103 protein-coding genes, 1 tRNA gene and 1 other RNA gene (2 of these 105 running past the window's edge) are annotated in these 114,438 nt (G+C 55.1%); 47 read left to right on the plus strand and 58 right to left on the minus strand.

The genetic code is table 11. From position 1 onward, the window contains the following. From dagF to ACR6JA_RS07785, 3 genes are all read left to right on the plus strand, one after another. Window positions 1-241: the 3' portion of a 2-dehydro-3-deoxy-phosphogluconate aldolase gene (gene dagF, locus ACR6JA_RS07775; protein WP_213714759.1), read on the plus strand. Its footprint begins 500 nt before the window's first position; only the last 241 of its 741 coding nucleotides appear in the window; the start codon falls outside the window, past its left edge; it ends in the stop codon at window positions 239-241. 182 nt (window positions 242-423) lie between these two features. Then, entirely contained in the window at window positions 424-1,575 is a 1,152-nt protein-coding gene (locus ACR6JA_RS07780; protein WP_494493834.1) for a lactonase family protein, read from the plus strand. A gap of 46 nt (window positions 1,576-1,621) precedes the next feature. Beyond that, complete coding sequence (locus ACR6JA_RS07785; RefSeq protein ID WP_166993241.1) at window positions 1,622-3,532, plus strand: PRD domain-containing protein; 1,911 nt, start codon at window positions 1,622-1,624, stop codon at window positions 3,530-3,532. 148 nt (window positions 3,533-3,680) lie between these two features. Here ACR6JA_RS07785 and dolP read toward each other — a convergent pair whose 3' ends face one another. From dolP to ACR6JA_RS07805, 4 genes are read right to left on the minus strand one after another with little or no spacing between them, the layout of a single operon-like run. Beyond that, window positions 3,681-4,256, minus strand: coding sequence for a division/outer membrane stress-associated lipid-binding lipoprotein (gene dolP, locus ACR6JA_RS07790; RefSeq protein WP_008453679.1), 576 nt, complete (start codon window positions 4,254-4,256; stop codon window positions 3,681-3,683). Between the two features lie 32 nt (window positions 4,257-4,288). Continuing rightward, window positions 4,289-4,879 carry a DnaA initiator-associating protein DiaA gene (gene diaA / locus ACR6JA_RS07795; protein ID WP_008453676.1) on the minus strand — a complete coding sequence of 197 codons (591 nt, stop codon included), beginning with the start codon at window positions 4,877-4,879 and terminating at the stop codon, window positions 4,289-4,291. A gap of 21 nt (window positions 4,880-4,900) precedes the next feature. Then, the gene (locus ACR6JA_RS07800; RefSeq protein WP_494493835.1) at window positions 4,901-5,296 is read right to left on the minus strand and encodes a YraN family protein; all 396 of its coding nucleotides are present in this window, start codon (window positions 5,294-5,296) and stop codon (window positions 4,901-4,903) included. Next, window positions 5,254-7,356: a penicillin-binding protein activator gene (locus tag ACR6JA_RS07805; protein ID WP_494493836.1), complete on the minus strand. Its 2,103-nt coding sequence runs from the start codon at window positions 7,354-7,356 to the stop codon at window positions 5,254-5,256. Before ACR6JA_RS07805 ends, ACR6JA_RS07800 begins: the two co-directional genes overlap by 43 nt. 61 nt (window positions 7,357-7,417) lie before the next feature. On the opposite strand from ACR6JA_RS07805, the gene rsmI reads away from it, so the two are divergent. Further along, a complete protein-coding gene (gene rsmI / locus ACR6JA_RS07810; protein WP_166867245.1) occupies window positions 7,418-8,284 on the plus strand; it encodes a 16S rRNA (cytidine(1402)-2'-O)-methyltransferase in 867 nt (288 codons plus the stop codon). Between the two features lie 197 nt (window positions 8,285-8,481). Here the strand turns inward: rsmI and ACR6JA_RS07815 are convergent, their stop codons facing one another. The 8 genes from ACR6JA_RS07815 to kbaZ all read right to left on the minus strand — a co-directional run bounded on the left by ACR6JA_RS07815 (window position 8,482) and on the right by kbaZ (window position 16,678). Then, entirely contained in the window at window positions 8,482-10,371 is a 1,890-nt protein-coding gene (locus ACR6JA_RS07815; RefSeq protein WP_494493837.1) for an alpha-galactosidase, read from the minus strand. Between the two features lie 22 nt (window positions 10,372-10,393). Next, a complete protein-coding gene (gene kbaY, locus ACR6JA_RS07820) occupies window positions 10,394-11,272 on the minus strand; it encodes a tagatose-bisphosphate aldolase subunit KbaY (protein WP_494493838.1) in 879 nt (292 codons plus the stop codon). A gap of 10 nt (window positions 11,273-11,282) precedes the next feature. Beyond that, window positions 11,283-12,440 (minus strand): SIS domain-containing protein, encoded by a 1,158-nt coding sequence (locus ACR6JA_RS07825; protein ID WP_213714750.1) that lies wholly within the window; start codon window positions 12,438-12,440, stop codon window positions 11,283-11,285. A gap of 348 nt (window positions 12,441-12,788) precedes the next feature. Further along, complete coding sequence (gene agaF, locus ACR6JA_RS07830) at window positions 12,789-13,223, minus strand: PTS galactosamine/N-acetylgalactosamine transporter subunit IIA (protein WP_213714749.1); 435 nt, start codon at window positions 13,221-13,223, stop codon at window positions 12,789-12,791. A gap of 12 nt (window positions 13,224-13,235) precedes the next feature. Beyond that, window positions 13,236-14,105, minus strand: a complete 870-nt coding sequence (agaE, locus tag ACR6JA_RS07835) for a PTS N-acetylgalactosamine transporter subunit IID (protein ID WP_166877316.1) — start codon at window positions 14,103-14,105, stop codon at window positions 13,236-13,238. Then, window positions 14,095-14,877: a PTS N-acetylgalactosamine transporter subunit IIC gene (gene agaW / locus ACR6JA_RS07840; protein ID WP_213714747.1), complete on the minus strand. Its 783-nt coding sequence runs from the start codon at window positions 14,875-14,877 to the stop codon at window positions 14,095-14,097. Before agaW ends, agaE begins: the two co-directional genes overlap by 11 nt. A 10-nt stretch (window positions 14,878-14,887) precedes the next feature. Next, the gene (gene agaV / locus ACR6JA_RS07845) at window positions 14,888-15,361 is read right to left on the minus strand and encodes a PTS N-acetylgalactosamine transporter subunit IIB (protein WP_494493839.1); all 474 of its coding nucleotides are present in this window, start codon (window positions 15,359-15,361) and stop codon (window positions 14,888-14,890) included. A gap of 24 nt (window positions 15,362-15,385) precedes the next feature. After that, complete coding sequence (gene kbaZ / locus ACR6JA_RS07850) at window positions 15,386-16,678, minus strand: tagatose-bisphosphate aldolase subunit KbaZ (RefSeq protein WP_494493840.1); 1,293 nt, start codon at window positions 16,676-16,678, stop codon at window positions 15,386-15,388. A gap of 251 nt (window positions 16,679-16,929) precedes the next feature. Here kbaZ and ACR6JA_RS07855 point away from each other — a divergent pair, with 251 nt between their 5' ends. Together ACR6JA_RS07855 and rnpB are read left to right on the plus strand one after the other, a co-directional pair. Next, window positions 16,930-17,739, plus strand: a complete 810-nt coding sequence (locus ACR6JA_RS07855; RefSeq protein ID WP_213714743.1) for a DeoR family transcriptional regulator — start codon at window positions 16,930-16,932, stop codon at window positions 17,737-17,739. Window positions 17,740-17,798: 59 nt separating this feature from the next. Then, an RNA gene (gene rnpB, locus ACR6JA_RS07860) (RNase P RNA component class A) lies at window positions 17,799-18,175 on the plus strand. Between the two features lie 304 nt (window positions 18,176-18,479). On the opposite strand, the gene ACR6JA_RS07865 is transcribed toward rnpB, so the two are convergent. Then, window positions 18,480-19,406 carry a bifunctional helix-turn-helix transcriptional regulator/GNAT family N-acetyltransferase gene (locus ACR6JA_RS07865; protein WP_213714741.1) on the minus strand — a complete coding sequence of 309 codons (927 nt, stop codon included), beginning with the start codon at window positions 19,404-19,406 and terminating at the stop codon, window positions 18,480-18,482. 280 nt (window positions 19,407-19,686) lie between these two features. On the opposite strand from ACR6JA_RS07865, the gene ACR6JA_RS07870 reads away from it, so the two are divergent. After that, complete coding sequence (locus tag ACR6JA_RS07870) at window positions 19,687-20,784, plus strand: AAA family ATPase (protein WP_213714739.1); 1,098 nt, start codon at window positions 19,687-19,689, stop codon at window positions 20,782-20,784. Window positions 20,785-20,825: 41 nt separating this feature from the next. Here ACR6JA_RS07870 and ACR6JA_RS07875 read toward each other — a convergent pair whose 3' ends face one another. The 6 genes from ACR6JA_RS07875 to ACR6JA_RS07900 all read right to left on the minus strand — a co-directional run bounded on the left by ACR6JA_RS07875 (window position 20,826) and on the right by ACR6JA_RS07900 (window position 29,636). Continuing rightward, a complete protein-coding gene (locus tag ACR6JA_RS07875; protein ID WP_213714737.1) occupies window positions 20,826-21,620 on the minus strand; it encodes a hypothetical protein in 795 nt (264 codons plus the stop codon). Window positions 21,621-21,636: 16 nt separating this feature from the next. Next, window positions 21,637-22,800 (minus strand): MFS transporter, encoded by a 1,164-nt coding sequence (locus tag ACR6JA_RS07880; RefSeq protein ID WP_494493841.1) that lies wholly within the window; start codon window positions 22,798-22,800, stop codon window positions 21,637-21,639. Window positions 22,801-22,881: 81 nt separating this feature from the next. Next, entirely contained in the window at window positions 22,882-23,673 is a 792-nt protein-coding gene (locus tag ACR6JA_RS07885; RefSeq protein WP_494493842.1) for a hypothetical protein, read from the minus strand. Between the two features lie 3 nt (window positions 23,674-23,676). Further along, entirely contained in the window at window positions 23,677-25,125 is a 1,449-nt protein-coding gene (locus ACR6JA_RS07890; protein WP_213714731.1) for a radical SAM protein, read from the minus strand. Then, window positions 25,125-27,791 (minus strand): glycosyltransferase, encoded by a 2,667-nt coding sequence (locus tag ACR6JA_RS07895; RefSeq protein ID WP_494599136.1) that lies wholly within the window; start codon window positions 27,789-27,791, stop codon window positions 25,125-25,127. The genes ACR6JA_RS07890 and ACR6JA_RS07895 overlap by 1 nt, the downstream gene beginning before the upstream one ends. A gap of 1,143 nt (window positions 27,792-28,934) precedes the next feature. After that, window positions 28,935-29,636 carry a pirin family protein gene (locus ACR6JA_RS07900; RefSeq protein ID WP_494493844.1) on the minus strand — a complete coding sequence of 234 codons (702 nt, stop codon included), beginning with the start codon at window positions 29,634-29,636 and terminating at the stop codon, window positions 28,935-28,937. Window positions 29,637-29,741: 105 nt separating this feature from the next. Here ACR6JA_RS07900 and ACR6JA_RS07905 point away from each other — a divergent pair, with 105 nt between their 5' ends. After that, window positions 29,742-30,632, plus strand: a complete 891-nt coding sequence (locus tag ACR6JA_RS07905) for a LysR family transcriptional regulator (RefSeq protein ID WP_008453630.1) — start codon at window positions 29,742-29,744, stop codon at window positions 30,630-30,632. Between the two features lie 46 nt (window positions 30,633-30,678). Here ACR6JA_RS07905 and mscM read toward each other — a convergent pair whose 3' ends face one another. The 3 genes from mscM to rsgA all read right to left on the minus strand — a co-directional run bounded on the left by mscM (window position 30,679) and on the right by rsgA (window position 36,255). Next, entirely contained in the window at window positions 30,679-34,017 is a 3,339-nt protein-coding gene (gene mscM / locus ACR6JA_RS07910) for a miniconductance mechanosensitive channel MscM (RefSeq protein WP_213714727.1), read from the minus strand. Window positions 34,018-34,162: 145 nt separating this feature from the next. After that, window positions 34,163-35,122, minus strand: a complete 960-nt coding sequence (gene asd, locus ACR6JA_RS07915; protein ID WP_213714725.1) for an archaetidylserine decarboxylase — start codon at window positions 35,120-35,122, stop codon at window positions 34,163-34,165. Window positions 35,123-35,199: 77 nt separating this feature from the next. After that, window positions 35,200-36,255, minus strand: coding sequence for a small ribosomal subunit biogenesis GTPase RsgA (gene rsgA, locus ACR6JA_RS07920; RefSeq protein WP_213714723.1), 1,056 nt, complete (start codon window positions 36,253-36,255; stop codon window positions 35,200-35,202). Window positions 36,256-36,368: 113 nt separating this feature from the next. On the opposite strand from rsgA, the gene orn reads away from it, so the two are divergent. Next, window positions 36,369-36,914, plus strand: coding sequence for an oligoribonuclease (orn, locus tag ACR6JA_RS07925; RefSeq protein ID WP_008453623.1), 546 nt, complete (start codon window positions 36,369-36,371; stop codon window positions 36,912-36,914). A gap of 185 nt (window positions 36,915-37,099) precedes the next feature. Next, window positions 37,100-37,175: transfer RNA gene (locus ACR6JA_RS07930), tRNA-Gly, on the plus strand. A gap of 272 nt (window positions 37,176-37,447) precedes the next feature. On the opposite strand, the gene queG is transcribed toward ACR6JA_RS07930, so the two are convergent. Then, a complete protein-coding gene (gene queG / locus ACR6JA_RS07935; RefSeq protein ID WP_166993296.1) occupies window positions 37,448-38,587 on the minus strand; it encodes a tRNA epoxyqueuosine(34) reductase QueG in 1,140 nt (379 codons plus the stop codon). Between queG and nnr the strand changes: the two genes are divergently transcribed. From nnr to ACR6JA_RS08010, 15 genes are all read left to right on the plus strand, one after another. Next, window positions 38,586-40,097 carry a bifunctional ADP-dependent NAD(P)H-hydrate dehydratase/NAD(P)H-hydrate epimerase gene (gene nnr, locus ACR6JA_RS07940; RefSeq protein WP_213714721.1) on the plus strand — a complete coding sequence of 504 codons (1,512 nt, stop codon included), beginning with the start codon at window positions 38,586-38,588 and terminating at the stop codon, window positions 40,095-40,097. The two genes, queG and nnr, sit on opposite strands and share 2 nt — an antisense overlap. 4 nt (window positions 40,098-40,101) lie before the next feature. Continuing rightward, window positions 40,102-40,563, plus strand: a complete 462-nt coding sequence (gene tsaE, locus ACR6JA_RS07945; RefSeq protein WP_008453617.1) for a tRNA (adenosine(37)-N6)-threonylcarbamoyltransferase complex ATPase subunit type 1 TsaE — start codon at window positions 40,102-40,104, stop codon at window positions 40,561-40,563. A 13-nt stretch (window positions 40,564-40,576) separates the two neighbouring features. Continuing rightward, window positions 40,577-41,908, plus strand: a complete 1,332-nt coding sequence (gene amiB / locus ACR6JA_RS07950) for an N-acetylmuramoyl-L-alanine amidase AmiB (protein ID WP_494493845.1) — start codon at window positions 40,577-40,579, stop codon at window positions 41,906-41,908. A gap of 9 nt (window positions 41,909-41,917) precedes the next feature. Beyond that, window positions 41,918-43,795 carry a DNA mismatch repair endonuclease MutL gene (gene mutL / locus ACR6JA_RS07955; protein ID WP_494493846.1) on the plus strand — a complete coding sequence of 626 codons (1,878 nt, stop codon included), beginning with the start codon at window positions 41,918-41,920 and terminating at the stop codon, window positions 43,793-43,795. Then, entirely contained in the window at window positions 43,788-44,732 is a 945-nt protein-coding gene (gene miaA / locus ACR6JA_RS07960; protein ID WP_213714715.1) for a tRNA (adenosine(37)-N6)-dimethylallyltransferase MiaA, read from the plus strand. The genes mutL and miaA overlap by 8 nt, the downstream gene beginning before the upstream one ends. A 101-nt stretch (window positions 44,733-44,833) precedes the next feature. Further along, the gene (gene hfq / locus ACR6JA_RS07965; RefSeq protein WP_008453608.1) at window positions 44,834-45,145 is read left to right on the plus strand and encodes an RNA chaperone Hfq; all 312 of its coding nucleotides are present in this window, start codon (window positions 44,834-44,836) and stop codon (window positions 45,143-45,145) included. 75 nt (window positions 45,146-45,220) lie between these two features. Then, window positions 45,221-46,501 carry a ribosome rescue GTPase HflX gene (gene hflX, locus ACR6JA_RS07970; protein ID WP_008453606.1) on the plus strand — a complete coding sequence of 427 codons (1,281 nt, stop codon included), beginning with the start codon at window positions 45,221-45,223 and terminating at the stop codon, window positions 46,499-46,501. Between the two features lie 210 nt (window positions 46,502-46,711). After that, a complete protein-coding gene (gene hflK / locus ACR6JA_RS07975; protein ID WP_166877258.1) occupies window positions 46,712-47,971 on the plus strand; it encodes an FtsH protease activity modulator HflK in 1,260 nt (419 codons plus the stop codon). Window positions 47,972-47,973: 2 nt separating this feature from the next. After that, window positions 47,974-48,978, plus strand: coding sequence for a protease modulator HflC (gene hflC, locus ACR6JA_RS07980; protein WP_494493847.1), 1,005 nt, complete (start codon window positions 47,974-47,976; stop codon window positions 48,976-48,978). A 62-nt stretch (window positions 48,979-49,040) separates the two neighbouring features. Then, window positions 49,041-49,238: a DUF2065 domain-containing protein gene (locus tag ACR6JA_RS07985; RefSeq protein WP_008453600.1), complete on the plus strand. Its 198-nt coding sequence runs from the start codon at window positions 49,041-49,043 to the stop codon at window positions 49,236-49,238. A gap of 102 nt (window positions 49,239-49,340) precedes the next feature. Further along, window positions 49,341-50,639: an adenylosuccinate synthase gene (locus ACR6JA_RS07990; protein WP_008453598.1), complete on the plus strand. Its 1,299-nt coding sequence runs from the start codon at window positions 49,341-49,343 to the stop codon at window positions 50,637-50,639. A 177-nt stretch (window positions 50,640-50,816) separates the two neighbouring features. Next, complete coding sequence (gene nsrR, locus ACR6JA_RS07995; RefSeq protein ID WP_008460383.1) at window positions 50,817-51,242, plus strand: nitric oxide-sensing transcriptional repressor NsrR; 426 nt, start codon at window positions 50,817-50,819, stop codon at window positions 51,240-51,242. A gap of 38 nt (window positions 51,243-51,280) precedes the next feature. Further along, window positions 51,281-53,728, plus strand: coding sequence for a ribonuclease R (gene rnr / locus ACR6JA_RS08000; protein WP_494493848.1), 2,448 nt, complete (start codon window positions 51,281-51,283; stop codon window positions 53,726-53,728). A 179-nt stretch (window positions 53,729-53,907) separates the two neighbouring features. Continuing rightward, on the plus strand, window positions 53,908-54,639 hold the full coding sequence (gene rlmB / locus ACR6JA_RS08005; RefSeq protein WP_213714710.1) for a 23S rRNA (guanosine(2251)-2'-O)-methyltransferase RlmB: 732 nt from the start codon (window positions 53,908-53,910) through the stop codon (window positions 54,637-54,639). A gap of 108 nt (window positions 54,640-54,747) precedes the next feature. Further along, on the plus strand, window positions 54,748-56,382 hold the full coding sequence (locus ACR6JA_RS08010; RefSeq protein WP_494493849.1) for an isovaleryl-CoA dehydrogenase: 1,635 nt from the start codon (window positions 54,748-54,750) through the stop codon (window positions 56,380-56,382). 15 nt (window positions 56,383-56,397) lie between these two features. On the opposite strand, the gene yjfN is transcribed toward ACR6JA_RS08010, so the two are convergent. Together yjfN and bsmA are read right to left on the minus strand one after the other, a co-directional pair. After that, the gene (gene yjfN / locus ACR6JA_RS08015) at window positions 56,398-56,673 is read right to left on the minus strand and encodes a DUF1471 family protease activator YjfN (protein ID WP_213714706.1); all 276 of its coding nucleotides are present in this window, start codon (window positions 56,671-56,673) and stop codon (window positions 56,398-56,400) included. A gap of 157 nt (window positions 56,674-56,830) precedes the next feature. Next, on the minus strand, window positions 56,831-57,160 hold the full coding sequence (gene bsmA / locus ACR6JA_RS08020; RefSeq protein WP_213714704.1) for a biofilm peroxide resistance protein BsmA: 330 nt from the start codon (window positions 57,158-57,160) through the stop codon (window positions 56,831-56,833). 166 nt (window positions 57,161-57,326) lie between these two features. Between bsmA and yjfP the strand changes: the two genes are divergently transcribed. Next, window positions 57,327-58,055: an esterase gene (gene yjfP, locus ACR6JA_RS08025; protein ID WP_494493850.1), complete on the plus strand. Its 729-nt coding sequence runs from the start codon at window positions 57,327-57,329 to the stop codon at window positions 58,053-58,055. 87 nt (window positions 58,056-58,142) lie between these two features. On the opposite strand, the gene yjfY is transcribed toward yjfP, so the two are convergent. After that, window positions 58,143-58,418, minus strand: a complete 276-nt coding sequence (gene yjfY / locus ACR6JA_RS08030) for a DUF1471 family protein YjfY (protein WP_008460405.1) — start codon at window positions 58,416-58,418, stop codon at window positions 58,143-58,145. A 347-nt stretch (window positions 58,419-58,765) separates the two neighbouring features. Between yjfY and rpsF the strand changes: the two genes are divergently transcribed. From rpsF to rplI, 4 genes are read left to right on the plus strand one after another with little or no spacing between them, the layout of a single operon-like run. Then, window positions 58,766-59,161: a 30S ribosomal protein S6 gene (gene rpsF / locus ACR6JA_RS08035; RefSeq protein WP_008460407.1), complete on the plus strand. Its 396-nt coding sequence runs from the start codon at window positions 58,766-58,768 to the stop codon at window positions 59,159-59,161. An 8-nt stretch (window positions 59,162-59,169) separates the two neighbouring features. Further along, entirely contained in the window at window positions 59,170-59,484 is a 315-nt protein-coding gene (gene priB, locus ACR6JA_RS08040; protein WP_008460409.1) for a primosomal replication protein N, read from the plus strand. A gap of 4 nt (window positions 59,485-59,488) precedes the next feature. Then, window positions 59,489-59,716, plus strand: a complete 228-nt coding sequence (gene rpsR / locus ACR6JA_RS08045; protein ID WP_000135199.1) for a 30S ribosomal protein S18 — start codon at window positions 59,489-59,491, stop codon at window positions 59,714-59,716. Between the two features lie 41 nt (window positions 59,717-59,757). Beyond that, the gene (rplI, locus tag ACR6JA_RS08050) at window positions 59,758-60,207 is read left to right on the plus strand and encodes a 50S ribosomal protein L9 (protein WP_008460412.1); all 450 of its coding nucleotides are present in this window, start codon (window positions 59,758-59,760) and stop codon (window positions 60,205-60,207) included. A gap of 69 nt (window positions 60,208-60,276) precedes the next feature. Here rplI and ACR6JA_RS08055 read toward each other — a convergent pair whose 3' ends face one another. Then, window positions 60,277-60,870, minus strand: a complete 594-nt coding sequence (locus ACR6JA_RS08055) for an OapA family protein (RefSeq protein ID WP_213714698.1) — start codon at window positions 60,868-60,870, stop codon at window positions 60,277-60,279. A 271-nt stretch (window positions 60,871-61,141) separates the two neighbouring features. On the opposite strand from ACR6JA_RS08055, the gene bamJ reads away from it, so the two are divergent. Then, window positions 61,142-61,762: a BamJ family beta-barrel-assembly machinery protein gene (gene bamJ / locus ACR6JA_RS08060; RefSeq protein ID WP_008460415.1), complete on the plus strand. Its 621-nt coding sequence runs from the start codon at window positions 61,142-61,144 to the stop codon at window positions 61,760-61,762. Between the two features lie 278 nt (window positions 61,763-62,040). Continuing rightward, window positions 62,041-63,453, plus strand: coding sequence for a D-serine/D-alanine/glycine transporter (gene cycA / locus ACR6JA_RS08065; RefSeq protein WP_039289735.1), 1,413 nt, complete (start codon window positions 62,041-62,043; stop codon window positions 63,451-63,453). A 65-nt stretch (window positions 63,454-63,518) separates the two neighbouring features. On the opposite strand, the gene ytfE is transcribed toward cycA, so the two are convergent. After that, on the minus strand, window positions 63,519-64,184 hold the full coding sequence (gene ytfE, locus ACR6JA_RS08070; protein ID WP_213714694.1) for an iron-sulfur cluster repair protein YtfE: 666 nt from the start codon (window positions 64,182-64,184) through the stop codon (window positions 63,519-63,521). Between the two features lie 245 nt (window positions 64,185-64,429). On the opposite strand from ytfE, the gene ACR6JA_RS08075 reads away from it, so the two are divergent. Next, complete coding sequence (locus tag ACR6JA_RS08075) at window positions 64,430-66,085, plus strand: methyl-accepting chemotaxis protein (RefSeq protein WP_494493851.1); 1,656 nt, start codon at window positions 64,430-64,432, stop codon at window positions 66,083-66,085. Between the two features lie 62 nt (window positions 66,086-66,147). Here ACR6JA_RS08075 and ACR6JA_RS08080 read toward each other — a convergent pair whose 3' ends face one another. The 3 genes from ACR6JA_RS08080 to ACR6JA_RS08090 all read right to left on the minus strand — a co-directional run bounded on the left by ACR6JA_RS08080 (window position 66,148) and on the right by ACR6JA_RS08090 (window position 68,942). Next, a complete protein-coding gene (locus tag ACR6JA_RS08080) occupies window positions 66,148-67,113 on the minus strand; it encodes a DMT family transporter (protein WP_213714691.1) in 966 nt (321 codons plus the stop codon). A gap of 80 nt (window positions 67,114-67,193) precedes the next feature. Beyond that, window positions 67,194-68,015: an AraC family transcriptional regulator gene (locus ACR6JA_RS08085; protein WP_494493852.1), complete on the minus strand. Its 822-nt coding sequence runs from the start codon at window positions 68,013-68,015 to the stop codon at window positions 67,194-67,196. A gap of 78 nt (window positions 68,016-68,093) precedes the next feature. Beyond that, window positions 68,094-68,942 (minus strand): SDR family oxidoreductase, encoded by an 849-nt coding sequence (locus tag ACR6JA_RS08090; protein ID WP_494493853.1) that lies wholly within the window; start codon window positions 68,940-68,942, stop codon window positions 68,094-68,096. Between the two features lie 92 nt (window positions 68,943-69,034). Here ACR6JA_RS08090 and ACR6JA_RS08095 point away from each other — a divergent pair, with 92 nt between their 5' ends. After that, window positions 69,035-69,430 carry a winged helix-turn-helix transcriptional regulator gene (locus ACR6JA_RS08095; RefSeq protein ID WP_008460422.1) on the plus strand — a complete coding sequence of 132 codons (396 nt, stop codon included), beginning with the start codon at window positions 69,035-69,037 and terminating at the stop codon, window positions 69,428-69,430. Window positions 69,431-69,435: 5 nt separating this feature from the next. Here ACR6JA_RS08095 and ACR6JA_RS08100 read toward each other — a convergent pair whose 3' ends face one another. Beyond that, window positions 69,436-71,367 carry a bifunctional 2',3'-cyclic-nucleotide 2'-phosphodiesterase/3'-nucleotidase gene (locus ACR6JA_RS08100; RefSeq protein ID WP_494493854.1) on the minus strand — a complete coding sequence of 644 codons (1,932 nt, stop codon included), beginning with the start codon at window positions 71,365-71,367 and terminating at the stop codon, window positions 69,436-69,438. 201 nt (window positions 71,368-71,568) lie between these two features. On the opposite strand from ACR6JA_RS08100, the gene cysQ reads away from it, so the two are divergent. Then, the gene (gene cysQ / locus ACR6JA_RS08105; RefSeq protein WP_008460426.1) at window positions 71,569-72,315 is read left to right on the plus strand and encodes a 3'(2'),5'-bisphosphate nucleotidase CysQ; all 747 of its coding nucleotides are present in this window, start codon (window positions 71,569-71,571) and stop codon (window positions 72,313-72,315) included. On the opposite strand, the gene ACR6JA_RS08110 is transcribed toward cysQ, so the two are convergent. After that, the gene (locus tag ACR6JA_RS08110; protein ID WP_008460428.1) at window positions 72,305-72,862 is read right to left on the minus strand and encodes a YtfJ family protein; all 558 of its coding nucleotides are present in this window, start codon (window positions 72,860-72,862) and stop codon (window positions 72,305-72,307) included. The two genes, cysQ and ACR6JA_RS08110, sit on opposite strands and share 11 nt — an antisense overlap. Before the next feature lie 325 nt (window positions 72,863-73,187). Here ACR6JA_RS08110 and ACR6JA_RS08115 point away from each other — a divergent pair, with 325 nt between their 5' ends. Next, entirely contained in the window at window positions 73,188-73,394 is a 207-nt protein-coding gene (locus tag ACR6JA_RS08115) for a DUF1107 domain-containing protein (protein ID WP_008460430.1), read from the plus strand. A 223-nt stretch (window positions 73,395-73,617) separates the two neighbouring features. On the opposite strand, the gene paeA is transcribed toward ACR6JA_RS08115, so the two are convergent. Next, on the minus strand, window positions 73,618-74,955 hold the full coding sequence (gene paeA / locus ACR6JA_RS08120) for a polyamine export protein PaeA (protein ID WP_008460431.1): 1,338 nt from the start codon (window positions 74,953-74,955) through the stop codon (window positions 73,618-73,620). A gap of 317 nt (window positions 74,956-75,272) precedes the next feature. Here paeA and ACR6JA_RS08125 point away from each other — a divergent pair, with 317 nt between their 5' ends. Continuing rightward, window positions 75,273-76,607, plus strand: coding sequence for a hypothetical protein (locus ACR6JA_RS08125; RefSeq protein ID WP_494493855.1), 1,335 nt, complete (start codon window positions 75,273-75,275; stop codon window positions 76,605-76,607). 57 nt (window positions 76,608-76,664) lie between these two features. Next, the gene (locus ACR6JA_RS08130; protein ID WP_494599137.1) at window positions 76,665-77,513 is read left to right on the plus strand and encodes a hypothetical protein; all 849 of its coding nucleotides are present in this window, start codon (window positions 76,665-76,667) and stop codon (window positions 77,511-77,513) included. Between the two features lie 47 nt (window positions 77,514-77,560). Here ACR6JA_RS08130 and msrA read toward each other — a convergent pair whose 3' ends face one another. Beyond that, window positions 77,561-78,196 carry a peptide-methionine (S)-S-oxide reductase MsrA gene (gene msrA / locus ACR6JA_RS08135; protein ID WP_494493856.1) on the minus strand — a complete coding sequence of 212 codons (636 nt, stop codon included), beginning with the start codon at window positions 78,194-78,196 and terminating at the stop codon, window positions 77,561-77,563. A 214-nt stretch (window positions 78,197-78,410) separates the two neighbouring features. On the opposite strand from msrA, the gene tamA reads away from it, so the two are divergent. Genes tamA through ACR6JA_RS08150 form a run of 3 tightly spaced genes read left to right on the plus strand, consistent with a single transcriptional unit; the run spans window position 78,411 to window position 84,267 of the window. Further along, entirely contained in the window at window positions 78,411-80,147 is a 1,737-nt protein-coding gene (tamA, locus tag ACR6JA_RS08140) for an autotransporter assembly complex protein TamA (protein ID WP_008460440.1), read from the plus strand. Then, window positions 80,144-83,920 carry an autotransporter assembly complex protein TamB gene (gene tamB, locus ACR6JA_RS08145; protein WP_494493857.1) on the plus strand — a complete coding sequence of 1,259 codons (3,777 nt, stop codon included), beginning with the start codon at window positions 80,144-80,146 and terminating at the stop codon, window positions 83,918-83,920. Before tamA ends, tamB begins: the two co-directional genes overlap by 4 nt. 2 nt (window positions 83,921-83,922) lie before the next feature. Then, complete coding sequence (locus ACR6JA_RS08150; RefSeq protein WP_008460443.1) at window positions 83,923-84,267, plus strand: gamma-glutamylcyclotransferase family protein; 345 nt, start codon at window positions 83,923-83,925, stop codon at window positions 84,265-84,267. Between the two features lie 119 nt (window positions 84,268-84,386). On the opposite strand, the gene ppa is transcribed toward ACR6JA_RS08150, so the two are convergent. After that, window positions 84,387-84,917, minus strand: coding sequence for an inorganic diphosphatase (gene ppa / locus ACR6JA_RS08155; protein ID WP_008460444.1), 531 nt, complete (start codon window positions 84,915-84,917; stop codon window positions 84,387-84,389). 283 nt (window positions 84,918-85,200) lie between these two features. Here ppa and ACR6JA_RS08160 point away from each other — a divergent pair, with 283 nt between their 5' ends. Continuing rightward, a complete protein-coding gene (locus ACR6JA_RS08160; RefSeq protein WP_494493858.1) occupies window positions 85,201-86,754 on the plus strand; it encodes a methyl-accepting chemotaxis protein in 1,554 nt (517 codons plus the stop codon). Window positions 86,755-86,802: 48 nt separating this feature from the next. Here ACR6JA_RS08160 and fbp read toward each other — a convergent pair whose 3' ends face one another. Beyond that, window positions 86,803-87,801 (minus strand): class 1 fructose-bisphosphatase, encoded by a 999-nt coding sequence (gene fbp / locus ACR6JA_RS08165; protein WP_008460446.1) that lies wholly within the window; start codon window positions 87,799-87,801, stop codon window positions 86,803-86,805. A 175-nt stretch (window positions 87,802-87,976) separates the two neighbouring features. On the opposite strand from fbp, the gene mpl reads away from it, so the two are divergent. Further along, window positions 87,977-89,362, plus strand: a complete 1,386-nt coding sequence (gene mpl / locus ACR6JA_RS08170; protein ID WP_494493859.1) for a UDP-N-acetylmuramate:L-alanyl-gamma-D-glutamyl-meso-diaminopimelate ligase — start codon at window positions 87,977-87,979, stop codon at window positions 89,360-89,362. A 51-nt stretch (window positions 89,363-89,413) separates the two neighbouring features. Here mpl and ACR6JA_RS08175 read toward each other — a convergent pair whose 3' ends face one another. The 11 genes from ACR6JA_RS08175 to ACR6JA_RS08225 all read right to left on the minus strand — a co-directional run bounded on the left by ACR6JA_RS08175 (window position 89,414) and on the right by ACR6JA_RS08225 (window position 96,737). After that, window positions 89,414-89,785: a DUF805 domain-containing protein gene (locus ACR6JA_RS08175; RefSeq protein ID WP_008460449.1), complete on the minus strand. Its 372-nt coding sequence runs from the start codon at window positions 89,783-89,785 to the stop codon at window positions 89,414-89,416. 104 nt (window positions 89,786-89,889) lie between these two features. Continuing rightward, window positions 89,890-90,882, minus strand: a complete 993-nt coding sequence (locus ACR6JA_RS08180; protein ID WP_166993361.1) for a glutathione S-transferase family protein — start codon at window positions 90,880-90,882, stop codon at window positions 89,890-89,892. Window positions 90,883-90,955: 73 nt separating this feature from the next. Beyond that, window positions 90,956-91,348, minus strand: a complete 393-nt coding sequence (locus tag ACR6JA_RS08185) for a DoxX family protein (RefSeq protein ID WP_166877187.1) — start codon at window positions 91,346-91,348, stop codon at window positions 90,956-90,958. A 247-nt stretch (window positions 91,349-91,595) separates the two neighbouring features. Further along, complete coding sequence (locus tag ACR6JA_RS08190; protein ID WP_008460455.1) at window positions 91,596-91,886, minus strand: YqjK-like family protein; 291 nt, start codon at window positions 91,884-91,886, stop codon at window positions 91,596-91,598. Further along, on the minus strand, window positions 91,883-92,281 hold the full coding sequence (locus ACR6JA_RS08195; protein ID WP_008460458.1) for a phage holin family protein: 399 nt from the start codon (window positions 92,279-92,281) through the stop codon (window positions 91,883-91,885). The genes ACR6JA_RS08190 and ACR6JA_RS08195 overlap by 4 nt, the downstream gene beginning before the upstream one ends. Before the next feature lies 1 nt (window position 92,282). Continuing rightward, entirely contained in the window at window positions 92,283-92,588 is a 306-nt protein-coding gene (locus ACR6JA_RS08200; RefSeq protein ID WP_008460461.1) for an ElaB/YgaM/YqjD family protein, read from the minus strand. 50 nt (window positions 92,589-92,638) lie between these two features. After that, on the minus strand, window positions 92,639-93,007 hold the full coding sequence (locus ACR6JA_RS08205) for a DUF1090 domain-containing protein (RefSeq protein WP_213714671.1): 369 nt from the start codon (window positions 93,005-93,007) through the stop codon (window positions 92,639-92,641). Window positions 93,008-93,180: 173 nt separating this feature from the next. Further along, entirely contained in the window at window positions 93,181-93,558 is a 378-nt protein-coding gene (gene mzrA / locus ACR6JA_RS08210; protein ID WP_166867124.1) for an EnvZ/OmpR regulon moderator MzrA, read from the minus strand. 9 nt (window positions 93,559-93,567) lie between these two features. After that, the gene (yqjA, locus tag ACR6JA_RS08215; protein WP_008460467.1) at window positions 93,568-94,230 is read right to left on the minus strand and encodes a DedA family general envelope maintenance protein YqjA; all 663 of its coding nucleotides are present in this window, start codon (window positions 94,228-94,230) and stop codon (window positions 93,568-93,570) included. 319 nt (window positions 94,231-94,549) lie between these two features. Then, window positions 94,550-95,326, minus strand: coding sequence for a transcriptional regulator ExuR (gene exuR, locus ACR6JA_RS08220; RefSeq protein WP_494493860.1), 777 nt, complete (start codon window positions 95,324-95,326; stop codon window positions 94,550-94,552). A 109-nt stretch (window positions 95,327-95,435) separates the two neighbouring features. Then, window positions 95,436-96,737 (minus strand): MFS transporter, encoded by a 1,302-nt coding sequence (locus ACR6JA_RS08225; protein ID WP_494493861.1) that lies wholly within the window; start codon window positions 96,735-96,737, stop codon window positions 95,436-95,438. Between the two features lie 375 nt (window positions 96,738-97,112). Here ACR6JA_RS08225 and uxaC point away from each other — a divergent pair, with 375 nt between their 5' ends. Both uxaC and ACR6JA_RS08235 read left to right on the plus strand, forming a co-directional pair. After that, complete coding sequence (gene uxaC, locus ACR6JA_RS08230; RefSeq protein ID WP_494493862.1) at window positions 97,113-98,525, plus strand: glucuronate isomerase; 1,413 nt, start codon at window positions 97,113-97,115, stop codon at window positions 98,523-98,525. 7 nt (window positions 98,526-98,532) lie between these two features. After that, window positions 98,533-100,020: a UxaA family hydrolase gene (locus tag ACR6JA_RS08235; protein ID WP_494493863.1), complete on the plus strand. Its 1,488-nt coding sequence runs from the start codon at window positions 98,533-98,535 to the stop codon at window positions 100,018-100,020. Window positions 100,021-100,180: 160 nt separating this feature from the next. Here the strand turns inward: ACR6JA_RS08235 and sstT are convergent, their stop codons facing one another. The 4 genes from sstT to ACR6JA_RS08255 form a co-directional block, all read right to left on the minus strand. Then, window positions 100,181-101,425 carry a serine/threonine transporter SstT gene (gene sstT / locus ACR6JA_RS08240; RefSeq protein WP_213714663.1) on the minus strand — a complete coding sequence of 415 codons (1,245 nt, stop codon included), beginning with the start codon at window positions 101,423-101,425 and terminating at the stop codon, window positions 100,181-100,183. A 266-nt stretch (window positions 101,426-101,691) separates the two neighbouring features. Further along, complete coding sequence (locus ACR6JA_RS08245; RefSeq protein WP_494493864.1) at window positions 101,692-102,660, minus strand: TerC family protein; 969 nt, start codon at window positions 102,658-102,660, stop codon at window positions 101,692-101,694. 243 nt (window positions 102,661-102,903) lie between these two features. Next, on the minus strand, window positions 102,904-103,902 hold the full coding sequence (locus ACR6JA_RS08250) for a Gfo/Idh/MocA family protein (RefSeq protein WP_213714659.1): 999 nt from the start codon (window positions 103,900-103,902) through the stop codon (window positions 102,904-102,906). Window positions 103,903-103,950: 48 nt separating this feature from the next. After that, window positions 103,951-104,451: a M48 metallopeptidase family protein gene (locus ACR6JA_RS08255; protein WP_494493865.1), complete on the minus strand. Its 501-nt coding sequence runs from the start codon at window positions 104,449-104,451 to the stop codon at window positions 103,951-103,953. 84 nt (window positions 104,452-104,535) lie between these two features. On the opposite strand from ACR6JA_RS08255, the gene rlmG reads away from it, so the two are divergent. Further along, window positions 104,536-105,672: a 23S rRNA (guanine(1835)-N(2))-methyltransferase RlmG gene (gene rlmG, locus ACR6JA_RS08260; RefSeq protein ID WP_166877158.1), complete on the plus strand. Its 1,137-nt coding sequence runs from the start codon at window positions 104,536-104,538 to the stop codon at window positions 105,670-105,672. On the opposite strand, the gene ACR6JA_RS08265 is transcribed toward rlmG, so the two are convergent. From ACR6JA_RS08265 to lsrK, 6 genes are all read right to left on the minus strand, one after another. Then, window positions 105,669-107,687, minus strand: a complete 2,019-nt coding sequence (locus tag ACR6JA_RS08265) for an oxidoreductase (RefSeq protein ID WP_494493866.1) — start codon at window positions 107,685-107,687, stop codon at window positions 105,669-105,671. The genes rlmG and ACR6JA_RS08265 overlap by 4 nt on opposite strands. Window positions 107,688-107,819: 132 nt before the next feature. Then, entirely contained in the window at window positions 107,820-109,010 is a 1,191-nt protein-coding gene (locus ACR6JA_RS08270; RefSeq protein ID WP_494493867.1) for a cytochrome c biogenesis protein DipZ, read from the minus strand. A gap of 128 nt (window positions 109,011-109,138) precedes the next feature. Next, a complete protein-coding gene (locus ACR6JA_RS08275) occupies window positions 109,139-110,440 on the minus strand; it encodes a sensor histidine kinase (RefSeq protein ID WP_494493868.1) in 1,302 nt (433 codons plus the stop codon). Then, window positions 110,437-111,177 carry a response regulator gene (locus tag ACR6JA_RS08280; protein ID WP_008460492.1) on the minus strand — a complete coding sequence of 247 codons (741 nt, stop codon included), beginning with the start codon at window positions 111,175-111,177 and terminating at the stop codon, window positions 110,437-110,439. Before ACR6JA_RS08280 ends, ACR6JA_RS08275 begins: the two co-directional genes overlap by 4 nt. A gap of 50 nt (window positions 111,178-111,227) precedes the next feature. Further along, window positions 111,228-112,211: an alpha/beta fold hydrolase gene (locus tag ACR6JA_RS08285; RefSeq protein ID WP_494493869.1), complete on the minus strand. Its 984-nt coding sequence runs from the start codon at window positions 112,209-112,211 to the stop codon at window positions 111,228-111,230. A 243-nt stretch (window positions 112,212-112,454) separates the two neighbouring features. Continuing rightward, entirely contained in the window at window positions 112,455-114,035 is a 1,581-nt protein-coding gene (gene lsrK / locus ACR6JA_RS08290; protein ID WP_494493870.1) for an autoinducer-2 kinase, read from the minus strand. A gap of 169 nt (window positions 114,036-114,204) precedes the next feature. On the opposite strand from lsrK, the gene lsrF reads away from it, so the two are divergent. Beyond that, window positions 114,205-114,438, plus strand: the 5' end (the start) of a protein-coding gene (lsrF, locus tag ACR6JA_RS08295) for a 3-hydroxy-5-phosphonooxypentane-2,4-dione thiolase (protein ID WP_494493871.1). 657 nt of this gene lie beyond the right edge of the window; only the first 234 of its 891 coding nucleotides appear in the window; its start codon is at window positions 114,205-114,207; the stop codon falls past the right edge of the window.

The raw sequence follows: 114,438 nt of genomic DNA on the forward strand, positions 1-114,438 counted from the left end.
GGACTGCCGCGAAGAGTACCAGGCGGTAGCGGAAGCCTGTGCGAAGCATGATTTCTGGCTGGAGCCGACCGGCGGCATCGATCTTGAGAACTACGAGGAGATCCTGAAGATTGCGCTGGATGCCGGCGTCAGCAAAGTGATCCCGCATATTTACAGCTCAATTATCGACAAGGCCAGCGGCAATACGCGCCCGGCGGATGTTGCCACTCTGTTGGCGATGACGAAGAAGCTGGTGGGGTAAAGTGCTCGCTGTTTCCCCTGCCCCCGGCCCTCTCCCCAAAGGGGAGAGGGGGAAAGAAAGGCCGGTTCTCCTTCGAGGAAGAGAGAAAGACTGATGTGAAAAAGAAAGATCCCCTCTCCCTTTTAGGGGGAGGGTTAGGGTGAGGGTATAATCCTCATCAACCACACTTCGAGGACAAACGCATGTCTGCACGCACTCTGCTTGTTGCTTCATTTGCCTTACTTGCCGCCGGCAACAGCGCGGCGCAAAGCCACTATGCCTGGGTTGGCACCTACAACCCCAACGGCGAAGGGCTTTACCGCTTCCAGGTTGACGCCAAAACCGGCGCGCTTAGCGAGAAAACGCTGGTCAGCTCGCTGCCGAACGCCGCACAGCTCACTGCGTCGCCGGATGGAAAAACGCTATACGTAGCCAGCGAAGCCGAGAAAGGCGTGGTAGCGGCATTGCGTGTGGGTGATAACGGAAGTGTGATCGAACTGAATCAGGTCTCTTCCGGGGGCGCTGGCCCGGTCTATCTGTCCCTAACGCCGCAGGGTAAGCACCTGCTGGTGGCTAACTATGTGAGTGGCTCAATCGCCGTATTGCCGATTAATGCAGACGGTAGCCTGCAGGAAGCCAGCGACAAGCATCAGGACAGCGGTGAGCCGGGCGCGGCAAAACCAGAAGCTGCGGTAGAAGGTAGCTTTGCCGCCAGCGATCATAACGGCCCGCATGCCCATATGATTGCCGCCGATCCGAGCGGCAAGTTTGTCTTCTCCACCGATCTTGGCCTGGATCGGATCTACCAGTATCGCTTCGATCAAAGCAAAGGCGTGCTGGAGCCAAACGATCCGCCGTTTATCGCCGCCTCTTCAAAAGGCGCGGGGCCACGCCATTTTGTCTTTGCCGCAGACGGCGCAAGCCTGTGGTTGATTAACGAAGAAGCTTCTACGCTTACCCATTACAAGCTCGACCGTGAGAAAGGCACGCTGACAGAAGGAAAGACGATTTCTTCCCTGCCAAAAGGCTATAAGGGTACAAGCTTTGCCGCGGGCCTGGTACTGAGCCACGACGGCAAGCAACTGTATGTGGCCAACCGCCTGCATAACAGCATTGCGCATTTCAGCGTGGGCGCTAACGGCGAGCTTACGCATCAGGACGATATCTGGACCAGAGGCGACTATCCACGAGGCCTGACGCTGGATAATACCGGCAAACACCTTTATGCCCTGAACCAGCGCAGCGACAACATTACTCGTTTTAGCGTGGCCCCGGGCAGCGGTAAATTAACTTTTATCGAGGATTATACGGTGGTGGGAAGCCCGTCACAGATGGTCTTCACCCCGTTTAAGTAAAGCAGGACGGGGCGCTTAAACGCCCTGATAACCAAAGGAAGCGGTAGTGAGATTCCCCAATCAACGGCTGGCTCAGCTTTTTGAGATGCTGCAAAACGAAACGCTGCCCCAGGATGAACTGGCGCGGCGTTTGTCCGTTTCTACTCGTACGGTTCGGGCCGATATCACGGCGCTTAATGCGCTGATGTCAGGCTTCGGGGCTCAGTTTACGCTTACCCGCGGTGCGGGCTATCAACTGAATATCGAGGATACTGAGCGTTATGGCGAGCTGGTGCAGCATCGTCCGCGTCAGCTTCGTATTCCTCGTACTTCGCCAGAACGCGTGCATTACCTTGTGGTGCGTTTTTTGACGGCGGCGTTTTCACTGAAGCTGGAAGATCTGGCCGAAGAGTGGTTTGTCAGCCGGGCCACGCTGCAAAGCGATATGGCCGAAGTACGGGAGTGGTTTAACCGCTATCATCTGACCATTGAGACACGCCCGCGCCACGGCATGAAGCTGTTCGGCAGCGAAACGGCTATACGCGCCTGCCTGACTGACCTGCTGTGGCAGTTAACCTTAGAGGACAGCGAAAATCCGTTATTGACGGAAGAAGCGCTGAACGCGGGTGTCCCGGAGTTGCTCGCCGGTTCGCTGCACGATTGTTTTACCCGTTGCCACATCCGCCTGACCGATGAAGGCGAGCAGTTTATTCGCCTCTATTGTTCGGTGGCGGTTCGTCGCATCAGCGAAGGCTATCCGCTACCGGAATTTACGGCGGATAGCGTTGATGTCCAGGTGAAAGAGGCAGCCAGACAGATTGCCGCTCTTCTTCAGCAACTGGCGGGGAAGCCGCTTTCCGAAGCTGAAGAGCAGTGGCTGCAGGTGCACATCGCCTCGCGGCAGGTGCAGGAAGTGGCGCCGAGCGCGATCAGCGCCGACGATGATGAGGCGCTGGTTAACTACATTCTGCGCTACATCAATACCCACTATAACTACAATCTTCTCAGCGACGAGCAGCTGCACGCCGACCTGCTGACCCATATCAAGACAATGATCACCCGGGTGCGCTACCAGATAAACATCCCGAATCCTCTGCTGGCTAACATCAAACAGCATTACCCGTTGGCTTACGACATGACGCTGGCGGCGGTCTCAAGCTGGGGAAAATATACCCCTTACGCTATCAGCGAAAACGAAATTGGTTTTCTGGTGTTGCACATCGGTGTGGGTCTGGAGCGTCATTACAATATTGGCTACCAGCGCCATCCTCGCGTGCTGCTGGTTTGCGATACAGGGAATTCGACGGTGCGTATGCTGCAGGCCATGCTGCTGCGTAAATATCCGCAGGTGGAAGTGACCAACATTATCTCTCTGCGCGATTATGAGCAGCTTGAAACCGTGGATGAGGACTTTGTGATCAGCACGGCGCGCATAAATGAGAAAGAAAAGCCGGTGGTGGTGATGGCGCCGTTCCCGACGGACTATCAGCTCGAGCAGCTTGGTAAGCTGGTGTTGGTGGACAGAACAAGACCTTACATGCTGGAGAAATTCTTCGATGCCAGCCATTTCCGCATTATCGATCAACCTATGACGCAGCAGCAGTTGTTCCTGACGCTCTGCGAGCAACTGGAGCGGGAAGGCGTGGTTGATGCAGACTTTCACCCGTCGGTTGTGGAGCGCGAGGCCATTGTCAGCACCATGCTGGGCGAAGGTATTGCGCTGCCGCACTCGCTGGGCCTGCTGGCGAAAAAAACGGTGGTTTACACAGTGCTGGCGCCACACGGTATTAGCTGGGGGGATGAGACGGCGTACGTGATCTTCCTGCTGGCGATTAGCAAAAGTGAATACGAAGAGGCGATGGCGATTTACGACCTGTTTGTGACCTTCCTGCGTGAGCGAGCGATGGTTCGGCTGCGCGAGAGTAAGGATTTTGACAGTTTTAAAGCCGTGGCGATGGAGTGCCTGAGTAAGCTGTAATCACCGTTGACCCTCATTCAGGAAGGGAGAGGGGGGGGGATTCTGTGGGCAACGTTTACTTCGCCAGAATGAAAACTGTCGGAAATTCAATCGACTGGCTGGTGTTATCCCCTCTCCCTTGTGGGGAGAGGGTTAGGGTGAAGGGCCGTTATTTCAGGATCGTGAACGCGGTGGTGACGTGCTTCACGCCGCTAACCCGGCTGGCAATATCCGCCGCGGCTTTACCTTCACGTTCGGTTACCAGGCCGAGCAGGAATACCTCGCCATTCTCGGTGGTGACTTTCACGTTAGACGATTTTACCTGGTCGCTGGTGAGCAACTGAGATCGAACTTTTGTGGTGATCCACGTATCGCTCGATGCGACACCCAGTCCGACCGGAGCCATAATTCGAATCTCGTTATAGACTTCGGTTGCGCCGTCTACGCCCAACGCAATTTGCTTCGCACGAGAGGCGAGGTCTGGGTTAGGAGACTGACCAGCCAGCAGCACTTTGCCCTGGTAAGCCGTCACGTTAATACGCGCTTCTTTCTTGATCTGCTCATCCTTGTTGAGCGCGCTGTTCACGCGTAATTCAAGCGTGCCGTCATCAACCTGCGTCCCGACTGTGCGTGGGTCTGTCGCAGTTTTTGTCGCTACGGCGGCGCTTCCCACAACAACGGCACCGACGCAGCCCTGCAGCAACAGCGCGGAAATAAGAACTGCGACTGGCGTAATGGCCTTCATGTTCATTCCTTCTCCTTTCTCAAAATTAGCTATTAGCCATCCTGGTGGGGAAATAGCGTATTGTCGATCAGATCGCATAAACAGTTCACCGTCAGCATATGCATCTCCTGGATGCGGGCGCTTCGATGAGAAGGGATTCGGATTTCAACATCCTGTGGCCCCAACAGTCCTGCCAGTTCGCCGCCGTCATAGCCCGTCAGCGCGACGATGGTCATGTCGCGGGTGACAGCGGCCTCAACCGCTTTGACAATATCACGGCTATTGCCTCGGGTGGAAATCGCCAGCAAAACGTCCCCGGCGTGGCCCAGCGCACGAACCTGTTTGGCATAAACTTCTTCATGCAGACGGTCGTTAGCGATCGCGGTTAAGACCACATTATCTGCATTAAGTGCAATGGCCGGTAAACTAGGACGCTCTGTTTCAAAACGGTTGATCATGCTGGCAGCAAAATGCTGTGCGTTGGCGGCGGAGGTGCCATTGCCACAACAGAGGATTTTGTTGCCGTTCAGTAAAGACTGAACCAGCGTCATCGCTGCACGGGAGATGGCGTCCGGCAGGGCTTCCGCTGCGGCAATCTGAGTTTGAATACTTTCCGTGAAGCAGACTTTGATTCTTTCGAGCACGTTGATTCTACCTGGAGTTTTTTAGATATCGGCGGCAAACGCGTTGGTCAGCCACGCTATTTCATTGCCGGTGAAAGCTAACACATCGAAACGGCAATCTACAGTATCAAAACTTTGACCTTTGCCGCTAAGCCAAACCTGAGCGGCATGCAGCAGGCGCAGCTGCTTGCTGCGCGTCACGCTGGCGGCGGCTCCGCCGAACTTATCGTTACGTCGAAAACGCACTTCCACAAAAACGATAACCTGCTGCTGTTGCATAATAAGGTCGATTTCGCCGCCGCGAACGTGCACGTTCGCGGCCACAAAGCGCATTCCCTCGTGCTCAAGATAGCGACGCGCCTGCTGTTCATAGCGCGCGCCGCGTTGCTTGCGGTTCAGGGTACCGGAACGATCTGACCCTGACTGAATTGCAGCCAATTTAACTTCCTGTTAATGACGCAGTCCTGGCTGGCGGTCAGCTGCCCGGTGTTGCCGTTCACCTGATAACCCGGCACCTGGCGTATCTGCGAGAAATGGCTGGCCAGTGTCCAGGCGTCTACGCCCATGGCATACAGACGCGCCAGCGAGTAGTCATTATTGACGCTGCTTAAGGCCTGCTGCATCAGCTGTGGATTACCACCGGAAAGCATCGGGATTTCACTAAACTGCAGGCCTTCCATTTCTAGTCGGTAGTCCGGGCCATTCACGCCCTGCGAGCTGCGCGAGCTGGCATACAGCTGAGCGCTGCCGCGGCTGCCAGTGCGCATCGCAATCATCGGTTTGATCAGCGCCACTTCTTCGGAGGTCGCAATGATATAGACCGCGTCTACGTTGCCGCTGCTGCCGGCGGTAATTTGCGCATCCGTAGGTGCTGCCGGAATAGTCAGTCCGCCAATGGTGACGCCTGGCGGCGTATTGGACGGCGTACTTACCGGGGTGCCGGTCAAGGCGATGCCGGAGCCGCTGTTAATCCCGCGTTTCAGGTCGCTCACTGAACCAAATTTCTGCTGCAGTACCAGACCGCCGCCGAGTTTCTGCCATTCGGTGGCAAAGGCTTTCGCCACTCGGTCGCCCAGAGCGTTAGAAGGGATCAGCATCAGCGGATTGCGGTGGCTTTGCTGCCAGATGTGATCTGCGGCGTCACGAGCTTCGTCTTCTGGAGAAAGTGCGAAATAGCAGATGTTAGGGCGATTCTGCACGTTTTCAGGCTGGTTAAGCGCCAGAATATTTAACGGGCTGTTGGTGCTGGCCAACTGGTCAACATTGTTTTTTAGCAGCGGGCCAACGACCAGCGTGGCGCCGTCCTGCTGCGCCTGAGCCAGAACCTGAGAGAGCGGCTGGCTGCTGGTGTCGTAAATCTTAATTTCTGCCGAAGGGTTCGCGGCAACAGATGGCGCGGTTTGTGCGTCTGGCTGGGCAGACGGCGTTGCTGGTGCTGCGGTTTGCGGCGTTGCGGCCTGTGCCTTCTGGTCTGTTAAATCGCTGACGGACGCACTTGCCGGACTTACTGCAGCATTAGGATCTGCGGGGGCCTGAGACGCTTGCGGCTGAGGCGCTTCTTGAGGCGGAGCAGCCTGTTGTTGCGCATTAGGATCTACGGGCTGGGCGGCAGGCTGAACGGTTGCAACCGGCGCGACGCCGTTGTTTTTCGCCGCTTCAAACCCTTGCTCAATCGCGCGGCCAAACACCGCAGCCTGGCCGTTGAGCGGCAGCAGGAGAGCGATTTTACCGGTTGAGGCCGGTTTGAAGTTTTGAACATTCACCAACTGAGTCGGCAGCGTCTTTGAACCCGGATTATTCGGGTAGCGCGTTTGCCAGTCCTGAATCCCGGCTTTCAGCATGTTCGGATCGTTACGGTTATCGCTCCAGACGTGCTGCAGATCCAGCCAACCCTGCAGGGTATTTTCGTCGGCGTTAATCACCAGGCTGTTCATTTGCTCTGGGGAGAACTGCGACAGAACCTGCCAGGTGCCATCAATGTTCTTTTGATGTGCATCGCCTTTCAGCAGCGGTTCCTGAGCAATATACGCGCGCAGCAGCGCTAAAGACGGGCGTCCCTGAGAAGCGTCAATCACAGCCTGGTAATAACGGCTCTGTTGGCCCTTGTCGAGTGCGCTCGGGTCAATCTTTTCCAGCAGGGCAGAAGCGGCGCTGAAATCTTTCTGCGCAATCTTCACTTCCGGCACCAGTAGCTGTTGTTCACGCACTTGAGTATCGTTGAGCTGCTGCGGCAGTTGGTTATACAACGCCACGGCCTGCTGAGGTTTGCCTTCCTTTAGCAGGGAACGAATGGCGAGTAATTGCCAGTTGGTCTTGCTATCATCTGCACTTTGCTGCATTTGCTGCAGATAGTAAGCGGACCCGGCGGTGGTGTCGCCCTGCAGCAGCGTGGCGGACTGATCCGGCGCCTGGGTTGAACAGCCGGCAAAAATCAGCGCCGCGAGCAACACAGGCAGGCAGCGCCCGGCTTTTGAACGATTCAAGGTTAAGGGTAGCATTCTGTATCCAGTGGTTTTATTTCCCAATGTACAATATTAAATCGGCAATACGGATGAAACAATGAAACAACACGAAACGGCGGCGATTTCAGCCAGTACGCTCTACATCGTCCCGACGCCTATCGGCAACCTCGGGGATATCACCCAGCGGGCCCTCTCAGTGTTGCAAAGCGTTGATCTGATTGCCGCAGAAGATACCCGTCATACCGGACTTTTGCTGCAGCATTTTGCGATTAATGCGCGACTCTTCGCACTTCACGATCACAATGAGCAACAAAAAGCGGAAACGCTACTGGCGAAGCTGCAGGAAGGCCAAAGCATTGCGCTGGTGTCAGACGCCGGTACGCCGCTGATTAACGACCCGGGCTACCACCTCGTGCGCACCTGCCGCGAAGCGGGGATTCGCGTCGTGCCGCTTCCTGGCCCATGCGCCGCTATCGCGGCACTCAGCGCAGCTGGCTTGCCGTCTGACCGTTTTTGCTATGAAGGTTTTTTGCCTGCAAAATCCAAAGGTCGCCGCGATGCGCTGAAGGCGATTGAGCAGGAACCGAGAACGCTGATTTTCTATGAATCCACCCACCGCCTGCTCGACAGTCTCGATGATATTTGCACGGTGCTGGGCGAATCCCGCTACGTGGTGCTGGCGCGCGAGTTGACCAAAACCTGGGAGTCGATTCACGGTGCGCCCGTAGGCGAGCTGCTGGCATGGGTGAAGGAAGATGAAAACCGCCGCAAAGGCGAAATGGTGCTGATTGTTGAGGGCTTTAAAGTCCAAAGCGATGATGAACTCCCCGCCGAAGCGCTGCGTACGCTGGCATTGCTGCAGGCTGAGTTGCCGCTGAAAAAGGCTGCAGCGCTTGCCGCTGAAATTCACGGCGTGAAAAAGAATGCCTTGTACAAATATGCGTTAGAAAACAGCGAGAAATAGTTTTCTCGAGCCGGCTCCTGGTTTTCACCTCGCCCTATGATGGAGAGTGTGTTTGCTATGACGGTGAAAGCATTCCTGAATCTGAGATTTGGAGCCTGTCTCCTGATGAATCCCGACGTGGTATTGTGCTGGTGGCAGAGAAGGCTTGTGAATGACCGAGTGAATAAGGCCCGATATATTCGGGCCTTATGGTTTTGCTAGTTGACCGGCGTTGCCTCAATCACCAGCGTTTCCAGCGGGTTCAGCGTCACAACCAGCGGCTTACTGTAGTCGTTGGCTACGGTCTCGTTCTCGCCGTAAACCTGCTTTAGCGTAAAGCGCGTGGCCTCACCGTTCGGCACTTCAAAGCTCTTACTCAGGTCGAGATAGTAGCTTTGCGGCTTATCTGACGGGTTCCGCAGGCCCAATATTGCTTTCTCTTTACTCCACGATGCCCAGCCGTAAACCTCAAGCTGTGTAGGGTCGCCGCCAACCCAATGGCTGTCGACCAGCACGCTGCTGTTCGCTCTTGACCATTTCGCTGCGTCGGCAAGCGTGTCCCATTTAGCGTTGTTCAGCATTGAAGGCGTGATGTACAGCTCCTGCAGCTGCGTGCCGGTGGCGAAGTAACTCCAGGTCTGATCCGCAAAGTCCTGGTCCGTTTGTACTTTTTCCAGCCCAAAGTAGGCATGTTCCGCGCTGACAATGCCGTGGTACATCAGTGAGTTAATTGGGAAAAGTGGGCCTTTACGCACGATGGAGCGATAAGTTTCCGCGTCGCGATAGGTTATCCACTGTTGCACCGGCGAACCTTTGCCATAAACGTTGATGTCATCGCCCTGGCGCCAGATGGAGTCGGCGTAGAACAGCCAGGACGGGCTGGCGTTGGTACCGGTCGTCAGGTTGATAAACAGATCTTTGTTGGCGGCCCGCATGTTTTTGATTAGCTCAATGGAGGCATCAAAGTCAGAGGCGTAGGGGCTGCCTTTGATGTACGAGTTGGCGTTGCCCATACCGTCGAGCTTAAACGAGGTGATATGTTCGTTTTTGATAAGCCCGATAATTTGCTGATTAAAATTGTGGAAGTAGTTGGGGCCTGAGAGGGCAAATTTGCCGTCCACGGTTTCAAAGCCGTTCTCTTTGGCGTGTGAAACGCGCACGTCGCGTGGTTTGTTGTAGCCACCCCACGGTGAGAGCCACAGCCCCACGGAAGTATGCAAACTGTCCGCTTTTTCTTTGATAACACCAAAGCCATGCTTAAACGCCGGACTAAACAGCCACTTCCCGGTCAAATCGTCCCAGCCGTCATCCAGCAGGAAGCCGTCGAGCTTCACGCCCCGCTTGCTTATCAGTTCGCTGGCGTATTCATCCATGCGGGTCAGCACGTCCTTCTCGGTGTAGGGCGTGAAGAAGCCGATGTCCATCCAGCTGTTGTAGTGCAGGTAAGGCTGATAAGGGCGCGGGCGCATGGCGTTGATAAATTCATTAAAGCTACGGCGAAGCTGGTCTGTTGCTTCAAACGTGCCAAAGTAGAGCGTATAGGTCACCGGGGCGTCGGTTTTAATCGGTGTTTTGAGCTCAACGTTCAGGTTGGTGGTGGTTTCGTAGGCGTAGGTATTCACGATCGGTTTTTGCGGCAGCATATAGAAACTGTCCGCCACGATGGGGGAACTGTTGATGGCGCCGTTGACATAGGGTGCCTGTGCCTGGCCTTTGGTCGGAAAGAAGGTGATCTTCGCGACTTCACGCGGCTGGCCTTTTGCCTGCAGCGTGTAGTCCACCGCCGCGTATTTACCCTTCAGCAGTCTCAGGGTCACGTTGACCGAGAAATCGTCTCGCTCGTAATTAATCTGAATGGCGTCTGCCGTTTTGCTGACGTTTTTGATTTTAAAGTCGGCGGTATGGATAACTTTTTCGTCCGGCAGCGTCAGAAAGAATAGTTCGACAGGAGCCAGTTTGTGGTCGGATAGCCGGTCTTTCACCACCACTGCCGAGCCTGAATCGTCGAAAGAGACGGCAAGGTTTGTATTTTCAAGCTGGTACTGAGCAGCCAGCGCGGCGTTGCTCATGAACATCATGAGCAGGGAGCTTTTTATTATTGTCTTCATCAGAGGTCCTTACAGCAGAGAGTTAAAGCGCCGCTTCTGATTCCGGCAGCAACTTATTCGCCGAGCCGCATACAGCGACTTTGCTACGCACCACTTCTTTCATCGCGTCCATGCCGACGCGCATGTAAAAGCGTGGGTCGTTGCCTTCCGGGTTAGCGCCAAACCATTCTTTCACCGCGGCGGCGAAGGCGATTTTTAATTCCGTCGCAACATTCACTTTGCAGACGCCAAGCTCGATGGCGCGGCGAACAAACTCGTCAGGCACGTCACTCGCGCCGTGCAGCACCAGCGGGACGCTGACGACGTCGCGGATCTCACCCAGCCGTTTGAAGTCTATTTTCGGGCGTTTGGTATACAGGCCGTGTGCGGTGCCAATGGCAACCGCCAGGCTATCGACGCCGGTGAGCTCAACAAAGCGGCGGGCTTCCTGCGGATCGGTCAGAAAAGCGCTTTCTTCATCCACATCCATGTCGTCTTCCACGCCGCCGAGTCGGCCTAGTTCGGCCTCGACGCTGCAGTCGTTGCGGTGGCAAAACTCGACCACGGATCTCACCAGCTTCGCGTTGTCAGCAAAGGGGAAGTGGCTGCCGTCAATCATGGCGCTGCGCACGCCTGCGTTAACTTTGCGGCTGATGTCCGCCAGGCTTTCGTGATGATCGAGGTGCAGAGCCAGCGGTATGCCGTAGCTTTCGGAATAGGCGTGGCACAGTGCGTAAATCTCTTCGAAAGCGATATGTTTAAAGGTGCCCGGCGTGCCGGCAAGGATCACCGGGGAATGCATCTCTTTGCACACTTCAAGAATCGCCTGGATGGTTTCGGCATTGTGGATATTAAAAGCCGGTACCGCATAGCCTCTGGCCTGTGCGTCCTGAAGCAGATACTTCGTGGATATAATGCTCATGATGAACCTCTCAGCCTTTCCAGGGATGAATAACGACGCCTTTAACTACGCGATTAACCGTGCCGCTGGCGGAAGGCGTGTCCGGCGTAATGCCTGCTTTAACGGAGGAAGTGAGGGCGAAAACCTGGGCATATATCAGGAAGCAAAACGCCTGCTCAACGTCGAGGAACGTACGATCTGCCGCAGGCAGCAGGATATGCGGGCCTGATGCGATCTCGGGGCTGGAGGAGGCTGAAATGGCGATCGTTTGCATAGCCAGACTGTCCCGGCGCAGCTCCGCCAGCAGATCCAGATCGTACTGGCGAGTGTACGGATCGCTGGAGACCAGCACGATCGCCAGCGTCTTACTATTGACCAGGGATTTTGGGCCATGCCTGAAGCCGGTTGGTGTGTCGTAAAACGCCGCCAGCTTGCCAGCCGTGAGTTCAAGCACCTTCAGAGAGGCTTCTCGCGCCACGCCCTGCAAGCCACCGCTGCCCAGGTAGACCACGCGTTCATAGGGAAGATCGCCAAACGGAATCTCTCTGAAATCGCCCTGTGAATGAATGATTTGGGCACAGCGGTGAGCGACATCCTGAAATGACTGCGTGTTGATCACGCCCGGGGCGAAAACCGCAAGGCAGCTTGCCATCATGGTCGTGATGCTGCTCGTCATGGCAAAACCGCGATCGTGCGTTTCCGCAGGCATCAGCAGCGGCAGTGAGCGTTTGTCCTCCAGCGCGCTGCGGTAGAGACTACCGCCCTCGTTACAGGTGATGGTTATGTGATAGCAGGATTTCACGAGCTGGTTGGCAAGTTCCACCGCAGCGACGCTTTCGGGGCTGTTACCGGAGCGAGCGAAGGAAACCAGCAGCGTGGGCTGTTCAGGGAAGAGATAGTCCAGCGGATTGGTCACCAGATCCGTGGTTGGCACGGCAACAAACTGTTTGCCGGTGTGGCGAGACAGCCACGGTGCAATGATGTCGCCGATAAACGCCGAGGTTCCAGCGCCAGTAAGGATAATTTTTAACTTGTCGTTCGCAAGTAGTGGATTCAGGAAGGCGGCGATCTCGTCGCGCGCGCGGTCTATCTGTTGCAGGGAACGGATCCAGCTCACGGGCTGCTGGCGGATCTCTTTTTCAGTCCAGGTCGTGTGGCTGCGATCTGTGGCCGTGGAAGTTTCACTCATGACTCAGTCCTTAGCATTACAGCGTCATATGTCGGCTTTTTATCGCCCATAATCTTTCGTTTTGTTTCATTTGATGGTTTTTAGTACTTTGTGAAAATTTATAGAAAGGAATCGACAAGATCAATATGAAAAGTGAAATAAAACGAAAATCATGATGTGGATCTTTATTTTCGTATAGCACTTTGTTTTGTTTGATATTTATTGAAAATAAAACAATTAAATAAAGAAAAAGAAAGGCCCGTGGCGGATCTCGCCACAGGCCAAAGTGATGCATAATGAAAGCAGCAGGAGCCGCCGCCAGCATTAAACGGGGGTCGAAACTGAATATAAGTAACCCGATTCTTAACTTCAGATGCCTTCTTCGCTGGCTTCCGTTGCCCGGTGGCGCGCCATTTCGTCGACCAGGCTGGTCAGGCCGCGATGCCCGCATTCCAGCGCCATCTGGCGAAACTCGCTGCCGTTTAGCCCTTCTCGCTCGAGTACCATCTCCAGCAGTAGCTGCAGATTGACGCCAGTAACGACTTCGCGTCCCGGCTTCTCAAGCGCCAGCGTTGAGGCGACACGGAAAGGCGTACCGCCCAGCAAATCCGTCAGAAAGACCAAACCTTCGCGTTCATCCAACTGGCCGATAGCGGCTTGAAATTGTTCCGTCAGCCGTGCCGTGGAGGAGGTTTCTGGAAAGTCGATGGCAATAATCTGCGGTTGCTCGCCGAGGATCTGTTTCATTGCCTGTTCCATCCCACTGGCAAAGCCTCCGTGGCCGCTCAAAATGATGCTCAACATCTGCTTTTCTCCTTAGAGGAAGTGAAGGAACTTCCCAACAACGGCTAAAACGACGGTGATGCAAATCAGGCGCAAGGGGCTCCAGCCTCGGCGGACCAGGGCGAACATTGCCAGGGTATAGACCAGCGGCAAAAACGCAGGCATCAGTTTGTCGATGACGTCAGCCTGAAGCTTAACTACCGCATCCCCGGCCGTAATTTCAAGCGTAGTGGACAGGCGAACATAGGTGGCAACGAGAGCGCCGATAACGGTCATCCCGACGATGGAAGCGGCATGTCCTACTTTACGTGTATTAGCCTTAATTAGCGGAATAGCTGCCACGCCCATGCGGTAAGCGTAGTGCGCCAGGCCGAAACGCAGGCCCAGATGCACCACGTTAAATAGCACGATAAACACGATGGCACCTAGGATCGACCCTTGAAGCGCCAGGCTGGCGCCGATACCGCCGCAGATTGGCAGCAGCGTCAGCCAGAACATCGCATCCCCGATGCCACCGAGTGGGGCACCAACGGCAATTTTTGTGCTCTGGATACTGTTTACATCCTGCTTCGAACGTTCCATCGCCAGAATAATGCCGATCACAAAGGTGACCAGGAAAGGATGGGTATTAAAGAATCCCATGTGTCCCTGCATCGCCCGCGCCAAATCGCGTTTGTTGGTGTGGATCTTTTTCAGGGCGGGTAGCAGGCCATACAGCCAGCCGCAGGCCTGCATACGCTCGTAGTTAAATGAGGCCTGCAGCAACATCGAACGCCATGCTACGCGGTTGATATCTTTTCGGGTTAGCTCTGCGCCAATGGTCTGATCTTCATAAATCGTATCATTGGCAATGATGTTCTCAGACTCAATGGCCTGTGAAAGCGTTTGGGTATCAGATGCCATCTTCGAATTCCTCTTTCTGGACGCGAGCGTGCTGCGGTGGTGTAGGGTCTTTACGCATCAAATCCATCAGGGCCAGCGCTAGCGCGGCGGCGGCAATTGCCAGTACCGGTAATTTCAACCAGGCTGCGCCAACAAAGCCGATGATGAAGTAGGGGATATAAACGTTTTTCATCATGATTTTCAGCAGTACGGCGAAACCGATAGCTGGCATGATGCCCCCTGCGACGCCCAGCCCGTCAATCAGCCGCGCGGGTAACATATCGATGGCTGTTTTGGCATGTTCGGCCCCAAAATAAATGGGTAAGAAGGCGCAGAGAAAATAGAAGATGCCGAGTGCGAGCATCGCCAGATAGTTAATGCGCTCAATGCCATTGGTGTCGGCGTTCGCCGCCATGCGGTCGGCACGTGCCATGACGCCGGACATCACGGAGAACAAGAAGGTGATGCCCATCTGTACCGCAACCGCAAAAGGCACTGCGACGCCGACGGCGACTTCGGGCTTCACGCCGGTGGTAATGGCAAAAGTCGTGCCGACGATGGTACCGATAATGACGTTAGGCGGCTGCGCGCCGGCGAGCGGAGCCAGGCCCATCCACACCAGCTCCAGCGTGCCGCCGGTGAGAATACCGGTGTGTAAATCGCCAAGAATAAGACCAACCAGCGGGCCAAGGACGACGGGGCGGTGCATATGGGTCAGGCCGTTGAACATATCCAGACCGGCGATAAAGGCCAGCAGGCCCAGGGCTATCGCTTGCAGTAAGCTGATTTCCATAGCAAATACCTCAGAGAAGTTTATAGAGATCCTGAGCTGATTCCGTCGGTACACCTTGCACAAAACATTCGACGCCGGCCTGTTTCAGGCCGGAGAAGGCGGCAATGTCTTGTTCATCAACCGACACGGTTTTAGCCACCTGCTTTCTGCCTTCGACGTAGTGCATGTTGCCCACGTTGATGCGCGTTACCGGCACGTTGCCGTTCACCAGGGTGAGGAAATCCCGCGGGTTTTTACAGACCAGCAGGATCTTCTGGCGATCCGCCGCGCGGTGAATGTTGTCGATGACTTTTTGCAGCGGCCAGAAGCGCACCGCTATTCCTTCTGCCAGCACCATCTCCATCAGGTTCTGTTGGATGGGATCTTCCGCCACCTCATCATTCGCGACCAGGACCAGGTTTGCGCCGGAAAACCCGACCCACTGCACGCCAACCTGACCGTGGATCAGGCGCTCATCAATGCGGCTTAAGACAATATTTGGCATGGTATTTTCCTTATTATCATTGTGTTAATGAGGAGATGACTCACCGTGACAGGCCGCGTGATACTGGCGCAGCACATCCTGAATATGGTCGATAATCAGCTCATGAGGTTTGGCTGCCAGCTGTGCTTCCCGCACTTTGGCGTACTGAAGCGGCAGGTACTGGCTGATTAACGGCAGCGGAATAGGTTCGTGGGCAAGGTTCCTGACCAGCACATCGTAAGCCTCATCGATATCGCGATCCGGCCAGTAGTAGCGCACCCGGTCAGAGTAGCTATAGCCGCGTGCCAGACGTAGCGCATCGCCGTTGCCGTGATAGTGCTGCTGCCAGTGCTCCGGGTGGTCAAGCATCACGCTTTCCAGGACGTCCCTCAGGCCGGAGCATTTGTGTGCCGGGAGCAGTTCTCGCTCAATGGCTGAGAGGGAAAAAAGGGCTTCACGCAGGGCAAAAGTCAGGGCTGGGCCGACTTTTAGTATCGCAAAATGATCTTCCACCAACTGATGCAGCGCCTGCGTGGTCTGGTAATCCGTTGAATGTGCTTCAAAAACCATCGTTGGCGAATCTGAAATGAGTTTGCTTAGCGCCCGGGCTTTTTCTGGCTTGTAGTCAATCACCTGGGTGTGGTCGAACTCGACGCCGGGTTGAACAACAAGGCCAATAATGCGCGGCCAGATTTCACTTAGCCCCTGTTCTGCAAAGGCCTGGCGGTGAGCTTCCAGCGTAGTGTTTGCAGCCTGCGGCGTGGTGACGGCGAGTTCGGCGAGAGTTTCATGGGCACCGCCAGGGACTGGGACTTCGGTGCCGATGATGTACACCAGATCGGCATGGCCAAAGTGGTCGATACAGGTTTGCTCAGCAATCAGCGCCAGCCTGGCTGCTCGCCCGGCAACGACGTGATCCGTGAGCGGCACGGGATCGTCCACACAAGACATACTGCAGTCGAGGTGTATTTTCTTGAAGCCTGCGGCGACATAGCTACGGATCAGCTCTTCGGCATGGGACATCGCCTCTTCGGCTGGTCGGGTTTGCCAGCGGTTTGGCCCAAGATGATCGCCGCCGAGTATCAGGTTGGCATAAGGAAAGCGGTGTTGTTCCGCGAGTTGATAAACGAAACCGCAGAAATCCGCAGGCGTCATTCCGGTATAGCCGCCGTACTGGTCCACCTGGTTAGAGGTCGCTTCAATAAGCAAGCTGGTGCCGGCTTCGCGAGCGTGGCGCATGGCGGCCTCAAGCACCAGCGGATGCGCGGAGCACACGGCAAAGATCCCGTGCTGGTTGTTCCGTTTGTGGTTAGCGACAAATTCGATCAACTGTTTCACTTTCCTCTCCACGGCGATGGGTTAAAACATTATCTTTCGATTCATTTCATTTAATCGTGCCTTAATGGCGTTTGAGAATAAAAAGAAAGATACTGGAATTGCGATCTGTTTCGCAAAAGAAACATAATGAAAGTCTCTGGTGTGCTTACCGCGCCTTTTGAACGAAGATTCCTGGGGCTTGCTTTCTGCTAAAAGAAAGGTGTTAATAAGCAAATAGAAATGAAACGAAAGATATATTGAAAGGTTACCCTATGAGCAACAGCGATACCGCAACGGACAAACGTATTCCGGGTACCAGCGAAAGGCGCGAGCAGATTATTCAGCGCCTTCGCCAGCAGGGAAGCGTGCAGGTTAATGATTTGTCTTCTTTTTTCGGTGTTTCTACCGTCACCATCCGCAACGATCTCGCGTTTCTTGAAAAGCAGGGTATTGCGGTTCGTGCCTACGGCGGAGCGCTGATTTGTGAGCCTGGCAGCGTGGTAGCAGAGCCTTCGGTGGAGGATAAAAGCTCGCTGAATACTTCACTGAAACGCAGCATCGCGCGTGTGGCTGTGGACTTGATCCAGCCCGGGGACAAGGTGATTCTGGACTCCGGCACTACAACGTATGAAATCGCCCGACTAATGCGCCAGCATAAAGAAGTGATCGCCATGACCAACGGCATCAACGTGGCTAATGCGTTGTTAGAAGCAGAAGGGGTCGAGGTGCTGATGACCGGCGGGCATTTGCGCCGCCAGTCGCTATCGTTTTACGGCGACAGCGCGGAACAGTCGCTGCAAAATTATCATTTCGACATGCTGTTCCTCGGGGTGGATGCTATCGATCCGGAACGAGGTGTGAGCACCCATAACGAGGATGAAGCGCGTCTCAACCGTAAAATGTGCGAAGTCGCCGAGCGCATTATCGTGGTGACAGATTCCAGTAAATTTAACCGCTCCAGCCTGCATAAAATCATCGATATCCAGCGCATTCACCGGGTAATCACCGATAAAGGCATTCCGGCAGATAGCCTGATTGCGCTGCGCAAGAGCGGGATTGAGGTTGTGCTGGTGGGCGACTAGCTTTTCGTTTCTGGCGGGCCCGCGTGACAGGGGAGATGAAACCCTCTATACTGCGCGCCGAAGCTGACCAGACAGTCGCCGCTTCGTCGTCGTCCTCTTCGGGGGAGACGGGCGAGGGGGAGGAAAGTCCGGGCTCCATAGGGCAGGGTGCCAGGTAACGCCTGGGGGGGAAACCCACGACCAGTGCAACAGAGAGCAAACCGCCGATGGCCCGCGCAAGCGGGATCAGGTAAGGGTGAAAGGGTGCGGTAAGAGCGCACCGCGCGGCTGGTAACAGTCCGTGGCACGGTAAACTCCACCCGGAGCAAGGCCAAATAGGGGTTCACATGGTACGGCCCGTACTGAACCCGGGTAGGCTGCTTGAGCCAGTGAGCGATTGCTGGCCTAGATGAATGACTGTCCACGACAGAACCCGGCTTATCGGTCAGCTTCAACTTCTTAATAAACGCCCCGCAGGTGCAAGCCTGTGGGGCGTTTTGTATTCAGAGACAACAAGATGAATGACTGTCCACGACGCTCTTCATGAAAAGAAAGCGGCTTATCGGTTAGCTTCAACTCATTCATATCGAAACGCCCCGCAGGTGCAAGTTTGGGGGCGTTTTGTATTCAGAGACAACAAGATGAATGACTGTCCACGACGCTCTTCATGAAAAGAAAGCGGCTTATCGGCTAGCTTCAACTCATTCATATCGAAACGCCCCGCAGGTGCAAGTTTGGGGGCGTTTTGCATTCAACACATACTATTTCAGCGTTTTAAGCATGCAGATCTCGCAGCTGTTGTGGCCGGTGTTGCCCAGGCTGCTACCCAGGTGTTTGAAACCGAATGCTTCGTAGAGTGAGACCGCCGAGCTGAGCTCATCGAGCGTTTCCAGGTAGCAGTAACGATAGCCGAATGCTTCGGCCTGTTGTATCGCCAGCGCCATCAGGCGTCTTCCCAGGCCTATGCCCGTCACACTGCTGTCCAGATAGAGTTTCTGTAATTCACAATATTCTTCACCTGCGCCCTGCAGCGGGGCGATGCCAACGCCGCCTAAAATCTTGCCTTCGTGTTCAACTACCCAGTAGCCAGACCCGGGTTTTTGGTAGGCGCTGGTCAGGTCATTCAGCGCCGGGTCGTGCAGACTTACGCCTTCGAGGTGATCGATTTTATTATCGCGGAAGCTTTGGCGGATCACGTCGGCAATAGCGAGATTGTCCTCTCGGCGAATGGGCCGGATCTGAACCTGAAGATCCCGCTGGCTGCGGGCATTTACCAGCGCCCGGGTCAGCGATTTGACCGACTGATAGATCTGCTGCTTTTCGCTGTCTGATGCCAGAGAAAGGGCCTGAGCCGTGAAGTCGTTGGCGTGTTCGGTGAGGTCTTTAAGCGCGACAACGCCCTCGTGGCTCAGGTTGAACACAGTGGCTCTCCCGTCGCTTTCATCCTGCGTTCTTGCCAGCAGATTGGCACTTTCAAGGCCGCGAAGCGTTCTGCTAATGCTGGATTTTTCCACGCACAGGCGGCGGGCAAGCTCCGTTACCCCGGCGGGCTCACGATCGAGTTCAATCAAAATATGGCTTTGTAACGGCGACAGGTCGGTCCCGCTGCTTTTCCTGTTCAGCATGCCCAGCTCGCGCACCATCTCGCGCAGCGCGGCGCGGAATTCTTCAATTTCGTTGGTCTGCATAGCAACTCACATCAATGAGGAAAATATATTTGGTTAACACTGTTAACTAGTTTATGTATCATACCGAAATTAAACAGGCAGGCAAGTGACCAGGAGGGCAGGATGCAAAACAGAGAACCGGATACAACGGACACAAGGATTGTGATCGGCACGATCGTTGCCGTGCTGTGCTTTTACATTGCGGTTGCGGCGGGATCGCTTTGAGCCTCTGACGGCAAATAAGTGCGCTTTGGCGAGTATTTGCCATAATGGCCCACAAGTTTCACTGTGGCGAAAAATCATGATCAAATCCCTCTACATCGACAACTACCGTTCCGTGCGCAAGCTTTCCATTGATTTGGGCAGGCTGAACGTGGTGTTTGGGCCCAACGGGTGCGGTAAGTCTAATATTTATAAGGCGATCCATCTGATCCACGGTGCGGGGAGTGGGCAACTGTCTCACTGGCTTTCTGATGAAGGCGGGATCCAGAAAGCTATGTGGGCGGGCGATCGCGCCCGCGGCTACGCCAGCGCGCCGCGCAGGCTGACGCTGGCGGTAGAAACGGATACGTTTGAATATGAGTTGCAGGTGGGCTTTCCCGAGCCGCTGCCGTACCCGACGATGTTTGGCCTCGATCCCATTGTTAAAGAGGAGCAAATCTGGCTCAGCGGCTACCGGCGGCGCCCTTCGTCGTCGGTCATGCAGCGGCGTAATCAGACGGTTTTCCTTAATAACGTCAACGGCGAAAAGGTGACTCACGCCGCCACGCTGTACGAAAATGAATCCCTCTTTGGCCAGCTTGGCGAGCCGCATTTGTACCCGGAAGTCTCCAGCGCCAGGGAGACGCTACGTAACTGGCGTTTCTATCACGAGTTCGATATTTCCAAAGGCGCGGGCCTAAGGCTGCCGCAGGTGGGCTACCGCTCCCCGGTGCTGTCCGGCGATGGCCTGAACCTGGCCGCCGCGTTTCAGACCATCGTCGAAATTGGCGACAGCGAGCTGATGTTTACCGTGCTGGAGCAGGCTTTCCCGGAATGCACGTTTTTCTGTGATAACAGCGGCGGGCGCTTCCAGATGATGATGAACCGACTGGGGATTAATCGTCCGCTGGAGTCCGCGGAGTTTTCAGATGGCACGCTGCGTTTTCTCTGCCTGACGGTGGCGCTGCTCAGCCCGAGACCGCCGCAGTTTATCGCCCTCAATGAGCCTGAAAATAGCCTGCATCCGCAAATGCTCCCGGCGCTTGCCCGCCTGATTGCTGAGGCAAGCCGCTACACGCAGATTTGGCTCACCAGCCATTCGCCTGAACTGGCTACCCTTATCGAAAAACATACGGTGTTTACGCTGTACGAGTTAGGTATTGAGAAAGGGGAAACCACGATGACCCAGTTGGCCTGACGCCGTTTTCCCTTCCCCGCAAGGAGAAGGGAAACGTAAGGTTACAGGCTACCGGCAATGGTGATGTAGTCGGTGTAAAGCTGCGGGGCGCCGGAGAACGAAGCCAGTTCGCGCCATTCGTCGTACATCCTTTCGCTTTCCTGATGCTCCTTCACAAACTGCAGCGATTTCTCCGTGGAGACGTCCAGTTCCGGGTGGAAAGAGTTCAGCGAGGCCAGGCTTTCTATCTCGAGCATCACCATATATTGCTCGATGCGGTTGCCGCCGGTGCCTTTCAACATATGGAATTTCCAGCCCGGGTAGTCGTCGATACGGTGAACGTTGTCGCGGATAAACGTATCGAAAGTCTGCGGTGAAACACCTGAACGCAATGCCAGATTATGCAGCCCGACCACGCGTTTAACCGGTTCTTGTCCGTCGCGTAGCTGGTAGTTTGGCCCTTCTGCCAAAGCGCTATGTTCGTTTTCAGCGAGCTGCTGATAGGTGGAGAAAATCGTTGGCAGCTCGCCAAACGTCGCGAAGGTTTTCCAGGTGTTGATAAGCTCAATGCCTGCAGGATGATCGCGCCAAAAAGCACGTGCCTGTTCCGTTTGTTCCCCCTGACTATCAATATAGCGCGCGTAGCTGTCGGCATTTTCTGCTTCGTACAGCATCAGATATTGGTTCTGACGCTCGCCGCGCAGGCCTTTCAGCAAGGTCCAGCGCCAGCCCGGATAAGCCGGGATGTGCACGCCTTTGGCCTGCACAAAGGCTTCGAACGTCTCTTCGGTGACGCCCTTTTTCAGGTTAAGACCTACATAGTGAAGGCTGAATACTGCCGGTGATGAGTGACTCATACAAACTCCTGTTTCATTAACGCTGGCGAGAAATAAACGGCGAACCTGAAGCCACAAACAAAAGCAGCAACAGGGCACCTCTGAAGGTCAAACTGAGCCCAATGTGGTGGGCGATAAAGCCAATCAGCGCAGGTCCCGCGAGCAGGCCGCTGTAGCCAAAAAGCGTGACGGCAGGGATCGCGAAATCCGCTGAAACCCCCGGCTGGTTACCGGCGGAGGTGAATAGAATGGGAATAATGTTGGCGAGCCCGGCTCCGACCAGGATAAACCCCGGCAAGGTTGCCCAATGGGTGAAGACGAGCAGGATAATCCCGATGCCAGCAATAGCGCAGCCGAGGAGCAGCACGAGTTTGCCGCCCAGGGCGCTGACCAGACGATCGCCGCTGAGCCGCCCAAGGGTGACGGTGATGGAATATAAGGTGTACCCGAAGCCCGCGAGCGAAGCGCTCATGCCGCGTTCCGAGGTCATAAATACCGCCGACCAGTCCAGCATGGCTCCTTCAAGCATGAAGACGAAAAAGCAAAGTATCGCGATGGCCAGCACGGGCGGATGGCTCAGCACGCGTAACGTCTCGCCTTTGCTGCTCGTGGCTTTATTTTGTTTGGGCAAAATGTTCCGGGCAGAGGCGGCGAGCAGCAAAGTCAGAAAAACAGTGATGGTGCACACGGCAAGCAACGGTGTTGCCCCCAGCCACAAAAAGAAGCTGACGCAGCCTGCGCCGGCAATGCTGCCGATACTGTAAAAGCCGTGAAAGCCGGACATTTTTGCCTGCTCGCTTTCCTGTTCGACGACCACGGCGTGGGCATTCATGGCGACGTCGAGCATGCCGTTGAAGGTGCCGAACAGCAGCAAAGCCAGCGCCATGGCTTCACGCTGGTCAAACAGCATTAGCAGCGGTAAATCCGCGGCAAGCCCCAGCACGCTGAGGGTCATCAGGCGGCGACAACCAAAGCGAGCGATCAGCTGGCCGGTAAACGGCATGACGAGCATCGAGCCTGCGGCGATGCAAAAGAGCAGCAGCCCTAAAGCGCCGTCGTTAATAGCCAGCCGCGCTTTGGCGAAAGGAATTAGCGGGGCCCAGGACGACATGGCTAAACCGGCCATAAAAAAAATGGCGCGTGTGGCATGCTGTTCCCGCGACTGTACGTCCGCCAGGGTTGGTGTTGAGTTAATCGTCATAGTAATTTTGTGACTCAATGGGTGAATTCACTCGCGTGAATGCGTCGTGCCCGGTCCTTCAGGCACGCGCGGCGGTCAGCGTTAATTGAGGCTTTCTGCTACCGAGAGGTAATCGGTATAGATTTGTGGCGACCCGGAAAACGAGGCGAGTTTTTTCCATTCCTCGTACATTTGTTTGGTATCGCGGTGCGCCTGGGCGAATTTGGCCGCTTCGTCGGTGGCGATATCCGGTTCGGGGTAAAAGACATCCAGCGCCTCCAGGCTGGCGATTTCCATCAGCACCACATACTGATCGAGCCGGTTACCTCGCTCCCCTTTCAACAGCCGGAATTTCCAGTCCGGGTAATCTTCAATCCGGTGATGGTTGCCCTCGATAAAACGTTCAAACTGTTCGGCGTTGACGTTGGGGCGCAGCGCGAGGTTGTGAATACCAATCACCCGAGCAACCGGCGGTTGCTTCTGGTAGCGGGGACCCGGCTGGACGGTACTTTTCTGATTTTCGGCCAGCAGGCGATAATCGGTGAACAGTGTTGGCAGTTCGCTGAAAGTACCGTAGCTGCGCCATTCGGCCAGCAGCGCTTCCGCTTCAGGATGCTGCCGCCAGAACTCGCGGGCCTCTTCGGTCTGGTTGCCGTCTGCGGCCATATAGCGAGCCCGCATTGCCGCATTTTCGATTTCAAACAGCATCAAATATTGCCCGGCACGTTCGCCACGTAGCCCGCGAAGCAGCGTCCAGCGCCAGCCCGGATAGCAGGGAATATGTACGCCTTTATTTTGCACAAAGGTTTCAAACGCCTGCTGGGTAATGCCCGCTTCGGTGTCGATGGCGATGTAAAACAGACTGAAAACCGGCGTGATTGAAGAGTGGTTCATCAGTTACTCCTGTTCTGCGTCGGCTGAGATGAATTGGGTGTTAATGATGGCTTCAACCAGCGTGACGCCGATGGGCGTCAGCGTGACCACGCCTTGATCAATCACCACGAGTTCTTTTGCCTGCAGCTTTTCCAGCGTTGGTTTGATGATGCGGTTTTCAAAAAAGCTGTTGCCGTTGAAGCGTGTCGCGAACACGGTATCGTCAACCGGAATGAGCGTGGAGAGGGCCATTTTGAAGGCGTTAACTTCGCGCTGTTCCGGTGAAATACCGTGGCTTTCTTCGATAGGCAGGCGGCCTTCATCGAGGAACTGCTTGTATTGCTTATAGCCGGTGATGTTGATGGCTTCGGCGCGGGTGCACTTCGAACTGCCGCCCAGGCCGATGGCGACCTCGGGATATTGCTTGTCCAGATCGGTAATCAGCCCTTTCCACTTTTCCGCTTCCAGGTGGTTCTGGTGGAAATACATCGTGGGGTGTTCGCGATAGCCTTCGGTGAGATATTTCTCGACCAGTTCGCGCATTTGGTATTGCTTACCCAACCCAGGGAACGTCATGTTGTTCATGTTGATCAGCCCTTTTTTCTGCCACAGGCTTTCACGTTCGCCGGACACGCCGGTGCGCGTTTTCATGAACTCTTCCATGTGCAGCTTGGTGCAGACGACGTGGGAGAGATCCAGTTCCAGGGTGCGCTCCATGTCGTACTTCACGTCATCCACGGTTTGGCCCAGCATGCCGTAGATGAGATCGACGCTGACCCACTCGATGCCCTGTTCCCGCGCGCTGCGGATGGTTTCTTCACACTCGTCGGCGGTGTGCTGGCGGCCACAGGCGGCAATAATAGCGTCGTTAAAAGATTGGGTGCCGAAGCTGATTTTGCTGAAGCCCAGCTCTTTCAGAATGCCGATGTATTCGCGGTTTAATGTCCCAGGTTCGCCTTCAAAGCGAAGCGTTGCCGCCGAGAAATTAAAGTGGGTGTAATAGAAGTCCATCAACCGACGCAGTTCCGGCTCCGGGAGCAGGGAAGGCGTGCCGCCAAAGATATTGAATTCTCCAATTTCCGCTTTTGACAGACTCGGTACTTTTTCCAGCCACATCTTCGCTTCTTTGATGTTGTAGTCCACCAGATCCCGGAAGACGCCTTCCGCCGAAGGCGATTTCGGGTTGAGGATCACCGTTGGATACTGGCAGAAGTGGCAGCGGTAGCGGCAGGTGGGGATATAGGCCCACAGATGGATCTGTTTCGCAGCCCGAATGTCGTGCTCCATATCGGCAAAGAACGACGCCAGCGGGTAGTGCTCAATGTCACCGGGAAAAACATGGCAGCCAAAAGGATCTTTATGGACGTAGTCCAGAAAAGCCTCGTTCTCCGGCTGGGAGAGGAAGCCGTAAACTGCCGGAACCGGATAGGCCGGGTCGAGATCTTTTAAGGATGCGAGAGCTTCGGTATTCATCAGAAAACACCTCCGTTGGCAAAGTAGTTGTGGGCTTCACCGGACTCGCGATCTTCACAGAAGTACCAGACAAAGCGTTCGAAATCTTTTTCCGCGACGCTGTCGAAGCAGGCCGGAAGCGGCGGTGCAAAGCCAATGTCCTCTCCGACGGCGTTGCGCAGCGCGGTGAATATCTCGTGGCGGAACTCGAAATAGAGCCGGTAGGCTGGCGTTTTGTAGCTATGGATCGGCTTAAAGTCGATGATGCTCATTTCATGCTTAATGGCGTGAATGCGCTGGTAAAGCCGCTCTGCAACCTGCGGTGAGAAAAAGGCACGTACCCGCTCGTTCTCCAGCAAGATGTGCGGATTCAGCAAGGCTGGAAGAACGATGTTTTTCGGGATGTAGTCTTTGATGGAGTATTCCCAACCCTGCCGGGCCTGCTCTTCGGTGAGGTCAATCAGCGTGTTTTTTGGGATTGAGACGTCCGGGCGCACATCTTTCATGATGATGATGCCGTCGCTGCCGTAGGCGATGCCGCTGATCACATCGTCAATAATGGTGTCCACGCGGCGGCTGTTGATTTCCACAAAGGATTCTTTGGCGTAAACCGGCTTGCCGCCGCAGGCGATGATCTTGATGCCGAAATCCCAGTCGTCGGAAAGGTGTTCTACGAAGCGGCCTTTTTCCAGCTGGTAGAAGATCTCGATGCCGCCAATTTTTTCGTACAGGCCACGCTCCACGGCGAAGCCTTTTCCATCCGGGAAGCCGCCGAACAGCGAGAACGACACGTCGCGGCAGCGCAGGGTTTTTTGAATTTCACGGAAGAGGTTGGGGCGCTGCTGGAATGCTTCGCGGTCGTAATAGTAATTGCAGGTCCCGAGATCGCCGTCGTCGGCAATCATTTTTTCTATCAGGGTATGCAGCCAGTAAGGATCCACGGTGCAGTCGGCATCGGCGGAGACAATATAGTGTTTATTGCTTTTGCCCAGCCGTGCATCACGGGCCCTTGAGCGCAGGGCGGCGTAATCCATACCGCATTTACGGGCCGAAGAGACACCCTGAATTTTCTCCTGAATAATGTGCACATCCATCGCCGGATGTTTTTCTTTGAAGCGGTTTATCTTGGCCACGGAATCATCGCGGGAGTTGTTATCCACGATGATCACTTCATAAGCGTCATGGGTTACCAATCGGCCATGCGTTTGTTGGCCAAATAATGAGGCTAAAACTTCATCAATTCGGTCGCTTTCATTGTAAACAGGCAGCACTACCGAGACGAAAATGTTATCGCGCATATCTACTCCTGGGGCGGTGATATTCAGAATGTCCATCACGTTGTTAGAAAGGATGTTTTTGCCGATGGCGAAGTTCTTCGCGGCTATACGATCCATTTCAGGTTTATTGGTAAGCAGTAAAAAAACTTCGTTGATGAAGGCTTCGTCAGGCAGGCCGTCTTGTCCGTCTGAAATAGGCATCACTGGGGCTTCAAAGCCGTGCTGGCCGTAGACTTCCGGATAATATTCGTAGCGGGTGGTGAGGTAGCAGCGCTGGCTGCTGATCGCCTCCCCAATGGGATTACCGTAGCTGTCGTAGTCCCATGAGGTCAGGAACGACACCAGGTCACAGGAATGGTAGAGATCCTCGATGGTGATTTTTCCTTGGCTTTTAGGCATGAAGTTATGGTGAAGCGGGCCAAGAAACTTCACATAGGGTGTAATGTCCAGCTCCTGTGCCAGTTGCTCCAGCTCGCCTGCATGCGTGGCGTGCTCACGGGTATCACCGGCGATCAAAAGCCAGACGGTTTTATCAATATTGTGCTTTCTGAACAGATGGTTAAGGCGTTGTACCAGCAGTACGTCACGGTCCAGGCGCTTCTGCGGAATGATGCGCGTCGTTCGGGCAATGACTATGTCATCGGCGGAAATATTCAGGGATGACCGGATGTTTTTCAGCGCCTGTTGGCCGGTAAAGCTGTAGGTATTTTTTACTACGTGAATATCGACTTCCCGCTGGCACCAGTGTTCCAGCTTTTCTTTGAGATCGTTATTCAGCGTTACGTAGCTAATAAAAGGGGATTTGACCGGTTTAATGGCATGGTTATACGGCGGTAAACCATACTTCATGATATTTTTCTCGCTGTTCCACATGAGGTCGTGATCGCGCCAGATAACAAAATTTCCTAACTGGTGACGGTGGCCGTATTGTTCTATAGCGAGATAAAGTGCACGGGTATAAATTATATTCTCTGGCAGCGTGCCGTTTTCGACAATCACGGTGCAAATTCGAAGCTGTTCCCATTGAAGTAAAATTCTTTCGGCCAGACTTTGGGCGGAATATTCAACGGCGCGGATTATTTCTGCTTTTTCTTCAAATGAAACGGAAAGCCTTTCACTGATAAGTACGGCGTGTGCTTTTTCAATAAATTCTGGGGAGTAATGGGGTACAGATGTAATCCCACTGATGCGCGTTAAGGTAAAAGCATCGCGATAAATTTCGGGCTCATGATCGTAAGGCTTATTAAAGTTGCCTTTGTCAACCTTAATATCGTACCCAAGATCGAGATAAGAGTTGATGCCTTTTTGTTTAAGGCTTTGTGAGACTTTTAATGCTTCTACCGTAATACCCGAGACGGCAACAGCATCAAAAGAGATAAACATGGCATATCTTTGACCATAAACATCCATGGCGACTACCCCTTTGAAGCGAAACTGCTACGCTTATTTGTTGTAAGCAATTGATACATCCTGAATGACTGCGCTTTCGATAACGTCCGAAGCCATTCGGAACCGGCAAAATCAGAAAACATCGTCAGCAGCCATGCCGGTGCTGACTTTCAAGTGCTGTATGTATCAAAGTGCCTGCAAGAATAAGCTTGCGGGATAGGTAAACGCTTTGGCGTTTATCAGTATTATATTTTTTTCTTTTTAGGCCGAGAGCGCTTGCCGGTTTTCTTTAATTTTCCGGTTCACTTTATCTGGCGTTTTTCTGATTTTGTAATTATCAGTTTTTGATTTTTTTTACTGGTGTTGGATTCCAAAGAAAGTGGTTCAAAAGACCACGCAATCTTAAACATCTCTATTTTTTACCGTAAAGCGGGAACGTTCCAGTTGGTGAGCGTTATCACACATTCTGTTTTTGTTTTTAAAGTTTAATTTTTAATAACCGGACGAGCATTAATATCCATTTTAGGACTTTGAAATAATGAATTGTGTAAGTGTTCAGATACTGGTTTTAAAAAGTGACAAAAGTTGGGAATGTTCCCAATGAGGTGCGAGTTTACTGATTCTTTGTCTGCTGTTCCGAATTCTGCAAGGCTAATATTTGCGGAATATAAAAGGCAATTTATCGATTTATCCTAATAAAAGAGCGCTCTCAGGTATACCGAACCCTTAACTTTGGTATGGGAAGAGTAAAACTCACATCAGGTATTCGTAACTCATTATAAATATTAGGTTATTATTTAAATCATGATAAATAGTAAGGGCTAAAGGAAACGCAGCCCTTAAATATTTACTTACTATATGGGGCTTTTACAGAAACGGAACTGGTAGTCTACGCGCGCGCAGATTGCAAGATTGAATAATGATTTATCGAAATATTTGAATGAGTTAGCGGTTTCGCCGACCATGCAGGTGAGCATTAACCAAAGTAATAAAGCACCAAAACCAACGAGAATATATCGGGGATGTTATTCGTAGGCATGGCAATATTTTGCCGTATGCGGCTTGTGTCCTGGATGAGGCGGTTTTCTACAGAATGAATTTTGTGGAAATACCCAGGGATAGAAGGATGCTGCCCCTTTCAGGACGAAAGAGGCAGGCGGTAGGTTAGACTGGTAAGTCGATCAGCAGGCCGCGCAGCGGCGTATCGGCGACCAGGGTGATATTCGCCTCATCACGAATAAACGCGCCATCGCCGCATGTGAGCGCTTCCTTCTCTTCTGATGGCGTCACCGCATGCACCGTGCCGTGAATTGACTGCAGATAGGCCCGCGGGCCATGAAGCTGGAAGCTTAGCTGCTCGCCCTTTTGCATCTCAATATGGTGGATCCACACCTGCTGGCGGAGCTGCAGGCTGTGGTTGCTGCCATCCGGCGAGGCAATCAGCTGATGAGATGTTCCCGCTAACGGGATCTTTTGTACCAGCGGATTTTCACGATCCGGGCAGGCATCCAGCCACAGCTGCATACGCGTCAGCGATTTCTCTTTGCTGAGGTTGTGCTCGCTATAGCTGATCCCTGGCTGGGTGGAAAGCAGCAGGACGTCACCGGCGCTGGCCTGGATATGGTTGCCTTCGCTATCGCGGTATTCCGCTTCCCCTTCCAGAATGAGGTTGAGGATGTCTACTTTCGGGTAGCCGCGCGGTTGAAACGAGGCTCCGGGGGCCAGAACTTCCTGGTTGAGTACGCGCAGAGAAGCGTAGCCCAGCAGTTTCGGGTCGAAGTAGTGTCCAAAAGAAAAGGTGTAGCGAGCCTGCAGCCATCCGTAGTCAGCTTTACCACACTGTTTGGCTGTTCTTGTCGTAATCATAATTCTTGACCTCTCTTTACACTAAACCCATGTTAAGGGTCTGGACGCTGCATTGTTAGCCAGTTAATCTGCTCGGTATGTTCAAATTTCCTGAATGAGAACGAAATGGCGAAAGAAAGGGCGTTGACGCTGGAAGCGTTAAGGGTCATGGATGCGATCGACAGGCGCGGGAGCTTTGCCGCTGCGGCCGACGAGCTGGGACGTGTACCGTCCGCGCTCAGCTACACCATGCAAAAACTGGAAGAAGAGTTAGATGTGGTGCTGTTTGACCGATCGGGCCACCGCACCAAATTTACCAATGTGGGGCGTATGCTGCTGGAACGAGGGCGCGTGCTGCTCGAAGCGGCGGATAAGTTGACCACTGATGCGGAAGCGCTGGCGCGGGGCTGGGAGGCAAACCTGACCATCGTCACCGAAGCGCTGGTGCCGACGGAAAAACTGTTCCCGCTGGTGGATAAGCTGGCCGATAAAGCTGACACCCAATTATCTATTTTCACCGAAGTGCTGGCCGGGGCCTGGGAGCGTCTGGAGCAGGGCAGGGCGGATATTGTTATCGCACCGGATATGCACTTCCGCAGTTCCTCGGAGATTAACTCCCGCAAGCTTTACAAAGTGATGAGCGTTTATGTTGCCGCGCCGGATCACCCGATTCATCAGGAGCCGGAGCCTCTTTCTGAGGTGACCCGCGTGAAGTATCGTGGCGTGGCGGTGGCCGATACCGCCCGTGAAAGGCCGGTGTTAACGGTGCGTCTGTTGGACAAACAGCCGCGCCTGACGGTGAGCTCTATCGAAGAGAAGCGGCTGGCGCTGCTGGCCGGGCTTGGCGTGGCGACGATGCCGTATCCGCTGGTTGAACAGGATATTGCCGAAGGCCGCCTGCGGGTGGTTAGCCCAGAATATACCAACGAGATTGATATCATCATGGCGTGGCGGCGCGACAGCATGGGCGAGGCCAAAGCCTGGTGCCTGCGTGAACTGCCTAAACTGCTGAAATAAAAAAACGCGTTGGTTTTTTGCCAACGCGTTTTGCCCTTCCTCGAAATTACAGGCTGCCAGGCGTTCTGGCGGCTCTGCCCGCGGATTTAATCGTCTTACTGCTACGCTGCCCGCCGAGGCTCTCCAGACGCATCTGGAACGGTGGGAACGGCATCTCGATATTGTGCTCGCGGAAGCCCTGCAGAATCAGCTGGTGGATTTCGTGGCGCAGCGGCATTCGGTGGCCCATTTCCGCCGCGTGAATACGCAGTTCGAACATCTGGATACCTTGCTGGAGATCTACCAGGAAGGCTTCCGGCGCTGGCGTATCGAGCACCAGCGTGCAGCGATGTGCGGCTTCCAGCAGGACCTGGGTGACCTCTTCCGTATTTGCTTCTGACGGAGCAGGAATAGTGAGCACCACGCGCGTGACCGAGTCCGAAAGCGACCAGTTGATGAACTGTTCGGTAATAAAGGCCTGATTCGGCACGATGATTTCTTTGCGGTCCCAGTCGCTGATGGTTGTCGCGCGGGTGTTAATTCGCGTGATGGTGCCCGTCAGATCGCGGATGGTGACCGTGTCGCCGATGCGTATCGGCTTCTCGAACAGAATAATCAGGCCAGAGACGAAGTTGGCAAAGATTTGCTGTAAACCGAAGCCTAAGCCCACGCTGAGTGCCGCCACCAGCCACTGCAGTTTGGACCATTCAATCCCCACCATCGAGAAGCCAACCAGCCCGCCAATCAGCAACAGCAGGTACTTCGTTATGGTTGTGATCGCATAGCCGGTGCCGGGAGTTAAGTTCAGGTGCTGGAGAATCGCCAGCTCCAGCAGCGCGGGCAGGTTACGCACCAACTGGGTGGTAATAATCAGCACCAGAATGGCAATCAGTACCGCACCAAGCGTAATCGGCTCTATGCTTTCCACACCCTGAACCGTGGAGGTGACATCCCACAGCGTGATGTTGCCGAGGAAGCCAAACGCCGAGTGGATTTCCGACCACAGAACGATCACCGACAGCAGGGCTATCAGCGTCAATATCGAGCGAACCAGGCGCAGGGACTGGGCGCTGATGGTATCCAGATCGACTTCCGGTTCGTCCACTGTTTCGGCCGATCCTTCAGTGCTGTTGGCATGCGCCGTCTCTTCTTCACCACGCGCTCGCTGGGCAAGGATTTCAGCCCGGCGGTGTTTGGCACGATCAAAGGCCAGACGGCGGCGCTGAATTAGCATCCAACGGCGAATAATGTGATAAATCACCAGCAGCAGGAACCAGATAGCCACGGAGGTTTCCAGCCGCGCCAGTAGCGCCTGAGCCGTCGCCAGATAGCCGACGACAGCCGCCAGAATGGCCATCAGCGGTGCGCAAAGCAGCAGGTTCCAAAGAATGGTATTGACGATGTTGTCGCCATCACCCTGTTTGTCGAGGTAGAGCGGCAGCCCGGCGCGTTTCAGGCTAAGCGTGACGATAGCCAGCGCGCCGCAAATCATGATGAAGCAAAGCCTGCCCAGAGAGGCAGAAAACTCTCTGTCATTGAGGTTATCGAACATAATCAGCGCCATGATAAGCGGCACAATCAGGCCGATGCTCATGATGTAGTAGCGCATGGCCCGGCCTACACGCTCGCGCGGCCAGCCGAAATGCACCACAAACAGCCCGGTAGGGCGGGCGAAGGTTGCACAGATCATCACCCCCCAAAGCAGGGGAACCGTGGCGGTTACACCGTCGCCAATCGCCACTGCGATAGGGTAAGGCCATGCCTCCTGCAAACCATAGCCGAGCGTCGCCCACAGTACGGGAAGCGGAGAGGCGACCAGAATCGACCAGAACACGGTGCGCAGCGTCAGGCGGAAGTGATCCTGGGTCACTTTGCCGACTTTGGCGCTGGAGCGCTCCAGGAAGGCGGTGAAGTGTCGGCGCGAGCTAATGCTAAACCCGACCAGAATCAGCGCGCCAAAGAGCGGCAGCAGCGTCTCTTTGCTGGTCACCATCATGATCGCGGCCTTCCCCAACTGGCTGAAGGTATCCAGCGAGACCAGACGCCGCAGATCCTGAACGATTTCCAGCGGCCAACTGATGCCGATTGGGCTGACGTCCGATGTCCAGAACAGGTAGCGGTGGGTCGCCTCGTTCACCTCTTTCAGGGCATCTTCCAGCTGGCTGTTGGCCACTTTCAGCTTGGTGAGTTCAAGGATCAGGGTATCGCCGCCCTGCAACAGCGAATTCAGCAGCTCTCGCTGGGTGCGAAGCTGGGCCTGCAGGATCTTATTTTGTTCCGGCGTTAACGGGCTGCCGTCTGCCTGGCGAACCTGTCGCAGTTGAGCATGCTTATTGAGCAAATCTTCATAGTGCAGGCGCTCTACGCGCAGCTGAGCCAGCTCGGTATCCAACTGCTGTGGTTTGGGCATGTCCGGCAGCCGGGCGACCTGGGCACGAAGCGCTTCACCTAGCACGTTGGAAACGCCGAGCCACTGGGACTGCTCGCGCAGCGTATTCAGCGCCTGGCGGACCTCCAGCGTCTGGTTATTGGCCTGCCGCTGCTGAGAGGCGACCAGGTCCATACGCTGAGCTTGCTGATTGAGTGCCTGGGAAAGCTCGCGGTTATTTTTGAACTGCTCGACGATTTCCGGCGGCAGGTTAGCGCTGGTTTCCGCCAGCAGTTCGGTGCTTTCCAGCGCCTGTTCCGCCTCACGTTGGCGCTGGCTATTGAGCTGATTTCTCAACGCCTGGAGATAGGCATCCAGCTGGGTGCTTTGCTTCTGCGCCAGTTCGGCGCGCATGCGCGAAAGCTCTTGGCGGTTGTTAGCGGAAAGCTGCGCCAGTTCGAGTTCATCAACCTGCGCTTTCAGGCGTGCGGATTCGGCCTGCAGCAGGAAGTGCTGGGCCTGGGCGAGCGGGGTACCGCCGCTTTGTTGGGTACCGGCGCGGCGCTCGATGTCGTTAAGCTGGCGACGCGCATCCGTTTGCTGCTGAGGCAGCTGGCTTAACGAATCGCTGATGTCCCGGGTTCTTTCCTGTTCCTGCTGAGCAAGGCGGCTTTTGTCCAGAAGCTGGCTGCTGACCTGCAGGATCTCCTGGTTCAGCGCGTCGCTGCTCATGCCCGGGGAAACTTCCTCGGGTTCATCGCGCAGGTTGGTCAGTTGCTTACGCAGGGTTTGCGATAGTTTAGGGAAATTATCAATGACTTGTTGGTATTGTTCGGCGCGTTCGAGCGAGGCTTTACGCTCGTCCAGCGCATTCAGTGCCGACTGGAGTGCTTCAACAATTTCTGCCTGGTTAGGCGTGTTTTTGGCGGCCTTAGCCTGCTCCAGTTCTTGCGAGATTTGTTTTGCATCGGGGGCTGTCGCTGCGTATGCCCCCAGGCTGAGGCACCAGGCCATCAGGAAAGTGATAATCAGGCGCACGTCAGTTACCTATAACGTTGCTGGAAAAGAGGGAAAATCATGTCTCCCTCTTAGAGGTTTTAGCAGAAAATCAATGGGTTGATTTTCGTGGTTAAGTGCTGTGAGCTTGCAGGCTCCGGGGTGACCGGTCGCCTGATTTTAGACGTTATTCTGCGGTTTTTGGCGCTTCGGGTTCGTCTGCTTTGGTGTCCAGTACCTCGGCAGGGATTTCGCTCACCGGAACTTCAGGCTCAATGACGGGTTCGCTTGAGACAGCCAGCACTTCGCCGATTTTGGTGACGGACAGGTTTTTCAGTTGCTCTGCCAGGTTTACTTTGCCCGGCGCAAAGAGGTTAATCACCGTCGAGCCCAGCTTGAAGCGACCCATTTCCTGACCCTTAAGCAGTGCAACGGCACCTTCACTTTCGCCTGCAGGCCATGTCCAGCGTTTAATCACGCCCTCACGCGGTGGCGTAATGGTGCCAGCCCAGACGGTTTCAATGCTGCCAACAATGGTAGCACCAACCAGAATTTGCGCCATTGGGCCAAACTCGGTGTCGAACAGGCAGATCACGCGTTCATTACGGGCAAACAGGTTCGGGACGTTTTGTGCCGTCAGGTGATTGACGGAGAAAAGGTCACCCGGAACATAGATCATTTCACGCAGAATGCCGTTACACGGCATGTGCACGCGGTGGTAGTCGCGAGGTGAAAGATAAGTTGTGACGAAGCTGCCGTTGCGGAACAGGTCGGCCATCAGGTAGTTACCTGCCAGCAGCGCTTCCAGGCTGTAGTTATGGCCTTTTGCCTGCAGGATTTTATCTTCTTCGATGCGGCCCAACTGGCTTATCACACCGTCGGCAGGCATCACCAGCACGTTAGGGTCGGTATTTACCGGGCGTACGTCATCGCGCAGCGGGCGCACAAAAAAGTCATTGAAGGTGCGGTAAGCGGCGGTGTCCGGCTTTTGCGCCTCATTCATGTCGACTTTGTAGTATTTGACGAACAGATCGATGACCAGTTTGGTCAGCCAGCCAGCACGTTTGCTTGCGCCCCAGCCCGCCAGGCGGGTCAGCCACAGTTTTGGCAGAATGTACTGCAGCGAAAGTTTAATGTTGTCTAACAAAATAGCCTCCTGGCTAAATGCCCTGCATGTGGGCCGATACAGAAAAGGGGCGATTCTAGCGGCGCCCAGCTTAATTGTCAGTTGTCACTATCAGAAAAGCTTTTACGCGTTTTTACCTGCGCCATGCTTTCCAGAATTCGGTGGTAGTTTTCGAAACGTGTTTCAGCGATCTGGCCTTGTTCCACGGCTTCTCGCAGGGCACAGCCTGGGTCATTGTCGTGGCGGCAGTCGCGGTATTTACAACGGCCTAAGTAATCATGGAATTCGACAAACCCGTGGGTGATTTGTTCAGGCTCGAGGTGCCAGAGGCCAAATTCACGCACGCCGGGGGAGTCAATGACATCGCCGCCGCCCGGGAAGTGATAAAGGCGGGAAGCCGTGGTGGTGTGCTGGCCAAGACCGGAGACGTCGGAAACGTCATTCACCAGAATTTGTTTATCGGTGAAGCCTAACAAGTGATTCAGCAGGCTTGATTTACCCACACCCGACTGGCCCGCAAAGATGCTGATGCGGCCCACGAGCTCGGCTTCAAGCTCTTTAAGCCCTTCTGCTTTATAGCTGGAAACCATCAGCACGCGATAGCCAATTTTGCGGTAGATATCCATCTGCTCGTTAACGAAGGCCCGGCCTTCATCGTCCAGCAGATCGGTTTTGTTCAGCACCAGCAGTGGCTCAACGTCGAGGGTTTCGCAGGCAACGAGATAGCGGTCGATGATATTCAGCGACAGCTCCGGCAGAATGGCCGAAACGATGATGATTTGGTCTATGTTGGCCGCAATCGGTTTTACGCCGTCGTAAAAGTCTGGGCGGGTCAGAACGGAGGTACGCTCATGCACGGCCTCCACAATCCCTTTTTTCGAGACGCCTTCAGCGGCCTCTTTCGCCAGGCGCCAGACTACCTTGTCGCCGGTAACCAGCGAACGAATGGTGCGACGAATGTTGCAGCGATGTACCGTGCCTTCATGCGACTCGACGTCCGCATGCTGGCCAAAGCGGCTGATGACCGTGCCTTCGCGCGGTTCACCAAACTGGGCATCGTCATAGTCGGCTTTCTCCACGGTTTTTGTCAGACGACGCTGGTGGTTCGCGTTGACGCGGCGCTGCTGTCCTTTGGAGAGTTTATTTTTGCTCAAGCGTACTGGCTCCTGGTCGCCCCTGGTGGGCAAAACCTCTATGATACACACTATTTTATACGAATTAACCCATCGTCAAGGGTGGGCGACGCACAAGAAGGGTGGAAAATAACATGAGTGGAAACGAAAACAATCTGATTTGGATTGATTTAGAAATGACCGGTCTGGATCCCGAGCGGGATCGCATTATTGAGATTGCTACCCTGGTGACTGATGCCAACCTGAACATTCTGGCAGAAGGGCCTACCATCGCGGTACATCAGTCTGATGCACAGCTGGCGTTAATGGATGACTGGAACGTTCGCACCCATACCGCAAGCGGGCTGGTTGAGCGCGTGAAAGCAAGCTCGCTTGACGACCGTGCTGCGGAGTTGGCGACGCTGGAGTTTCTGAAGCAGTGGGTGCCGGCGAATACATCTCCAATTTGCGGGAATAGCATCGGGCAGGATCGTCGCTTCTTGTTTAAGTATATGCCTGAGCTGGAAGCCTACTTCCATTATCGATACCTCGACGTGAGCACGTTGAAAGAGCTGGCGCGTCGCTGGAAGCCAGAAATTCTGCCCGGCTTTAAAAAACAGGGGACCCACCAGGCGATGGACGATATCCGCGAGTCCGTAGCGGAGCTGGCTTACTATCGCGAGAATTTTATTAAGCTTTAAAAACAGTCCCCTTGCCGAAAGGTGAGGGGAAAATAGCCAAAGCCGATGATAAAATAATCATCGTGGCGATTTAACCAGCAGTCAGACGAAAATCGCGAAAAAAAACGTTTGAGGGCTTGCGACAAAAACGAATTCTCGTATAATGCGCCTCCCGTACCGATGCAGAATTTGCAGCGTTACACAGAGCGGGAATAGCTCAGTTGGTAGAGCACGACCTTGCCAAGGTCGGGGTCGCGAGTTCGAGTCTCGTTTCCCGCTCCAAATTTTCCTTTCAAGCATAAATTATCCACAGCGTCCAGCAAGCGTCGCGGATGGTATTTTGCTGTCTTGCAATACAACTATGAACAGACTTATCCACAGCCTTCTGTCTTTCCTTGTGCCTTCTACAAATGTAATATTTATTACACCAATATTTTAATGCATTGATAATTAAGGTATTAATTTAGTATCGAAATATTAATGTAATACTTGCAGAAATTTTGACACTTGAATGACAACGTGTTTTTGAATGTTATGCACACGCTGTGGACATATCACGCGTCGCGCGGAAGCCCTTTCTCAATCACCCTCACCAGACGCTGTTTCTTCGGTAACTGAACCTCAACGGCCTGCTCGCTTCGTCTGGCTAATTGTTGCGCAATCGCCCATTCAATGTGTTCATCCAGAAGTGGGTGCTCACCTTGTCTCTGTTCAAGCGCGGCCAAATTCGCCTCATCCCAGGGAGCGTTGCCCAGCGCAACGGCGATATTACGCAGCCAGCGAAGGTGGCCAATGCGACGGATCGCTGAGCCTTCGGTCACGCGCAGGAAGTGCTGCTCACTCCAGGCAAACAGCTCGATCAACGGCGGAGAATGGAGTGCCTTACGAGGGCTGAAGTCATCTTCTTCGCTAAGCTGCGAGTAGCGGTTCCACGGGCAGATTAGCTGGCAGTCATCGCAGCCATAGATGCGGTTGCCGATAAGCGGCCGGAATTCTTCCGGGATTGCGCCTTCAAGTTCTATGGTCAGATAGGAAATACACCGCCTTGCGTCCACCGTGTAGGGCTCGACGATGGCGTTGGTCGGGCAAAGGGTCATGCAGGCTACACAGCGGCCGCAGCCTTCCTCAACGGGGGAATCAATCGGCAGCGGAATATCGACCAGCAATTCGCCGAGGAAGAAGAACGAACCCGACTCGCGATTAAGAATTAGTGAGTGCTTACCTGTCCAGCCCAGCCCCGCTTTTTCGGCCAGCGGGCGCTCAAGAAGCGGCGCGGAGTCAACAAAAGGTCTAAAATTCAGCGTTGAGCAGTGGGACTGAATCATTTCCCCCAGCTTTTTTAAGCGGTTACGCAAGACTTTATGGTAATCACGGCCCAGCGCGTAGCGGCTGACGTAACCAAGCTGCGGGTTTTTCAGCGTTGAGGCGAAGGCGGCGTTGGTTGGAAGGTAATTCATGCGAACGCTAATGACCCTGAGCGTACCGGGCACCAGCTCGTGTGGGCGCGCGCGCATCATGCCGTGCCGGGCCATCCAGTCCATTTCACCGTGATATTGCTTGTCGAGCCATTCCTGCAGCTGCGGCTCGCTGGCGGTGAGATCGGTATCGGTAATACCGACCTGCTGGAAGCCAAGATCTTTGCCCCATTGTTTAATGCTTTGCGCTAACTGATTGTAATCGAGGGGCTGTGACATGACGGACCATAACCTGAAAAAGTACGTCAAAAGTATACCACATTCGGTCTGGCCGGCAGACTGGCTGCGTAATGCTGAAAAAGACGCAGCCGATAGCCTGGGCATTACGCTTTATGAACTGATGCAGCGTGCCGGTGAAGCGGCATTTCAGATTGCCCGCACGCGTTATCCTGAAGCTCGCCACTGGCTGATTGCTTGTGGACACGGAAATAACGGCGGGGACGGGTATGTCGTTGCCCGGCTGGCACAGGCGGCGGGTTTTCAGACAACGTTGCTGGCGGTGGAAAGCGATAAGCCCTTACCCGAAGAAGCCGGTCAGGCGCGTGAAGCGTGGCTTAATGCGGGCGGCGTTCCGCACGATCCCGATGAAATCTGGCCCGCAGACGTTGATTTGATTGTTGATGCTTTGCTGGGCATTGGCTTAAGCAGCGCGCCGCGTGAAGGCATTGCCCGGCTGATTGAGCAGATGAACGTTCACCCTGCACCGGTTGTCGCGTTGGATATCCCTTCTGGCCTGCTGGCAGAAACAGGCGCTGTGCCCGGCAAGGTAGTTCAGGCGGCGGATACGGTGACTTTTATCGCGCTGAAACCAGGTTTACTCACGGGGAAAGCGCGAGATGTGGTTGGCAGGTTGCACTATGCCGCTCTGGGGCTTGAACCCTGGCTCGAAAGGCAGATCGCGCCCATTTCCCGGTTTGATGTTCAGCAGCTTGCCGGGTGGATTAAACCGAGGCGGCCGACTTCGCATAAAGGGGATAACGGGCGGCTGGTACTGATTGGTGGCGACAGCGGCACTGCCGGAGCCATTCGTATGGCCGGCGAAGCTTCGCTTCGTGCAGGCGCGGGTCTTGTTCGGGTACTTACTCGTGCTGAAAACGTTGCGCCACTGCTTACCGCTTGCCCTGAGTTAATGGTTCATGAGTTGACGCCACAATCGCTTGATGAGGCTCTGGAATGGGCGGATGTGGTGGCCATTGGGCCAGGGCTTGGGCAGCAGGAATGGGGCAAGAAAGCGCTGCAGAAAGTCGAAAATAGCCGTAAACCGATGCTTTGGGATGCGGACGCGCTTAACCTTCTGGCAATCAATCCGGATAAACGTCAGAATCGCGTGATTACGCCTCATCCCGGCGAAGCGGCACGGCTGCTAAATTGCGCTGTGTCACAAATTGAGAGTGACCGCTTACTTGCAGTAAGGCGTTTGGTCAAACGTTATGGCGGAACCGTGGTCTTAAAAGGTGCCGGCACGCTGGTTGCCAGCCACGATCGGCTGGGCGTTATCGACGTTGGCAATGCCGGGATGGGAAGCGGTGGAATGGGGGATGTGCTGTCGGGGATCATTGCCGCATTGCTGGCACAGAAGCTTACCCCTTATGATGCTGCCTGTGCAGGCTGCGTGGCCCACGGCGCGGCGGCTGATGTTTTAGCTCGCCAGCGAGGCATGCGCGGCATGCTGGCAAGCGACCTGCTTTCAACGCTTTACCTATTTGTTAACCCGGATTTGAATACCTGAAGCCATGATGAATCGAGTTATTGCATTACCTGAAGAAGCGGCAACGTTAGCGTTGGGCGAACGCCTGGCACAGGCCTGTGAGGGCGCGACGGTGATTTACCTTTATGGCGACCTCGGCGCGGGCAAAACCACCTTTAGCCGTGGTTTTTTACAGGCGCTGGGGCACAAGGGCAACGTTAAAAGCCCAACCTATACATTAGTTGAGCCATATCAGCTTGATAACCTGATGGTTTATCACTTTGACTTGTATCGTCTGGCAGACCCCGAAGAGCTTGAATTTATGGGGATCCGTGACTACTTCACCAACGACGCAATTTGTCTGGTGGAATGGCCGCAGCAGGGGACAGGTGTGCTCCCGGACCCGGATGTCGAAATTCACCTGAGCTACGAGGCGCAAGGTCGCGAAGCGCGCATTGCCGCCGTTTCCTCATCTGGTGAAGCGTTACTGGCGCGGTTAGCCAAATAGCAAGGATGACGGGATGATCTATCGCGTGAAAGGTTGGTTGATGGCTGGATTCCTGCTGCTGTGCTGTGCACAAGCGGGGGCGGCGGCGCTGTCTGATATTCAGGTTTCCAACGGTGAAAATCAGGCACGTATCACTTTTAGTTTTATGGGCGACCCGGAATACACTTTTTCACAGGATAATAAGCGAAGCGTTGCGCTGGATATCAAACAAACCGGCGTGATTCGCGGACTGCCTTTGCAGTTTAGCGGCAGTAATCTGGTGAAAAGCATTAGTGCCGGGCAGCCAAAAGACGATCAATCTTTGCGCCTGGTCGTCGATTTAACCCAGCCTGGTAAAACCCGCGCGGTGAAACAGCAAAACGGTGCCAACTATACCGTTATCTTTACAATCAACGCTGATGCACCTCCACCTCCACCGCCGCCGCCGGTTGTGGCTAAGCGCGTTGAACCCGTTGCCCCCGTTCAGGCTCCAGATCCTGCCCGTAATCCCTTTAAGCCTCAGCAGGTCACCGGCGCGATAGGTTCTAATACCGTGACTCGCCCGGCGGCTCATGCAAAAAACAGTGGCCCGTTGGATACCGTTGTGGTCGCCATTGATGCCGGTCACGGAGGTCAGGATCCCGGTGCGATTGGCCCTGGTGGTACGCAGGAAAAGAACGTCACTATTTCTATCGCGCGGAAGCTGAAAGCCCTGCTGAATGATGACCCGATGTTCCGCGGCGTACTGACTCGCGATGGAGATTACTTTATCTCGGTCATGGGGCGTTCAGACGTAGCGCGTAAGCAGAATGCAAACCTGCTAGTGTCTATTCATGCGGATGCAGCGCCGAATCGCGATGCCACGGGCGCATCCGTCTGGGTGCTTTCTAACCGCCGTGCAAACAGTGAAATGGCGGGCTGGCTGGAGCAGCACGAGAAACAATCTGAGTTGCTGGGCGGCGCGGGAGATGTGCTGGCAAATAGCCAGGCCGATCCCTACCTGAGCCAGGCTGTGCTGGATTTGCAGTTCGGTCATTCTCAGCGCGTCGGGTATGATGTCGCGACCAAAGTGCTGGCTCAGCTGCAGCGCGTAGGCTCTTTGCATAAGCGCCGCCCGGAACACGCGAGTCTGGGCGTGCTGCGTTCACCGGATATTCCTTCTCTGTTGGTTGAAACGGGCTTCATCAGCAACAGTTCCGAAGAGCGCTTGCTTGGCAGCGACTCTTACCAGCAGCAAATAGCTCAGGCCATTTATGAGGGGCTGCGTAACTATTTCCGCGAGCACCCACTGCAGTCTGCTCCATCGAATGAGCAAACTGCCCGTAGCCAACTGGGTTCGCCGCAGCAGGTCGCGGTGACCAACTAAGGAGATAACATGCCGATTCAGGTTCTGCCGCCGCAGCTTGCGAACCAGATCGCCGCTGGCGAGGTTGTAGAGCGCCCTGCGTCGGTAGTGAAGGAGCTGGTTGAGAACAGCCTGGATGCTGGGGCCACGCGCATAGATATCGACATTGAACGTGGTGGCGCGAAGCTCATTCGTATTCGGGACAACGGCTGCGGTATCAAGCAGGAAGAGCTGGCGCTGGCACTGGCTCGCCACGCCACCAGTAAAATTGCTTCGCTTGACGATCTGGAGGCCATTATCAGCCTCGGGTTTCGCGGCGAAGCGCTGGCAAGTATCAGCTCTGTTTCCCGCCTGACCCTGACATCGCGTACCGCAGAACAAAATGAAGCCTGGCAGGCCTATGCCGAAGGGCGTGACCAGGCTGTGACGGTCAAACCAGCCGCGCACCCCGTTGGAACAACGCTCGAAGTGCTCGATCTGTTTTACAACACGCCTGCGCGCCGAAAGTTCATGCGCACCGAAAAAACCGAATTTAATCATATTGATGAAGTGGTACGCCGCATTGCGCTGGCGCGGTTCGACGTTTCTATCACGCTTAATCACAACGGCAAAATGATCCGTCAGTACCGTGCCGTACAGGAGGGTGCGCCACGCGAGCGTCGCCTGGGGGCTATTTGCGGTACGCCGTTTCTTGAACAGGCGCTGGCCATTGAGTGGCAGCACGGTGATCTGACGCTACATGGCTGGGTTGCTGAGCCTTCTGCAACCACTTCGGCCCTGGCGGAGATCCAATATTGTTATGTTAACGGGCGCATGATGCGCGACCGCTTAATTAACCATGCGATTCGCCAGGCCTGTGAAGACAAACTGGGCGTGGATCAGCAGCCAGCCTTTGTGCTGTATCTGGAGATCGACCCGCATCAGGTGGACGTTAACGTTCACCCTGCGAAGCATGAGGTGCGTTTCCATCAGTCACGGCTGGTACATGACTTTATTTATCAGGGCGTGATCAGCGTACTTCAGCAGCAGGGTGAGAACGCCCTGGCGCTGGAAGAAACGGCGGAAACGCCCGTTGAGCGCTGGCAGCCGGAGAACCGTGTTGCCGCCGGGCGCAATCAGTTTGCCACGCCAGCCGTCGCGCGTGAGCCCCGTGAGACTGCGCCAAGGCAGATTTCGTCTACATCTGGCAGCGGTGGCCGTCCAGCCGGGGTCGGTGGTACGCCCCTTTGGCCACACGCGGCGCCTGGCTATCAAAAGCAGCAGGGTGCCCTTTACCATCAGTTGCTTGAGACGCCTGACGTCGAGCCAAAACCTGCCGTTCGCGCTGAAGAGCCAGCTGCGTTAGAGGGCCACTCGCAAAGTTTTGGCCGGGTGTTAACGGTTTTACCGCCGGATAAAGCTTTGCTGGAGCGACAGGGCAAACTTTCGCTGCTTTCGCTGGTGGTGGCCGAACGGTGGCTAAAACAGGCTCAACTGGCGCCGGGGAGTGAGGGTCTGCGTGCTCAGCCGCTGCTGATTCCGCTCCGGCTGAAAGTCAGTCGCGAAGAACATGACGTATTGGTTAAATATCAGGCGCTTTTGAAAGAAATGGGCATTGAGTTTGATACCGATGCCCGGCAGATAACAATTCGCACGGTACCTTTACCTTTACGGAAACAAAATTTACAAATCTTGATTCACGAACTGCCAGGATACCTGGCGCAACAGGCGGACGTTTCGGCGGGCCAGCTGGCTTTGTGGATTGCTCGTCATTTGGCCAGCGATCACGAACAGTGGAGTCAGGCTCAGGCGATTACCCTGCTGGCAGACGTTGAACGTCTTTGCCCGCAGTTGGTGAAATCACCCCCCAGCGGTTTACTGCAACCTGTTGATTTACAATCGGCGATGAACGCCCTGAAAGATGACTGAAGAGAAAAAAAGGCCACAGGCGATTTTTTTAATGGGGCCAACGGCCTCAGGTAAGACGGCACTTGCTATTAATTTGCGTAAAACTTTGCCGGTAGAGTTGATAAGCGTAGATTCGGCCCTCATCTATCGTGGAATGGATGTCGGTACCGCTAAGCCAACGGAACAAGAGCAAGCCCAGGCGCCTCACCGGTTACTGGACCTGCTTGACCCGGCTCAGGCGTACTCTGCGGCAGATTTTCGCCGCGATGCGCTGGCCGAGATGGCTGAAATTACCGCCGCCGGGCGTATTCCGCTGCTGGTCGGCGGCACTATGCTCTATTTTAAAGCGCTGCTGGAAGGGCTTTCGCCACTCCCGTCGGCGGACCCGGAAGTCAGGGCAAGAATAGAGCAACAGGCGGCAGAGCAAGGATGGAATGCGCTGCATCGTCAACTGGAGGAAATCGATCCGGTTGCCGCTGCCCGGATTCATCCAAATGATCCGCAAAGGCTTTCCCGGGCACTGGAAGTTTTTTTCATTTCGGGTAAAACTTTAACGGAACTGACGCAAACGTCAGGAGAAGCTCTGCCGTATCAGGTGCATCAGTTCGCCATCGCCCCGGCGAGCCGTGAACTGCTCCATCAGCGAATTGAGCAGCGTTTTCATCAGATGTTAGCTTCAGGTTTTGAAGCAGAAGTGCGGGCGCTTTTTGCTCGCGGAGATTTGCATACGGAGATGCCTTCCATCCGTTGTGTGGGTTACCGCCAGATGTGGTCTTATTTGGCCGGTGAAACGTCATACGATGAAATGGTTTATCGAGGTATTTGCGCGACGCGTCAATTGGCTAAGCGCCAGATGACCTGGCTGCGTGGTTGGGAAGGTGTTCATTGGTTAGACAGTGAAAAACCTGAGCAGGCATACAGCGAAGTGCTACAGGTTGTTAGTGCGAAGCATGGGTGAATGTGTACAATTGAATCGTCAGCGTGCGCAAATTTTTACGCAGTTTTTCAGAGCTAATCGCTCTTGAGTGACAAACAACAAACATATAAGGAAAAGATAGAATGGCTAAGGGGCAATCTTTACAAGATCCGTTCTTGAACGCACTGCGTCGTGAACGTGTTCCAGTTTCTATTTATTTGGTGAATGGTATTAAGCTGCAAGGTCAAATTGAGTCTTTCGATCAGTTCGTGATCCTGTTGAAAAACACGGTCAGCCAGATGGTCTATAAGCACGCGATTTCTACCGTTGTTCCGTCTCGTCCGGTTTCTCATCATAGCAATAACACCGGCACCGGCGGTTCTGGCGGCTACCATCACGGCGGCAGCGCGCAGGCTGGTTCTGCGCCGCAACAAGACAGCGAAGAAACCGAATAAGGTTGCTTGCTGTTTTCCCGGTCGGGGGACCAGTTCAACTGCGTTCCCCGCTGGTCTTTTTGAGAGGTTATACGTTTGTTTGACCGTTATGATGCCGGTGAGCAGGCGGTACTGGTTCACATCTATTTTTCGCAAGACAAAGACATGGAAGACCTGGCGGAGTTTGAATCCCTGGTCTCTTCAGCTGGTGTCGAAGCGCTGCAGGTGGTAACCGGTAGCCGCAAGTCCCCACACCCAAAGTATTTTGTTGGTGAAGGCAAAGCCGTTGAGATTGCCGAGGCCGTTAAGGCCACTGGGGCGTCGGTTGTGCTGTTTGATCATGCGTTATCGCCCGCCCAGGAACGCAACCTGGAAGCCCTGTGCCAGTGTCGTGTTATCGACCGCACCGGGTTAATTTTAGATATTTTTGCCCAACGTGCACGTACCCATGAGGGTAAATTGCAGGTTGAGCTGGCCCAGCTTCGCCATTTGGCTACGCGCCTGGTACGCGGCTGGACTCACCTTGAGCGCCAGAAAGGCGGGATCGGTTTACGCGGTCCAGGGGAAACCCAGCTCGAGACGGATCGTCGTCTGCTGCGCAATCGTATTATGCTGATCCTTTCGCGGTTAGAGCGCGTAGAAAAACAGCGCGAGCAGGGACGCCGTTCACGTAATAAAGCCGATGTGCCGACGATTTCATTGGTGGGTTACACCAACGCCGGTAAATCCACGCTATTTAATAGAATTACCGCGGCCGATGTTTATGCCGCGGATCAGCTATTTGCCACACTCGATCCTACACTGCGTCGTATTGACGTCGCCGATGTGGGCGAAACCGTGCTGGCAGATACTGTCGGTTTTATTCGCCACCTGCCTCACGATCTGGTAGCGGCGTTTAAGGCCACTTTGCAGGAGACACGTCAGGCCACGCTGTTGTTACACGTGATTGACGCGGCCGACTTCCGGATGCAGGAAAACATTGCAGCAGTCGATACCGTACTGGAAGAGATTGAGGCGAATGAAATCCCTACGCTGTTGGTCATGAATAAAATCGATGCGCTGGATGAGTTTGAGCCGCGTATCGACAGGAACGACGAGAATGTGCCGATCCGCGTCTGGCTTTCCGCACAGACCGGTGCCGGTGTCCCACTGCTTTTCCAGGCTCTGACGGAGCGTTTGTCTGGTGAAATTGCGCAGCATACGCTGCGTTTACCCCCTCAGGCAGGGCGTTTGCGGAGCCGTTTTTATCAGCTTCAGGCAATAGAAAAAGAGTGGACAGAGGAAGACGGATGCGTGGGGTTAGAAGTTCGTATGCCTATCGTGGACTGGCGTCGCCTCTGTAAACAAGAACCGGCACTCGCGGATTACATCGTTTAGATGTCATCAGACTGGTTCATATACCCTAAATAATTCGAGTTGCAGGCAGGCGACAAGGCCGAGAGTCCCCAAGAGCATAGCCTAACAATGTGACTGGGGTGAGCGGGCGCAGCCAACGCGCCTGCGGTTTGAAGTATGACAGGTATAAATGTCCTGAAGACTATTTCCCCCTCGGGGGATATCACCGCACAACAAATATGGAGCATAAACATGGCGTGGAATCAGCCCGGTAATAACGGACAGGACCGCGACCCGTGGGGAAGCAGCAAGCCTGGCGGCGACTCTGGGGGTAACAAAGGAGGGCGCGATCAAGGGCCACCTGATCTGGATGATATCTTCCGCAAGCTGAGTAAAAAACTCGGCGGCCTTGGCGGCGGGAAAAGCGGTGGCAGCGGCGGTGGTAATGCATCGCAGGGGCCGGGCAATCCTATTGGCGGTCGCGTTATCGGTATTGTGGCTGCAGCAGCGGTTATTATCTGGGCCGCAACCGGGTTCTATACCATTAAAGAAGCCGAACGCGGTGTTGTGACCCGCTTTGGTAAATTCAGCCATCTCGTTGAGCCGGGTCTGAACTGGAAACCGACGTTTATCGACAGCGTTCAGGCCGTGAACGTTGAGTCGGTACGTGAACTTGCGGCGTCCGGCGTGATGCTGACTTCTGACGAAAACGTCGTGCGCGTTGAGATGAACGTGCAGTACCGCGTGACCGATCCACAGCGTTATCTGTTCAGCGTGACCAGTGCGGATGACAGCCTGCGTCAGGCCACCGACAGCGCGCTGCGTGGCGTTATCGGTAAATACACCATGGATAAGATCCTCACCGAGGGTCGTACCGTAATTCGTAGCGATACCCAGCGTGAGCTTGAAGAAACCATCAAGCCTTACAACATGGGTATCACGCTGCTGGACGTAAACTTCCAGACGGCACGTCCGCCAGAAGAAGTTAAGGCCGCCTTTGATGATGCGATTGCCGCTCGTGAGAACGAACAGCAGTACATTCGTGAGGCAGAAGCTTACAGCAACGAAGTACAGCCGCGTGCAAACGGCCAGGCTCAGCGTATTCTGGAAGAAGCGCGTGCATATAAAGCACAAACCGTTCTGGAAGCGCAGGGTGAAGTGGCTCGCTTCGCTAAGATGCTGCCTGAATATAAAGCCGCACCGCAGATTACCCGCGAGCGTCTGTATATCGAAACCATGGAAAAAGTCCTTAGCCACACCCGTAAAGTGCTGGTTAACGATAAAGGTGGCAACCTGATGGTGCTGCCGTTGGATCAGATGTTGAAGGGCGGCGCTCAGCAGCCGGCCGCGAAGAGCGATAACAGCGCAGCGAACAATTTGCTGCGTCTGCCGCCAGCGTCCAGCTCAAGCAGCAGTGCCAGTACCTCTTCGTCCTCCTCGAGTGGCGATATCATGGATCAGCGCCGTGCCAACGCACTGCGCAACGATACCCAGCGCGTAGGGAGTGAATAACGATGCGTAAGTCTTTTGTGGCAGTAATTATCATCGTGATGGTCGTGATCTACACCTCGTTGTTCGTGGTGCATGAGGGCGAGCGCGGCATTACATTACGCTTCGGCAAAGTCCTGCGTGATGACGAAAACAAGCCGGTCGTGTATGAGCCAGGTCTGCACTTCAAGATCCCGTTCATTGAAACCGTGAAAACCCTGGATGCGCGTATCCAGACGATGGACAACCAGGCCGATCGCTTTGTGACCAAAGAGAAAAAAGACCTGATCGTTGACTCCTACATCAAGTGGCGTATCAGCGACTTCAGCCGTTACTACCTTGCTACTGGCGGTGGTGATGTTTCTCAGGCAGAAGTGCTGCTGAAACGTAAGTTCAGTGACCGTCTGCGTTCTGAAATTGGTCGTCTGGATGTGAAAGACATCGTGACCGATTCCCGCGGTCGCCTGACGCTGGACGTTCGTGATGCTCTGAACTCTGGTTCTGCCGGCACGGATGATGAAGTGGCTACGCCTGCAGCTGACGATGCCATTGCTTCCGCAGCGGCGCGTATTACTGAAGAGACCAACGGTAAAGTGCCGGTGGTTAACCCGAACAGTATGGCGGCGTTGGGTATTGAAGTTGTGGACGTCCGTATTAAGCAGATTAACCTGCCTGCTGAAGTGTCCGAGGCGATTTACAACCGTATGCGTGCAGAGCGTGAAGCAGTTGCCCGTCGTCACCGTTCACAGGGTCAGGAAGAAGCTGAGAAGCTGCGTGCAACCGCAGACTACGAAGTTACCCGTACGCTGGCAGAAGCCGAGCGTGAAGGGCGTATCTCTCGTGGTGAAGGTGATGCTGAAGCCGCGAAGCTGTTTGCTGATGCGTTTAGCCAGGATCCAGACTTCTACGCCTTTATCCGTAGCCTGCGTGCTTATGAAGCCAGCTTCCAGTCTAATCAGGACATCATGGTACTGAGCCCGGACAGCGACTTCTTCCGTTACATGAAAACGCCAGCCAATAGCTCACGCTAATCGCTGAGTAATGAGAAAGAGCCGGTTTACCGGCTCTTTTTTTATGCCCGCAAAGGATGATTATGAATTCAACAATCTGGCTGGCGCTTGCGCTGGTTTTGGTACTCGAAGGCCTGGGACCGATGCTTTATCCGCGCATCTGGCGGCGAATGATTCTGGCTATGGCACAATTGCCGGACACGTTGTTGCGCCGTTTTGGCGGAGGTCTTGTGGTTGCTGGCATCGTTATCTACTACATGTTGAGTCGCGCCAGTAGCTGAGTGAAATTTATCCGGCAGAAACTGATTTTGTATACTAAAAGGGCTGTTCATCTGAGAAACCGATGGTAGAATCCATTTTTAAGCAAACGGTGATTTTGAAAAATGGGTAACAACGTCGTCGTACTGGGCACCCAATGGGGTGACGAAGGTAAAGGAAAGATCGTCGATCTTCTGACTGAACGGGCTAAATATGTTGTGCGCTACCAGGGCGGTCACAACGCAGGTCACACTCTCGTAATCAACGGTGAAAAAACCGTTCTTCATCTTATTCCATCAGGCATTCTTCGCGAAAACGTCACCAGCATCATCGGTAACGGCGTTGTGCTGTCTCCAGCTGCGCTGATGAAAGAGATGAAAGGTCTGGAAGACCGCGGTATTCCAGTACGTGAGCGTCTGCTGCTGTCAGAAGCTTGCCCGCTGATCCTTGACTACCACGTTGCGCTGGACGTTGCGCGTGAAAAAGCTCGCGGCGCGAAAGCTATCGGCACCACTGGTCGTGGCATCGGCCCTGCATACGAAGACAAAGTGGCCCGTCGTGGCCTGCGCGTTGGCGACCTGTTCGACAAAGCCACCTTTGCAGACAAGCTGAAAGAAGTGATGGAATACCATAACTTCCAGCTGGTGAACTTCTACAAAGTTGAAGCCGTTGACTACCAGAAAGTGCTGGACGATGCGATGGCGGTTGCCGACATTCTGACCAGCATGGTTGTGGATGTCTCTGACCTGCTGGATCAGGCGCGTCAACGCGGCGACTTCATCATGTTCGAAGGTGCTCAGGGTACGCTGCTGGACATCGACCACGGTACTTATCCGTACGTAACCTCCTCTAACACCACCGCAGGTGGCGTTGCGACCGGCTCCGGCATCGGTCCGCGCTATGTGGATTACGTTCTGGGTATTATCAAAGCTTACTCCACTCGCGTGGGTGCTGGTCCGTTCCCAACCGAGCTGTTCGATGACATCGGCGAATTCCTGTGCAAACAGGGTAACGAATTCGGGGCTACTACCGGTCGTCGCCGTCGTACCGGCTGGCTGGATGCGGTTGCCGTGCGTCGTGCCGTGCAGATCAACTCCTTGTCCGGCTTCTGCCTAACCAAGCTTGACGTCCTGGACGGCCTGAAAGAAGTGAAAATCTGCGTAGGCTATCGTATGCCTGATGGTCGTGAAGTGACCACCACGCCAATGGCTGCGGATGACTGGGAAGGCATCGAACCGATTTATGAAGTGATGCCTGGCTGGTCTGAAACCACTTTCGGCGTGAAAGAGCGCAGCGGTCTGCCGCAGGCAGCGCTGAACTACATCAAACGCATTGAAGAAGTCACCGGCGTACCGATTGATATTATTTCAACCGGCCCGGACCGTACTGAAACCATGATTCTGCGCGATCCGTTCGACGCATAATGATGTCACGGGGTGTGGTTTCACACCCCGTATCGCTTTCTTCCCGCCGCTTTATTCATCATTCCAATCAAATAAATTAGCTGGCAACCATATGGCTGGTTTATCATCAATATGTACCTGCTTTAAGGTGCAATTTGCCTTGCGCAAAGCGTTTCCCCTCCCACCCATGAGGTTGATGTGCAGTTAACGAGTTTTACTGATTACGGTTTACGTGCTTTGATTTATATGGCTTCTCTTCCCGAAGGGAGAATGACCAATATCTCTGAAGTGACAGAGGTGTACGGCGTGTCCCGTAATCACATGGTGAAAATCATCAATCAACTCAGCCGCGCGGGCTATGTCATGGCCGTGCGAGGAAAAAATGGCGGCATTCGTCTTGGTAAGCCTGCGGAAACGATCCGCATTGGCGACGTGGTGCGCGAGCTGGAGCCGCTCTCATTGGTGAACTGTAGCAGTGAGTTTTGTCATATCACCCCCGCCTGCCGACTCAAACAGGCTTTGGCTGAGGCGGTGCAGAGTTTCCTACAGGAACTGGACAAGCACACGCTGGCCGACCTGGTGGACCAAAACCAACCGCTCTACAAATTACTGCTGGTGGAATAATCACGATTCCATCTGCGGATGACAACGGAGGACCCGAAATGTCAAAAGATCCTTTCCAGGAACGAGAAGCCGAAAAATACGAAAACCCGATCCCAAGCCGGGAGTTTATTCTCGACCATCTCTCAAAACGTGAAAAACCGGCCAGCCGCGAAGAGCTGGCGGAAGAACTAAAAATCTCCGGCGAAGAACAGCTTGAAGCTCTGCGCCGTCGTCTTCGTGCGATGGAGCGTGATGGCCAACTGGTCTTCACCCGCCGCCAGTGTTACGCGCTGCCGGAACGCCTGGATCTGCTGAAAGGTAAAGTGATCGGCCACCGCGACGGATTTGGTTTCCTGCGCGTTGAAGGGAGTAAAGACGATCTCTATCTTTCATCCGAGCAGATGAAAATGTGCATGCACGGCGATCTGGTGCTGGCGCAGCCGCTTGGCGCGGACCGTAAAGGCCGCCGCGAAGCGCGTGTTGTGCGCGTGCTGGAGCCAAGAACCGGGCTGATTGTTGGCCGCTACTTTACCGACGCTGGCGTAGGTTTCGTGGTGCCGGACGACAGCCGCCTGAGCTTCGATATTCTGATCCCACCGGAAGCGCTGATGGGCGCCCGCATGGGCTTTGTGGTGGTGGTCGAGCTGACCCAGCGTCCGACCCGTCGTACCAAAGCGATCGGTAAGATTGTTGAAGTGCTTGGCGACAACATGGATACCGGCATGGCCGTTGATATGGCGCTGCGTACCCATGAAATTCCGCACGTCTGGCCGAAAGAAGTTGAAGCCCAGGTTGCAAAACTGAAAGAAGAAGTGCCGGAAGAAGCCAAAATCGGCCGTGTTGATCTGCGCGATCTGCCGCTGGTGACCATCGACGGCGAAGACGCGCGTGACTTTGACGATGCCGTATTCTGCGAGAAAAAACGCGGCGGTGGCTGGCGCTTGTGGGTTGCGATTGCCGACGTAAGTTACTACGTTCGTCCTCCTACGGCGCTGGATAACGAAGCCCGCAATCGCGGGACGTCAGTTTACTTCCCGTCGCAGGTAGTACCGATGCTGCCGGAAGTGCTTTCAAACGGCCTGTGTTCCCTGAACCCGCAGGTTGACCGCCTGTGTATGGTCTGCGAGATGACTATCTCCGCGGCAGGGCGCCTGACGGGCTATAAATTCTATGAAGCGGTGATGAGCTCCCATGCGCGCCTGACCTACACCAAGGTCTGGCATATGCTGCAGGGCGATCAGGAACTGCGCGAACAATATGCGCCGCTGGTTAAGCACATCGAAGAGCTGCATAACCTCTACAAGGTGCTGGAAGTTTCTCGTGCTCAACGCGGCGGGATCTCGTTTGAAAGCGAAGAAGCGAAGTTTATCTTCAACGCCGAGCGCCGCATTGAGCGCGTCGAGCAGACCGTGCGTAACGATGCACACAAACTAATCGAAGAGTGCATGATCCTCGCTAACATCTCGGCGGCGCGTTTTGTCGAGAAGAATAACGAGCCAGCGCTGTTCCGCGATCACGATCGCCCAAGCAACGATGCGATCACCGCGTTCCGTTCAGTGCTGGCTGAGCTGGGCCTTGAGTTGCCAGGCGGGCAAAAACCAGAACCGCGTGATTACGCCGATCTGCTGGAATCTATCGCCGATCGCCCTGACCACGAAATGCTGCAAACCATGCTGCTGCGCTCGATGAAACAGGCGATTTACGATCCGGAAAACCGTGGGCACTTTGGCCTGGCGCTGCAGTCCTACGCGCACTTTACTTCGCCAATTCGTCGCTACCCGGACTTGTCCCTGCACCGCGCCATTAAATACTTACTGGCAAAAGAGCAGGGGCATACCGGGAACAGCACCGAATCCGGCGGCTGGCACTACAGCATGGAAGAGATGCTGCAGTTGGGTCAGCACTGCTCGATGACCGAACGCCGCGCTGACGAAGCGACTCGCGACGTAGCGGACTGGCTGAAGTGCGACTTTATGCAGGATCAGGTCGGCCAGGTATTCAACGGCATTATCGCCAGCGTAACAGGCTTTGGTTTCTTCGTGCGTCTGGACGATTTGTTTATCGACGGCCTGGTTCACGTCTCGACGCTGGACAACGACTACTATCGCTTTGACCAGATTGGTCAGCGCCTGATTGGCGAGTCCGGCGGGCAGACTTATCGTCTGGGCGACCGCGTTGAGGTTCGGGTGGAAGCTGTGCACATGGACGAGCGCAAGATCGACTTCGCGCTTATCTCAAGCTCACGTGCGCCGCGCGGTGCAGGCAAAACGGCAAAAGACAAAGCGAAGCGAGGCGGAAATGGTGGTGCACCGTCTAAACGCCGTCAGGCAGGCAAGCGCGTAAACTTCGAGCCGGACAATGCTTTCCGTAAAGAGAAAGACGGAGCGAAAGCAAAGAAAGAGAAGGCTGGAAAGAAACCGAAGAAAGCCAAAGCGCCGTCTGACAAAACCCGTAAAATAGCCGCAGCAACGAAGGCGAAGCGCGCCGCGAAGAAGCAGGCGAGCTGATATTACCCTCACTCTGGCGTATTCCCTCCCGGAGAGGGAGAGGGGGCAAACAGAACGATAATGTATGCTTTTATCGTTTTCCCCCTCGCCCCTTTGGGGAGAGGGCCGGGGTGAGGGGAAAAATCCCGATTATGAACAAACCAACACGGGCGAACCCTCGTCCGCAATGAGTGATATCGATGAGTGAAATTATTTACGGCATTCACGCCGTCCAGGCCCTGCTTGAACGTGCTCCGCAGCGTTTTCAGGAAGTCTTTATCCTGAAAGGTCGCGAAGACAAGCGCTTGCTGCCGCTGATCCACGCTATTGAAGCACAAGGGATCCCGGTGCAGGTGGCAAATCGCCAGTGGCTCGACGAGAAAGCCGAAGGCGCGGTACACCAGGGTATCATCGCCCGAGTGAAGCCGGGCCGCCAGTATCAGGAAAACGATTTGCCTGACCTGATCGCCGAACACGAACGTCCGTTCCTGCTGATCCTGGACGGTGTAACAGATCCGCATAACCTTGGTGCCTGCCTGCGTAGCGCAGACGCGGCCGGTGTGCATGCCGTTATCGTCCCGAAGGATCGTTCCGCGCAGCTGAATGCGACGGCAAAAAAAGTTGCCTGTGGCGCAGCGGAGAGTGTGCCGCTGATCCGCGTCACCAACCTGGCCCGCACCATGCGTCTGCTGCAGGAAGAGAACGTCTGGATCGTCGGCACCGCCGGTGAAGCGGACCATACTCTGTTCCAGAGCAAATTCACTGGCCCGATGGCGCTGGTTATGGGCGCAGAAGGTGAAGGCATGCGTCGTCTGACCCGCGAGCACTGCGATGAGTTGGTCAGCATTCCAATGGCCGGGACCGTTTCTTCTCTGAACGTGTCCGTTGCCACCGGCGTTTGCCTGTTCGAAATCGTGCGTCAGCGCGGTTAAGCCACATCATCTGAATGGGGTGGAAACACCCCGTTTGTGATCCCCCTCCGCGCAGAACCCGCATCTCCGTCCATACTTACTGGCATTGCCACAGATGGAGGGAACAGCATGCGCTGGCAAACTCACACCGTTTTTAATCAACCCAAACCCCTCAGCAACAGCAATCTTTTTCTTTCAGACATCCCGTTGCGAGAAGCTGTCGTTCGTGAAGGGGCTGGCTGGGATGTTGAACTGCTGGCCAGCATCGGCCAACAGCTGGGATCTGCAGAATCTCTGGAGCTCGGCCGCCTGGCAAACATCAATCCGCCGGAGCTGCTGCGGTTTGACGCCAGCGGAGAGCGCCTGGACGATGTTCGTTTTCACCCCGCCTGGCATTTGCTGATGCAAGGCCTGTTTGCTAATCGGGTTCACAACCTGGCCTGGCAAGAAGATGCTCGTCAGGGCGCTTTTGTTGCCCGTGCGGCTCGGTTTATCCAGCATGCTCAGGTTGAAGCGGGCACGCTTTGCCCGATTACGATGACGTTTGGAGCAACGCCACTGTTGCTACAGCACTTACCCAAAGTATTTGAAGGCTGGCGCAAGCCCTTGCTGAGCGATCGCTATGACGCACATTTGCTGTCGGGTGAACAAAAACGTGGTTTGCTGATCGGTATGGGAATGACTGAAAAGCAGGGTGGATCTGACGTGCTGAGTAACACGACTCGCGCGGAACCGCTGGCTGGCCGAGGGGCCGGTGAGGCTTACCGGCTGGTGGGGCACAAATGGTTTTTCTCCGTGCCGCAAAGCGATGCGCATTTGGTGCTTGCTCAGGCTAAGGACGGACTGTCGTGCTTCTTCTTACCGCGTATTCTGCCGGACGGCCAGCGCAATGCCGTTCGTCTTGAACGGCTCAAGGACAAGCTGGGCAACCGTTCAAACGCCAGCAGTGAAGTCGAGTTCTGTGATGCCACGGCCTGGCTTATTGGTGAGGAAGGCGAAGGCATTCGTCATATTTTGAAGATGGGCGGATTTACCCGCTTCGACTGTGCGCTGGGGAGTCACGGTCTGATGCGGCGAGCACTCTCCGTGGCCTTGTGCCACGCCCTTCAGCGGCAGGCCTTTGGCAAAACGCTTATCGAACAGCCGATGATGCGTCAGCTACTGGGAAAAATGGCGCTGCGGCTTGAAGGCCAGACGGCTTTTCTTTTCCGTCTGGCGCGAGCGTGGGAGTCGCCGGACAATGCTCTACAGCTGGCCTACAGCCGTTTGTTTACCCCGGCCGCGAAATTCAGCATCTGTAAAGCAGGGATCCCTTTTGTGGCCGAAACGATGGAGGTTCTGGGTGGCGTGGGCTACTGCGAAGAAAGCGAGTTGCCTCGGTTATATCGTGAAATGCCTGTAAACAGCATCTGGGAAGGATCTGGCAATATTATGAGCCTTGATGTGCTGCGCGTGTTCGCCAAACAGCCTGCGGCAATGGAGATGCTGTGCAGCGAATTTGATGAGGTTAAAGGGCAAAACCGGCATTTCGATCGCAGCTGGCGGCAGTTACAGCAGCGTTTGCGTAAGCCTCAGGAGGAGAGAGGCAGAGAAATTACGCAGCAACTGGCTAATCTCGCCTGTGGGGCACAATTACTTAAATCACTTTCACCCCCGGCAGCGGAAGCCTGGTGCCGTATGGTGCTGGATGAACGGGGAGAATCGCTTTTGCCCGAGCAGGTCATCAATGACGTGCTGCTGCGGGCAACGGGAGGCGTGGCTTAATAAAATCGCGGGCCTTTACGCGTAGAGAATGGCCTTCGCTCGCCAGCTATCGGCCAGAGAATTTTCTTGCATCTGAATAATGCGGTACCAGGAAGCGCCTTGCTCGTCAGCTTTCAGCGCGATCATACGTTCGACGTCCTGAGGGCTGCCGGCAATGTCATTGACCGAAATTAATCCGATTTCATTGAGGCCCGTTACGCAGTCCGCGCTGGCAAACTCGGCGGACTGCGCCAGAGTCGGAATGAGGCCAACAGATAACAGCAGTGTCGTTAAGGCAAGAGATCGTTTCATTGTCAGTTCCTTATCATTTTACCCCGAAGTGACAGGGCAATCCTTCGCTTACTCAAAGCTGACCCCGCTTCCTGAGGGCGAGGTCCATTGTGCATAAGAAACGATCAAGCGGCGAAAAGCTGTGTAAATATCAATAAATAACGGCTATCGGCCTGGACTATTTTCGATACAAAATAGCCTGTGAATACCACTGGCCTGGGATAACCGTCTCATCATTCATAATGATGAGATAATAATCAGCTTTTGCTGCTGCGGCTTTCTTCTTAATAATGGCTTCTGAGTCCATCGGAGAGCCACGTACCACGGCGGTCACGGTGCCTATTTTTGTTAATTCCGCAGTCTGAGTGCGCTGTACTTCCTGCGGATAATTCGTCGGCGACGGTGCCGGCTGCGGTGTACCCTGAAGCACGCTGCAGGCGCTGAGTAAGGCTGCCAAAAATAGTACGAATAGCCGTGGCATGATGGTTTCTCGTTTCTTAACGATCATAGTGTAGTTCCGGGTTTGACCGTGCAAAGGGGGAATGTTCCCGATTTGTTATCTCAGGCGCGCTTTTGGCTGACTTTCGAATGAAAATCGATAGCTAGATCTCATCGTTACAATAATCCCTAATCTGCGTTACTTTCCCTGATATTTCGCCGGAGGAGAAGAGAAGATGATCGAAATTTATAATGAGCGATTCGCCAATATTGAAGTGTTGCATGCGGTACCTGCCGGAATGAAGCAATCCCCGCTGCCGACGGTTATTTTCTATCACGGGTTTACCTCTTCAAAGCTGGTCTATAGCTATTTCGCTGTGGCGCTGGCGCAGCAGGGATTTCGTGTTGTCATGCCTGATGCGCTCGATCATGGCGCTCGATACAGCGGTGACGCTCACGCTCGCCTGCAGAAGTTCTGGCCGATTTTAAAAAACAGTATTGATGAATTCCCGGCTCTCTATCAGGCATTAATCAACTCCGGCGGTGTTGCTGAGGGCAGACTTGCCGTGGGAGGGGCTTCTATGGGGGGCATGACGGCGCTGGGGATTATGGCGCGGCAGCCTGAAGTCCGCTGCGTTGCCTGCCTGATGGGGTCTGGCTATTTTACGACGCTTGCTCAGACGCTGTTTCCACCTTCGGTGGAGGTACGTGACAAGATTATCGTCAGCCTGAAGGATTACGATGTTGGCGAGCAGCTTGAAGCGCTAAGCAACAGGCCGCTACTGCTCTGGCACGGTGAAGAAGATGATGTTGTGCCCGCCGTCGAAACGTTCAGGTTGCAGCAGGCGCTGGGGGCGAATAAGCTGGATAAAAACCTGACTTGCGTATGGGAAGCGGGCGTCAAACATCGCATTACGCCCGAAGCGCTAGACGCCACAAGCCAGTTTTTTGCCCGGCATCTCTAAGCGAAAAAAGCCCCCGCAAGCGGGGGCAAGTCAAACATGGATTTTTAAGTCGTGGTGTCTTCTCTGGTGTTTACGCGTACTCTCAAACTACCGGTAGATGTCAGCGCTGACGTGCATATTGCCGTTGCTGCCCGGTTCTCTCATGATTATCGTGTGATAAAACTTCGCGTTGTGCTGGTCAGCATCCTGTTGAATGGCCGATTCCGCTTCAGAAACGGTAGCGAAGTTATGGTTGATGTAAATAACGCCCAGGCTCTGAACGTCGTCCATATTTCTGGCCTGGCGTGCGTCGATTTTTATAGCTGCGGCCGCATTTGCGCTAAAGAGCAGTACAGCGGCAAGGGCAATAACGATATTTTTCATGATGCGCTCCACTACAACAAACCTGAAATCCGTGGTCGTCGCTCCTGTTAATGGCTGTGGCGGCCTGTTATCGATAAGTGTAATTCCTGATGGCTGAATAAAAAGTGACCATTTCTGATGGTCTCTTTCAAAATATTTTGACGATCTGCTGCTTTGTTTTGAAATTCACAGGCTTAGCCATTCCCCCTGTCATAAAGAGAATTTATTTGCCTGCGGCCTTGAGTTTAGCGACCTGGGTAAGTATGATTACGCGTCAATTTTTCAGCCGCAATTCAAACACGTTCCTTGCTTCCATGGGCCGCGGCTGACCCTGACAGGAGGCTGAATAATCCGTAAGGAGCAATTCGATGCGTCATTACGAAATCGTTTTTATGGTCCATCCTGACCAGAGCGAACAGGTTCCGGGCATGATCGAACGTTACACTGGTGCAATCACTGCAGCAGCAGGTACGATCCACCGTCTGGAAGACTGGGGCCGCCGTCAGCTGGCTTACCCGATCAACAAACTGCACAAAGCTCACTACGTTCTGCTGAACGTTGAAGCTCCGCAGGAAGCGATCGATGAGCTGGAAACTAACTTCCGCTTCAACGACGCCGTTATCCGCAGCATGGTTATGCGCGTTAAGCACGCGGTTACCGAAGCATCTCCAATGGTTAAAGCGAAAGACGAGCGCCGTGAGCGTCGCGATGATTTCGCTAACGAAACCGCTGATGATGCAGATGCTGGGGATTCTGAAGAGTAATTCTGATGATGGCCAACCGCCTGGCGTTGTCTGGCACAGTGTGCAAGACGCCCCTTCGCAAGGTCAGCCCCTCAGGAATTCCTCACTGCCAGTTCGTGCTTGAGCATCGTTCTGTGCAAGAGGAAGCCGGTCTTAACCGGCAGGCATGGTGCCGAATGCCAGTGATTGTTAGCGGGCACGCGAACCAAGCCATTACTCACAGTATAACGGTCGGTACGCAAATCACGGTTCATGGGTTCATTACTTGTCATCAGATGAAAAATGGCCTGAACAAAGTGGTCTTGCATGCCGAGCAGATTGAATTGATAGATTCTGGAGACTAGCCATATGGCACGTTATTTCCGTCGTCGCAAGTTCTGCCGTTTCACCGCGGAAGGCGTTCAAGAGATCGACTATAAAGATATCGCTACGCTGAAAAACTACATCACCGAAAGCGGTAAGATTGTCCCAAGCCGTATCACCGGTACCCGTGCAAAATACCAGCGTCAGCTGGCTCGCGCTATCAAACGCGCTCGCTACCTGTCTCTGCTGCCGTACACTGATCGTCATCAGTAATCGGTCACGGTCCATTAATACGACTTTGAGAGGATAAGGTAATGCAAGTTATTCTGCTTGATAAAGTAGCAAACCTGGGTAGCCTGGGTGATCAGGTTAACGTTAAAGCGGGCTATGCTCGTAACTTCCTGGTACCACAGGGTAAAGCTGTTCCTGCTACCAAGAAAAACGTTGAGTTCTTCGAAGCACGCCGTGCAGAACTGGAAGCTAAACTGGCTGACGTTCTGGCTGCTGCTGCAGCTCGCGCTGAGAAAATCAACGCACTGGAAACCGTAACCATCGCGTCCAAAGCTGGCGACGAAGGTAAACTGTTCGGTTCCATCGGTACTCGCGACATCGCTGACGCTGTAACTGCAGCTGGCGTTGCTGTTGCTAAGAGCGAAGTTCGCCTGCCGAACGGCGTTCTGCGCACCACCGGTGAGCACGAAGTGGACTTCCAGGTTCACAGCGAAGTATTCGCTAAACTGACTGTAAACGTTGTAGCTGAATAAGTTTTTATTCACTGCTCGTAAAAACGCCAGCCTCGTGCTGGCGTTTTGCTTTTCTGAGGCTGAACGCGTTTACTGCGCGCGAATAAAGCCGCCGTTCGGCTGGCGGGTAAACAGTACCTGCTGATCGTTGCCGATATCGATGGTTAAGCCCGTCACCACACCGTTGGCATTCTGCCTGATCTGCACCATTTGCCCGGTCTGTAGGTTGCTCAGCGGCTTGCTGTCACCTTCTACCTGCGCCATTGCGTAAACATCCGCTGGCGGTAAATTATGATCGCGGAACAGCTGGGCCATTGTCTGGCCGGCCGCTACGCGATAGGAGCGCCACTGCTGCTCAATATCATTGTTGTCATGGGGAACGGGAGCCTGGGTTTGCTCCTCCACGCGTGGAGGCTCAACCGGCGTCGCAGGAACATTGCTATTGGTTGAAGGCGTCAGTTCAGCCTGCATCGGTGACTGGGATTGTACGGAGAGCTGTGCATCGCGTGAGACCGGGCGACTATCGTTATCTGCCCCTGGCAGGAGAAAACCGAGAATGACGCACGCGAAGCCAAGGATAATGCCTCGGCGATGCAGGGGAGGTAACGGATCCAACAAGCGGATATGCTCAGGTGCATGCCAAATCCGCGTAAGCCATGGTTTAACAGCGAATTGCATGGGCAACCCTCCTCAAAAGAATACTTTCCAGTATAGACTCGTCCTGCTTCAAGCTGCCGATGTTGGCTGCAACTCGAATTATTTAGAGTGTAAACGCTAACTGTCTGATGCCTGAAGCAATCCCGGTTTCCGTGACGGTGAACCGCAGTTTTGCGCCCGCTTAAGCTATTGTTCCCGTTTCGTTTGCATTTGTCACCTTTCCTCCAATGTCATTTACCCTGTGGATTGACACTGTTATGCTTCGGGCTTGCTTTTAAACATCATGAAAGGAAAATCCATGACAACCCCTTCTTTTGACAGCGTCGAAGCACAAGCAAGTTACGGTATTGGTCTGCAGGTAGGCCAGCAGCTGAGCGAGTCCGGCCTGCAAGGTTTACTGCCAGAAGCGCTGGTCGCTGGCCTCCGTGACGCGCTGGAAGGGAATGCCCCTGCCGTGCCTGTTGACGTTGTACACCGTGCTCTGCGTGAAGTTCACGAACGTGCGGACGAAGTGCGTCGCGAACGTCAGAAAGAGCTGGCGGTAGAAGGCCAGAAATACCTGGCTGAGAACGCAGAGAAAGAAGGCGTGAGCAGCACCGAGTCTGGCCTGCAATTCCGCGTTATCACTCAGGGCACTGGCCCAATTCCTGCCCGGAAAGATCACGTTCGCGTGCATTACACCGGCAAGCTGATCGACGGCACCGTTTTCGATAGCTCCGTCCAGCGTGGCGAACCGGCAGAGTTCCCGGTAAGCGGCGTTATTGCTGGCTGGATCGAAGCGCTGACCCTGATGCCGGTTGGCTCCAAATGGGAACTGACCATTCCGCACAACCTCGCTTACGGTGAGCGCGGTGCCGGTGCTTCTATCCCACCCTTCAGCACCCTGGTGTTTGAAGTCGAGCTGCTGGAAATTCTGTAAAGCGCTCAGAACCCCGCCAGGTGCGGGGTTTTTAATCGACTAATAATAAATTAGCGTGATTTTATCTTGCATTAACCTGTTTTACGGGTATTTTTGTGAGCCATATCGCGCAGTGAATGCGATTTCACACTCAAATTAAACAAAAAATTAACATTGCCCTTGTGCTTATTATTTATCCCGCCGATTCTTACCTCGTATCACACAAAACAACATCACGTAAAAACAGTTCACGGGCCAGTAGAGCCTGAAAAAACAGACAGGTACAGGAAAATACAAACATGGTAGATCAGGTCAAAGTCGCGGACGACGCTCAGGCGCCGACCGAGCAGTCGCTGCGGCGTAATTTAACAAACCGCCATATTCAGCTTATTGCCATTGGGGGTGCCATTGGCACCGGCTTGTTCATGGGGTCAGGGAAAACCATCAGCCTTGCGGGGCCGTCCATCATCTTCGTCTACATGATCATCGGCTTTATGCTGTTCTTCGTGATGCGTGCGATGGGCGAGCTGCTGCTATCGAATCTGGAATATAAATCGTTCAGCGATTTTGCCGCAGATTTGCTGGGGCCGTGGGCGGGATATTTCACCGGTTGGACGTATTGGTTCTGCTGGGTGGTGACCGGTATGGCGGACGTCGTGGCGATAACCGCCTACGCCCAGTTCTGGTTCCCCGGGCTTTCCGACTGGGTCGCCTCGCTGGCCGTTGTGCTGGTGCTGCTGAGCCTGAACCTGGCCACCGTGAAAATGTTCGGTGAGATGGAGTTCTGGTTCGCGATGATCAAAATCGTCGCTATTGTGGCGCTAATCGTCATCGGCCTGGTGATGGTGTTGACTAGCTTCCATTCCCCGTCTGGCGTTGAGGCCTCCTTCAACAACCTCTGGAACGACGGCGGCTGGTTCCCGAAAGGCATCAGCGGCTTCTTTGCCGGGTTCCAGATAGCGGTCTTTGCCTTCGTGGGCATTGAGCTGGTGGGCACCACTGCCGCGGAAACCAAAGATCCTGAAAAATCACTGCCGCGGGCGATTAACTCGATCCCGGTGCGTATCATTATGTTCTACGTCTTCTCGCTGATCATCATCATGTCGGTGACGCCGTGGAGCTCCGTGGTGCCGAACAAGAGTCCGTTCGTTGAGCTCTTCATGCTGGTCGGCCTGCCGGCTGCGGCAAGTATCATCAACTTTGTGGTGCTGACTTCTGCGGCTTCCTCCGCGAACAGCGGCGTGTTCTCCACCAGCCGTATGCTGTTCGGCCTGGCGCAGGACGGCGTGGCGCCTAAAGCCTTCGCTAAGCTTTCCAAACGAGCGGTACCGGCGAAAGGGTTAACCTTCTCCTGTATCTGTCTGCTGGGCGGCGTGGTAATGCTTTACGTGAACCCGAACGTGATTGCGGCTTTTACTATGATCACCACGGTTTCCGCGATTCTGTTCATGTTCGTCTGGACCATTATTCTTTGCTCGTATCTGGTGTACCGCAAACAGCGTCCTCATCTGCACGAGAAGTCCATCTATAAGATGCCGCTGGGCAAGCTGATGTGCTGGGTGTGCATGGCGTTCTTCGTCTTTGTGATTGTCCTGCTGACGCTGGAAGATGATACCCGTCAGGCGCTGATCGTGACGCCGCTGTGGTTCATTGTGCTGGGGGCTGGTTGGCTGTTCATCGGTAAGAAACGTCTGGCAAATATCGGTAAGTAAGCGCGCAGTATAAATGTTAAAAAACCTCTCCTTTCGTGGAGAGGTTTTTTTGTAAGGCGAAGTACTTATTTTTCCCCGCTCAACGCGCGTGGAAACAGAACGTTATTCTCCAGACTGATGTGGTTCATCAGGTCTTCAATCAGTTCATTAATCCCGTTATACATTGCTTTCCACGTCGTGCAGGCTTCTGGCGGAGGCGTGACGTTATTGGTGGTGTGCTTAATCACTTCCAGCAGTTCGCCCGCATCATCATGCTCGCTTTCCATCACGCTAATCGGGCCGCCGGCCTGAGTGCCCATACCTTGTTTAATCATCGGGAACAGGATTTGTTCCTCTTTCATCATGTGGCTACTCAGTTCCTGATGCAGCATGGTGAGGTATTTCGCCAGCCCTTTCGGCACGTTGGGCTTATCGGCATGGACACGCTCGACTTTGGTTGCCTGCAGAATCAGCTCCGGCAACTGCTCACGGTGGCGGTCGTGGAAGCGCACAATAATGTGATCGATGATGTCTGCCAGCGGCGCAGCGCGCCAGTCTTTCTCTACTGTCTCTGTGGCGAGTACGGCCAGTTGAGCTTCAATCTTTTCGAGATCCAGCTCCTTACGCGTTGCCGCCCGTAGCAGCGTCTGTTTTCCGCCGCAGCAAAAATCTAAATCCAGTTTACGGAACAGCGCGGAAGCGCGTGGAATAGTCAGCGCCAGTTCACCTAAAGGTTGATCGCGGTAGGCCATAGCTTGATTCCTCATCATGAAATATAAGATGTATTTTAAATGCATCTTTATGTGCACACTATAACCCTTTCGAGGCAGCGATCATAGCGAGACATAGATCACAAAAAATGTTTTCCACTTAACATACTGAATGATTACAAAAAATCCCCAAAAATGGTGGTTTGTTGCCAGGCGAAGCATAAATAACCAGGAGGTACTGCCGATAGTTAGACGTCGGACAATATCTGCATAAGAAAAGGCTATACATGTTTAAAAGAATGAAAGTTATCACCTTACTGGTTACCGTGTTGATTGTGCTGGGGCTCATGCAGCTGCTGTCAGCCACGGTTTTCATCAATGCCCTCAATAATGACAAGAACAACTTTAACGTCTCCCAGCTCTCCAGCCAGAACGTGGCTGAATTTACCGATGCCTGGATCGGCCTCAACCAAGCCCGCGTCACGCTGAACCGCGGCATGTTGCGTATTCAGGGCAGCATGGCGAACCAGATCAACGGCGGGCAGCTCCAGGAGTTAGTCGCCACGGCTAATTCACTACTGGCGGAAGCGCAAAGCCATTTCGAAAAGTATCAAGCGTTACCCGATACCCCGGGGCTGCGGCCACACCTGAGCGATGAGCTGGAAGCGCAATACCATAACTACGCTTCAACGCTTGCCAAAATGAACACCTTCCTGGCCCAGGGCAACCTGGAGCAAATGTTCAAGCAGAATGCGGAACAAAAGCAGGTGGCGATGCAGAAGGTCTACCGTGAATGGCGCGATGAGCAGGCCGAGCTTTCCAGCCAGGGCGTGCGCGATAATCAGGCGGACTACCAGCGGATTCTGTGGATCCTCAGCATCGTCATGCTTGGCGTCATCGGCGTGATTGTGGTGAGCTGGGTCGCGATGCGTCGCGTCCTGCTGATGCCGCTGCGTGAAGTGATGGATCATATTCGTGCCATTGCCGCAGGTGACCTGACCAGGCCTATTGAGGCCGAAGGCAAAAACGAAATGGCCCTTCTGGCTGATAGCGTGAAAGAGATGCAAACCGCCCTGGCAAATACCGTCAGCGTAGTGCGCGACGGGGCCGACACCATTTATACCGGCGCCGGTGAAATCTCTGCCGGCAGCAACGATCTCTCTTCCCGTACCGAACAGCAGGCGGCTTCGCTGGAAGAAACGGCGGCCAGCATGGAACAGCTGACGGCGACGGTGAAGCAAAACGCCGACAACGCACGGCAGGCTTCTCGTCTGGCGCTGGACGCTTCCACAACAGCGAAAAAAGGCGGCAACGTGGTTGAAGGCGTGGTGCGGACGATGGATGAAATTGCCACCAGTTCAAGCAAAATCGCCCAAATCACCAGCGTTATTGACGGTATTGCTTTCCAGACTAACATCCTGGCGCTTAACGCTGCGGTAGAGGCGGCCAGAGCAGGTGAGCAGGGGCGTGGGTTTGCCGTGGTCGCGGGTGAAGTACGTACGCTTGCCCAGCGCAGTGCCCAGGCGGCAAAAGAGATTAAAGCGCTGATCGATGATTCCGGCGAGCGCGTTAACGCGGGCTCAGAGCTGGTGAATGAAGCCGGTAAAACGATGGCGGAAATCGTCAGCGCCGTAACCCGGGTTACCGATATTATGGGGGAAATTGCATCCGCCTCGGACGAGCAAAGCCGGGGTATCGACCAGGTTGGGCAGGCCGTGGCGGAGATGGACCGCGTAACCCAGCAGAATGCCTCACTGGTCGAAGAATCTGCGGCCGCAGCGGCGGCGCTTGAAGAGCAGGCTTCGCGTCTTAATGAAGCAGTGGCGGTGTTTAAAATCAGCCGTCGTGCGCCGAGCCTTGCAAAAGCAACTCATGTAAAAACGCCGCAATTGAAAACCAAACAAGTGATGCCGGTTTCGGATGCGAACTGGGAAACCTTCTAAAAAAATCCCGGCGATTTTAAGCCGGGATCTTCTTCTTAAGGCCGGGTTAAATCCCGGCTTTTTTATGCCTCGGAAACCTGAACCACCGTTGCTTTCTCCGGTTTGGATCGCACCGACAGCACTACGCCAATCGTAAGGCATAGGACCCCACAGAGCGTCAGCAGAGGCGGCCAGCTTTGCCGAATCATGAAGTTGTACGCCAGGCCGGCTAAAATTTCAAAGACAATCAACGGGCCGACAATCACCGTCGGCAGGCGCTGGCAGGCAATGTTCCAGCACAGATTCCCCAGCCACGAACAAAGAATGGCAATCGCCAGCATCAGGGTGATAAAGACTTCCGGGCGCGGGCCGAAGGGCAGGGTAAAACCTGAATCATGACTGCCCATCCAAATGCACACGGCGGCATAACCGATAAGCGAGAAGGGCAGCGTGGAAAGCCCCTGAACCGTGGCCCACATCATAGGGTTTTTATCCGGATTTTCCCGAAGCCAGCGGGCATTGCGCAGGGCATACCAGGCCCAACAGGCCACCGAAACAAAGGCCAGCAGGATACCGCTGGCGTAGCGCCACCAGCTGAAATCGGCCTGCTCTCCGCGAAGCTCTGCGGTATTTACCATGATAAGTCCGGCGGCAATCACCACCAGCGCCGGGGCAAGGCGTCGCCACGGCAGCTTGCCGTCCCTTTTGCTGTACAGCAGGTTAGCAAAAATGGGGATAACGACCGGCAGCGTGCCGATGATCATCGTCGCGATAGGCGCCCCGGTACGCTGAATGGCGCTTGCCAGGCAGACGTAATAAATCAGGTTCCCGACGCTCGAGAGCTTCAGGGCGGTAAACCAGTCCTGGCGGCTCAGCTCGCGTAGGCGCTTGCGTCCAAGCCAGGCAATGGGAATCGCAATCAGCCCAAGGGCCAGATAGCGCCCGGTCGACTGCAGGGCAGCCGGATAGTCCGGGACGATGATTGGCCCCACAAAAATTAATCCCCACATCAGCCCCGCCAGCAGGGCGTACAGCACACCACTTAACATCTTTATTTCCTGCAACAACACAATTTAGCGGCAGTGTAGGGGGATCGTGCTGTGGCGTATTGTACCAGGTTGCTGTCTTGTTAGCGGGTGACCTGCTTTTGGTAACGCCCGGGGGTAATGCCATAGCGCTGGGCAAAGGCGCGGGTCAGGTGCGCCTGGTCCGTCAGGCCGCTGGCGGCGGCAACCTGGGCTGCGGGCATGCCGTTAGTGAGGAATTGTTTGGCGTGCCACAGGCGAATGGCCATCAGCATCTGATGCGGGGTGACGTGATAACAGGCTTTGAACTGCCTTTGGAAATGGTAAGGACTAAGGGACACCAGCCCCGCTAAATCTTCAAGGGTGATAGTGTGCATATAGTTGTCGTAGAGGTATTCGCGCACGAGGGCGAAGCGGTTTGCCGCCTCGTGAAGCCCTGGAAGATGGCGGGCGTAGGGGCGAAATGCCTCAACAAGATTCAGCAACAGCCCCTGCTGAGTGAGCGTATCCTCGGCCTGCCAAAGGCCCGCAATAAATTGCGAAACCTGGCGGGCGCGGGCGGGATCGTGATTCACGGCGGCGTTAAACCACCAGCTTCTCTCCCCGGTCAGCGACTCCAGCATGTTAGGATCCAGGTAAATCATGCGGTACTGCCAGCCGTCTTCGCTGGCAGCTTCGCCGGTATGCAGCTCATCCGGGTTCATCAACACCAGAGAGTCTGTGGGGGCAACCAGTTGCTCGCCCCGGTAGCGGAAGCGCTCTGCGCCCCAGGTGATGGCCCCGATGCCGAAGGCTTCGTGGGTGTGTGGTTCAAAGGCGTATTTCGCAATATGGGCGTGATAAAGCTCAACGCCCGGCAGCTGCGGCAAATGCCGGAACTGGGCGCTGTCTCTCTCATCGCTAAACTGCTCGGGAACTCCCTGCACGCTTTCACTCCACGCGGATTCTCCCGTTATTATAGAGATGTCCGTGTACAGGGCTAGTTATTAACCACTTTTTAACAATTAAAAGGCGCCTTTCACGCTGTCGCGAAGCGGCGTGGTTGGGCGGCCAATCAGCTTGCTAAGCTGATGGCTGTCGTCAAAAAGACCGCCTTTTTCCGCGCCGGCATCGGAGTTTGCCAGCAGCGCGGCAAAGCCTTCCGGCAGGCCAGCACCCTGCAGCGCAGCTTTAAAATCGGCTTCGTTCAGGTTTTGATAAACCACGGGCTTGCCGCTTTGCTGGCTGACTTCCGCCGCCAGTTCGGTCAGCGTCCAGCCGTGATCTCCCGCCAGTTCATAAACTTTGCCTGCCTGGTTATCCAGCGTCATCACTTTAGCAGCCGCTGCCGCGTAATCAGCCCGCGTTGCAGAGGCGATTTTGCCTTCCCCGGCGCTGCCGATAAACACGCCGTGCTGAATCGCAGGCGGCACGCTGGCCAGATAGTTTTCGGTATACCAGCCGTTACGCAGCAGCGCGAATGGAACGCCGGAGGCTTTGAGCTGCTGCTCCGTGACAATGTGTTCTTCGGCGAGGGCCAGTGGCGATTTGTCGGCATGCAGCAGGCTGGTATAGGCGATGAGTTTCACGCCTGCCTGTTTAGCTGCGACAATAATATTGTTGTGCTGAGTGGCGCGCTGGCCAACCTCGCTGGAGGAGATCAGCAGCACTTTTTCCACGCTGGAGAACGCTTTTGCCAGGGCTGACACATCCCCGTAATCTGCCTCGCGAACCTGTACGCCACGGCTGGCAAAATCGTCAACTTTGGCCGGGTTACGCACAACGGCCACGATCTCTTCGGCTTTCACGGTTTTCAACAAATCTTCAATAACAAGGCGGCCCAACTGGCCGGATGCGCCGGTAATCGCAATCATGATCAATCTCCTGAGTGATGTTTCGAACAAGTTGTGCCACACTAGCACCCTAACTAACTTTTAGTAAGTACGTACAAAAAGGTAAGTGTTAAATGAGTGAAATCATCGAAGCGCCCATGACGCTGAGCGAGCAACTGCGCAACGGCAATCTGTTTAGCGACAAATGCCCCTCGCGGGATGTGCTGAAACACGTGACCAGCCGCTGGGGTGTCTTAATTTTAGTGGCATTACAGGACGGCACGCATCGTTTTAGCGATTTAAGGCGCAAGATGGGCGGTGTGAGCGAGAAAATGCTGGCGCAGACGCTGCAGTGGCTGGAGGCGGACGGTTTTGTGGATCGCAAATCTTACCCGGTTGTACCGCCGCACGTAGAGTACACGCTGACGCCGATGGGCCACGAAATTGCCGAGAAAGTGGCCGCGCTGGCCGACTGGATCGAGGGGAATTTGCCGCAGGTGATGGCGTCCCGGGAGAAACGGGACGCCTGAGGAACTTACTTGCTTAAATCAAGCTGATAGACAGCAAAACCAATGTCGTCGTTAGCGACCTTTTTCATTGGGTATTGGCCTTTTTCTTTGATAAAGGCGGCGGCTTTGTCGGTCGGCGAGGTTTCAAAGCGGATGTCCAGCGGCCGCTTGCTGGCTATAGGCGCCAGACGCCAGTTGTTGTCCGCCGCAGGGTGAATTTCGCCCTGAGCACCGATCCAGTTAGCCAGCACCGAGCGGTTCTCATCCGGGGAAGCAAACGCGATGTGGCTATCGCCGGTGCCGGCAAACTTGCCGCCGTAAGCGCGGTAGTTATTGGTTGCGACCAGGAAGACGGCATTCGGGTCGATAGGTTTACCCTTGAAGGTGAGGTCTTTGATGCGCTCGGCCTTCGGGTTCACCATCTGGCATTCACCGTCGTAGCGAGCCGGCTGGCTGACGTCTATCTGGTAGTTCACGCCGTCGATGACGTCGAAGTTGTAGGTACGGAAGCCATCCCAGTTGATCAGTTCCTGAGGCTTAGTGCTGTTCACGTCGATCTGGTTGAACTGCCCGGCGGAACACTCCAGCCACTCTTTAACTTCTTTACCGGTCGCTTTCACCACCACCAGCGTGTTCGGGTAAAGGTAGAGATCGGCGGCGTTGCGGAAGGTCAGCTGGCCTTTTTCAACTTCAACAAAGCTGGCCGGATCGTTTTTACGCCCGCCCACTTTGAACGGCGCGGCGGCGGAAAGCACCGGCAGGTTCGCAAGGTCCGGATCGCCCTGAATGTATTTCTCGACGTAGGCTTTCTGCGCGTTATTCACCACCTGAACGGTGGGATCGTCCTGCACCAGCGCCAGATAGCTGTACATGTTGTCAGCCGATTTCCCCACCGGCTTGCTGACAAACTCGCGGGTTGCAGTGTGATCGTGCTCAAGCACTTTCTTCAGGTTCTGATCTTCTGCCGCCAGCGATTTTTTGGCTACACTGTCATAAATTGGCCGCGCTTCCGCCTTGCTGCTGGTGACCTTCCAACTGCCGGAATCGTTGTTCAGCACCAGATCCACCACGCCGAGGTGGTCGCCCCACATGCCCGGCATCACGGCAGGCACGCCGTTCAGGGTGCCTTTTTCGATATCGGCCCCTTTAATATTGGCAAAGTCTTTACCAGGGAATACGGCATGGGCATGGCCGAACATAATGGCGTCCACGCCTGCTACCTGGCTGAGGTAATAAACGGAGTTTTCTGCCATCGCCTTATAAGGCTCGCTGGACAGACCCGAGTGGGCAATCACGACGACTACATCAGCGCCCTGTTGGCGCATTTCCGGCACGTATTTTTTGGCGGTTTCGGTAATGTCGTTCACCGTCACTTTGCCGCTCAGGTTGGCTTTATCCCAGGTCATGATTTGCGGCGGCACGAAGCCGATGTAGCCGATGCGCAGCGTCTGGGTTTTACCGTCTTTGTCTTTGACTTCGGTTTCTTTAATCAGGTACGGCGTGAACATTGGCTTCTGGGTTTTCACGTCGATGATATTGGCGTTCACGTACGGGAATTTCGCGCCAGCGAGGGCTTTGTGCAGGAAGTCGAGGCCGTAGTTGAATTCGTGGTTGCCCAGGTTGCCGACCGTATAGTCGAGCGTATTCAGCGCTTTATAAACCGGATGAATTTCCCCGGCTTTAAGCCCTTTTGCGGCCGCGTAATCACCGAGCGGGCTGCCCTGAATAATATCGCCGTTATCCACCAGTACGCTGTTAGTGACTTCACCGCGCGCGGCATTGATCAAACTTGCTGTGCGTACCAGACCGAACTTCTCTGTCGGCGTATCTTTGTAGTAATCGAAGTCCATCATGTTGCTGTGCAGATCGGTCGTTTCCATGATCCGCAGGTCAACGGTGGCCGCATTGACGCTGGCGGCTATCAGCGTCGCCAGAAGCGTTGCGCTAAACTTAATCATGTTTAAATGTCCTTTTTAGAGGTACGCCACAAAGGGCAATGTATATACAGACTGTTGCTTACAATTTTGTGAAGTCTGCCAGAATTTAAGTCCGGTAAACCAGAAATGCTTCACAGATAGCGCATCGTGGTGCAATGAGATATAAGTAAAACAATAAGTTATTCGCTCGATGTAGCGCAGAGACACAACACGAGGTGGAGAATGTTAGAACAAATTTGCCAGCTGGCCCGCGAGGCCGGGGCCGCTATCATGCAGGTTTATGAGGGAGAGAAACCGCTTCAGGCGACACATAAGCTTGATGACTCTCCGGTAACGGCGGCGGATCTTGCCGCCCACGACATTATTCTGAAAGGGCTGAAAGCGTTGACGCCGGACATCCCCGTGCTGTCAGAAGAAGATCCCCAGTCGTGGGATACCCGCCAAAGCTGGCAGCGCTACTGGCTGGTCGATCCGCTGGACGGTACAAAAGAGTTTCTTAAGCGTAACGGCGAGTTCACCGTGAATATCGCGCTTATTGAAGGTGGAAAAGCGGTGATGGGCGTTGTCTACGCGCCGGTGCTGAAGATTATGTACAGCGCCGCAGAGGGGAAGGCCTGGAAAGAAGAGTGCGGCGTACGCAATCAGATTCATGTGCGGGATGCCCGCCCGCCGCGCGTGGTGGTCAGCCGGTCTCATGCCGCCAACGATAGCGAGCTAAAAGAGTATCTCCAGCAGATGGGTGAGCACCAAACCACGGCCATTGGCTCGTCGCTGAAGTTCTGCCTGGTGGCAGACGGTCAGGCCCAGCTCTATCCTCGCTTTGGGCCAACCAATATCTGGGACACCGCAGCAGGGCACGCCGTGGCGGTCGCTGCCGGGGCGCACGTTCATGACTGGCAGGGTAAGCCGCTGGACTATACCCCGCGCGAGTCGTTCCTGAACCCAGGTTTCCGTGTTTCTATTTACTGAGTAACCCTTGCAGCAGGCTAATCACCTGCTGCACTTCCTGCTGGGTTAACGGGCCATCTTTGGCGAACTGAATTCTGCCTTCTTTATCCAGTACCACGATAGCTGAGCCGCCCTGTTGCAGCTGCCACGCTTTCGCCGCTACGCCGTTGCTGTCGACGATAAACTGCGACCACGGAAACTCTTTCTTATTACTTTCGATGCTGCTGCGCACAAACATGCTGGTGCCAACAATTGCGTCGTCAGTGTTCACAATGGTGGTGGTCTGGTACTTATCATGCGGGAATTTTGCCGCTTTGATGGCTTCGACCATGGCCGCATTTTCTTCTTTGGCGCTCGAGCGGCCGGCAATATGCTGCAGGACTCTCACTTTCCCAGGCAGCTGCGCGCTATTCCAGTTTTTATAACTAAACTTATTGTTATCCAGCACCAGTTCACCCTTATCGGTAATGCCAATAGGGGAAACTCGCTGATTATTTTCAAAGTTATGGGCTGAGGCCATGAGCGGCAGCAGCAGCAGAGACAGCGCCAGCGTTTTGCGCAGGGTCATCGGTGACTCCTTATTGTTGTTAGCAGGTGATCCGACCACTTGGGCCGATGTTTTAAGCATATGTGCTGAATAAGCATCTGTCCCGCAAGCAAAGTGCCAGTTTGCGGGCTGACGCACATAACCCTGAAATTTGAAGGCTTACGCTGCCGTTTTTTACATTTAAAAATATTGTTCTGCAACTTTGTAATCTTTTAGTAAAAAAACTTCTACACACTAGGTGACCTTCGATATCTGGACTATAGTTTTCGAGCACCAAACTTTTTCGCCTCATTTTGTCGGGCCAAATGTAGCTTGCAGAGGCGTTAACATGCAGGAGTAAAGAACAATGAAAATTTTCCAACGTTACAACCCCCTTCAGGTGGCGAAGTACGTGAAGATCCTGTTCCGTGGACGGTTGTATATCAAGGACGTTGGCGCTTTCGAATTTGATAAGGGCAAAATCCTTGTCCCGAAAGTTAAGGATAAGCAGCACTACTCGGTGATGTCCGAGGTCAACCGCCAAGTGATGCGCTTACAGGCGGATATGGGGTAAGCCCATAGATGAACGTAAAAAAACGGCCCCGAAGGGGCCGTTAGTGTTTCTGGACAAAGAGAAAAAAAGCGTGGTTTTTCCCTCTTTGTGGTTATCAGCCGAAAACCAATGCATTGGTTTTCCTGGTTTATAGAGAAACGGCTGCTGACACTATTTCTTTCTGGTTCTGCTACTTGCTGTCTGAAGTGGCCCCGAAGGGGCCGTTAGTATTTGTAGAGCTTGCTTACTGCTCCTGAGGCTCTTCACCATCAGGCAGCTTTGGCGACAGCGCGACAGGCTTATTGTCGATACGCGTTACCAGCAGCTGGTCGATGCGGTAGTTATCAATATCCACCACCTCGAACTTGTAGCCGGAGAACTTCACCGAGTCGGTGCGTTTCGGGATCTTACGCAGCATAAACATCATGAACCCGCCGATGGTTTCGTAGTTACCGGACTGCGGGAACTCATCGATATCCAGTACGCGCATCACGTCGTCAATTGGCGTACCGCCTTCCACCAGCCATGAGTTTTCATCACGGGCAACGATTTGCTCCTCCATCCCCTGGCCGACCAGGTCGCCCATCAGCGTCGTCATCACGTCGTTCAGGGTAATGATACCCACCACCAGCGCGTATTCGTTCATGATAACCGCGAAGTCTTCCCCGGCGGTTTTAAAGCTTTCCAGCGCTTCGGAGAGCGTCAGGGTGTCCGGGACAATCAGGGCGTTACGCAGATGCACACCGCTGTTCAGCGCCATGCTTTGGTTGCCCAGCACGCGGTTCAGCAGCTCTTTGGAATCAACATAGCCAACGACGTGGTCGATATCGCCGTTACACACCAGGAACTTGGAATGCGGATGTTCAGCGATGGTGGACTTCAGGCTTTGCTCGTCGGCGTGCAGGTCGAACCAAATCACGTTTTCGCGCGAGGTCATGGAAGACGGCACGGTACGCGATTCCAGCTCAAAGACGTTTTCAATCAGTTCGTGTTCCTGTTTACGCAGCACGCCTGCCAGCGCACCGGCTTCAAACACCGCGTAAACGTCGTCAGAAGTAATGTCGTCTTTACGCACCATCGGCAGCTTGAAGATGCGGAAAATAACGTTAGCCAGGCCGTTGAAGAACCACACTAAAGGTCTGAAAACAAACAGACAGAAGCGCATCGGGTTGATAATACGTAAAGCAACCGTTTCGGGAGAAATCATACCGATGCGTTTCGGGGTGAGGTCTGCGAACAGAATGAACAGGCTGGTGACGAGGGTGAATGAGATAATAAAGCTGAGCTGGTCGGCGAGTTCTGGAGCCAGAAAACGCTCCAACAGAATTTTAAACGCCGGTGAGAAAGCTGCATCGCCGACGATACCGCCGAGAATTGCCACGGCGTTAAGGCCAATTTGTACGACGGTAAAGAACATGCCCGGCGTTTCTTGCATCTTTAGCACGCGCTGGGCATTGACGTTGCCTTCATCGGCCAGCAGCTTAAGTTTGATTTTACGAGAGGCGGCAAGCGAGATCTCAGAGATTGAGAAAAAGGCACTAATAGCAATAAGGATAAGTATTATCAAAATACTGTTTAACATAATTTATCTGGCTGTTGTGGCCAGGTCCTCGGAAGGGAAAAGTGGATAAATCTCAGGGGTCAAACACAAGAAATGCTGGCCGCTTTTGTGAACGAGCCAGCAAATTCAAGGAGTAGTATAGCGTAAGGATGGGATGTGCTACCAGAGGCTGTAATTTAACCGGCGGAAAGCCGCGTTGTTATTGATCTGTTTTTTGATTAATGGGATTAACGTTTGGCGCATTGTATAAGCTGCTTTTCTTCTTTTTATCCCCGGAACTTTTCTTCTATTTTTGCCACTCACCTGACCGGTTAGCCCACTATCAGGAGAGCGTTCACATGGTCAATTCCGTTACTTCCGTGCACAGACATGCGCCGGAGCTTCCTCCCTTACCGGAACACAGCGGCCAGCGACCGGCGTCGATCGCTTCGGGTTCATCTGTGGCCACTTCTGCTGCCGTAAGCGCGCATGAAAGTCTGCATTTCGTGGGTAACAGCGTTTATGGCTCGGCCAATGAAGCCGCGATCCATCACCAGCTTGGCACGCTGTTTGGCAAACATATTAACGGCGATAACCATGCTGAAATGCATGCTCTGATTGAGTCGAGAACCCGTGAATTACACAAAATGGGGGAAACGCCCGCCTCTGTTGAAGCCGTGCTGACTAAAGGGCAGCAACTGGACAGGCTAGGGCAAGTTGCGCGAGGTGCCGTGCGAGCTATTCCGTTTGCCGCCGCGTCTGTCGCCTACGATAAAGTCCCGCTGCTGAGCGCTTTTGCCCACACTGCGGCGGAAATTGGTCTCCATGCTGGCCTGCAGTCCAGCATCGCCGACACCATTGGCACCACGCTGCTTAACCGCGCCACGGCAACAAATCCGTGGCTGTCTGCTAAAGACAGCGACCTGCATCCGGTCATGCGTGAAGCGGTAAAAGAGGCAAAAGCGAGCTTGCTGACGACGGTGGCAGAAACCGGGTTAGCCATTCAGACCTATTCGGCACGTAATCTGGCGCGCCTGGCGACGGCGGCCACCTTGACGCATTTTGCCGGGGCGAAAGTGGCCGGTGAAGCCGATACGTGGCTGTCCGCAGCGGGCGGCGTGGTGGCGGGTGGTGCGATGAGCGCCATTCTGCATGCGGTGGACGAAAGCAAAGGCCGATCCGGGCCGGAGTATTTGCTGGGGCGCAACGACTGGCAGCAGCGGTTCACTGACTTGAAAAATACGCATGTGGTGAGCGATACGCTTAAAAACGCCGCTCAGCGCGTGGCGAAGCTGCCCCTGGACATTGCCACGGATAGCCTGAAAGCGACGGCAAGCGTTCTTTCTGCACCGAGCCTTGGGAAAACGGCGATGCTGGCCGGGGGCTTTGCCGGTGTGATTAGCCTGCGTAGCGCGATTGGCGCAGCTGTCGCCCACGCCTTCCCCAGAGTGAATGCCGCTTCGCTGAGCGCCATCAGCCATTCGATCAACGTCGTGGCCTCTGCCCCGGTGTTCTTCGCCGTACCTGCGGCTGAGATCCTTGCTGACGCCGTGGCGGACAAAATGACACAAACGCTGCAGGAAAAGGTCCCTGCTGCCGTGAACTCGGCGGCAGGCTGGATCGGGCATCAGCTGCAGGCGGCCTTAAATCGCCAGCCAGCAACTTCCCTTAATGCCGCAGAGCAGCAGGTGTAAAGGAACCGATGGGGGAGTTACGTCCACACACAGGCAGTCTATTTTCGGAGCCTGATTATGCATATTAATTCTACGGCAGCGCGACCTTCAGGTCTGCCACCATTCTCCACCACATCCTCAACGGCAGCGTTGAAGGCCGCTTCCTCTGGCCTGCACGCGAGTGATTTACACGGCGATCTCAAGAATTGGACCGCTGCGGCTCCTACAGCGGAAGAAGGCAAAGCCAGAGCGGCGGTGTGTAGCGAAATAATGAATAACTTTCAGTGCCGTGGGGAAACATTAGATCTGAGCGAGCGAGGTCTGACGGCGCTACCTGACTCCCTGGGCGCGCTGACGCACCTTAAACATTTGAATTTGTCCGGCAACCCGCTGCAGACTTTTCCGGCCAAAGCGCTTTTACAGTTGGGCTCCCTGCAAACGCTGCAACTGGCGATGAATCAGCACAACCAGGGCGTACCGTTTCGTCGCTCGCATGAACGTTTTGCGGATGAAGGTTACAAACTGCAGTTTTTTGCCCAGGGCAATAACCGCGCGCAGGTAATTCATCAGCCTCCCCGGCAGAAAACGGCCTTATTCACCACCGACCTGGCACCTTGTCTGGCGGCGATGATTGTTCAGGATGGGAAAAGCCTGGCGCTGCATATGGATAACCCGCAGCGCAGTGGCTCCGGTGGGATCCCTCTGGAGGATATGCTGTCCCGGCATTTGCATCCGTCGGCACGCAAAACCGAGGTGTTCCTGGTCGGGGCTAACGATCAGGGATCGGCGGGTAACGTGCGGGCGATGCTGGCGGCGCTGAATAAGCATGGCGTGGCAAATAACATCAGCATGGCCAGCCTCGGGAATGGGCATACTTCCGCTACGCTGGATGTGAATAATCAAAAGGCCTGGGTTGGCTTTGGCTAACGACGTTAAAGAAAAAGCCAGTCGGTTGACTGGCTTTATCGCGAAGCTTACTGAGGCGGCAGACAAACGCCGATGCCGCCAATGCCGCAGTAGCCGTGCGGATTCTTGTACAGATATTGCTGGTGGTCGTCTTCCGCGTAGTAGAACGGACCTGCGTTGGCGATTTCAGTGGTGGCCTGGCGTTTATCGCCGGCGGCATTCATCGCGGCCTGGAAACGTTCAAAGCTGGCGTGGGCGGCTTTGTCCTGTTCCGGCGTGAGCGGGTATATGGCCGAACGGTACTGGGTGCCGACGTCCCCGCCCTGGCGCATCCCCTGAGCCGGGTCGTGATTTTCCCAGAACACCTGTAAAAGCTGCTCGTAGCTAACTACTTTCGGATCATAAACCACTCGCACCGCTTCAGCATGGCCGGTCTGGCCGCTGCAAACTTCGCGATAGGTTGGGTTGGGCGTGTAGCCGCCGCTGTAGCCGGCCGCCGTACTGTATACGCCAGGAATCTCCCAATACAGGCGCTCTACGCCCCAAAAACATCCCATCGCAAACAGCGCGATTTCCATCCCGTCTGGTACATTTGTCATCGAGTGTTCGTTAACCGCGTGAAGCGTGGCGACCGGCATCGGCGTGTTGCGGCCCGGCAGGGCATCGGCCTGCGTCACAGTGTGCGTTTTGTCGAAGAATGACATGGTGTTGGATCTCCCGAGAATCGGCAAAAAAGCGAGCGGTTGTCATCAGACCTGCAATTGCAGACAATACATCCGAGTTACAGACTACATTACATATAAGAAAGATTTAGGCTAGTGAGTTATTTTCAACCCTCGATGTTAGGGTTTTGTTAATCCGCGGAGCGGGAATGACGTTTCCTTCCAGGGGTGGGAACAAGGATATTCAGGAGAAAACGTGCCAGTAATCCGTACTTTATGTATTACAAGCCTGTGTGTGGCGAGCGCATGGGCAAACGCCGCGAGCGTGCGTTTGCAGGTTGAGGGACTCAGCGGCGAACTGCAAAAAAACGTCCGCGCTCAGCTTTCAACCATCCAAAGCGATGAAGTGACGCCGGATCGTCGCTTCCAGGCACGCGTCGACGACGCCATTCGCGCAGGGCTAAAGGCGTTGGGCTACTACGAGCCCACCATCAATTTCACGCTTAAACCACCGCCGCAGAACGGGGGGCGTCAGGTTTTGCTGGCACAAGTTGACGCCGGGCAGCCCGTGTTAATCGGCGGTACTGATGTGATTTTGCGCGGCGGTGCGCGGACGGATAAAGACTATCTGGCATTGCTGCCCAAGCGGCCAAAAATAGGTACCGTGCTCGATCACGCTGACTACGATAACTTCAAAAAAAGCCTCTCCAGTATCGCGCTGCGTAAGGGCTACTTCGACAGCGATTTCCGTAAGAGCCAGCTAGGTGTATCTCTCGAAAGGCATCAGGCATTCTGGGATATCGACTACGACAGCGGCGAGCGCTATCGCTTTGGGGCGGTGACCTTTCAGGGCTCCCAGATTCGCGAAGAGTATTTGCAAAACCTTGTGCCTTTCAAGCAAGGGGACTATTACCAGTCGAGCGATCTGGCCGAGCTTAACCGCCGCCTGTCCGCAACCGGCTGGTTTAACTCCGTAGTGGTGGCGCCCGAATTTGACAAATCACGCCAGACTAAAGTGCTGCCATTGCAGGGCGTGGTGACGCCGCGCACTGAAAACACAATTGAAACCGGGGTGGGTTACTCCACGGACGTAGGGCCGCGCGTGAAGGCCAGCTGGAAAAAACCGTGGATGAACTCCTACGGCCACAGCCTGACAACCAGCACCAGCCTTTCCGGGCCGGAGCAAACGCTCGATTTCAGCTACAAAGTTCCGCTGTTAAAAAGCCCGCTGGAGCAGTATTACCTGGTCCAGGGCGGTTTTAAGCGAACCGATCTCAACGACACAAAATCGGACTCCACCACCGTAGCGCTGTCCCGCTACTGGGATATGTCCAGCGGCTGGCAACGCGCCGTTAACCTGCGCTGGAGCCTCGACCACTTTACGCAGGCAGATGTCACCAACACGACCATGCTGCTTTACCCCGGCGTCAGCCTGAACCGTACCCGCTCACGTGGGGGCCTGATGCCCACGTGGGGTGACTCACAGCGTTACTCGATTGATGTCTCTAATACGGCCTGGGGTTCCGGCGTCGATTTCGGCGTGTTCCAGGCACAAAACGTTTGGATACGTTCGCTGTATGAAAAACATCGCTTTGTCGTGCGCGGCAACGTGGGGTGGATCGAAACCAACGACTTCAAAAAAGTGCCGCCGGATCTGCGTTTCTTCGCCGGGGGCGACCGCAGTATTCGTGGCTATAAATACAAATCGATATCGCCAGAAGATAGCAACGGCAAGTTAACGGGGGCCTCCAAGCTGGCAACCGGCTCGCTGGAGTACCAGTACAACGTGACCGGCAAATGGTGGGGCGCGGCGTTCGTTGACTCCGGTGAAGCGGTGAATGACATCAAACGCAGCAACTTCAAAACCGGCGCGGGCGTTGGCGTGCGCTGGCAGTCCCCGGTTGGGCCTATCAAGCTCGACTTCGCCGTACCGGTGGGTGACAAGGAAGAGCACGGTTTACAGTTTTACATCGGTTTGGGGCCTGAACTATGAGTCGCTGGAAGAAAATAAGCCTCGCGGTGCTGGCTGTGATTGTGCTGCTGATCGCAGCGGTCGGTTTCCTGGTGGGGACTACGCCAGGCCTGCATTTGCTGTTTAAAGGCGCTAATCGCTGGGTGCCGGGGCTGAATATCGCTCAGGTTGACGGCGGCTGGCGTAATCTGACGTTAAAGAACCTGCGTTATGAGCAGCCCGGGGTCGCTGTGCGAGCGGGCGAGGTTCACCTTGCGGTGAATCTAAACTGCCTGTGGCACAGCAGCCTGTGCGTAAATGATTTCTCGCTGAAAGATGTGGATGTTGCGGTCGACACGAAAAAAATGCCGCCGCCTGCCCCGGTGCAGGAAGAGGACAGCGGCCCGCTGAACCTCTCCACGCCGTACCCGATTACCCTGAGCCGCGTGGCGTTGAATAACGTTAACGTGAAAATCGACGACACCACCGTCTCGGTGATGGACTTCACCAGCGGCCTGACCTGGGAGCAGCGCAACCTGACGCTGACCCCGACATCGCTTGAAGGCTTGCTGATTGCGTTGCCGAAGGCCGCGCAGGTGGCAAAAGAAGAGATTGTTGAGCCGAAAATTCAACACCCTCAGCCGGAAGAAGCGCCGCTTGGGGAAACGCTGAAGCAACTGTTTGAGAAGCCGCTGCTGCCGGAAATGACGGATGTGAATTTGCCGGTAAATCTGAATATTCAGGAGTTTCGCGGCGCACGCCTGCGACTGACCGGCGATACGGATTTGCTGGTCAACTCGCTGCTGCTGAAAGTGAGCAGCATCGACGGCAATCTCAAGCTGGATGCGTTGGATGTGGACTCCTCTCAGGGGCTGGTGAACGCCACCGGCAGCGCGCAGCTACGCGACAACTGGCCGGTTGACTTAACGCTCAACAGCACGCTGAACATCGACCCGCTGAAAGGCGAAAAGGTGAAGATGACCGTGGGCGGCGCCCTGCGCGACGAGCTCAAAGTGGGCGTCAACCTTTCAGGGCCGGTGGGGATGCAGTTGAATGCCAAAACCCGACTTGCCGAAGCCGGGCTGCCGCTCAACGTTGAACTGGACAGCAAGCAGCTTGCCTGGCCGCTGACCGGCGAGAAGCAGTACCAGGCCGACGATCTTAAACTGCGTCTGACCGGTAAAATGACCGACTACAAGCTGGCCTTTAGTACCGCCGTGAAGGGCGATCAGGTTCCACCTGCCACCATCACGCTGGACGGCAAAGGCAACGAACAGCAGTTTAGCCTCGATAAGCTGCGCGTGGCTGCGCTACAGGGGAATACGGATCTGAAAGCGCTGGTGGACTGGAGCAAAGCCATCAGCTGGCAGGGGGAGTTAACGCTGGCCGGCATCAACACGGCGAAGCAGTTCCCGGACTGGCCCGCGAAGCTGGACGGTAAGATCAAAACCCGGGGCAGCCTGTATGGCGGCAGCTGGCAGCTGGATATTCCCGAGCTGAAGCTTGCAGGCAATGTGAAGCAGAATAAGGTCAATGTGGAAGGCACTCTGCAGGGTAACAGCTACATGCAGTGGAAGGTGCCGGGCCTGCATCTGGAGCTGGGCCGCAATACGGTGGACGTGAAAGGCGAACTGGGCGAAAAAGATCTCAACCTGGACGCAAATATCAATGCCCCAAATCTGGATAACGCCTTGCCTGGGTTAGGCGGAACGGCGAAAGGGATCGTGAAGGTTCGCGGCGACGTGAAAGCGCCACAATTGCTGGCTGACCTGACCGCTAACGGCCTGCGCTGGCAGGAGTTGACGATTGCCCGTGTTCTGCTGAAAGGCGATGTAAAATCGAGCGACCAAATTGCCGGGAACCTCAACCTGCGCGTAGAACGTGTTGCTCAGCCGGGCGTGAAGGTTGATCTGGTCACGCTGGACGCGAAAGGTGATGAGAAGCAGCACCAGCTTCAACTGCGTGTTCAGGGAGAGCCTGTTTCCGGGCGCCTCAACCTGAGCGGCAGCTTCGACCGTAACGAAGAGCGTTGGCGCGGCAAGTTAACGGATACCCGTTTTGATACGCCGGTAGGACCGTGGGCGCTCAACCGCGAGCTGACGCTGGACTTCCGCAATAAAGAACAGAAAATCGCCATTGGCCCGCACTGCTGGGTAAACCCGAATGCCGAACTGTGTGTGCCGCAAACTATCGACGCCGGGGCGAAAGGGCGGGCGCTGGTAAACCTCAACCGCTTCGATCTTGCCATGCTTAAACCAGTGATGCCGGCGGATACTCAGGCCAGCGGCGTGTTTACCGGTAAGGCCGACGTGAGCTGGGACAGCGAAGCTGGTGGCCTGCCGCAGGGCCAGGTGACGCTCAGCGGGCGCGGCGTGAAAGTGGCGCAGGTCGTGAACGGCAATACCTTGCCGGTTGCCTTCGACACGCTAAACCTCAACGCCGAACTGAAGAATAACCGCGCCCAGCTTGGCTGGCTGGTGAAGGTGGCGAATAACGGGCAGTTCGACGGCCAGGTTCAAATCACCGACCCACAGGGGCGGCGTAACCTTGGCGGCAACGTCAATATTCGCAACTTCTCCCTGGCGATTGCCAACGCCATCTTCTCGAAAGGCGAAAAGGCGGACGGTACGCTGAACGCGAACTTACGCCTCGGCGGCAACCTTGAGCGGCCGCAGATGTTCGGACAAATGCAGCTTAATGGCGTCGATGTCGAAGGAAACTTTATGCCGTTCGAGATGCAGCCTAGCCAGATTGCCATGAACTTTAACGGGATGAACTCCACGCTGCAGGGCGTGGTGCGCACGAAGCAGGGGCAGATTGTGTTAAGCGGTGACGCCGACTGGACGCAAATCGACAACTGGCGGGCGCGCATAGCCGCGAAGGGCAGCAAAGTGCGCATTACCGTGCCGCCGATGGTGCGCCTGGACGTTTCCCCGGATATTGAATTTGTGGCCACGCCAAGCCTGTTTACCCTCAACGGTAACGTTGATGTGCCGTGGGCGCGTATTGTGGTGCATGATGTGCCGGACAGCGCCGTGGGCGTCTCCAGCGATGAAGTGATGCTGGATAAAGATCTGAAGCCGATTAACCCTAAATCTGCCGGGATCCCGATCAACAGCAATCTGACGATTCACGTCGGCAACAACGTGCGGCTGGACGCTTTCGGCCTGAAAGCACGTCTGACCGGCGACCTGAAAATGGTGCAGGACAAGCAGGGACTCGGCCTCAACGGTCAGATCAACATTCCTCAGGGACGTTTCCATGCTTACGGGCAGGATCTTATCGTCCGCAAAGGCGAGCTGCTGTTCTCCGGCCCGCCGGACAACCCGTACCTGAATATTGAAGCCATCCGTAACCCGGACTCGACCGAAAACAGCGTGACGGCTGGCGTGCGTGTGACCGGCCCGGCAGATGAACCAAAAGCTGAAATATTCTCGGACCCGGCGATGTCCCAGCAGGAAGCCTTGTCCTACCTGCTTCGCGGCCAGGGCTTAGACACTTCCGGCAGCGACGGCGACGCGATGACATCGATGCTTGTGGGCCTAGGGGTTGCACAAAGTGGTCAGGTTGTGGGTAAAATCGGCGAGACGTTTGGCGTAAGCAATCTGGCGCTCGACACCGCAGGGGTGGGTGATTCCTCTCAGGTGGTGGTTAGCGGCTATGTACTGCCGGGTCTACAGGTTAAATATGGCGTAGGTATTTTTGACTCTCTGGCGACGTTAACGTTACGTTATCGTCTGATGCCTAAGCTGTATCTGGAAGCGGTGTCTGGCGTAGATCAGGCACTAGATCTGCTCTATCAGTTTGAGTTTTAGCAATGCGAATATTTGTTTACGGCAGTTTACGACGCAAACAAGGCAACAGCCACTGGATGACCAACGCCCAGTGGCTGGGCGACCACACGCAGGAAAACTACGTGTTGTATAGCCTTGGGCATTATCCAGGCGCCGTGCCGGGTGATGGCGTGGTCTCCGGCGAAGTTTACCGGATAGACGCCTCTACGCTTTCTGAGCTGGACGCGCTGCGCACCAAAGGGGGAGAGTACAGCCGTCAGCTGATTCAGACCCCTTACGGCGGCGCGTGGATGTATGTCTATCAGCGTCCTGTCGAGGGGTTAACCCGTATCGACAGCGGGAACTGGCTGGATCGAGAAAAGTATTAATCACACCTAAGCGGCCACGCCAACACGTGGCCGTTTTTTTGCCTGTCTGCCTGATGAGGTGGGCGGCAGAAACAAAAACACCGCCCTTGGGCGGTGTTTTTTCTTTCTGGCGGGCTAACTTACTTCTTAGCTGCGCGTTCGAAAGAAGCGATGATTTCAGCTTTAGCTGCTTCGGCGTTATCCCAGCCGTCAACTTTCACCCATTTGCCTTTCTCGAGATCTTTGTAGTGCTCGAAGAAGTGAGTGATCTGCGCTTTCAGCAGTTCTGGCAGGTCGTTCACATCTTTGATGTGATCGTACTCTTTGCTCAGTTTGGTGTGCGGAACCGCAACCAGTTTTGCATCTTCGCCAGACTCGTCGGTCATTTTCAGAACGCCAACTGGACGGCAACGGATCACGCTACCTGGCTCCAGCGGGTATGGAGTTGGGACCAGCACGTCAACCGGATCACCGTCCAGAGACAGGGTGTGGTTGATGTAACCGTAGTTGCACGGGTAGAACATCGCGGTAGACATGAAACGGTCAACAAACAGCGCGCCGCTCTCTTTGTCTACTTCGTATTTGATTGGATCGGCGTTAGCAGGGATTTCGATAACAACGTAGATGTCTTCCGGCAGATCTTTACCCGCAGGGACGTTGAGTAAGCTCATGTCTGTTTCCTTTAACCTGGTGTATTTCAAGTGCCCGATATTATAGCCAACTGCGGTTAAATGTCTTTTGCTGTTTTTTGACCGTGAACCTCCCAACGGGGCAAATGCCCCGCTTCAGGCTACTCAAATCTTGAGTCATTTCATTGTCATAATTGAGTTAAACATCATGGCAACAAGCACTTAACGAACGTAAATAACGCAAATTGATTAAACATTTTCCGAAAATTGCCGATAACACGCTCACTACTTTATTCATGAGCCATCGTTAAACCGGGAATTAAGCATGTTGAGAAATTTGTCGATTCGCACGGGGCTGCTGACGCTGTTAGCGGTTATGACGTTCTTGCTGTTGGTTGTAAGCGGCATCGGCATTTATGCCCTGCAGCAAAGTTCTGCTTCTCTTGAGCGCATCAACCGCCTGCAGGGTGAGCAAATGGTGCGTATTAGCGATGGCTATATTCTGCTGCTTCGCGCCCGCAATGAGGCAAGCCAGGCGGTACGCCAGATGGAAATCGGCATGCTGGACGACGCGACAAAAGCCACGCAGAAGATCGTGGGTGAAGTTGGGCTGGCGCAGAAAAACCTGAAGTTCGTCATCGACAGCGGCGTGAATGACGACCAGGGCAACGCCCTGCTTACCGGCCTGGCGCAAAGCTTTGGTACTTATCAGGCGCAGGGTATTGCGCCGATGCTGGCCGCGCTGCAAAAGCAAAGCCCGGATGACTATTACGACCTTCTGGAAAAAAGCCTGATCCCGCTGGGGCAGAAGTTTGATAATGACGTGCAGGCTTTCCAGAGCTGGGGTGAAACGCGCGGAAACAGCGAAGTGGCGGCCGTTCAGCTGCACAAGACTCTTGTTCTGGGCTTTATTATTTTTGCCGCACTGCTGACCGCCGCGATTATTGTGCTGGTCTGGCTGGCGCTGCGTCACCTGCTGCTGAAGCCGCTGGATGAGGCGATTCACCAACTGGAGTTTGTGGCCGATGGCGACCTGACCCAACCGCTTCCGCAAACGGGCAACAATGAATTTGGCCGTCTTGCCAGCGCGATTGTGGCGATGAGAACTTCGCTGGTGGAGTCGGTCAGCCGTGTGCGGGATGCCTCTTCCCAGATTGATACCGGCAGCCGTGAACTGGCGGCCGGCAACCTCAATCTTTCCCAGCGTACGGAGTCCACGGCGACCTCGCTGGAAGAAACGGCGGCCAGCATGGAGCAAATTACCGCGACGGTGAAGCAAAACGCCGATAACGCCGAGCAGGCTCACAAGCTGGCGAAAGTCGTCTCCGATACCGCCGACCGCGGCAGCGAAATGGTGTGCTACGTCATTGAGAAAATGCGAGATATTTCCGGTAGCGCGGGGCGTATCGCCGACATCCTGAGCGTCATCGACGGCATCGCTTTCCAGACTAACATTCTGGCCCTTAACGCTTCGGTGGAAGCCGCCCGTGCGGGTGAACAAGGCCGTGGTTTTGCCGTGGTCGCCGGTGAAGTTCGTACCCTGGCAAGCCGCAGCGCCGAGGCAGCAAAAGAGATCCGCACATTGATTTCCGATTCGCAAACGCACGTGGGTGAGGGCAGCGAGCTGGCGCAGCAGGCCGGGGAAACCATGGACGAAATCGCCGAAGAAATTATGCGCATGACTAAACTGGTTCGCGAAATTGCCAACGCGTCTAACGAGCAAAGCCACGGTATTGAGCAGGTGAATATTGCGGTCAGCCAGATGGATGAAGCGGCGCAGCAAAATGCGGCTTTAGTTGAGCAGTCCACTGCGGCAACGCATTCGCTTGAAGAGCAGTCGCAGCAGCTGGTCGCCGCGATGGCTTCGTTCCGTTATTGATTGAGTCACGCCTCTCCCTGGAAGGAGAGGCGCATTGTGCAGGGGAAATCAGGCGTCCGGGTATTCGCGAATAAAACGCTCTACGTCATCGACCATGTGTTTTGTGCCGACGAAGAACGGGCGGCGCTGGTGCAGCGTGGTTGGGATGATATCCAGAATTCTCTCTTTCCCGTCGCTGGCTTTCCCGCCGGCCTGTTCCGCGAGGAACGCCATTGGGTTGCCCTCATACAGCAAACGCAGCTTGCCTTCCGGGTGGCTGGCGGTGCTTGGGTAAAGATAAATCCCGCCTTTCAGCAGGTTGCGGTGGAAGTCCGCCACCAGTGAACCGATGTAGCGCGAGGTGTACGGGCGCTTGCTGGCGGCATCTTCTTCCTGGCAGAACTTGATGTACTTCTTCACGCCGGTCGGGAATTTAATGTAGTTGCCTTCGTTAATGGAGTAGGTGTTGCCTCTCTCCGGGAAGCGCATACGTTCCTGACTCAGGCAGAACACGCCGAGAGAAGGGTCGTAGGTGAAGGCGTGTACGCCGCAGCCGGTGGTGTAAACCAGCATCGTTGATGAGCCGTAAACCACGTAGCCGGCGGCAACCTGTTGGTTACCCGGCTGGAGGAAATCCTCCTCGGTGACCGGCGTGCCGACTGGCGTAATACGGCGGTAAATAGAGAAAATGGTGCCAACGGACACGTTGACATCGATGTTAGAAGATCCGTCAAGCGGGTCCATCAGCACGACATATTTTGCCTGCTCGGCGCCTTCAAAGACCACGATCTCGTCTTCTTCTTCGGAGGCGATACCGGCCACAATACCGCGCGCCTTTAACGCTGCCTTCAGTTTTTCATTCGCGAACAGGTCGAGTTTTTGCTGCTCTTCGCCCTGCACGTTTTCGGCACCGCTCGCCCCCAGGATATCGACCAGACCGGCCTTATTGATATCGCGGTGGATGATTTTAGCGCCCAGCTTTATTGCCGACAGTAAAGCCGTGAGCTCACCGGTAGCATGGGAAAACTCATGCTGCTTTTCGACAATAAATTCACCTAACGTTTTCATAACACTTTCCCTGCATCATTATGTTGGATAAAGCGATCGCAACAATCTTAACAAATTTTCAAATTGTCGCGCACAGGTGAATCGCGCCAGCAAGATAAGGAATATCCTGAAATGCGTTTCGCCTCCGCAGCCATGCGGTTAGAATGTGCGCCAAACAAAGAAAGGATAGTTTCGTATGCGCATTCATATTCTAGGGATCTGTGGCACCTTTATGGGCGGCCTGGCGATGCTGGCACGCTCTTTAGGGCATGAAGTGACGGGCTCGGACGCCAATGTTTACCCACCGATGAGTACGCTGCTCGAAGAGCAGGGGATCTCGTTAATCGAAGGTTATGACGCAAGCCAGCTCGACCCGCACCCGGACCTGGTGATCATCGGCAACGCGATGACGCGCGGTAATCCGTGCGTGGAAGCCGTTCTTGAGCAGGGCATTCCGTATATGTCCGGCCCGCAGTGGCTGCATGATTTTGTGCTGCGCGACCGCTGGGTGATTGCGGTGGCGGGGACGCACGGGAAAACCACCACCGCCGGTATGGCGACCTGGATCCTTGAAGCCTGTGGCTACAAGCCTGGCTTTGTTATCGGCGGAGTGCCGGGTAACTTTGATGTATCTGCGCGCCTGGGCGATAGCCCCTTCTTCGTTATTGAAGCCGATGAATATGACTGCGCGTTCTTCGACAAACGCTCCAAATTTGTCCATTACTGCCCGCGGACGCTGATCCTCAATAACCTTGAGTTCGATCACGCGGATATCTTTGACGATCTGAAAGCGATCCAGAAGCAGTTCCATCACCTGGTACGCATCGTCCCAGGGCAGGGCAAAATTATCTGGCCGGAAAACGACGCCAATCTGAAGCAAACCCTGGCGATGGGCTGCTGGAGTGAGCAGGAGCTGGTGGGCGATCAGGGCCACTGGCAGGCGAAGAAGCTGACGACCGATGCTTCTCAGTGGGAAGTTTACCTGGATGGCGAATGCGTTGGCACCGTGAACTGGCAGCTGGTCGGCGAACACAACATGCATAACGGCCTGATGGCTATTGCCGCTGCCCGGCATGTTGGCGTTACCCCAGCTGACGCAGCCCAGGCGCTGGGTAGTTTTGTGAACGCTCGCCGCCGCCTTGAACTGCGCGGCGAAGCGCATGGCGTCACCGTTTATGACGATTTTGCACATCACCCGACGGCGATTCTGGCTACGCTTGCTGCCCTGCGCGGGAAAGTGGGCGGCACCGCTCGCATTCTGGCCGTGCTGGAACCTCGTTCTAACACCATGAAAATGGGCGTCTGCAAAGACGATCTGGCTCCTTCGCTGGGGCGCGCGGACGAAGTGTTCCTGCTTCAGCCGCAGCACATTCCGTGGCAGGTTGCTGAAGTGGCGGAAGCGTGCGTGCAGCCAGCGTACTGGAGCGCAGACGTGGACACGCTCGCGGAGATGGTAGTGAAAACGGCCCAGCCTGGCGACCATATTCTGGTCATGAGCAACGGCGGCTTCGGCGGTATTCATCAGAAGCTGCTGGATGGTCTGGCGAAGAAAGCTGAACAGCAGAGTGAGCAGGCGTTTTAAGCGCAGCGCATGTTGAGAAAAAGGGCGTGCCTTACGGGACGCCCTTTTTGTTTAGTAGAGTTCAGGGGCCTTAGAATCTGGCCCAAAGCGGTTAGTTCCCGGCGTGCCATCCTGGCAGTTGAATGCCAGAATAATCAGCCAGCCGACAATCGGGATTAACAGCAGCAACAGCCACCAGGCTGAGCGGTCGGTGTCGTGCAGGCGGCGAAACTGGACGGCCCAAAGCGGCAGCAAAACCAGAACGGTATAAATCGTGGTGAGCGCCCCTTCATCCTTGGCGATGTGCAGCCCAAGCATTTTATCCAGCACGCTCAGCACGCCCGCCAGGATGAAGTTCACCAGATGAAACATCCAGTACTCTTTGCGGCGAGCCCGCCCGCCAAACCCAATATAATTTCTTAATGCTTTGAAATACCAATCCATCTAAGGCCTGCCTTGATTATCCGACAATCACCTGAACGGGAAGCGATCGATTCAAGAATAGTCGTGAATGCATAGGCCGTAAATCGTTGTTGTGCTGAATATTCTTAACTCTTCCTAAACCGCTCATCTCGCCCGTGCGGCTCGTCTAAATCTTGTGCAGGGCCGATGGAAATGATGCCGGTTGGGTTGATAGTTTTATGGCTGCAATAATAGTGGGTACGGATATGCGGGAAACTTACCGTTTCACGGACGCCGGGTAACTGATAGATATCGCGCAGGAAGCCGTAAAGATTTGGGTAGTCGCTGATGCGGTATTTATCGCACTTGAAGTGGGTGACATATACCGGGTCAAAACGCACAAGGGTCGTCCACAGGCGAATGTCTGCCTCGGTTAGCTGCGGGCCGGTTAAGTAGCGATGCTGACCAAGAATTTGCTCCAGACGCGCCAGGGAGATAAAGACTTTTTCAACGGCTTCATCGTAGGCTTCCTGAGAAGTGGCAAAGCCTGCTTTGTATACGCCGTTATTCACCGTGTCATAAATCCACCCGTTCAGCTCATCAATCTCGCCTTTTAGCTCGTCGGGGTAATAGTTGCCGGGACGCGCACCCAGGGCATCAAAGGCCGTATTAAACATCCGAATGATTTCTGCGGACTCGTTGCTGACGATCGTCTGGTTTTTCTTATCCCAAAGTACGGGCACCGTCACGCGGCCCGTGTAATGAGGATCGGCCTGCAGGTAAAGCTGGTAGAGGAACTCATGGTGGTAAAGCGTGTCGCCGGTTGCCTCCGGGAAATTTTCCGCGAACGTCCAGCCGTTTTGCAGCATCAGCGGGTTAACGACGGAAACGGAAATAAAGGGCTCAAGGCCTTTTAACTTACGCACGATAAGCGTCCGGTGCGCCCAGGGGCATGCGAGAGATACATAGAGATGATAGCGATCTTTCTCTGCGGCGAATCCTGCTTTGCCGGAGGGGCCCGCTGCGCCGTCGGCAGTCAGCCAGTTGCGGAAGGCGGATTCAGAGCGTTTAAAGCGGCCGCCGGTCGATTTGGTGTCGTACCAGACGTCATGCCAGACGCCGTCGATGAGTTGTCCCATTTTTTCTCCTCCTCAATAGCAAAAAAGCGAAGACGGTGTCTTCGCTTTCTCGGTGTTCATCAGTATAGAACGCTTACCATTTTTTATTCAGGACGCGGTCAAGGCTGATTGCGCCTGGGCCGAAGACCGCCAGCAACAGGTAGCCACCTGCGATGGTGAGGTTTTTCATGAACATAATGGAGTTCACGCCTTCAGCAAAGTTGCTGTGGAACAGTAACGCAGTCAGCACGGTAAACAGCGCGGTAATCAGCGCGGTTGTGCGAGTCAGGAAGCCGAACAGAATGGCCAGACCGCCGCCGAACTCAAGCAGAATGGTCAGCGGGAGCAGTGCACCCGGCACGCCCATGGCCTCCATGTACTGCTGTGTGCCTGCATAACCGGTGATTTTGCCCCAGCCAGCGGTAATAAACAGGATTGGCATCAGAATACGAGCAACCAGTACGCCAACATCTTCTAATTTTTTCATTTTTCTCTCCAGCGGTTCTTTTTTTCCGGCGTTCTCGGCCAGGGCTTAAAAGGTGTGCAAACTCCAGTGATTACCGATGTTTGCTGTCGATGGGGAGGATAATAGACGGGGTGAAAAAAGATTGTTAGCAAGGAAAACTGTCTAAGTTCTTCAAATATCCTGAGGAAACTAAGTCAGGAAAGTAAAAATACGAGGTATGGAAGAGAAGGGGCAGAAATAAAAACACCGCCAGAGGCGGTGTTTAAGTTTAGCGCGAAGGCGTGTTAAGCGTGTTACGAATCAGCCGCCAGGTGCTCCAGGCGCCAAATCCTCGTTTGGCCCAGCGCATGAACTTACCTGGGTGCTTCACCGTCCAGATTGCCAACACGCTGCTGGCGATCATCGCGTAGCTACGCAGGCTGACTAAGGTGTTCCAGCCGCGATCGTAGGGGCTGGTGACCTGCAGCCAGTCGCGTTTTGCGGCGCTGAGATCGAGCCGCTGCTGCTGAACCTGACTGAGTAGATAGGCTTTACGTTTATCACGTTCGGCATCGCTCATCGCTTATCCTCTTCCAGCAGGGCCCTGTCGTTTTCCAGCTCGCGCCGGGTGTGGCGCAGCAGGGTTGATTGACGGGACTTCCGCAGCGTCCAGATACCGCCGATCAATGCCAGCGACAGCAGGACGACGGTGGTAGCAATCATGGCGTTAAGACGATACTGCGGATCAACGGCCCAGATAATCAGCACCATCAGGCTCATTAAGCCAAAGGCAGCGAACAGCATGGTCAGACCCAGCATCAGCAGCAGCTGAACGATGTGCGCTTTTTCCTCTTCCAGTTCGACGACGGCAAGACGCACGCGCGTTTCGACCATGCCGACCAGAATCGTCACCAGCCGCTGGCCAACGCCGAGTACGCTTTTGCCCGGCCCTTGACTTTGGTGAGAATCCGCCATCTTAGCGACGTGCCAGCAGCACACCCAGCACGACGCCTACCGCCGCACCAATGCCTACGCCGGTCCAAGGGTTCTCGCGAACATAATCATCCGCTTTGGCGGCCGCTTCACGGGTTTGTTTGGCGATGGCTTCGCTGGTTTCACCCAGGCGATCCCGGCTCTCTTTTAGCGTTTTTTCCGCTTTGGCACGCAGTTTGTCCAGTTCAGTTTTTGACTTGTCCGTGGACGCACTCAGGACTTCTTCAAGCGTATCTGCCAGGGATTTCAACTCAGCGCGTAAATGTTCTGACGTAGTATCTTTTGACATAGTTCTCTCCGAGTGTTTGAGATGGATCCTTAAAGTCTGCGACTACACAATCAGTAATCACGCTTCTCTAAAGCTTTGAGGCTATCTTCTGCTTCCGCAAGTTTTTTCTCGCGTTTGGTGATTTTGTCCGGGTCACCCTTCTGACGGGCTTCGATGAGATCGGCTTTACGCTCTTCGACTTCCGCTTTTTGTTTGGCTATCTTCTTTTGGTGCTCCGCACGCAGGCTAGTGTCGCTGCAGTTGGCGCGCACTTCACTCAGGGCCTTTTTCAGGCCATCAATACGGTGCTGATTATTATGTTTTTCCGCATAGCCAATCTCGCGTTGAATATCCTGCTCTTTCTCGTTGCACAAGGTATTTGCCTGTGCGGCAGAGGTTAGCGTGAGTAAAGCAAGAGCCAGTACGGTGCGGTAATTCATGGTTAAACCTTCCATTGTAAGACGAATCATAAAAGTATCAGACGATCATACTCCATGCGTCGTTCCAGAGTGTCGAAAAAGCGCAGATAAAGCGTAGTAAAAACAGCTAAAGCATAGTCATGAATCTGCTAAAAACCTAGAAGATGATAGCAAATTCAGACTGAAAGAAGGGGTCAGCCGAGGTGGTTGTGGTCAGGGCGCAGAATAGAGAGCCAGGCTAGCGCATCTTTATCGCCGTCCTGCTGGGCAATGACATACCCCTGAGGCAGTGTGCGGTTGAGGACTTCTTTCGCCGCCTCACTCTGCGCGCTGGAATCAAACGTGACCAATAGCGTGTTATTGAGCGGCGTAATGCTTTTAAAGCGTATACCGTTGGCATCCAGGTGGTGCCAGACATAAAAGCCGTCGGGAATACTCCCGCCCTGCCGCGAGGCACGAATTTCGAGGGTGGAATCCTTATTCTGCATGCCGGACCACACCATCAGCGATGCAATCGCCAGGGCCCCAACAAGCAGCGCCGCCTTCAGGCGGCGTGTGAACGCTAATTTCATCGAATCCCTCTAACTGCTCTGGCCGCGTTTTTTACGCCAAAGCACGATTAACGAACCGACCAGACCGATGACCAGAAGCACCACCGGGATCAGCATCAGGCATGACATCAGGGCGTCTTCGTACTTCAGGAAGACAGGCGTTTTGCCCAGCAGATAACCCAGGGTGGTCAGAATCAATATCCACAGCAGGCCGCTCATCCAGTTGAAGAACTGAAAACGTGCGCTACTAAGACCTGATAATCCGGCAATAGTTGGCAGCAGGGTACGAACAAAAGCAATAAAGCGGCCAATGAGCAGCGCAGACAGCCCGTGCTTATGGAAAAGCTGATGTGAGCGCTGGTGATAATGGGCCGGTAGGTGCGACAGCCAGTTTTGTACAATACGGGTATTTCCCAACCAGCGCCCCTGGATATAGCCCAGCCAGCTGCCGAGGCTCGCGGCTATGGTCAACAGCGCCAGCGTTTCCGGGAAACCCATCGCACCTTTGGCGATCAGTACCCCGACCAGTACCAACAGGCTGTCGCCCGGTAAGAACGCGGCCGGAAGTATGCCGTTCTCAAGAAATATAATCATGAACAGCACAAAATAGAGCATGCCAATCATCGATGGATTGGCAAGCGTTTCAAAATCCTGGCTCCAGAGAGCGGAAAGCAGTTGAGTCAGTAGTTCCATTCAGGGTTCCTGGCACTTCGTTTAGGCCGCCGGTGAAACGGACGAGCAGAATGCAGCATGGTTTTTATTCTTATTTGCTGACAACAATGCACTGCCTGTGCTGCGGTGTCGGACTAATATCACGTGAAACGACAGCGGGATGGCGCTGAGCCCACACAGGCGGTGAAATTGCATCTAATTGTAACAAAACTACGCGTTATACGTCACAGTATTTGCAGTTTGTTGAGCAATGATTTTGCTTACTGGGGGAGAGGCTGGCGAGGGTATTTACAAACGCTGACACTATTTATGGTTTGCTTACCCTCGACCGGAAAAATGACTATTTTTGACTGTTTGCGGCTGTATCAAGGTGAATGACCGGGTTTTCTGCAAAGAAATAGCGGTCAGCATTGAATTCAAAATCATCGCTGGTGGCGTTAAACAGCATTTGACGGGTGTTTTCCAGATGCTGCCACATCGCCAGTTTTGCAGCATGTGGATCTTTACGAATCAGGGCCTTAAGAATTTGATCGTGATCATCACACCAGTTGTCTACCGGGCGCATATCGATGTGTTCGTGCAGTTTCTTCCAGTACGGGTTGTAGATACGGTGACTCCACATTTTTTCGACGATGGTCGCCAGCGCGCCGTTTTGCGTAGCCAGTGCAACCTGGACGTGAAACTGCAGATCCCACTCAGAATCACGGTAAGTTTGCTCTTTTCGCGCTTTTTCCTGGATCTCCATCAATTTCACAATATCTTGCTTGGTGACCTGGGTGGCGGCGAACTCCGCGATATTACTTTCAATAAGCTGCCTCGCCTGCAGCAGTTCGAAAGGGCCATAATTGGCAAACTCAAAACGCTCATCCGGCACGGTCATGTATTTTGCCTGATTAGACATGACGTGAATGCCCGATCCCTTGCGAACCTCAACGTAGCCTTCCACTTCCAGCATGATGATTGCTTCGCGGACGACGGTGCGGCTGACGTTTTTCTCTTCGGCGATAAACCGCTCCGCAGGCAGTTTTTCCCCGACCTGATAAACACCGGTTTCAATGCGTTGTTTTAATTCGGCGGCAAGCTGCTGATAAAGGCGGCGGGGTTCTACGGCATCCATAAGTTGCTCCGGAAGAGGGCTGTACGTGAATAAATTTGTTATACCACTTTTCCCGGTGACGCTCTAGCAACCAACGTGAGATTGCCGCCCGAAGGCGGCGGTTTTTACATCAAGACTGTGTCACGGCCTCCGGGGCGGGGGCAGTGGCTGCAAGTTCGCTGGCAGACTGGTTTTTCAGCACCGTCCAGATAACAATCGCGCCGAGAAGATCGAACACGGCAAGCGCCGCGAAAAGCGGACTGAATCCCATTGTGTCGGCCAGCGCGCCGACGACCAGGGCAAATAAGGTGCTGGCGGTCCAGGCTGACATGCCCGTCAGGCCGTTCGCCGTGGCGACTTCGTTCCGGCCAAAAACGTCGGACGACAGGGTGATTAACGCCCCGGACAGTGCCTGATGAGCAAATCCACCCACGCAGAGCAAGGCAATCGCCACGTAAGGGCTGGTAAATAGGCCTATCGTGCCAGGCCCAATCATCAGGATGGCCCCCATAGTGACCACCAGCTTGCGCGAAACAATCAGGTTAACGCCAAACCAACGCTGGAACAGCGGCGGTAAATAGCCCCCAAGAATGCAGCCAAAGTCGGCAAACAGCATGGGCATCCACGCGAACATCGCGATTTCTTTCAGGTTGAAGCCGTAGGCCTTAAACATGAACAGCGGGATCCAGGCATTGAACGTGCCCCACGCGGGTTCGGCCAGGAAGCGTGGCAGGGCGATGCCCCAGAACTGGCGGTTACGGAGAATTTTCCACGCCGACATCTTTTTCGTGTTATCGGTCTGGTGCTGGGCTTCCTGGCCGCTAATGATGTACTCACGCTCTTCGCTGGTGAGTTTTTTCTGGTCGCGGGGGTTTTTGTAGAACCACAGCCAGATCATGGCCCAGATAAAGCTCAGTGCGCCGGTTATCATGAACGCCATTTGCCAGCTGTGCATCACAATGGCCCAGACCACCAGCGGCGGGGCAATCATTGCCCCAATGGAAGAGCCGACGTTGAAGTAGCCCACCGCAATAGAGCGTTCTTTGGCGGGGAACCACTCGCTGCTGGCCTTTAATCCTGCGGGGATCATCGCCGCTTCGGCGGCACCGACTGCGCCACGGGCAAGTGCGAGGCCGCCCCAACTGCCCGCCAGCGCGGTTGCTCCACAGAAAATAGCCCAGGCGACGGCGAACACTGCGTAGCCCACTTTGGTGCCCAGCACGTCGAGCAGGTAGCCCGCGACGGGCTGCATAACGGTATAACAAGCCGAATAGGCGGCGATGATCCACGAGTATTGCTGCGTGGTGATATTCAGTTCGCTCATCAGCGTGGGCGCCGCGACGGCCACCGTGTTGCGGGTCAGATAGCCCAGCACGGTGCCCAGCGTCACCAGCGCTATCATGTACCAGCGTAAACCTTTTATTTTTCGCATTTCTAACCCCATCCCGTCTTTATTGTGAACGTTGTTCCCGATAAATCGGCTCCGTTCCTGCTCTTGTCACCCATGGGCCGGGGCAAGCGTTGCCCGGCAAGAGGTACTGCGACGGTTTGAACGATAACTTGTCATACATCTTTATAAGTTGAGTGATATCACAAAAGCATTTTCGCGTAATGTTGGGCTATATCTTGCTCTCAGGTCAGTATCGGCGCGGGATTTAGTCCGTTTTATGCACATAAAGACGGAATTCATGTGTTTGTTTTGTGACCATTGACGCAAAATTGAGGTCGTTGCAGGGAAATTGGTGTGATAACTTCGTGCCATTATGATGCGAATGCATAGCACCGTTATCTGCAGAGGATATCTCTTATGACCCCCTTTATGACTGACGACTTTCTTCTTGATACTGAATTCGCCCGCCGCCTGTACCATGACTACGCGAAATCGCAGCCCATTTTTGATTACCACTGCCACCTGCCGCCGCAGCAAATAGCCGACAACTATCGCTTTAAAAACCTGTATGACATCTGGCTGAAAGGGGATCACTACAAGTGGCGAGCGATGCGAACTAACGGCGTGGCTGAGCGGCTGTGTACCGGCGATGCCAGCGACCGTGAAAAGTTTGATGCCTGGGCTGCCACCGTGCCGCATACCCTCGGCAATCCGCTCTATCACTGGACGCATCTGGAGCTGCGCCGCCCGTTTGGTATTACTGGCAAACTGCTCTCGCCGATAACGGCGGAAGACATCTGGCAGCAGTGCAACGCCCTGCTGGAGCAGGATTCGTTCACCGCCAGAGGCATCATGCAGCAGATGAACGTGAAAATGGTTGGCACCACTGACGATCCGGTGGATTCTCTGGCGCACCACGCCGCCGTGGCCAAAGATGGCAGCTTCGACATCAAAGTGCTGCCGAGCTGGCGGCCGGACAAAGCCTTTAATATCGAACAGGCGACGTTTACCGACTACATTTCGACGCTGGCCGCCGTGTCCGACACCGATATTCGTCGCTTTAGCGACCTCCAGGCGGCGCTGAGCAAAAGACTCGACCATTTTGCTGCCCATGGCTGTAAGGTGGCCGATCACGCGCTGGACGTGGTGGTCTTTGCCGAAGCGGATGAAGCCACGCTGGATGCTATTCTTGCCCGTCGTCTGGCTGGCGGCGCGGTTAACGACACCGAAGTCGCGCAATTTAAAACGGCGGTGCTGGCCTGGCTTGGCACGGAATACGCTCGTCGCGGCTGGGTGCAGCAGTACCATATCGGCGCGCTGCGCAACAATAACCAGCGGCAGTTCCGCCTTCTGGGGCCGGATGTAGGCTTTGATTCGATAAACGATCGCCCGCTGGCCGAGCCGCTGTCGAAACTGTTAAGCAAGCAAAATGAAGAAAACCTGCTGCCGAAAACTATTCTCTACTGCCTCAATCCTCGGGATAACGAGGTGATTGGCACGATGGTCGGTAACTTCCAGGGTGAAGGGATGCCAGGCAAAATGCAGTTCGGCTCCGGCTGGTGGTTTAACGATCAGAAAGACGGCATGGAGCGGCAGATGACCCAACTTGCCCAGCTTGGGCTGCTGAGTCGCTTCGTTGGTATGCTAACCGACAGCCGCAGTTTCCTCTCCTACACGCGCCACGAATACTTCCGCCGTATTCTGTGCCGCATGCTTGGCCACTGGGTCCTGGCGGGGGAAGTGCCTGAAGATATGCCGCTGCTGGGGGAGATGGTGAAAAACATCTGTTTCAACAACGCCCGCGACTACTTTGCCATTGAGCTGAACTGAGGCCGCGATGCGATATATCAGGATCCATGCGCTGGATAACGTTGCTGTCGCGTTGGTGGACCTGCCGGAAGGCGATGAGGTAGGTACTCAGCCGGAAGCTGTCAGGCTGCGCCAGCCGATTGCGCGCGGCCATAAGTTTGCGCTCCAGCCAATTGCCGAAGGGGCAAACGTCGTGAAGTACGGCTTACCTATTGGTCACGCACTTTGCCATGTCGCCGCAGGTGAGCATCTGCATTCCCATAACCTGCGCACCAACCTTAATGACGTCGATGAATACCGCTATCAGCCGGAAGTCGTGCCAGCGGCGGAGCCTTTTGGCGACCGGGAAGTCAACATCTATCGGCGCAGCAACGGCGCGGTCGGCGTTCGTAACGAGCTATGGATCCTGCCGACCGTCGGTTGCGTGAACGGCATGGCTCGCCAGATGCTGAGCCGTTTCCTACAGGAAACCAATAACGCCCCGGATATCGACGGTGCCTGGCTGTTCAGCCATCAGTTTGGCTGCTCCCAACTGGGGGACGACCATCTCAACACCCGCACCATGCTGCAAAACATGGTGCATCACCCAAACGCGGGCGCGGTGCTGGTGGTGGGGCTGGGCTGCGAGAACAATCAGATCGCTGCTTTCCGCGAAACCTTAGGTGAATACGATCCAGAACGCGTCCATTTCATGGCGCTTCAGCAGCAGGACGATGAGGTTGAAGCGGGGCTGGAGCATCTCCACGCTTTGTATGAGGTCATGCGCCACGACAGGCGCGAACCGGGTAAACTGAGCGAGCTGAAATTCGGGCTGGAATGCGGCGGTTCGGACGGCCTCTCCGGCATTACGGCCAACCCGATGCTGGGCCGGTTCTCGGACTATATGGTGGCGAACGGCGGCACCACGGTGCTGACGGAAGTGCCGGAAATGTTCGGCGCGGAACGACTGTTGATGAGCCATTGCCGGGACGAAGCCACGTTTGAGAAAACCGTGGCAATGGTCAACGACTTCAAACGCTACTTCATCGAACACCAGCAGCCCATCTACGAGAATCCGTCGCCGGGGAATAAAGCGGGCGGGATCACCACGCTTGAGGAGAAATCCCTCGGCTGTACGCAAAAAGCCGGTGAAAGCCAGGTGGTTGATGTCCTTCGCTACGGGGAAAGGCTAAAACAGACCGGTTTAAACCTGCTGAGTGCACCCGGCAACGACGCGGTCGCCACCAGCGCGCTGGCGGGAGCTGGCTGCCATATGGTGCTGTTCAGTACCGGGCGAGGGACGCCCTACGGCGGCTTTGTGCCGACGCTAAAAATCGCCACTAACAGCGAACTGGCCGCGAAAAAACCGCACTGGATAGACTTTGACGCAGGCAGGCTGCTGCATGGCAGCACGATGCCCGAGCTGCTGGCGCAGTTTATTGAGACGATAGTTGAGAAAGTGAACGGCACGCCAACCTGCAACGAGAAAAATGATTTTCGCGAGCTGGCGCTGTTTAAAAGCGGCGTCACGCTATGAATGCCTTCTCTCTGGCATTGAGGAGAAAAACACTTAATAGCGTAGAACAGTCCGCAATCTATCCCCTCTCCCTTTTAGGGAGAGGGTTAGGGTGAGGGTAAAACCAGAAACGATGCTGCGGTTTAAGTCAGTGCCGAACACCCAGCGTGGCTCGTTGATATTAGCCGCGTAACAAATCGGCCTTCGCCAGACGAGCATCTTCTGCCTGGCAAACGGCGGCAGTAAAGATAACGTCGGTAGAAGAGTTCAACGCGGTTTCGCAGGAATCCTGCAATACGCCGATGATAAAGCCGACCGCCACCACCTGCATGGCAATCTCGTTCGGTATGCCGAACATGCCGCAGGCCAGTGGGATCAGCAGCAGCGAACCGCCCGCTACGCCTGAAGCCCCACAGGCGCAAAGTGAAGCCACCACGCTCAGCAGCAGCGCGGTCGGCAGATCCACAGGCACGCCCAGAGTATGAACTGCCGCCAGCGTCAGTACCGTAATCGTGATGGCCGCCCCGGCCATATTGATCGTTGCCCCCAGCGGAATCGACACCGAATAAGTATCGCGATCCAGGTTCATCTTCTGGCACATGCTCATGTTAACCGGAATATTCGCCGCCGAACTGCGGGTAAAGAACGCGGTCACGCCGCTTTCGCGCAGGCAGGCCAGCACTAGCGGGTACGGGTTACGGCGAGTAGTAATAAACACCAGCAGCGGGTTGATGATCAGCGCCACGCCGAACATACAGCCCAGCAGCACCAGCAGCAGCTGGGCATAGCTCCAGAGCGTGGAGAAACCGGTGGTGGCAAGCGTGGAGGCGACCAGGCCAAAGATCCCGATAGGGGCGAAGCGGATCACCACTTTCACGATAAAAGTCACCGCGTCAGACAGGTCGTTCACCAGGTTTTTGGTCGTTTCGTTTCCGTGGCGCAGCGCAAAGCCCAGGCCGACAGCCCACACCAGAATACCGATGTAGTTAGCGTTCAGCAGGGCGTGTATCGGGTTGGCAATCACGCTCATCAGTAAACCGTAAACCACCTCGACGATTCCGGACGGCGGTGTAATGTCCGTGGCGCTGCTGGTCAGATGGAGCGTGGAAGGGAACATAAAGCTAACGACAACGGCGGTCAGCGCGGCGGAGAAGGTGCCCAGTAAATAGAGCACCAGGATAGGGCGAATATTGGTTTTTTGGCCCTGCTGATGATTCGCGATGGAAGCCATCACCAGCGTGAGCACCAGCACCGGCGCCACGGCTTTCAGTGCGCCAACGAACAGCGTGCCGAGCAGGCCGGTTGCGATAGCGGCAGGTTTTGAGACCAGCGCGAGCAGAATGCCTAGCACCAGGCCAACGAGAATTTGTTTTACGAGGCTGCCGCGGGCAAAGCGCTGCAGTAGTCCAGAAGCTTGCGAACTCATGAATACCTTCCTGTGTTTCAGTGATGTCGTGCTGTGCCGCGTGCGTAGTGCGCTACGTCTGTGCGGTTGTAAGAAAATGTGTTTGCCCGGTGAGTATAAGGAAAAGCGGTGAAGGAAAAAGCATTTCAAGCTGGAATTGCGCTCAGCGTTAGATTTCGCAACTGATCATTAACATTCATGTGACATATTCAGCAATTTGATGAGATGGCAGATTGCCAGAACGTAAAAGGGGCATTACGCCCCTTTTTATGTTTTCAAACGGTGGATTACTCCGCCAACTTCTTCCGATCGTTACGGTGGTTGACCCACGCATTGATAATCAGCGTTCCTGCCAGGATACCGCCGACCACGCCGAGCGAAACGGCGATAGGAATATGGTAGAAATCGACGATCAGCATCTTAATGCCGATAAATACCAGGATCACCGACAGGCCATATTTCAGCATCGAGAAACGCTCCGCCACACCTGCCAGCAGGAAGTACATGGCGCGCAGGCCGAGGATCGCGAACAGGTTCGACGTCAGCACAATGAACGGGTCGGTGGTCACCGCGAAGATCGCCGGAATGCTATCTACCGCGAAAATCACGTCACTCAGCTCGACCAGAATCAGCACCAGCAGCAGGGGGGTGGCGTACAGGAGGCCGTTCTGGCGCACGAAGAAGCGCTCGTTCTCAATTTTGTCCGTCATGCGCAGATGACTGCGCAGCCAGCGAACCAGCGGTTTATCGCCGATGCCGCTATCGTCCTCTTTTGCCAGCGCCATTTTCACACCGGTGAAGAGCAGGAAAGCGCCGAACACATACAGCAGCCATTCGAACTGGGTAATCAGCCAACTGCCGCCGAAGATCATGATGGTCCTGAGGATTATTGCGCCCAACACGCCGTAGACCAGCACACGCCGCTGCAGCGCAGCAGGCACGGCAAAGTAGCTGAACAGCATCAGCCAGACGAAGACGTTATCGACCGCCAGCGCTTTTTCAATCAGATAACCGGTGAGGAAGGCCAGCGCCTGAGTATCGGCGACTTCACGGCCAGCAGTGCCGCTGAGATACCACCAGAAAGCGAGGTTAAACAGCAGGGAAAGTGAAACCCAGACCAGCGACCAGACGGCCGCCTGTTTCATCGACATGGTGTGCGAGCCGCGACGGCCCTGAACCAGCAGATCGATCACCAGCATGATGGCGACCACGACGGCGAAGCTGCCCCAGAGCAGCGGAGTACCGACAGTATGCATAATAAGATTCCTTGAAAACAAAAACGGCCAACATCAGAAGACGCCAGCCGCTTTTGCTTGCAACAGGGATCTCGCCTTCCGGCAAGGTCTCACTTACGACGTTTTCACGTCGCCCGGCAACCGGATGCTTGCGCATCGTAATGACGACTGACCGGCAATGAAGTTACTCCCCTTTGCAGGTAACAAAATATGACAAGGAATAGATTTGGTCAATATTTGGCACCTGGTTTTCTGTGAAATATCTTATGCCGTAGCCTGCTGGCCCACATCGTCCGCCGGGAACTTAACCCCGGTCTGGCGGCGAATCTCGGTCGCCAGTGCCGACGTGATGCGCGATGTGACCAGCCCGGCGTGATTAACCTCATTCTCTTCCACCAGGCGCGCGAACGTCTCCGCTTCGTACAGCATGGTGTTGATATGCTGCGGCAGGCTCAGATCCTGCGGTTTGCCGCCGCGTGGGATAAACGTCACCCGCTGGCATTCAGAGATTTTTTCGACAACCAGTGCTCCGGCTTCGCCCTGAATTTCGCTTGGGATCGTCGAGTCGCTCACTTTGGAATGCAGCAGGGTTACGTCAAAATTACCGTAGTTCAGCTGCACGGTGCCGTGCGCGTCCACGCCGCTGTCCAGCAGGGTCGCCGTGGCGTGAACGGAATGTGGTTCGCCCCACAATGCAGCCGCCGAGGCCAGCACGTAGAAACCGATGTCCATGATCGAGCCGTTAGAAAACGCCGGATTAAAGGTGTTCGGGTTTTCGCCGTCCAGGTAGCGCTGGTAGCGGGAAGAGTACTGACAGTAGTTGAGCAGCACCTTGCGAATTTTCCCCACCTTCGGCAGCGCCTGCTGCAGGGCGATAAAGTTCGGCAGGCTGGCGGTTTTAAACGCCTCGAACAGCACCACCTGATTTTCGCGGGCGCAGGCGATGGCCGCTTCAACTTCCGCAAGATTAGACGCCAGCGGCTTCTCGCAAATTACGTGTTTTTTGTGGCTCAGGAACAGCAGGCTCTGCGGACCGTGCAGCGAGTTTGGGCTGGCGATATACACCGCGTCGATAACATCGCTCTTCGCCAGCTCATCCAGCGAAGTAAACAGATGCTCCACCGGGTAATCGTTGGCGAAGCTTTGCGCCTGTTCGAGGCTGCGGGAATACACCGCAGTCAGCTTATATTTGCCGCTCTCATGGGCGGCATCCACGAACTGGCGGGTGATCCAGTTGGTTCCAATCACAGCGAAACGTATCATAAACGGGTACATTCTCCGGAAGTCGATAGTCAATAAATCGGGGCTTCATCAAGCCGCACCGCTAAGCGCCAACTGGGTAAGCCAAAGTCGTGTATCGAATTCTAACTGGTGATACTGCGGTTCCATATGACAGCACAAGGAGTAAAACGCTTTGTTGTGATCCTTCTCTTTAAGATGCGCCAGTTCGTGAACCACAATCATGCGTAAAAAAGCTTCAGGGGCGTTGCGAAACACGGTCGCCACGCGAATTTCCGCCTTGGCTTTTAATTTGTTGCCCTGCACGCGAGAAATCGCGGTATGCAGCCCCAGCGCGTTATTCAGCACGTGGATCTTGTTGTCATAAGCGACTTTATTTATCGGGGGCGCATTGCGCAGAAACTGGTTTTTCAGCTCCTGAGTGTAAGCATAAAGCGCTTTATCGGTCGCGATGTTGTGCCCCTGCGGGTAGCGTTTTTCCAGCACCGCGCCGAGGCGCTGCTCGCTAATCAGGGTGCGCACCTGCGAGAGCAAATGCTCCGGATAGCCGCTTAAATAAATCAGTTCGCTCATGCTTGTCTCAGGTTGAAGGAAAAAAAGGTATACTCTCGCCCCCGCTATGGGGATATCACCAAACTTTACCATCCAGGAGGGCCGATGAGCCAATTAGACAACGGTTTTCGTTCACTGACGCTGAAGCGTTTTCCGGAAACGGACGACGTAAACCCGCTGCAGGCGTGGGAAGCGGCAGATGACTACCTGTTGCAGCAGGTAGACGAACTTGAGCCAGTCGGCCCCGTTCTTGTTTTTAACGATACCTTCGGCGCGCTGGCCTGCGTGCTTGCCGAACACAAGCCATACAGCATTGGCGACTCGTACTTAAGCGAGCTGGCCACGCGGGAGAACCTGCGCGAGAACGACATCCCGGAAAACAGTGTCACCTTCCTCGACAGCACCGCGGCTTACCCGCAGGCGCCGGGACTGGTGCTGATTAAAATTCCTAAGACGCTGGCCCTCCTTGAGCAGCAGTTGCGTGCGCTGCGCAAAGTCGTGACGCCGGAAACCCGCATTATTGCGGGCGCGAAAGCGCGGGACATTCACAATTCCACGCTGGAGCTGTTTGAAAAAATTTTAGGGCCAACCACGACCACGCTGGCGTGGAAAAAAGCGCGTCTGATTAACCCGACCTTCACCAAACCGGAACTGGCGGACGTGCCGGAAACGCTGAGCTGGAAGCTGGAGGGCACCGAGTGGACGATTCACAACCACGCCAACGTCTTCTCCCGCACCGGGCTGGATATCGGCGCGCGTTTCTTCCTCGAAAGTTTGCCGTCGGACCTGGAAGGCGAGATTGTCGATCTGGGCTGCGGTAACGGCGTGATTGGCCTGACGCTGCTGGAGAAAAACCCGCTGGCGCAGGTGGTGTTTGTGGATGAATCGCCGATGGCGGTGGCTTCCGCGCGCCTGAACGTTGAAACCAACCTGCCGGGCGATATTGACCGCTGTGAGTTTATGATCAACAACGCGCTGTCCGGCGTGGAGCCTTTCCGCTTTAACGCCGTACTGTGCAACCCGCCGTTCCACCAGCAGCATGCCCTGACGGATCAGATCGCGTGGGAAATGTTCCACCACGCTCGCCGCTGCCTGAAAATCAACGGCGAGCTGTACATTGTGGCCAACCGCCACCTCGACTACTTCCGCAAGCTGAAGAAGATCTTCGGCAACTGCACCACGGTGGCAACGAACAACAAGTTCGTGGTGCTGAAAGCGGTGAAGTTAGGCCGTCGCCGCTAAATCTCCAGCGCTAAACGGGTGCCCTGCGCGATAGCGCGCCGGGCATCCAGCTCCAGAGCCACATCGGCCCCGCCAATCAAATGCACGGGTTTACCCATCGCCTGTAAAGGCTCAGCCAGCTCGCGGCGCGGATTCTGCCCGGCACAAATGATCACGTTATCCACTTCCAACAGCTGTGGCTCCCCGCCGACGGTGATATGCAGCCCGGCATCGTCAATACGCTCGTAGCTCACGCCAGCCATCATTTTAACGCCTCGCGCGGCAAGCGTAGTGCGGTGGATCCAGCCCGTCGTTTTGCCCAGGCCTTCCCCCGGTTTGCTGGTTTTACGCTGCAGCAGGAAGATACTGCGCGGGCTTTTGTGCAGATGAGGCCCTTCCGGGCGCAGGCCGCCTGACGTTTGCAGGCTGGTATCAATCCCCCATTCCACGCAGAACTCGGCGATGCTCTGGCTGGTGGATGCCCCTTCCTGGCTCAGGTACATCGAAGTATCAAACCCGATGCCGCCCGCGCCAATTACCGCCACGCGTTTGCCCACAGGGGCTTTGTCGCGCAGCACATCGACATAGCTCAGCACCTTCGGATGCCCGATGCCGTCAATCTCCGGCAGGCGCGGCTCAATCCCGCAGGCCAGAATAATCTCGTCGTAGTCGTACAGCATCTCAGAGGTAACGTACTGATTCAGGCGAACGTCCACGCCGGTGAGGGCCAGCTTCCGGCGGTAGTAGCGCAGCGTTTCGAAAAACTCCTCTTTGCCGGGGATCTGTTTGGCGATATTAAACTGCCCGCCAATCTCCGCCGCAGCGTCAAACAGCGTGACGCTATGGCCGCGCCCGGCGGCGTTGACCGCAAAGGCTAGTCCGGCGGGGCCAGCACCTACCACCGCAAGGCGCTTCGGTTGTGAAACAGGCACAACCGGCATTTTGGTTTCATGGCAGGCGCGCGGGTTGACGAGGCAAGATGTGACTTTGCCCACGAAGATCTGATCCAGACAGGCCTGATTGCAGCCGATGCAGGTATTGATTTCATCGGCGCGATTCGCAGCGGCCTTAGAAACAAACTCGGCGTCAGCCAGGAAAGGGCGCGCCATCGACACCATATCCGCATCGCCGTCGGCCAGGATCTGCTCTGCGGTTTCCGGGGTGTTGATTCGGTTGGTGGTCACCAGCGGCAGCGCGACATGGTCTCTCAGTTTTTTGGTTACCCAGCTAAAAGCGCCGCGTGGCACGGAGGTCGCGATGGTAGGAATACGTGCTTCGTGCCAGCCGATACCGGTATTAATCAGCGTCGCACCCGCTTTTTCTATCGCTTTGGCGAGCGTGACGGCCTGCTCAAAGTTGCCGCCGCCTTCGACGAGGTCGAGCAGCGACAGGCGATAAATAATAATAAATTCTTTGCCAACGCGTTCTCTCACAGTACGCACGACTTCAACGGCAAAACGCATTCTGCGTTCGTAGTCTCCGCCCCATTCATCGTCGCGCTGGTTGGTGCGGGCGGCCAAAAACTGGTTAATCAGGTAGCCTTCCGAGCCCATGATCTCCACGCCGTCATACCCGGCTTCACGCGCCAGGCTGGCGCAGTGGGCAAAGTCCTCAATCAGCGTTAACACTTCTTCGTGGCTCAGCTCATGGGGTTTAAACGGGTTGATCGGCGCCTGAATGGCCGACGGAGCGACCAGCTTAGGCTGGTAGCTGTAGCGCCCGGTGTGCAGGATCTGCAGGGCAATCTTGCCGCCTTCGCGGTGCACCGCCCCGGTCACAATCTGGTGATGCGACAGCTGGCTTTTGTCGTTCAACACCGCGCCGTGGGCAACGGTCACCCCGGAGGCCGACGGGGCGATCCCGCCGGTGACAATCAGCGCCACGCCGTGCCGGGCGCGCTCGGCATAGAAAGCGGCAAGGCGCTCAGCGCCGTCCGGTAGCTCTTCCAGCCCGGTGTGCATTGAGCCCATCAGTACGCGGTTTTTCAAAGTGGTGAAGCCAAGATCCAGCGGGGCAAGCAGCGACGAGTAGCTCATAATAAATCCCAATTTGTAACATTATTGTTATGTGGTCGGATGAGTTCTAATTTAGCCGTCGCGGGGCAAAAGGGAAAAGGGGAGTGCGGCGAATGTGATGAGAGTCATATTCCCGCCTCCCCGAAAGCAAAATCAGGCGCGAGCCTCCTTCAGCAGCTTCTGAATAACCTGCTCCTGCTGCTCGTAATTCCCCTCGCCGAAAGAGACATTGCGCAGCTGTCCGCGAGCGTCGAAGTAATAATGCGCTGGCCAGTACTGGTTTCCGAAAGCATTCCAGATCTGGTAGTTATTGTCGGTGACGACCGGGTACGGCAGCTGCCACTGGGCTACTGCCTTTTTCACCGAATCCAGATCTTTCTCCCACGGGTACTCCGGCGTATGCACGCCAATCACCACCAGGCCCTGATCTTTATACTTGTTGGCCCATTCCCGGACGTGCGGCAGCGCGTGCTGGCAGTTAATGCAATCGAAGGTCCAAAAATCGATCAGCACGACTTTGCCTTTCAGCGCCTCTGGCGTCAGCGGCTGGCTATTGATCCATGCGGTTCCCCCGGAAAGCGGCGGCATTGTGCTGGTGGGCGCGGGATCCACAATAGGCTGCAGCTTAGGCACTGGCGTGGTGGCGGGGGAGAAGGCCAGCAGGCGTTGTTCCAGCTTCGCGCCGAAACCATTAGCGTTTTGCAGCACCGCCGTGGTGCCGGAGGCGATAAACGCCACGGTGGCAAGCATTGCCACACCCGCCGCGCGACGAAGCTGGGCCATCAGCGCCATTTTCTCATGCAGGCGAGCTAGCAGCCGGTGACCGCAGAACCACAGCAGCGCCAGCATCAACGCGCAGCCGCTGCCGTAGGCCGCCAGCAGCAGACCGGTGGTGACAGCCGAAGAGCCGGACAAGCCGAGGCCGAGAATGGCCCCCAAAATCGGCCCCGCGCAGGGCGACCAAAGCAGCCCCACCGCCAGTCCGGCCAGAAAAGCCGACAGCGTGCCGCGAGCGCGGTAGCTTTGGTTGTTAATGGCATTCCCCATCTGCACTGCCGGGCGCATCAGCCGTTCGGCAAGCGCGGGGAAGATGAGCGTGAGCGCGGCAAGCGCCAGCATCCCCAGCGCAACCCAGCGGCCAGCCACCGTGGCGCGCACGATCCACTCTCCGGCAGCGCCGACCAGCAAAGCCACGGCGGTGAACATGGCCACCATGCCGGCAAGCAGGGCGATGATTTGGCGTTTTTTGCCGCGAAATGCAGCGAAAAGCAAAGGAATAACGGGCAGCGTGCAGGGGCTTAATAAACTAAGCATACCGCCAAGAAAGGCAATCAGAACGGGCATAACACACCTCACGGTTACAGGATGATTTCGGGGTATTTAACCCGCCTTATGTGTTCGTGATGTGTGGGAAAACCGTCCTGATTGTCAGTTTGTTTGTCGGCGACTCGGCGGCATACAGAGCGATACAATCAGGCTACAGGCAGCGTGATGCAGGCCTGCAAACCGCCCTGTGGCCGGTTAGTCAGCGTTAATTTCCCCCCTAACTGGCCGACAAGCTGGGCGGCTATCGCCAGCCCAAGCCCGGTGCCGCCGGTGTCGCGATTTCTGGAACCTTCCACGCGGTAAAAAGGCTGCAACACGGCGTCCAGCTCCTCCTCGGGGATCCCAGGCCCGTTATCGCACACTGCCAGCGCGACCTGGTTGGCACCCGCCGTCAGGCTGACTTCAGCGGCGGTGCCGAACTTCAGCGCATTATCCAGCAGGTTGGTCAGAATACGTCGCAGCGCCTGGGGGCGGGTCGAAAGCGGGAGTGACACTTCCGGCGCGGCAAACGTCACCGCTTTGCCGACGTCCTGATAATCGTAGGTGATACTGTCCACAAATGCCCTCAACTCAATACGCTGGGGGGGTTCTTCCAGACTTTCCGACGACCTTGCGTAGGCAATACCTTCGCGGACGAGGTGCGTCATATTGTCCAGATCCTGCATTAGTTTGTCGCGCAGTTCCGGCTCGTCGCTCATCTCCAGGCGCAGCTTCATGCGGGTAATCGGCGTCTGTAAATCATGCGAAATGGACGCCAGAATTTGCGTGCGTTCTTTCAGGTGCCCCTGGATTCTGGCCTGCATCGCGTTAAACGCTTTGGCTGCGTGTTCCACTTCCAGCGGGCCGCTTTCCTGCATGTCCACGGAGCTTGAGCTGGCGGGTTCCAGCGCTTCAACGGCGCGGGTAAAACGGGTAAACGGCAACACCACCTGGCGCACGGCAAACCACGCGCAAAGCGCCAGCAGGACAAGCTGGATGGCAATCACCACCGGCAGCCAGGTTTCAATCGGCGGCATACGCGGCGTAAGGTCGATGGTCAGCGGCGAGCCGTCGGCCAGCGTCAAATGCGCCTGAATATGGGAGCGCATACCGGGAATGGCGGTGAAATCGAGCTGATAATGCTCGCCCAGCGCCTCTTTCAGAGACGCAATAGCGTCTTTCGAACGTTCGTCGTTGGGTGGTTTGCCCGGTGTCCCTGGCCCAAGAATGTAGTGATAATTTTCTCGGGCGAGCCGGTCCAGCCAGGCCGGTCGCTCATTGGCCGGTAGCTTGTCGAGGATTGCGACGCTGGTGGCAACGTTGTTTTGCAGGTTATCCAGCATCACGCTGCGGGCGCTGTTCATTCTCTCAAGTGTGGTTAGCGCCAGGGTCAGGCCGTTAGCCAGAAACAGGCCGACGAGAATGATGAGAAACAGCCGGGAAAGCAGAGTTCGGGGCCAAAGCCTCATTCTCGCGCCTCGACGATCGTCACGGGAACGGAAAGCACGTAGCCTTCGCTACGCACGGTTTTGATGTAGGCCGGGGTGCGGGCATCCTCATTTAAGCGCTGGCGGACGCGGCTGACCAGTAAATCGATCGAGCGCTCGAATAGCTCGGCATCGCGGCCTTGAGTCAGGTTCAGCAGTTGATCGCGCGTCAAAACGCGCTGCGGGTGATCCAAAAACACGCGCAGCAGGCGATATTCCGCCCCGCTCAGGGCAACGATCGTGCCTTGTAAATCAATCAGATGCCGGGCCGACGTATCAAGCTGCCACTCGCCAAAAGCGATGATCCTGCCCGCTTCGGTCACCTGCAAATTGGGGGGTAACGCGCGGAAGCGACGAAGGATCGCCTTGATCCGCGCCAGCAGTTCTCGGGCGACAAAAGGTTTTACCACGTAGTCGTCCGCGCCCATTTCGAGGCCGAGGATCCGGTCGCTGTCTTCGTTTCTGGCGGTCAGCATTAAAATAGGCAGATCTTTGTGCTTATCGCTGCGCAGCTGGCGGCAGAGCGTCAGCCCGTCGTCGCCGGGCATCATCACGTCCAGCACCACTAAATCGACGTGCTGCTTATCCAGGACGGAACGCATCTCCTTGCCGTTGGCCGCGCCGCTGGCCCGGTAGCCGGATTTTTCCAGATAGCTTACGATTAGCTCGCGAATGTCGCGGTCGTCGTCCACCACGAGAATATGATCGATATGTTCCACCTGGGCTCCCGGCGCTAAAAGTGAAGGCTAAAACTAGCATAGCTTTTTTACTACAGCTTACCCGCGTCTACCACTGCCTTCACAAACGCCTCTGGCGCTTCTTGCGGTGGGTTATGGCCGATGTTTCCGCTGAAGGTTCGGTGTTCATATTTGCCGGTAAATTTCGCCGCATAGGCTGCGGGGGTAGGATGTGGCGCGCCGTTGTTGTCGCCTTCAATGGTGATGGTTGGCACGGTGATGTTCGGCAGCGCAGCCAGCTTTTTCTCATCAGCCGCGTACTTCTGCTCGCCGTTTTCCAGCCCCTGGCGCCAGCGATAGTTGCTCAGGGTAATCGCAACGTGGTCCGGGTTATCCAGTGATTTGGCGCTGGTGTTAAAGGTCTCATCGCTGAACTTCCAGCCCGGCGAAGCCTGCTGCCAGATCAGCCTGGCGAAGTCATGGGTGTTTTTCTCATATCCTGCCGCGCCGCGTGGAGTCGCGAAATAGAACTGATACCACCATTGCAGCTCGGCCTGCGGCGGCAGCGGTTTTTTCCCTGCTTCCTGGCTGCTAATCAGATAGCCGCTGACCGACACCAGCGCTTTCACCCGTTCAGGGTGCAGCGCCGCTACGATATCCGCCGTGCGTGCGCCCCAGTCGTAGCCAGCGAAAATGGCCTGTTTGATATGCAACGCGTCCATTAGCGCAACGGTATCCTGAGCCAGCGCCGCCGGTTCACCATTACGAGGAGTGGAAGGGGAAAGGAAGCGGGTGCTGCCGAAGCCGCGCAGATTTGGCACGATAACCCGATAGCCCTGGTTTGCCAGCTCAGGCGCTACCGTATCAAAGCTGTTGATGTCGTAGGGCCAGCCGTGCAGCAGGATTACCGGCTGCCCGTCTTTCGGGCCGAGATCGACATAGCCGACGTTCAGCACGCCCGCGTTAATCTGTTTTACTTGTCCGGCATCAAAGCCCGCGGCTTCCGCCTGGCAGGCGAAGACGACCGAGAGAGAAAGAGGGGCAATCAGCGCAGACAGGGTCAGTTTGTTGAACATGATGTTTTCTCCAAAGCCATTAGAAAATGTTCGGTTATCACATCACGAGATTGTAGGCGGTGTGTTTTTCAAACCGCCCTTTTTGCATGGCGGCGTATCTGGCGGGGTCGTGGATACAGTGTGATACAAAGTGTTTTTACCCTCACCTTGGCCCTCTCCCCAGAGGGGAGAGGGGGGATTAGTTAAGTGCGTGGTTTTTTATCCCCTCCCCCTTCCAGGGAGAGGGGCGGGGTGGAAGAGAAATTATCCTGCCACTCTCGGCACAAGCCCCGGAGCCTGCCACATCGACGTCGTCAGGCCGCTGTCTACCAGCGTTAACTGGTCGGCATACACTTTTTGCCATTTGCGCTTCATCTCGTCGTAAAGCTCGCGGTGCGCCGGATTTGGCGTGAACTCTCGCTGCCACTGCACCAGACGCTCGCCTGTACTGGCTAGCGAATCAAAAAGCCCGGCGCCTACGCCAGCAGCAATCGCGCAGCCCAGCGCCGTGGCCTCTTTGACCACCGGCACGCGCACCGGCAGGCCGGTGACATCGCTCAGGATCTGGCTCCACAGCGCGCCTTTTGAACCTCCCCCGGCGAAGACCAGTGAGTCGAACTTCACGCCAGAAAAGCCGGAAATCTGCTCCAGATTACAGGCAGAGACAATCGCCGCGTTCTCCTCTAAGGCGCGGAATAGCGTCGCTTTGTTGCATTTCTCTGGGTCAATCGAAAGGTTAATGAACGACGGCGCGGCGTGGTACCACTGCTTGAAATGCATGGCATCAGAGAAAATGGGCATCACCCCGTGGGAGCCCGCAGGTACACGGCCCGCCATCTCTTCCATTAGCGCATAGGTATCCACGCCGAGGCGCTCGGCCAGCAGCTTTTCTTCCGCGCAGAAGGCGTCCCGGAACCAGCGCATTGTCAGGCCGGTGAAGAAGCTAATGGACTCCGCCTGTACCATGTTGTGGATGACGTGCGGGTTAATGCGGATGTTCATGTCGGGGTCGGTTTTGATTGCCGGCAGATTCACCACCTGCTGCCAGAATGTGCCGCCCAGCACCGCCGTCTGCCCAGGCCGGACGATGCCCAGCCCCAGGCAGCCAAGCTGGACGTCGCCGCCGCCCATCACCACCGGCGTGCCTTTTAGCAACCCGCTTTCTTCAGCCGCCTGTGGGGTTATGCCGCCCAGCACGGTGCCGGTTTCTTTGACCGGGGAAAGTATGTCGGCGCGCAGCCCGGCCATATCCAGCAGGGCAGGCCGCCAGTCGCGGGTCGATAGATCCAACATCCCGGTCGTACCGGCGTTAGAAGGGTCAACAGCCAGCTCACCGGAGAGTTTGGCCGCCAGCCAGTCGCTGATCATGGTGATGGTGGCGGCTTTGCGGTAGATATCCGGGCGATGGTGTGCCAGCCAAAGCAGGCGGGGCATGGCGCTCAGCGCCAGCGTCTGGCCTGAAACCTTGTACACCTCGGATTCAAACTGGAAGTCGTGGATCTCTTTCAGCTCGCTGACTTCGCGGCTGGCGCGAGCATCCACGTTTGCGCAGGCCCAGATTGGCTCGCCGTGGCGATCGTACAGCACAATCCCTTCCCGCATAGAGCAACAGGCAACGGCACTTATCGCTGAAGACGAGAGGTTAGCGTTGTGCAGGGCCTCGCGGATGCAGCGGCAGGCCAGCTGCCAGTTAACGGCGAGATCGAACTCCATCGATCCCGGCACATCTGTCACGCTCAAGTGCTTCCATTCGGCCTGGCCAACGGCTATTTGCTGGCCACAAGTATCGAAGATCACGGCGCGGATACTGCCCGTTCCGGCGTCCAGTGCAAGTAGATAACTCATTCACAGACCTCTTCCGTCGCTCGTTCAATAAATAAACTCTTATCCATCGCGGGCGATCTGACCGATCTATTTGGATGTTTTGTGATCGCTGCACGGTTGCGATGGGCGATCCCTGACTAAGTTTTTGAACACTATCTCTTATTCACTGATGGATCCGGGAGAGAACTTGATGGCAGATCTGGATGATATTAAAGATGGAAAAGACTTCGGTATTGGCCAGCCGCAGGAGAACCGGGCGTTTTACCTGAAGGGAAGCGGGGCGCTGGACTGGGGCATGCAGTCGCGGCTGGCGAGGATTTTTAACCCCAGCACCGGACGCACCGTGATGTTGGCTTTCGATCACGGCTATTTTCAGGGGCCGACAACCGGCCTGGAGCGTATTGACCTCTCCATTGCGCCGCTG

It is taken from the genome of Cedecea sp. B1(4) (genome assembly GCF_059414925.1).

What these genes read in the sequence shown, in the direction of transcription:
- ACR6JA_RS07780 (WP_494493834.1), top strand. Translation starts at nt 424, where the DNA reads ATGTCTGCACGCACTCTGCTTGTTGCTTCATTTGCCTTACTTGCCGCC.
- dolP (WP_008453679.1), bottom strand. Translation starts at nt 4,256, where the DNA reads ATGAAGGCCATTACGCCAGTCGCAGTTCTTATTTCCGCGCTGTTGCTG.
- ACR6JA_RS07805 (WP_494493836.1), bottom strand. Translation starts at nt 7,356, where the DNA reads ATGCTACCCTTAACCTTGAATCGTTCAAAAGCCGGGCGCTGCCTGCCT.
- rsmI (WP_166867245.1), top strand. Translation starts at nt 7,418, where the DNA reads ATGAAACAACACGAAACGGCGGCGATTTCAGCCAGTACGCTCTACATC.
- ACR6JA_RS07815 (WP_494493837.1), bottom strand. Translation starts at nt 10,371, where the DNA reads ATGAAGACAATAATAAAAAGCTCCCTGCTCATGATGTTCATGAGCAAC.
- kbaY (WP_494493838.1), bottom strand. Translation starts at nt 11,272, where the DNA reads ATGAGCATTATATCCACGAAGTATCTGCTTCAGGACGCACAGGCCAGA.
- ACR6JA_RS07825 (WP_213714750.1), bottom strand. Translation starts at nt 12,440, where the DNA reads ATGAGTGAAACTTCCACGGCCACAGATCGCAGCCACACGACCTGGACT.
- agaF (WP_213714749.1), bottom strand. Translation starts at nt 13,223, where the DNA reads ATGTTGAGCATCATTTTGAGCGGCCACGGAGGCTTTGCCAGTGGGATG.
- agaE (WP_166877316.1), bottom strand. Translation starts at nt 14,105, where the DNA reads ATGGCATCTGATACCCAAACGCTTTCACAGGCCATTGAGTCTGAGAAC.
- agaW (WP_213714747.1), bottom strand. Translation starts at nt 14,877, where the DNA reads ATGGAAATCAGCTTACTGCAAGCGATAGCCCTGGGCCTGCTGGCCTTT.
- agaV (WP_494493839.1), bottom strand. Translation starts at nt 15,361, where the DNA reads ATGCCAAATATTGTCTTAAGCCGCATTGATGAGCGCCTGATCCACGGT.
- ACR6JA_RS07855 (WP_213714743.1), top strand. Translation starts at nt 16,930, where the DNA reads ATGAGCAACAGCGATACCGCAACGGACAAACGTATTCCGGGTACCAGC.
- ACR6JA_RS07865 (WP_213714741.1), bottom strand. Translation starts at nt 19,406, where the DNA reads ATGCAGACCAACGAAATTGAAGAATTCCGCGCCGCGCTGCGCGAGATG.
- ACR6JA_RS07870 (WP_213714739.1), top strand. Translation starts at nt 19,687, where the DNA reads ATGATCAAATCCCTCTACATCGACAACTACCGTTCCGTGCGCAAGCTT.
- ACR6JA_RS07875 (WP_213714737.1), bottom strand. Translation starts at nt 21,620, where the DNA reads ATGAGTCACTCATCACCGGCAGTATTCAGCCTTCACTATGTAGGTCTT.
- ACR6JA_RS07880 (WP_494493841.1), bottom strand. Translation starts at nt 22,800, where the DNA reads ATGACGATTAACTCAACACCAACCCTGGCGGACGTACAGTCGCGGGAA.
- ACR6JA_RS07885 (WP_494493842.1), bottom strand. Translation starts at nt 23,673, where the DNA reads ATGAACCACTCTTCAATCACGCCGGTTTTCAGTCTGTTTTACATCGCC.
- ACR6JA_RS07890 (WP_213714731.1), bottom strand. Translation starts at nt 25,125, where the DNA reads ATGAATACCGAAGCTCTCGCATCCTTAAAAGATCTCGACCCGGCCTAT.
- ACR6JA_RS07895 (WP_494599136.1), bottom strand. Translation starts at nt 27,791, where the DNA reads ATGGATGTTTATGGTCAAAGATATGCCATGTTTATCTCTTTTGATGCT.
- ACR6JA_RS07900 (WP_494493844.1), bottom strand. Translation starts at nt 29,636, where the DNA reads ATGATTACGACAAGAACAGCCAAACAGTGTGGTAAAGCTGACTACGGA.
- ACR6JA_RS07905 (WP_008453630.1), top strand. Translation starts at nt 29,742, where the DNA reads ATGGCGAAAGAAAGGGCGTTGACGCTGGAAGCGTTAAGGGTCATGGAT.
- orn (WP_008453623.1), top strand. Translation starts at nt 36,369, where the DNA reads ATGAGTGGAAACGAAAACAATCTGATTTGGATTGATTTAGAAATGACC.
- nnr (WP_213714721.1), top strand. Translation starts at nt 38,586, where the DNA reads ATGACGGACCATAACCTGAAAAAGTACGTCAAAAGTATACCACATTCG.
- queG (WP_166993296.1), bottom strand. Translation starts at nt 38,587, where the DNA reads ATGTCACAGCCCCTCGATTACAATCAGTTAGCGCAAAGCATTAAACAA.
- tsaE (WP_008453617.1), top strand. Translation starts at nt 40,102, where the DNA reads ATGATGAATCGAGTTATTGCATTACCTGAAGAAGCGGCAACGTTAGCG.
- amiB (WP_494493845.1), top strand. Translation starts at nt 40,577, where the DNA reads ATGATCTATCGCGTGAAAGGTTGGTTGATGGCTGGATTCCTGCTGCTG.
- mutL (WP_494493846.1), top strand. Translation starts at nt 41,918, where the DNA reads ATGCCGATTCAGGTTCTGCCGCCGCAGCTTGCGAACCAGATCGCCGCT.
- miaA (WP_213714715.1), top strand. Translation starts at nt 43,788, where the DNA reads ATGACTGAAGAGAAAAAAAGGCCACAGGCGATTTTTTTAATGGGGCCA.
- hfq (WP_008453608.1), top strand. Translation starts at nt 44,834, where the DNA reads ATGGCTAAGGGGCAATCTTTACAAGATCCGTTCTTGAACGCACTGCGT.
- hflK (WP_166877258.1), top strand. Translation starts at nt 46,712, where the DNA reads ATGGCGTGGAATCAGCCCGGTAATAACGGACAGGACCGCGACCCGTGG.
- hflC (WP_494493847.1), top strand. Translation starts at nt 47,974, where the DNA reads ATGCGTAAGTCTTTTGTGGCAGTAATTATCATCGTGATGGTCGTGATC.
- ACR6JA_RS07985 (WP_008453600.1), top strand. Translation starts at nt 49,041, where the DNA reads ATGAATTCAACAATCTGGCTGGCGCTTGCGCTGGTTTTGGTACTCGAA.
- ACR6JA_RS07990 (WP_008453598.1), top strand. Translation starts at nt 49,341, where the DNA reads ATGGGTAACAACGTCGTCGTACTGGGCACCCAATGGGGTGACGAAGGT.
- rnr (WP_494493848.1), top strand. Translation starts at nt 51,281, where the DNA reads ATGTCAAAAGATCCTTTCCAGGAACGAGAAGCCGAAAAATACGAAAAC.
- rlmB (WP_213714710.1), top strand. Translation starts at nt 53,908, where the DNA reads ATGAGTGAAATTATTTACGGCATTCACGCCGTCCAGGCCCTGCTTGAA.
- ACR6JA_RS08010 (WP_494493849.1), top strand. Translation starts at nt 54,748, where the DNA reads ATGCGCTGGCAAACTCACACCGTTTTTAATCAACCCAAACCCCTCAGC.
- yjfN (WP_213714706.1), bottom strand. Translation starts at nt 56,673, where the DNA reads ATGAAACGATCTCTTGCCTTAACGACACTGCTGTTATCTGTTGGCCTC.
- bsmA (WP_213714704.1), bottom strand. Translation starts at nt 57,160, where the DNA reads ATGATCGTTAAGAAACGAGAAACCATCATGCCACGGCTATTCGTACTA.
- yjfP (WP_494493850.1), top strand. Translation starts at nt 57,327, where the DNA reads ATGATCGAAATTTATAATGAGCGATTCGCCAATATTGAAGTGTTGCAT.
- yjfY (WP_008460405.1), bottom strand. Translation starts at nt 58,418, where the DNA reads ATGAAAAATATCGTTATTGCCCTTGCCGCTGTACTGCTCTTTAGCGCA.
- rpsF (WP_008460407.1), top strand. Translation starts at nt 58,766, where the DNA reads ATGCGTCATTACGAAATCGTTTTTATGGTCCATCCTGACCAGAGCGAA.
- priB (WP_008460409.1), top strand. Translation starts at nt 59,170, where the DNA reads ATGGCCAACCGCCTGGCGTTGTCTGGCACAGTGTGCAAGACGCCCCTT.
- rpsR (WP_000135199.1), top strand. Translation starts at nt 59,489, where the DNA reads ATGGCACGTTATTTCCGTCGTCGCAAGTTCTGCCGTTTCACCGCGGAA.
- rplI (WP_008460412.1), top strand. Translation starts at nt 59,758, where the DNA reads ATGCAAGTTATTCTGCTTGATAAAGTAGCAAACCTGGGTAGCCTGGGT.
- bamJ (WP_008460415.1), top strand. Translation starts at nt 61,142, where the DNA reads ATGACAACCCCTTCTTTTGACAGCGTCGAAGCACAAGCAAGTTACGGT.
- cycA (WP_039289735.1), top strand. Translation starts at nt 62,041, where the DNA reads ATGGTAGATCAGGTCAAAGTCGCGGACGACGCTCAGGCGCCGACCGAG.
- ytfE (WP_213714694.1), bottom strand. Translation starts at nt 64,184, where the DNA reads ATGGCCTACCGCGATCAACCTTTAGGTGAACTGGCGCTGACTATTCCA.
- ACR6JA_RS08075 (WP_494493851.1), top strand. Translation starts at nt 64,430, where the DNA reads ATGTTTAAAAGAATGAAAGTTATCACCTTACTGGTTACCGTGTTGATT.
- ACR6JA_RS08080 (WP_213714691.1), bottom strand. Translation starts at nt 67,113, where the DNA reads ATGTTAAGTGGTGTGCTGTACGCCCTGCTGGCGGGGCTGATGTGGGGA.
- ACR6JA_RS08090 (WP_494493853.1), bottom strand. Translation starts at nt 68,942, where the DNA reads ATGATTGCGATTACCGGCGCATCCGGCCAGTTGGGCCGCCTTGTTATT.
- ACR6JA_RS08095 (WP_008460422.1), top strand. Translation starts at nt 69,035, where the DNA reads ATGAGTGAAATCATCGAAGCGCCCATGACGCTGAGCGAGCAACTGCGC.
- ACR6JA_RS08100 (WP_494493854.1), bottom strand. Translation starts at nt 71,367, where the DNA reads ATGATTAAGTTTAGCGCAACGCTTCTGGCGACGCTGATAGCCGCCAGC.
- cysQ (WP_008460426.1), top strand. Translation starts at nt 71,569, where the DNA reads ATGTTAGAACAAATTTGCCAGCTGGCCCGCGAGGCCGGGGCCGCTATC.
- ACR6JA_RS08110 (WP_008460428.1), bottom strand. Translation starts at nt 72,862, where the DNA reads ATGACCCTGCGCAAAACGCTGGCGCTGTCTCTGCTGCTGCTGCCGCTC.
- ACR6JA_RS08115 (WP_008460430.1), top strand. Translation starts at nt 73,188, where the DNA reads ATGAAAATTTTCCAACGTTACAACCCCCTTCAGGTGGCGAAGTACGTG.
- paeA (WP_008460431.1), bottom strand. Translation starts at nt 74,955, where the DNA reads ATGTTAAACAGTATTTTGATAATACTTATCCTTATTGCTATTAGTGCC.
- ACR6JA_RS08125 (WP_494493855.1), top strand. Translation starts at nt 75,273, where the DNA reads ATGGTCAATTCCGTTACTTCCGTGCACAGACATGCGCCGGAGCTTCCT.
- ACR6JA_RS08130 (WP_494599137.1), top strand. Translation starts at nt 76,665, where the DNA reads ATGCATATTAATTCTACGGCAGCGCGACCTTCAGGTCTGCCACCATTC.
- msrA (WP_494493856.1), bottom strand. Translation starts at nt 78,196, where the DNA reads ATGTCATTCTTCGACAAAACGCACACTGTGACGCAGGCCGATGCCCTG.
- tamB (WP_494493857.1), top strand. Translation starts at nt 80,144, where the DNA reads ATGAGTCGCTGGAAGAAAATAAGCCTCGCGGTGCTGGCTGTGATTGTG.
- ACR6JA_RS08150 (WP_008460443.1), top strand. Translation starts at nt 83,923, where the DNA reads ATGCGAATATTTGTTTACGGCAGTTTACGACGCAAACAAGGCAACAGC.
- ppa (WP_008460444.1), bottom strand. Translation starts at nt 84,917, where the DNA reads ATGAGCTTACTCAACGTCCCTGCGGGTAAAGATCTGCCGGAAGACATC.
- ACR6JA_RS08160 (WP_494493858.1), top strand. Translation starts at nt 85,201, where the DNA reads ATGTTGAGAAATTTGTCGATTCGCACGGGGCTGCTGACGCTGTTAGCG.
- fbp (WP_008460446.1), bottom strand. Translation starts at nt 87,801, where the DNA reads ATGAAAACGTTAGGTGAATTTATTGTCGAAAAGCAGCATGAGTTTTCC.
- mpl (WP_494493859.1), top strand. Translation starts at nt 87,977, where the DNA reads ATGCGCATTCATATTCTAGGGATCTGTGGCACCTTTATGGGCGGCCTG.
- ACR6JA_RS08175 (WP_008460449.1), bottom strand. Translation starts at nt 89,785, where the DNA reads ATGGATTGGTATTTCAAAGCATTAAGAAATTATATTGGGTTTGGCGGG.
- ACR6JA_RS08180 (WP_166993361.1), bottom strand. Translation starts at nt 90,882, where the DNA reads ATGGGACAACTCATCGACGGCGTCTGGCATGACGTCTGGTACGACACC.
- ACR6JA_RS08185 (WP_166877187.1), bottom strand. Translation starts at nt 91,348, where the DNA reads ATGAAAAAATTAGAAGATGTTGGCGTACTGGTTGCTCGTATTCTGATG.
- ACR6JA_RS08190 (WP_008460455.1), bottom strand. Translation starts at nt 91,886, where the DNA reads ATGAGCGATGCCGAACGTGATAAACGTAAAGCCTATCTACTCAGTCAG.
- ACR6JA_RS08195 (WP_008460458.1), bottom strand. Translation starts at nt 92,281, where the DNA reads ATGGCGGATTCTCACCAAAGTCAAGGGCCGGGCAAAAGCGTACTCGGC.
- ACR6JA_RS08200 (WP_008460461.1), bottom strand. Translation starts at nt 92,588, where the DNA reads ATGTCAAAAGATACTACGTCAGAACATTTACGCGCTGAGTTGAAATCC.
- ACR6JA_RS08205 (WP_213714671.1), bottom strand. Translation starts at nt 93,007, where the DNA reads ATGAATTACCGCACCGTACTGGCTCTTGCTTTACTCACGCTAACCTCT.
- mzrA (WP_166867124.1), bottom strand. Translation starts at nt 93,558, where the DNA reads ATGAAATTAGCGTTCACACGCCGCCTGAAGGCGGCGCTGCTTGTTGGG.
- yqjA (WP_008460467.1), bottom strand. Translation starts at nt 94,230, where the DNA reads ATGGAACTACTGACTCAACTGCTTTCCGCTCTCTGGAGCCAGGATTTT.
- exuR (WP_494493860.1), bottom strand. Translation starts at nt 95,326, where the DNA reads ATGGATGCCGTAGAACCCCGCCGCCTTTATCAGCAGCTTGCCGCCGAA.
- ACR6JA_RS08225 (WP_494493861.1), bottom strand. Translation starts at nt 96,737, where the DNA reads ATGCGAAAAATAAAAGGTTTACGCTGGTACATGATAGCGCTGGTGACG.
- uxaC (WP_494493862.1), top strand. Translation starts at nt 97,113, where the DNA reads ATGACCCCCTTTATGACTGACGACTTTCTTCTTGATACTGAATTCGCC.
- ACR6JA_RS08235 (WP_494493863.1), top strand. Translation starts at nt 98,533, where the DNA reads ATGCGATATATCAGGATCCATGCGCTGGATAACGTTGCTGTCGCGTTG.
- sstT (WP_213714663.1), bottom strand. Translation starts at nt 101,425, where the DNA reads ATGAGTTCGCAAGCTTCTGGACTACTGCAGCGCTTTGCCCGCGGCAGC.
- ACR6JA_RS08245 (WP_494493864.1), bottom strand. Translation starts at nt 102,660, where the DNA reads ATGCATACTGTCGGTACTCCGCTGCTCTGGGGCAGCTTCGCCGTCGTG.
- ACR6JA_RS08250 (WP_213714659.1), bottom strand. Translation starts at nt 103,902, where the DNA reads ATGATACGTTTCGCTGTGATTGGAACCAACTGGATCACCCGCCAGTTC.
- ACR6JA_RS08255 (WP_494493865.1), bottom strand. Translation starts at nt 104,451, where the DNA reads ATGAGCGAACTGATTTATTTAAGCGGCTATCCGGAGCATTTGCTCTCG.
- rlmG (WP_166877158.1), top strand. Translation starts at nt 104,536, where the DNA reads ATGAGCCAATTAGACAACGGTTTTCGTTCACTGACGCTGAAGCGTTTT.
- ACR6JA_RS08265 (WP_494493866.1), bottom strand. Translation starts at nt 107,687, where the DNA reads ATGAGCTACTCGTCGCTGCTTGCCCCGCTGGATCTTGGCTTCACCACT.
- ACR6JA_RS08270 (WP_494493867.1), bottom strand. Translation starts at nt 109,010, where the DNA reads ATGCCCGTTCTGATTGCCTTTCTTGGCGGTATGCTTAGTTTATTAAGC.
- ACR6JA_RS08275 (WP_494493868.1), bottom strand. Translation starts at nt 110,440, where the DNA reads ATGAGGCTTTGGCCCCGAACTCTGCTTTCCCGGCTGTTTCTCATCATT.
- ACR6JA_RS08285 (WP_494493869.1), bottom strand. Translation starts at nt 112,211, where the DNA reads ATGTTCAACAAACTGACCCTGTCTGCGCTGATTGCCCCTCTTTCTCTC.
- lsrK (WP_494493870.1), bottom strand. Translation starts at nt 114,035, where the DNA reads ATGAGTTATCTACTTGCACTGGACGCCGGAACGGGCAGTATCCGCGCC.